Here is a 114087-nt window from a genome sequence, read left to right on the forward strand (position 1 = left end):
GCCTCGTACTGGACGTACTTGGCCGACTCCGACAACGCGGCGAGGTGCGGTGCCAGGCGTCGCGGGCCCGCGAAGATCGACCGGACAGGACCTAGTCGTCCCGAAGAACGGACCCCGCATCCATGACAGAAGAACCAGCATGAGTTCCTGGAGCCGGACACAGCTCCGCGCGATCGCCGAGAACGCGGATCTTTTCGTTTCGCCGTTCCGTGAGGACGGCGCCACCTACGGCACCCCGACCCAGACCTGGGCACTCGTCGTCGACGGCGATGTCTACGTGCGTGCCGCCAACGGACAGCGGTCGACATGTCGTACGGGGCCCGGTCGGCCCGGCGTGGCGCTGTCGGCCACCGGTCACCGGTCAGGCGGGTTTGGGGGATGGGTGGTTGTCGAACAGGCCAGGGGTGTCATGGGTGATGACGTTCTCCTGGGGCGGGACCCTGTCGAGGCGGTAACTGTTGTCAGGGGACGCGTGGTCTTCGTGCCCGAACGAGATGCCGAAGAACAGCTTCAGGTCATCGGGAACATTCAGGACATCGCGGACGGTGCCGGCGTAGAGGCCCAGCACGGTCTGAGGGATTCCGCCCAGTCCCCGGGCGGCGAGGGAGAGCAGGAAGGTCTGGGCGTACATGCCGATGTCGCCGCCCACGCGCACGCCGTCACCGAAGGCGGGAGCGAAGAGCATGGCCACGTGGGGTGCGCCGAAGAACGCGAAGTTGCGCCGGTCTGCCACGCGGCGAGCCTCGCGGTCCGACCGGGCGATACCCAGGGCGTCGTTGCGGGTCTTGGCCTGGTGCCCGGAGCGCTGCGCGTACGGGCCGAAGTACTCGTTCTGGTCGAAGGTGAAGTCGCCGGACACCTCTCCCGCGGCTTCGGCCCGCAGAAGCTCCTTGCTCAGCAGATCACGCTGCCGGCCGGAGACGATGTGGATCTGCCATGGCTGGGTGTTGCAGTTGGAGGGGGCCATCCGTGCGTCCTCCAGCACACCGCGGATCTGCGCGGCGGGCAGCGGATCCGGCAGGAACGCGCGAACGGCGTGACGGGCCCGGACGGCCTCGGTGAAGGAAAGGGTGTCGCCGGACACAATGCTCCTTTTGCGGACGGGGTGGCAGCACGGCGATGTCCGTGCCTGGGTGGGAGGTGCGCACGTGTTGCCGTGCGGCGGGCGCTTCCCGGCTGAGGCTGACGTTCGGTCTCTGGACTCCCGCGATGCCTGTCACATGGCGGCTGCGGGCGGGAATTCGAGGATGAGCCGCCCCCGCAGGCCGCCCTTCTCAAGCAGCCGATGAGCCTCGGGAGCCTGGTCGGCGGGCAAAGCAGCCGCGACGCGGAGGGTGAGCTCCCCTGATTCGACCTGTTCGCGCAGCCGGGTGATGGCCGACTGGTCGGTCGCGCGCGAGCGGACGTTCACGGGATGCACGATGATGCCGCGCCCGGGGTCGGCGTTCCAGAATCGGAGGACCGCGATCTGGCCGTTGTCGCGGATCGTCGGCGCGATCCGGTCGTGCAGCATCGCGCCGTCCGCGACCGCGTCGGCTCCGCCGGGCACAACGTCCAGCACGCGTTGCGCGATGCCGTCGCCGCGCGCGACGAAGATGTCGGCGCCGTGGGAACGCAGCCACTGCTCGTCGTGCGCCGACGCCACCGCCACCACGCGCAGGCCCTCGGCGGCGGCGAGTTCGACGACGTAACCGCCGACGGCGCCGCCGGCTCCCGTGACGACCAGCGTCGAGCCGGGAGCGAGTGCGAGGGAGTCCAGGACGCTCCTGGCCGTCAGCGCGTTCATCAGGAACGACGCCGCCTCCGGGAACGTCGTGCCGGCCGGCTGACGTGTGACGGACGCGGCCGGCAGGACGACGTACTCGCTGTAGCCGCCGTGACGGCCGTAGTTGTCGACGATGCCGATCACCGGCTCGCCCTCGGACAGCCCGTACGTGGCGTTGACGTCGTCTGCGGCCTCGTCGATCGTTCCCGCCACGTCCATGCCGGGAATGAACGGAGGTTCGAGATCGCGGTACCACTCGGCAAGGGAGCCGTCGCGGAGCATGACATCGGCAGGGTTCACCCCGGCGGCACGTACCCGCACCCGCACCTCGCCGGGGCCGGCGTGCGGCTCGGGAAGCTCGACGGGGTGGAGTACTTCCGGGCCGCCGTAGGTGTGAAGGCCGATCGCTTTCATGGATGGGGACTGCCTTGTGCTCATGAGGAGGTGTTCCTTCCGTGGATGCCGACGGCCGGCTCACCCGGCGCCCCTCGGCGAGCAGGGAGCGTGTGGACCGTCTGGCGGTGCTGGTGGTGGGGATACCGCCTGGGCGGTGGGAAGACGCCCCGCGCGTACACAGCGCGAGGGGCCTTCCCCTCAACGCTTGCCGCGCCGTCGGACGGCGTAGCCGTACTGCTCGGGCCAGCGTGGCTCGGCGCCGAGTTCGAGTGCGGCGTGCTGGGGCCAGTAGGGGTTGCGCAGCAGTTCGCGGCCCAGGAGGACGGCGTCGGCCTGTCCGGTGGCGACGATGTCCTCGGCCTGGGCGGGTTCCAGGATCAGGCCGACGGCGCCGGTGGGGATCCCGGTCGCCGCACGCGTCTGGGCGGCGAAGGGCACCTGATAGCCGGGACCGACGGGGATTGTGGCGTCGGGGACCATGCCGCCGGTGGACACGTCCAGCAGGTCGACGCCGTGGGACTGGAGTTCCTTGGCGAGACGGACGGTGTCGTCGCCGGTCCAGCCCTCGCGCTCGTCCTCCGGATTCTCGGTCAGCCAGTCCGTGGCCGACGTGCGGAAGAAGACCGGCAGGTCCTCGGGCCACACCTCGCGCACGGCGTCGACCACCTGAAGGGGAAAGCGCAGGCGGTTCTCGAAGCAGCCGCCGTAGGAGTCGGTGCGGTGGTTGGCGGCCGGGGAAAGGAAGGAGTTGATCAGGAAGCCGTGGGCGCCGTGCAACTCGACCACCTGGAAGCCCGCGGCCAGCGCACGCTTCGCCGACTCGGCGAAGTCGCGGACCAGTTGCTGGATCTCGTCCACCGTGAGCTCGTGCGGCACCGACCGCCCGGTGAACGGCGCCGGGCTGGGCGCGACCGTCTGCCAGCCGCCCTCGGCCTCGGGTATGTACCGGCCGGTGAGCCATGGCTTGTCGACGGATGCCTTGCGGCCGGCATGGCCGAGCTGGATGGCCGCGACCGACCCGTGGGAGCGGATGGCCGCGGTGACACGGGCGAACGCTTGCTGCTGGCGGTCGTTCCACAGACCCAGGTCCCAGGGGGTGATGCGCCCGTCGGGCCGTATCCCGGTCGCCTCCGCCATCACCAGCCCGGCGCCGCCGGCGGCCCGGCCGGCCAGGTGGGTGAGGTGGAAGTCGGTCGGCACCCCGGTCTCCGGCCCGTCCGAGGCGGCGGAGTACATGCACATCGGGGATGTCCAGACGCGGTTGGGGATCTCAAGTGACCGCAGGGTCAGGGCGGTGAACAGGGCACTCACGGGTGGTCCTCATCGATATGGGGATGTACTGGCCCAGGGGCGGGCAACGGCTTGAGTGGTACGGGGTGCTGCGTGCGGTCCTGCCACCGGGCGTGGGGCCGAGCCGCCAGAGGTGCGGGTGACGCGACAGTGCGCGACCACACGGCCTTGGTGCGGGGACAATCCAGCTGGTTGTGGATCGCCGGTGGCGGGTGCGCCGCATTCCATCGGCGCTCGCAGGCCGGCCTGTACCGATGCGGTCAGGTGGCGGCGTCGGGTGCGGGCTGCTGGTGGTTCGTGGCCCAGGAGGCGAGGATGCGCAGCGCGTCATGGGAAGGGGTGCCGGGGCAGGCGGTCAGCACGACGAGTTGCTGCTCGGCGTCGATGCCGGCGGTGAGGGTGTCCCAGTCGAGGGTGAGCTCGCCGGCCACAGGGTGATGGAAGGTTTTGGTGCCCATCGTGCGGGCGGCGACGTGGTGGTCGCCCCACCAACGGCGGAAGTGCGGGTCCTGCACCGACAGCTCTCCGACGAGGGCGGCCAGCCGGGGATCGTCGGGATACTTGGCGGCCTGCATGCGCAGCTGCGCCACGGTGGTGTGTGCGACCTCCTCCCAGTCCGCGTACAAGGTCCTCATCGCGGGGTCGGTGAAAAGAATCCGTGTGTGGTTTCTTTTCCTCTCCGGGATTTCCGCGTAATCGGACATCAAGGCGGCGGCCAGGGAATTCCAGGCGAGGATGTCCGTACGGCGGCCCAGAACAATGGCCGGCGTATCGATCAGATTGTCCAAAAGGCGCTGCAGCGTCGGCTGCACCTTCTGCACGGCACGGCGGCGAGGCCGGGCCTGGTCCTTGCCGGCCAGCTCGAAGAGGTAGTCCCGTTGGTCGTCGTCCAGCCGCAGCACCTGCGCCAGAGCGGCCAGCACCGGCCCTGAGGCCTGGATACGACCCTGCTCAAGGCGGGTGTAGTACTCGGTGCTGATGGCGGCCAGCTGAGCGACTTCCTCACGGCGCAGTCCCTTGACCCGCCTCAGGCCCCCCGTCCCGGGCAGGCCCACTGCGCGGGGGCTCAGTGCGGCCCGGCGGGTCTTGAGGAACTCGCCCAGCTCGTTGAGATGCGCGTTGCGAGTCATACCGGCCAGTGTGGCACCGAGTAGACCGGCAATGGAGGGTAGGGATTTATACCTGGAACCTTTCCTCCGGGTAAGGAATTCTCCTCTCCGCGGATGCGCGTGAAGGTGCGAAAGTCGATGAGGCGGCCGGAAGAACCGGCCAGGGCATCGGCGGCCCAGCGCCGGCGCACCTGACCGGCCCCGCCGATGGCCGGTACGCCCGGCCTCGCCGGCGACGCCACGCATCACCGCACCACACCAGGTGTCGGACGCACATCTGAAAGGCAGGACCCTCATGAGCAAGGTCATTCTCGTCACCGGCGCCGGACGCGGTCTGGGCACCGACATCGCCCGCGAGGCCCTGGCGGCCGGCCACCAGGTCGTCGCCACCGGCCGCCGCCCCGAAGAGGTCGAGAAGACCCTCGGCGGCCCCCAGGACAACCTGCTGGTCGCCCAACTGGACGTCACCAGCCTGGAAGACGCCGAGGCCGCCGCGCAGGCCGCTGTCGACCGCTTCGGCCGTATCGACGTCCTCGTCAACAACGCCGGAAACTTCTTCGCCGGCTACTTCGAGGAGATCACGCCCGCGCAGATGCGCCGGCAGATCGAGACCAACCTCTTCGGCCCGATGAACGTCACCCGCGCCGTCCTGCCCATACTGCGCGAGCAGCGCGCCGGCCACATCATCACGCTTTCCTCCTCCGCCGGTCTGATCGGCCAGGAGTTCTGCGTCGCCTACGCCGCCTCCAAGTTCGGCGTCGAGGGCTGGATGGAATCCCTGCGCTACGACGTCGAGCCCTACAACATCCACACCACGGTCGTGGAGCCCGGCTTCTTCCGCACCGAACTCCTCGTGGACGGCTCCACCATCTGGCCCGAGCCGACCATCGACGACTACGCCGAGCGCACCACGGCCACCGTCGCGTCCTGGAAGAGCATGAACGGCCGGCAGACCGGCGACCCCGCCAAGCTCGCCCGCGCCCTGCTCACCATCGCCGGCCGGAGCAAGCCCCCGCAGCGCTTCGTCGCGGGCGCCGACGCCATCGAAGGCGTGACGGCCAAGGCCCGGGAACTCCTCGCACAGGCCGAAGCCTCCCGCGAACTCGGCGGCGACCTGGGCTACGACGACACCCACGCCTGAACGCCCCGAGCGGCCACCCAGTCAAGGCGCCGAGACGGAGAGAGCGCAGCGAACGTAGTGCACCGGACGCCGCAGGCCCCGCCCTGCGGGCGGACGGCGCTACTTTCGCAACACGCCCCAGTCCGCCCACTCCTCACCGTGCCGGAATCGGCCACGACTACTGGGCTACTCGGCTTCAGCAACGGCCGGCACATGGCGACGAGGCAGCCCCAATTCGCCGTGGTGTCATGCACGCCTGTGAACAGGGGGCTCGGGCCGGCCCGAGCTGGGCCGTTGCCCTGGCACCACCACCCCTTCTCTGACTGGTCGCCACCACGCCGACCGACGTTTGGAGCTACGCACATGAACCCGACCTACAACTTCGAGAACAAGGTGGCGCTCGTCACCGGCGCGGCATCCGGCATGGGGCTCGCGACGGCCCGGGCCTTCGCCGAGGCCGGCGCCGCCGTCGTGCTGGCGGATGTCGACGATGACGCGGTCCGGACCGCGGCCGAGGAGCTGACGTCATACGGCCACCGGGCGATCGGTGTCACCTGCGATGTCACGGACGAAACCCAGACGGCCGCGATGGTGGCACGCGCGGTCACGACGTTCGGCCGCCTGGACATGGCGTTCAACAACGCCGGTGTGCAAGTGCCACCGATGGACGCGGCCGACGAACCGGCTGAGAACTTCGACTTTGTGAACGCCGTCAACCTGCGCGGCATCTGGGCCAGCATGAAGCACGAGCTCCGGCACATGCGCGCACAAGGCAGCGGTGTCATCGTCAACTGCTCTTCTCTGGGCGGGCTCCTGGGTGCGCCGCAGCGCGCGGCCTATCACGCGTCCAAGCACGGCGTGATCGGTCTGACCAAGAGCGCCGCGGTCGAGTACGCCCCCAAGGGCATCCGGATCAACGCCGTGTGCCCCGGCGTCATCGACACCCCGATGGCCGCGGACATGATCGAGAACCAGGCCGAGGCCATGGCGGAGATCATGAAGGAACAGTCCATCGGAAGGCTGGGCCGCGCGGACGAGATCGCCGCAGCCGTTCTCTGGCTGTGCAGCCCGGGTGCCAGTCTCGTGGTTGGTGTTGCTCTTCCGGTCGACGGCGGCTTCACCGCGCACTGACCAACTGCGAGACTCGCGGCAGCCGACCGACGACCGGCCCGCCGGTCGGCACCTGCGGCTACTCCACGACACGCTGCCGGATTGTGGACTGCGGTCGCCGTGGTCTCCCTGATCACCTCAATCAGGCTCTCCGTCCGAATCGAGGAGGTGTCAGACCAGTTCCAGGCCACCGTCGACGGTGAGGATCTGCCCGGTGAGCCAGGTGGTCGCCGGGTCGGAGAGGCGCACGATCCACTCGGCGACCTCCTCCGGTTCGCCGCGACGGCCGAGCGGAATGAGGGCGGCTTCCGCCTTCTTGGCCTGTTCGATGGCCTCGTCGGGAAGGCCCGCGGCGGCCAGCGCCTCGCTCTCGGTCGGGCCGGGGGCGACGGCGTTGACGCGGATGCCCTCGGCCGCGAGTTCAACAGCCCAGCTACGGGTGAGGTGTTCAATGGCGGCCTTGGAGGCCGCGTAGTGGGCGGCGTTCGGGGCGGCCTTGTGGCCGTAGGTGCTGGAGATGTTGACGATCGTGCCCTTGCTCCGGCGCAGGTGCGGCAGGGCCGAGTGTGCCAGCAGGGTCGGGGCGAGGACGTGCAGGTCGAACAGGGCGGTGACGGCTGCGGGAATGGTGTCGGCCAGCGGCATCATACGGAAGACCCCGGCGTTGTTGACCAGGACGTCCAGTTGCCCCCAGCGCTCGACGGCGGTGGCGATCACGCCCTCAGCGGTTTCCGGGGCGCTCAGGTCGGCCGAGTGGACGGTGATCGACGGGTGCCCGGCGGCGGTTTCCTCCAGGGCATCGATGCGGCGGCCGACTGCCAGCACGTTGGCTCCTGCGTTGGCGAAGGCGCGTGCGGTGGCGCGGCCGATACCCGTGCCGGCGCCGGTGACGATGACGACGCGCTCGTTGAGGTCAGCGGGGAGCTTGGTGTTCATGACTGCCTTTCGGTGTTCGGTCGGTGTGCGCTGTTCGTTGAGGGGCGCTCAGTGGCCCCGTACGGGTTGTTCCGATGGGTGTTCGTAGACGGGCGCGAGCACGGAGGGGGCCGGCACGGAGGGGGCCAACTTTCCGTGCCGGTCCGGGTCCGTCTGCTCCTCGTTGCCCGCGCGCGCCGTCGAGGCGCGGCGGGCCCTGGGCAGGAACAGGGCGAGGACGACGCCGATGGCGACCGCGACCGTGGCTATCAGGAAGGAGAAGCGGAAGCCCCGCATGGTCGGGACGGAGACTCCGTCGATGGTCTGCGAGGTGTTGGCCAGCACCATGCCGACGACAGCGCTCGACACGGACGTACCGATGGACCGCATCAGGGTGTTGATGCCGGTGGCCGCGCCGGTCTCCTCGGCCGGGACCGCGCTCATGATGGTGAAGAAGGAGACGCCGATCATGATGGAGACGAGGTTGGTGAACAGCACCGCGGGCCGGGCCGTGGTCCGCAGGTCCACCAGCGGCGCCGACCGGCGCAGTTCCAGCAGGCCCCACAGCACCAGGGTCACGACCGCGCCGGCGAAGAGGCCGAGTGTCGCGGCGGACGTCCAGCCCCAGTCGCCGCCCTTGGTGATCGGCAGCAGCAACATGACCAGCCCGGCGGACAACCCCACCGCGCCCGGCAGATCGAAGGAGCCCTTCGCGCGTACCGTCGTCTCCGGTACGAAGAGCAGCGTGAGGACGATGGCTACCGTGCCGAGCCCCGCGGCGCCGTAGAACAGGACGTGCCAGTCCATGTGTTGGGCGACCAGGGCCGCCGCGGGCAGCGCGAGGCCGCCGCCGACGCCCATCGCGGAACCCATCAACCCCATGGCCGAGCCCAGCCGTTCGCGCGGCAGCGTGTCCCGCATCAGGCCGATGCCGAGCGGCAGCGCGCCGAGTGCGAACCCCTGGAGCGTACGGCCGACGAGCATCGGTAGCAGGGTGCTGCTGAGCGCGCTGATCAGCGTGCCGACGATCATGACGGTGAGACTGAGGATCAGCATCCGCCGCTTGCCGTGGAGATCGCCGAGGCGGCCCATGATCGGGGTGGCGACCGCGCCCGAGAGCAGCGTCGAGGTCACGACCCAACTCGCTTCGCTGGGCGCGGTGTTCAGCAACCGCGGGAGATCTTTGATGACCGGGACGAGCAGGGTCTGCATCACCGCGACGGCGATGCCCGCGAAGGCGAGCACCGGGACCACGGTTCGGCCCGCGCCCCGGCCGGGCTGGTTGTTCGGGGTGTGCGTCATTGGGCGGGGCCTCCGGGCCGACGAGGTCGGCTTCTGAACGACTGGGTCCGAACGACTGGGACTGAGTGAGTGGATCTGGGCGAGGGGCCGCCGCGCACGGACTGCCGTCGTGGCGAACGCGGCGGTGCCCACACGTTCGGGTCCACACGTCCGGGTCCACACGTCCGGGTCTATACGTCCGGCTCGCTCGGGTCCGCCCGCCGGTGGCCCCAGTAGCTCGCCGCGTCGTAGCGGGCCGGCGCCCAGGTGGCGTCGTCGACCAGCTTGCCGCCGAACCCGTACTCGACCTGGAAACCGGAGGGCGTCACCACGTAGAAGGACAGCATCTCGTCGTTGGTGTGCTTGCCGAAGGTCGCCGCGATCGGGGCAGCGCCGTCCTGGACCTTGTCCCAGGCCCGTCCCACCAGGTCGAGTTCGGTGACCTCGAACATCAGGTGCCCGAAGCCGGTCAGGCCGGGGACCGAGGCGTAGGCGAAAGAGTGGTGACGCTCGTTGGCGTGGAGGAATGTGCCGCTCGCGCCCGGGGCGAACTCGATGAGGTCGCTCAGTCGGAAGCCCAGGATGTCCTGGTACAGCCGGCCCTGGGCCGCGCCGTCGTCGGTGAACTGGAAGACGTGGCCCATCCCGCCCCGCCCGGTGACGAAGCGGGCCCCGGTGGGCGAGACGAACCGCTGCCGTGCCTCCAGCAAACCCCAGAAGAGTTCCAGGCGTTGGCCCGCGGGGTCGTCGAACTCGACGAGCCCGCTGACCTGACGCCTCGTCACCGCGTCGTCGGTCGCCCGCTTGACGGAGTAGCCGTTGCTCTCCAACCGCGCCGCGATCTCCTCCAGTTCCTTCGGGCCCTTCACCTCCCAGCCGATCGCGGTGACCTGGTCCGTGTCGCCACGGCGGATGTCGAGGCGGTACGCCTTCTCGTCCATCCGCAGCAGGAGCCTGTCCGGTGTGTCCACGGTCGGCTGCAGGCCGAGGAGATCACGGGCGAACTTCCGCCATGCGTCCAGGTCTTGAGCCTCGACGACCACATATCCAAGACCGATGACCTCAGCCATGATCCGTCCTTCCTTCTTCCTCGATGTTCTGCCGGATTCCTTGAGGTTCTGCCGGGCTTCGGTGCCCGTCGCGTTCACGGCGCGGAGACGAAGTCGGCGACGAGACGGTTGAACTCGTCGGCGTGTTCGAGCTGGAGCCAGTGGCCGCACCGGTTCATCAGGACCATGCGGGAGTCGGGGATCAGCGAGACCAGCTTCAGCGAGTTCTCGAAGTGCACGACCCGGTCGTCCCGGCCGTGGAGGTGCAGGGACGGGACCTGGATCGCGGCGATGTCGTCCGCGGTGATCCCGCGGGGCATGTCGGCACCGAGCCCGCCGGCGAGGAAGTTGGCCAGATGGTCGGGGCGGCGACGGGCCTCGTCCGAGCGCCGGCGGACCAGCTCGTCGGTAGCGAAGGCGGAGTCGTACGTCATGATCTCGACCAGCTCGCGGATCGTCTCGGGCGAGGGGTCGCGGTAGCCCTTGAGCAGGACCTTCAGACCCTCGCTGGGGCCGGCCGGGCCGAAGAGCGACAGGCTCACTCCCGGGGCTCCGGAGCCCATCGTGACCAGGCGCGAGATCCGGTCGGGGTGCCGGACCGCGAAGGCGACGGAGATGAGGCCGCCCAGCGAGTTCCCGACGAAGGCCGCCTTGTCGATCTCCAGGGCGTCCAGCAGTTGCAGGGCCGCTTCGACGTGGTCACGGTCCTGCGGCGCGACGGCGTCGGAGGCGCCCCAGCCCGGCATGTCCACCGCGATCACCCGGAAGCGATCGGCGAGCGCCGCCATGTTGGGACCGAAGTTGCTCCAGCCGGTGGCGCCCGGGCCACTGCCGTGCAGCATCAGGATCGGCGGGCCCTCGCCCGCTTCGTTGTAGTGGATCTTCCAGCGCTTCGTCCGGACGGTACGGCTGGTTCCCTCGGCCGTCAGCGTCTGCGGCATACGTCACTCCTACGTGATTCGTGCTCACCGTTCGGACCCTGGCCGACGGCCTCGGGCCGACTGCGGATCGGGTGAGCCGACCTGACGTTCACCCTGCTCGCGGGGCACAGGCCACCGGAAGGGCGCTGTTCCACATCGCGGCACACCTGTGAGCCGGCCACCCGTCATCGCCTTGACAGCCGCCCCGGACAGGCGTAGATGTCGTACATGTAAATGGTCATTTACATGCTGGGTGTCGGCGAGGGAGGCGACTTAGGTGAGTGTTCTGATCAGTGTTCCCGCCGATGTGTCGGATACGAGGTCGGGGCAGGCCGAGGCCAGAACGGGCTTGGCGGACACCTCGGCCGCGAAGGTGCTGGTCCTGCTCGACGCCTTCCGGGGACCGAAGACGGTCCTGGGTGTGACGGAGCTCGCGCACATGGTCGGGGTCCCGAAATCGACCGCACATCGACTGTTGTCGATCATGGTCGAAAGTGGGTTCGTCCGGAAGATCGGCGGGCGCTACTGCCTCACCGAGCGCCTCTTCGAGGTGGGGAACCGGGCCGGCTCCGGCGCCATCCGGTCCACCGGACTCAGACGCCGGGCGATGCCCTACCTGACCGAGCTGTACGCCGGGAGCCGGGACACCGTGCACCTGGCCATGCTCAGCGGCACGGACGTGCTTTACCTGGAGAAGCTGTTCGGGCACAACACCGGAAGTTCTCCCACGGCCGTCGGAACGCGGCGGCCCGCGCATGCCACCGCGTTGGGCAAGGCCATGCTCGCGTACGCCTCGGACGAACAACTGAATCCCGTCATGGCCGGCGCGTTCCAGCGGTTCACCGCGCGGACGATCCACAGCGCCGGCCGACTCGAACAGGAACTGGCACGGGTACGGAAGGAGGGGCTCGCTTACGACGAGGGCGAGTTGCGGGACGGCATGCACTGTGTCGCCGTACCGATCCTCGATCCCGAGACCCGTACATCCGTCGCGGCGGTCTCCGTCTGTTCCTTCCGCCCGCAGAGCCTCAAGCGGTACGCACCCCGGCTCATCTCCATGGCCCGCGACCTCTCCCGGGCCGCCGCCTGACTGTGCCGCCCCGTGGAACGCCGCTGTGTGCCGCGGCGAACGGTTCGCCGACCATCGGGGCATGACAGAGACCATCACCCCTTCGGAACCGGTACTGGAGGAGGCCGCCCGGCGGCTGCTCGACGCCGAGGCACTCCGCACACCCTGTGCACCCGTACGGGACCTCATCGGCCGCGACGACCTCCAGGCCGCCTATGACGTCCAACGGCTTGTCGTCGCGGCGCGGCGTGCTCGTGGCGCGGTCGTTGTCGGGCGGAAGATCGGTCTGACCTCGGACGCTGTTCAACAGCAACTGGGCGTGGACAAGCCGGACTTCGGCATTCTCTTCGACGACATGGCCTACCTCGGCGGCGACACGATTCCGATCGACTCGATCATGCAGCCGCGTGCCGAGGCGGAAATCGCCTTCGTGCTCGCCGAGGATCTGTCCGACGGCCCTCTCGACGTCGCGCGGGTGCGGACCGCGGTCGACTACGCGGTCGCGGCCCTGGAGATCTGCGGGAGCCGGATCCGGAACTGGGACATCAGCTTCGCCGACACGGTGGCGGACAACGCGTCCAGCGGCGCCTTCGTACTGGGGCCGCGGCGCATGCGTCTGCACGAGTTCGAGCCGAAGGACGTCGTGATGTCGCTGTCGATCGATGGCGCGGAGGCGGCGACCGGGAACGGTGCGGCCTGCCTCGGGGACCCGCTGGAAGCCATGGCATGGCTGGCCCGCCAGGCCCGGGACCTGGGCGAGCCGCTGCGCGCCGGCCAGGTGATCCTCTCCGGCGCCCTCGGCCCGATGCGGCCCGTGACCGCCGGCGATCAGGTGACGGCGAGGATCTCGCCTCTCGGCGCGGTGACCGTGAGCTTCGCTGAAGGAGAATCGTGAGCGATACACATGTAGCGATCATCGGCTCGGGCAATATCGGCACCGACCTGATGATCAAGGTTATGCGGACGGCCAAGAACCTTCGGATGAGTGCCCTGGCCGGCATCGATCCTGCTTCCGACGGCCTCGCGCGGGCGGCCCGTCTGGGCTTCGCCACCACGGCCGGAGGCGTCGAAGGGCTGATAGCCCTGCCCGAGTTCGCCGATATCGACATCGTCTTCGACGCGACGTCGGCGAAGGCCCACGCGTACAACTCCGACAGGCTCGCGCCCTACGGTAAGCGGCTCATCGACCTGACGCCCGCGGCGATCGGCCCGTACGTGATCCCGGCGGTCAATCTGAGTGTTCACCTCGACGCCCCCGACGTGAACATGGTGACCTGTGGGGGACAGGCCACGATTCCGGTCGTGGCCGCCGTCTCCCGTGTTGTTTCGGTGGCGTACGCGGAGATCGTCGCGTCCATCGCCGCCAAGTCCGCGGGTCCCGGTACTCGCGCCAACATCGACGAGTTCACCGAGACCACGTCGGCGGCCATCGTCGAGGTGGGCGGGGCCCGCCGGGGCAAGGCGATCATCGTCCTGAACCCTGCCGAACCGCCGCTGATCATGCGGGACACCGTGTTCTGCCTGGTCGACGCCCCCGACCTGCGACGGCACCAGGAGATCCGCGAGTCCATCGAGAAGATGGTGGCCGACGTGGCGGCGTACGTTCCCGGCTATCGCCTCAAGCAGGACGTCCAGATCACCGAGATCCCCGCCGACCAGCCGGTCCAGACCCTGAGGGAGAGGGGCGCGACCCGGCCCACCCATCAGGTCTCGGTGTTCCTCGAAGTCGAGGGCGCCGCACACTACTTGCCGGCGTACGCGGGCAACCTCGACATCATGACGTCGGCGGCTCTCCAGGTCGCCGAGCGAATCGCCGCCGGAACGGAGGCCCGATGACCGCCTCGATCTTCGTCCAGGATGTCACCTTGCGCGACGGCATGCATGCCGTCCGTCATCGCATCGCCCCCGAGAAAGTCCGCCGAATCGTCACGGCTCTCGATGACGCCGGCGTCGACGCGATCGAAGTCGCCCACGGGGACGGTCTCGCGGGCGGGTCACTCAACTACGGCCCCGGTTCGCACACCGACTGGGAGTGGATCGAAGCCGCGGCCTCTGTGCTCAAACGGGCTCGACTGACGACCCTGCTCCTGCCCGGGGTCGGTACGATCCACGAACTCAAACGGGCTTGGGACCTGGGTGTGCGTTCCGTTCGGGTGGCCACGCACTGCACCGAAGCCGACATCGCCGCGCAGCACATCGCCTCGGCCCGCGAGATCGGGATGGACGTGTCGGGCTTCCTGATGCTCTCCCACATGGCCGAGCCCCGGGAACTGGCACGGCAGGCCAAGCTGATGGAGTCCTACGGCGCGCACTGTGTGTACGTCACCGACTCCGGCGGCCGGCTCACCATGAAGGACGTCGAGGCCAGGGTCCGCGCGTACCGGGAGGTCCCGGACCCGGCGACCGAGATCGGCATCCACGCCCACGAGAACCTCTCTCTGTCCGTCGCCAACTCGGTCGTCGCCGTCGAACACGGTGTGTACCGGGTCGACGCCTCGCTCGCCGGCCATGGCGCGGGCGCGGGCAACTGTCCCATCGAGGCGTTCATCGCCGTCGCGGATCTGTCCGGACTCCAGCACGGCTGCGATCTGTTCAAACTCCAGGACGCCGCCGACGACCTGGTCAGACCCTTGCAGGACCGTCCGGTCCGGGTCGATCGCGAGACGCTCACCCTCGGCTACGCCGGCGTCTACTCGTCCTTTCTGCGTCACGCCGAGAACGCCTCCCGGCGCTACGGCGTCGATGTCCGCGAGCTCCTCATGGAGTGCGGCCGGCGAGGGCTGGTGGGCGGTCAGGAAGACATGATCATCGATATCGCCCTCACCCTGCTCGCCGCGCGCACCCCGGCCGCCTGACCAGGCAAATCCCCCGCCCGCGGGTCCGGTCCGACGATACGGCGCCGATCTGTTCCACCTCTTGGAACGGGACTGTTCGCCTTCCGGACCCGCTGCCGCAGGCTTCTCTTCGAAAGAGTCGCATCGCCTCCACCAGGAGCGGACATGATTGACCTGAACACCATGGTCGACCCCGATCGGGGATGGAACGATCCGCGGATCTACACGGATCAGGACCTGTACGAGCGCGAGCTGGAGTACGTCTTCGGGCGGACCTGGCTGTTCCTCGCCCACGACTCCCAGCTGCCGAAGCCTGGCAGCTTCATCCAGACGTACATGGCCGAGGACCCGGTTCTGGTGGTCCGTCAGCGGGACGGGTCCGTGAAGGCGTTCCTGAACCAGTGCCGGCACCGGGGCATGAGGATCTGCCGGACGGACGCCGGTACCAGCAAGACCTTCACCTGCACGTACCACGGGTGGGCCTACGACCTGGCGGGCAACCTGATCAACGTACCGCTGGAGGAGGTGGCCTACCGCAACGAGATCGACAAGAGCGAGTGGGGCGCACTGAAGGTCCCGCGGATCGCGAACTACCGGGGCTTCTACTTCGGCACCTGGTCGGAGGAGACCCCCGAGTTCGAGGACTACCTCGGCGACATGGCCTTCTACTTCGACGCGGTCGTCGACCGCTTCGCCGCCGGCCTGGAACTGGCGCCGGGAACCACCAAGTGGGTCATCGACTGCAACTGGAAGTTCGCCGCCGAGCAGTTCGCCAGCGACATGTACCACGCGCCCGTCTCACACGCCTCCGCCATGATGGCGCTGACGGACGACCCCAACGCCTCCGGCGGCAACCCCGACCAGAACGCCCCCGGCCGCCAGTTCGGCGCCAACGGACACGGGTCAGGGGGCTTCTTCAGCCCGCGGGCCGTCATGCCGGCGCCGTACCTCGGAGACGCCACGTACGCCTGGATGAAGACCAAGGAAGAGGAGCACATCGAGCAGGTCGGGATCGACCGGGTGCTGAAGGTGAACAACCACAACACGATCTTCCCGAACTTCTCCTGGCTCGCCTTCGGCCTCTCCACGATGCGCGTGTGGCACCCGCGCGGACCCGGGCAGATCGAGGTATGGGCCTGGAGCTACCGCCCCAAGGACGCTCCGGACGACGTCAAGGCGGAGATGCGGAGGATGACCCAGCGGACGTTCAGCCCGGCCGGGTCGTTCGAGACCGACGACGGCGAGAACTGGACCGAGATCCAGCAGGTGCTGCGCGGTCACAAGGCCCGTACCACCACATTCCACACGGGCATGGGCCTCGGCCACGACGAGCAGGACGTCCACGGTCTGCCCGGCTCGTCCAACCATGTGTACGCCGAGCACGCGGCGCGCGGCTTCTACCGCCGGTGGCGCGACCTGGTCACCGGCACGCCCTGGGCGCGGATCCAGCAGCCGGACCGAGCACGGGACGCCGCGGACTCCGCCCTCGCAGAGAAGGCGTGACCACCATGACGACCATCGACCGCACCGAGACGCCGGCCACGGTGTTCCGCACCACTGACCCGCAGACCCAGCACGACGTCGAGCAGTTCCTGTACGCCGAGGCCGAACTCCTCGACCAGCGCCGCTTCCAGGAGTGGATCGACCTCTTCACCGAGGACGTCCACTACTGGCTGCCCACCCGGACCACCCGCACCAACCGGGAACGCCACCACGAGATCGCGGGCGAGGACGAGAGCGCCCTCATCGACGACGACAAGTACTTCCTGACCGGCCGGGTACGCCGCTACACCTCCGGCATCTCCTGGTCCGAGGAGCCGCCCTCCCGCACCCGCCGGCTCATCACCAACATCCGACTCGCCCCGGGCACCGAACCCGGCGAGCTGGATGTCGTCTCCAACTTCTATGTCTACCGCAGCCGTCTGGAACGTCACCAGGACTGGTTCATCGGCGAACGCTTCGACACCCTGCGCCCCGCCGGCCCGGACACCGGCTACCCCTACCGGATCGCGTCCCGGAAGATCGTCCTGGAGCAGACCACACTTCTGGCACCGAGCATCAGCATCTTCCTGTGAGCCGCGTCATGACCCAGCACACGCTTCCCCCGGCCCTGCCCGACCTCCCGGACCGCACATGGGTCCGCGCCTGCGCGGTGGACGAACTCCCCGAGGACGAAGGGCGCAAGCTCGCCACCGTTCCCCTCACCTCCGTCTTCGCGGCGGAGGGCGAGGTGTTCTGCATCGACGACACCTGTACGCACGAGACCTTCTCGCTCGCGGACGGGTGGGTCGAAGGCGGCGTCGTCGAATGCACCCTGCACATGGCCAAGTTCAGCCTCCGCACCGGCGAGGTCGTCTCACCCCCGGCCACCAGGCCCGTGGCCGTCCACCCGGTGGACTGCGTCGAAGGTGTCGTCTTCGTCGCGCTCCCCCGGAACTACCTCGTGAAGGAGGACTGACCATGGCACGGCTCGACAACGCGTCCGTGGTGGTCACCGGAGCCGCATCCGGCCTCGGCCGGGCCATCGTCGACCGCTTCACCGCCGAGGGCGCGAGTGTCGTCGCCTTCGACCGGTCGCGGGAGAAACTCGACAGACTCAAGGCCGAACTCGGCGAGTCGGTGGTCACCGTGGTCGGTGACGTGACCAGCTACGAGGACAACCTCCGTGCCTGCGAGGCCGCCGTCGACTGGCGTGGACAACTCGACACGTTCATCGGCAACGCGGGCCTGTGGGACTTCAACCGCTCGCTCGCCGAGAGCGATCCGCGGTCCCTCGCCTCCGGGTTCGACGAACTGTTCGCGGTGAACGTGAAGGGCTATCTGCTCGGAGCCAAGGCCGCACTGCCGGCCCTGACCGCCTCCCGAGGATCGATCGTGTTCACGTTGTCGAACGCGTCGTTCTACCCGCGCGGCGGCGGTCCCCTGTACGTCGCCTCCAAACACGCCGGCGTCGGACTGGTCAGGCAACTGGCCTACGAACTCGCCCCCGACGTACGGGTGAACGCGGTCGCCCCGGGCGGCATGGCCACGGACCTGCGCGGACCCGGGTCGATGGGCCTGGCCGACACCTCCATCGAGGACGCCCTCCCGATCCGGGACGTCATCCGGACCTTCTCGGCCCTGCAACTCGACATCCGGCCCGAGGACTACGTCGGCTCGTATGTCCTCCTCGCCGCACGAGAGGAGTCCGCCACCGCCACCGGGACCGTCATCGACATCAGCGGCGTCGGCACGCCCAGCCGGTCCGCGGCTCCGTGAACCGGCCGGGGTGATCCCCGGCAATCCACGTACCTTGAACGAGAGGGCCATCGTGTCCAAGACCCACCACGTGATCGTCGGCGGAAGCATCGCCGGTGTGTCGGCCGCCATGGCGATGCGGCGGAGCGGATTCGACGGAACAGTCACCGTCGTGGACGCCGAGCCGCTCCTCCCGTACGAGAAGCCGCCCCTGTCGAAGACGCCGGACCCGGAACAGGCCGTGCGGCCCATCCTGCCGGAGGAGCGCTACCGGGAGCACGGCATCGACCTGGTCATCGGCCTACGGGTGCACCGGCTCGACGACGAACTCCGGCGGGTCGTCCTGGCCGGCGGCGGCGAGCTGCCGGCCGACCGGGTACTGCTCACCACGGGCGTCTCCGCACGCCGACTGGGCACACCCGGGGAGCGGTTGGACAACGTACACACCCTGCGCACCGCGGCCGACGCGCGACGCGTCTTCGCCGGTCTGCACCGGGGCGGCCCGCTGGTCGTGGTCGGCGGCGGCTTCATCGGACTCGAAGCCGCCGCGGTGGCCCGGACGATGGGCATCGACGTCACGGTCGTCGAGGCGACGGAGCTCCCTCTGCTCGGCCCGTTGGGCCCAGCGGTCGCCCGGCTCATGACCCAACTGCACTGGGACAACGGCGTACGGGTCATCAGCGGCCGGACCGTGGAGAGGTACGTCGGCCACGGTTCCGTGGAAGAGGTCGTTCTGGCCGGCGGCGAACGGCTGCCCGCGGCCACCGTGGTGGTGGGCGTCGGGGTGGTCCCGAGCGATCAACTCGCCGCTGCCGCCGGCGCCACCGTCCACGGCGGGGTCGTCGTGGACGAGTACGGCCGCACCGATCATCCGTGGCTCTGGGCGGCCGGCGACGTGGCCAACCGGATCCACCCGCGCACCGGCGTCCGTGAGCGGATCGAGCACTGGGACGTCGCCATGCGCCACGGCGCGGCGGTGGGCGCGTCGATGGCCGGCCGGCCCACGATCAACGATGCGGCGCCCTACTTCTGGTCCGACCAGTACGGCAAGTCGTTGCAGATGTTCGGCCGGGGACGCGGGTCCGACCAGGTGGTGGTGCGAAAGGAGGCGACTCCGGAGCGGTTCGTGGCCTTCTGGCTCCGGGCGGGTCGGCTCGCCGCCGTCGCCGGACTCGACGAGCCGAAGGCGGTCCGCGCCGCGAAGGCGATCCTCGACATGGACGCCGTAGTGGCGCCCGAGGTACTCACGGACCCGTCGACCGACCTGCGGGCACTGGCCCGCCGACTCGCACGCCCCGCGGCCGTCCCGGCCCGGAGTCTGCCCGTCAAGACATGAATGACGATTGTGGCAGACTGGTTCGTATGACTGCCGCAGGTCCATCGGACGGGACGCGACGGGCTCGTCCGAAGGGGCGTGACGCACACCGTGCCAAGGACTCCGCCGCGACACGCAACGACATTCTGCGAGCGGCGGCGCGGCGGTTCGCGGATCATGGTTTCGCCCATGTGACCCTCCAGGACATCGCCGAGGACGCCGGCGTCACACCGGCCCTCGTCAACCGGTACTTCGTCTCCAAGCGGGCGCTCTTCGAGCTGGTGGCCCAGGCTCACGTCGACGAGGCACAACCCCTGACGGACATCGGCGAATTCGCGTCCGACCTCATGGCCTACTGGCAGGACGTCGACCGCAGAACACCCGCACTCGCCCTCGTCCGGTCCATCGACCTGGACGGCGGGAAGCTCCTCAAGCACGAGCTGGAACGAAGGGTGCGGGGGCACTGGCGCCAGTTCCTCGCCGGGGATCCGGAAGCGGCGGCCAAGATCCGCCTGCTTGAATCCCTGACCCTGGGCCTCGGCCTCTTCGGCATCGGCGCGCTCCTGGGCGAGGAGGAGGGCCTGTCCTCCGAGACTCTGATCGCGATGGAACGCCGGCTCGCTCTGATGGTCGAAGCGTGCCTGAGCGACTGACGGTCGGTGAACCGTACGGTCTATTGGAAGCTCAGCCGGTGCGGGTGGGCCGGATTGGCCGGGCAGGTGTGCACACGCATCAGGCCGCGGCCGAGGTAGACACCGACCGGGTCGAGAACGCGTGGGTCGTTGTCCGCGTCCCGGTCCTCCAGCGGCAGCCAGCTGCGTGAGGCGCCGTCACATTCCCACTTGTCCACGGTGAGCAGGGGCGGCATCGCGGTCGCGCACACTGAGCAGTCGACCGGAGCGGGATCGGTCAGATGCCAGGAGGCGAAGCCTCCGACCTTCCAGCCGGGGGCGATCGACACGTCACTCATGTAGTCGATCTCTTCCGGTTCCTCGGCCCGGGCGGCGGCCATGGCCGCCTCGTACTCGTCGTACTCCTCGTACGTCGCGTAGCTCGCCGGTGAGGAGGAAGTGTCCTCATCGTCGTCCTCCTCGCCGAGTAGCCCTTCCTCCCATTCGGTGATTTCCTCCTGGAGGTCCTCGTCCAGCAGCCCGAGGTACTCGTGCTCCACCACCTGCTCCGGGTACACGACGCACATGGTCGGGACGCATTCCGCGCGGCCGGCCACCGGAGGTTCGGGCTGGGGCGTCAGTAACGCGCCGACGTCGGCCGAGCGTCGCCATTTGAGCACGACGTCAATGGTGCGGTCGGCCCCGTGTTCCTCGAACGGGCACCAGAAGACCTGAAGCAGGTCGCAGCCCGTGGGGCCCAGAAGGTCCGGGACCTCCCGTGCGTAGAGCTGGGCAACGGCCAGCATCGGCAACGGGTCGCCATCGCGGAGGTCCGGAACGTGGTCACCCTGCCTCATGCCGTCGAGCAGGCGCTGTTCTTCCTCGGTGTACTCCCGTCCCCGTGCGTCTTCCTCGACCCGACGGCGCAGCCGCACATCGGAGAGGAGGTGGCCCGTACCTTTCGGGTGCACGGCCGTGCACACCGGCCACGCTTCGTCGGCCGGCCACAGCAGGGGGCCCGCCACCGAGCTCTCCCGCGCTCCGGGCCCGCCGTGACGGGGGTGCAGCCGCGTTGCTGTGCGCCGGTGAGCTGCGAGAGCGGGGAGAACCGCCTCTATGTCGCGGGGGCGTGGCGGGGTGGATCGGGGCATGAGAGAGCCTTCCGGGGACGTTCGGTGGCGATGTTATACGCCGGTCCTGACACCGGCAGCGGGGTTCTCCAGGCTGTGCGTGAAGGTGAATCCCTTGTCGCCGAATGCCGTGAACGCGGGAATTCGCCGGCGCGGAAAACCCCTCGCCGCACACGGAAAGGTGACTGGCTGTGCGGTAAAGGGCACGTGAGGACCAAGGTGTAGGGGGTGGAATCGGGGGCATCCGCTGGTCTGGAGGTTGGTAACAATGGTTCCTGTTCTTCTTGTTCTGCTGCTCGCCTTGATCCTTTTCGGTGCGGGGTTCGCACTCAAGGCTCTGTGGTGGATCGCCGTCATCGTGCTCATCGTCTGGGTGCTCGGCTTCGTTATCCGACCTGCCCTGCACGGTGGAAAGCGCGGCCGCTGGTACCGCTGGTAGGAAGTGCTCGATACGGAGGGCGGCCCCGACAGTTCCTGTCGGGGCCGCCCTCCGTTCTGCCCGGCTCGGTCGACCAGAACGACCTCGACGGTCGTACGCCCGTCATCGCCGGACGTACGACGGTGTGAAGATCCGATCAATCGCGTCGGCTGATTCCCGTTCCCCGTACTGCTGTTGCGGGCTGTCTGCGCCAGGGGAGAGGTCAAGGGGGACATTTTGTCATGGACAAAAACTAATCTTCGGATAGTTCAGCGCCGACCCTTGACCCCCCTAGACCTCCGATGTTCACTACGCCTGACGGCGCCGCCACCTTGTCGTAGATCACCGCTTCGCTCAGCCAGCGCCCTCGCGCGCCCCGAGAGAGGACCGGATAGTGCGCACTGTGTCCCGTGCCCTGATCGCGCTCGTTCTGGCGGCGATGTCGCTCGTCGCCGTATCAGGGGCCCCAGTGGCCGAGGCGGCACCCGCCTCGGCCGCCGGCCCGGCCGCGCCCCTCGCCAAGGTCCTGGTCTTCTCCAAGACCGCCGGATTCCGGCACTCGGCCATCCCGGCCGGAATCGCCGCCGTCCAGAAGCTCGGCGCGGCCAACGGGTTCACCGTCACCGCCACGGAGGACGCGGGTGCGTTCACCGCCGCCAACCTGGCGCAGTACCAGGCGGTGATCTGGCTCTCCACCACCGGCGACGTACTGAACCCCGCGCAGCAGACCGCCTTCGAGTCGTACGTCGCGAACGGCGGCGGTTACGTCGGCGTGCACGCCGCGGCCGACACCGAGTACGACTGGCCCTGGTACGGCGGGCTCGTCGGCGCGTACTTCGCCTCACACCCCGCCACCCAGCGGGCCACCGTCAAGGTCGAGGACCGCGCGTCCGTCTCCACCTCGCATCTGCCGCAGCGCTGGACCCGCACCGACGAGTGGTACAACTACCGCGCCAATCCGCGCTCGGCGGTGAAGGTGCTCGCGAGCCTGGACGAGACGTCGTACTCCGGAGGCACCATGGGTGATCATCCGATCACCTGGTGCCAGGACTACCGGGGCGGACGGTCCTGGTACACCGGGCTCGGCCACACCGAGGAGTCGTACGCGGACCCCGCCTTCACCACCATGCTCCTCGGCGGCATCCAGACCGCGGCTCGTGCCAAGGCCGCCGACTGCCGTCCGGAGACCGGCTACACGCCGCTGTTCGACGGCAGCCAGGCCAGTCTGGACAAGTGGCGGCAGGCGGGCGCGGGCAGTTTCAGCCTCGCCGACGGCACGCTCTCCTCGGTCGGTGGCATGGGCTTGCTCTGGTATCCGGTGACCCCCTTCGCCAACTACTCGCTCAAGGCCGACTGGATGATGCCGGGCGACGACAACGGCGGTGTCTTCATCGGCTTCCCCGACCCGCAGGGCGACCCCTGGAAGCCGGTCGACCTCGGCCACGAGATCCAGATCGACGCGTCCGACGGCGACCCGACCCGTACCACCGGGAGCGTCTACAGCTTCCAGGCTCCCGACACGGCGGCGCGGGCGGCGGCGCTCAACCCGCCCGGGACCTGGAACAGTTACGAGATCGCGGTGCACGGCCGGCACGTCGAGATCCGGCTCAACGGCGTCAAGATCAACGACTACACCAGCAACCGTGACATCGCCCTCGGTCACATAGGTCTCCAGAACGACGGCGCGGGCCTGGACATCAACTACCGCGACGTCCGTATCAAGCAGGACGGCGCGCCGGCCACCGATCTGGCGCGGGGCAAGCCCGTCACGGTCACCAGCGTCGAGCCCGGCAGCACGCACGTGGGCGCCAACGCGGTGGACGGCGACCCCGCCACCCGCTGGGGCAGCGCGTACTCCGACCCGCAGTCGATCACCGTCGACCTCGGCGGCGTCCATACGCTCCAGCGGGTCCGGCTCAACTGGGAGACCGCGCACGCCACGGCGTACACGGTCCAGACGTCGACGGACAACGTCACCTGGCGCACCGTCAGTACGGTCACGGCGGGCGACGGGGGTCTCGACGAGATCGCCGTGAGCGGCACCGGGCGGTACGTACGGGTCCAGGGCACCACACGCGCGACGCAGTACGGCTACTCCCTCTGGGACCTGGCCGTGTACGGCACCAGTCAGTAACCAGTCACCACTCGATCGGCCCGCCCGGACGACCTGGGGCGTGACAGCACACCTGTCGCGCCCCGGGCCGCCGGGCGCCCCCCACCCCGCGATCGGCCCCTGGAGGTTCCGTGTTGTCGCGCGCTGTCGCCTGCCTGACCGCCCTGTTAACCCTGACCGCGCTCCTGCTCGCCCCCAGTGCCGTGGCGGCCGACCCGGAGGCCGGTGAGAGACCCGCGGCCACCTCCGCGACGACCACCGACCGTGAAGCCGCGGCCCCGCCGCCCACCAGCGGCTTCGAGCGGGTCAAGCTCGACGGCGGGCTCGGCATGGGCGAGCCGATCGAGCTCGCCGTACTGCCCGACGGCAAGGTCCTCTACATCAACCGCGGCACAAGCGCCGCCGGCGGCCAGGTCCGCCTCTACAACCCCGTCACCAAGTCGACGACGGTCGCGCTGACCATCCCCCTGGACGCCCGGTTCGAGGACGGGCTGATCGGCATCACCCTGCACCCGAAGTTCGCCACCACCGGCTGGGTGATGCTGTTCTACTCGCCCAAGAGCACCCCGCTGGTGAACCGCATATCCCGGTTCACCTTCAGCCAGTCCACCCACACCATCGCCCCGTCCAGTGAAGACATGATCATCGAGTGGCCGACCGAACGTGAGATGTGCTGCCACTCGGCGGGCTCCATGTCCTGGGACACGGCTGGCAACCTCTACTTCGCGGTCGGCGACAACACCAACTCCGGCGGCGACGCGCAGGGCATGGCACCGATCGACGAACGCCCTTCGCGGCACGCGCAGTTCGACGCCCAGCGCACCTCGGGCAACGCGAACGATCTGCGCGGCAAGATCAACCGTATCCACCCGGAGGACAACGGCACGTACACCGTCCCCGACGGCAACCTCTTCGCCAAGGGCGCGGCGGGCACCCGTCCCGAGGTCTATGTGATGGGCGTGCGCAACCCGTACCGCGTCTGGGTCGACAAGAAGGCGAACAACACCCTGTACTGGGGCGAGGTCGGCCCCGACGCCGGAGCGACCATCCCCGCGCGCGGCCCGGCGGCGTACGACGAGTTCAACCGGGCGACCGGCCCCGGCAACTACGGCTGGCCGTACTGCGGCGGACCCAACGTGGCGTACAACGACTGGGACTTCGCGGCCAACCAGCCGCGCGGCTGGTTCCCCTGCGGCGGCGGCACCGGCCCGGTCAACAACTCTCCGCGTAACACCGGCATCCAGCAACTGCCGCCCACCAAGCCGTCGTTGGTGTGGGAGCAGCACGGCGGGAGCAAGGAGTGGCCGCAGCTCGACAACCCCGGCGGCTGCGGTTCGCCCAACCACACCGAGGTCTACCACTACGACGCGAATCTCAACTCCGACGTCAAGTGGCCCCAGTACTACGACAACAAGCTGCTGATCTCCGAGTACTGCCGTAACTGGATCAAGGAAGTGCAGTTCAGCGACGGCAACGCGTCCACCGGTACGCCGACGGCGATCGAGCCGGTCCTGGACGGTATGAAGTTCGTCCACCCGATCGACATGGAGTTCGGGCCCGACGGCTCGCTGTATCTCCTCGAATACGGCAGCGGCTACTTCTCGGGCGCCGAGGACGCCGGTCTCTACAAGATCAACTATGTGCAGGGCGGCCGGTCGCCTCTCGCCAAGGTCTCCGTGAACAAGGACAACGGACTCGCGCCGCTGGCCGTGACGTTCTCCAGCGCGGGCAGCAGCGACCCGGACAACAACCCGCTCAGCTACGCGTGGGACTTCACCGACAACGGCAGCACCGATTCCACCGCCGCCAACCCGTCCTTCACCTATCCGTCGAACGGCAGCTTCCAGGCGAGACTCACGGTCAGCGACGGCACCGGCCGCACCGGCACCGCGACGATCCCGATCGTGGTCGGCAACACTCGCCCCACGCTGACGATCTCGCAGCCACCGGCGGGCGGCGCGTTCGAGTGGAACGAGAATGTCACCGTCACCGCGTCGGCGACCGACCCCGAAGACGGCACGGCCGGCCCGATCGACTGCTCGAAGGTGATCGTACGGATCGCCCTGGGCCACCAGGAGCACGCGCACGAGGTCGCCGAAGGCACCGGATGCTCCACGACCTTCAACACCGGACCGATCCACTCGGGCTTGGACGCCACGCAGTTCTATGTGGTGCGGGCCGGCTACACGGACAGAGGCGCCAGCGGCACCGTACCGCTGACGGGGGAGAAGGAGCTCAGCCTCTGGCCCAAGAAGTGGCAGGCGGAGCACTTCGCGCAACTCTCCGGACCCCAGATCATCACGGCCGCCGGGGCCGAGGGCGGCAAACGCCTGGGCGACGTACAGAACAACGAGTGGGTCAAGTACCACCCGGTGAGCCTCAAGGGCGTCACCGGCATCAGGGCCCGCGTCTCCTCCGACAAGGCGGGGAACGTGGCGACCTTCCGGTACGACTCCGTGACCGGCCCCGTGGTCGGGCGGGTGACCGTGCCCAACACCGGCGGCTGGGAGACGTACACCGAGGTGAACGTGGACGTCACGAACGCCGTGGAGCAGCCGCGTGATCTCTTCGTGGTCTTCACCGGTGGCTCCGGCGCCATTCTCGACCTCGACAGCTACACCTTCACCGGGCCCGGCATCAGCCGTCCCGGCTCCATGACCGCCCGTGGGAGTGATGCACAGTGACCACCGCGAGAATCGACCGACCAGCGGGACCGGCCGCACATACGAGACGCACGAGCACACGCGCGAACACACGCACGAGCGCACGCGGGAGAACACACACGAGCACACGCGCCGGGCGCCTGCTGGGTGCGCTCCTCGTCCTCGTCTGCGTCGTGAGCGGCCTGTCGGGCGGCTCACCGGCCGTGGCCTCACCCACCGACGCCGCCTTCAACTCCTCGACCGGCGCGCTGAACGTGGACTACGCGAAGTACCTGTCCAAGCACGACATCGTCTACAACCGGCCGACCACCGAGCCCAAGCACGGTCTCACGGTCGGCAACGGCCGTACCGGCGCGATGGCCTGGCAGAACAACGGCTTCAACATGCAGGTGTCCGGTGTGGACACCTCGCAGCAGACCGCCTTCGGCGCCGGGCTGCTCAATCTGTCCACCACCCCGGCGATGGACAGTGGCTACTCCACCTTCCAACAGCGCCTCTCCCTCTACGACGGCACCCTCACCACCACGTACGACAACAACCGCACCGTGACGGTGATGGGCAAGCCCAACTCGGAGGTCATGGGCATCCATGTCGAGGACACCCGCTCAGGGGTCTCCGCGATCAATCTGGATCTGAGCCTCTGGGACGTCGCCGGGCTCGGCAACAGCGGTGATGTGCCGAACATCGACACCTGGCGGACGGTGTCCACGTACGCGGACTCCACCGGCGCGGGACTCAGCCGGGGCCAGGCGGACCCGCAGAACTTCGGCTACACACTCGGCGCGACCGTGGAGGGCGCCGCGTACACCGCGCGCGTCATCGACGGCCGTAAGGTGCGGCTCTCGATCACACCGGACTCCAGCTACACCATCTGGTTCACCGCGAGCAGCCGTCTCAACGCCCCGAGCCACAACTCGGTCGCCGAGGCCAAGCGCGCGCTCGCGGAGGTCAAGGCCGCCGGGTACACCAGCACCAACAACAGCTATCTCAACTGGTGGCACGCGTTCTGGCAGAAGTCGTTCGTCCAGTACTCCAACGGGTCCCGTGAAGCGGACTACATGGAGAACGTCTACTACCTCTCCACCTATATGATCGCGGCGGCCGGATACGGAAACTATCCCGCCCACTTCATCAACGGCGTCTTCCGGGCCACCGGGGACGCCACGAAATGGAGCAACGCGTACTGGTACTGGAATCAACGGGACATCTACAACTCGTTCCTGGCCTCCAACCACGCCGATCTCATGGCCGGATTCAACAAGCTCTACAGCCGCAATTTCGACGCGCTGAAGGCGTACACCCGGACCCGGTACAACGTGGACGGCATCTGGGTGCCGGAGACGATGGGCTGGGACGGTAACGCGCGCGGCACGGTCAACAGCGACTTCACCAACAACATATGGTCGACCGGCACCGAGGCCGCGTACAACATGTACCTCCAGTACGCGTACACGAACGACACCGAATACCTGCGGAACACGGCCTATCCGTTCATGCGCGAGGTCGCCAAGTTCTACCAGGCGAAGCTGTCGTTCAACAGCTCGACCGGCACGTACTACGTGGCCACGTCCCACGCGCACGAGACGTACTGGAACGTGCCGAACGCGATCACCGACCTGGCGGCCGTACGCACCCTGTTCCCGCTCGCCATCAAGGCGAGCGAACAGCTCGGCCTGGACGCCTCACTGCGACCGCAGTGGCAGAACGTCCTGAACAACCTGATCGCCTATCCCTCCGACACGAACGCGAACACCTATCTGCCGCACACACCGCCGATCGCGCAGACGCGTAACAACGAGAATGTCGCGGCCGAACTGATCTGGCCGTACGACCTCACCGGTATCGGCTATCCCGACCAGCAGAAGGCGATCAACACCTGGAACCGCAGGCCGTTCCCGTACGGAAACGTATGGGCCAACGACGCCATCCAGGCAGCCAGACTCGGGCTCGGAAATCAGACGCTCCAGGGTCTGAAGACCATGCTGCAGAAGTACCAGAACTATCCGAACGGCATGACCAGCAACACCAACGGCGTCTTCGAGTATCTCGGCGTACATCTGGCCGCGACGAACGAGTCGCTGCTCCAGTCGTACAACGACAAGATCCGGGTCTTTCCCGCCGTGCCCACCGATTCCACCTTCGTCGGCAAGTTCAGTCTGCTGGCCAAGGGCGGATTCATGGTCAGTTCGGAGAGGGAGGCCGGCGAGGTCAAGTACGTCGGACTGAAGAGCCAGTTCGGCAACGCGGCCCGCGTCGTCAATCCGTGGGGGACCCAGGAGGTGAGGGTCCGCAGGACGTCCGACAACGCCATCGTGACGACGTCCAGCGGCGCCGAGATCACCTTCAGCACCGGGGCGAACCAGGTGTACGTCGTCGAGCGGACCGCCAAACCGCTCAGCTCCTACACTCAGACGCAGCTCACCGGCACCGCGAACCAGGGCATGAAGTCCCTGGCCGGCACCAGCTCCACACTGGGGTCGAACGCGACCTCCGACCCGATGGTGAACAACACCGCGCTGACGTACGACAGCAACTGGTATCTCACGAACAGCCGCGGTTACGGCGACTTCAACGACGATACCCACCACAGCACCACGGTGGACGCGGTCGCGTCGTACACCTTCACCGGCACCGGGATCCAGTATCTGTCCGAACGCAACGGCGACATGGGGACGGTCGACGTCTATCTCGACAACGTCTTCCAGGCCACGGTGAATCTCAGAGCCGACGGTGCGAGACAGGTACAGCAGGTCGTGTGGCAGAAACAGGGGCTCGCCGGTGGCTCGCACACGATCAGGATCGTGAACCGCAGTACGTCCGTGGGGATGGTGGACGCGTTGCGTATCACCCCCTGACCCGCACCCTGACGGGCCGCCCATGACCGTGGCCCCGCGCGGAGGACGCCGCGCGGGGCCACACCATGAGGGGGAACTCAGGCCAGGAGTCAACAGTCGGCCGGGGTCACCAGGTGGATAAGGTCACCAGGTGGCCGGGGTCACCAGGTGGACGGGGCCGGAGGGGCCACCACCGGCGGACGGTCGTCGCAGGTGATCGTGTTCGGCAGCAGCCACGGCGCGAGCCATGACTCCGTGCCCCGGCCCCCGTCGTTGCCGCCGAGGTCGTTGAGCGCGAACTCCGAACCGGAGGGCGGGAAGTTGAAGGAGCCGCAGTTGTTGACACCGACGGCGCCCACATTCCGCGCATCCACGTTCTCGAAGGACGCTGACCCCTTGACCCGGGCGCTGACCGCCGACGTACCCGTCCCGTCGATCCTGACGTCCTTGAAGCGGACACGGTCGATCGCGTACAGGTCCTTCACCGCGTAGTCGCTGACCAGCATGATCGCGTTGTAGGTGCTGTCGAGGTAGTGGTCGCCGGTCACCCGGATGTCCGCGTCGATGTCCTTGTCGAGCGCGTAGAGCCAGATGGCACCCAGCCCGATGTTCCAGTTCAGCTCGTATGTCCCGGCGCGGACCGTGGTGTTGTCGGTGAAGCGCAGCGCCCCGGTGAACGGCTCGGCGCCGAAGCGGGACCCCGCGTGCAGCGCGCTGCCCTCCCGGACCGGGTCGGCGACGAGATTGGCCGAGACCGTGTTGTCCGTGCCGCCGTAGACCGCGATGCCGTTGGCCAGAACCGGTGACTGCACGGTGTTGCGCGTGAACGTGTTCCCCGCGTTGGCGGTCTTCTCCGACCACATCGCGAGGCCGTCGTCACCGGTGTTGCGCACGAAGTTCCCGGACACGACCGAATTCGTCACGCCGGTGTGGAAGTTGAGGGCGTCGGCGATCTGGTCGACGACGATGTTGTCCGAGACCCGGACGTTCGACATCGGTCCGTCGAACCAGAGACCGACCTTGGTGTGCCGGATGTGCAGACCCGTGATCGTCGAGTCGCTCATCGCGCCGCCGACACCGTTCACCTGGTCGGTGTCGACCCGTTCGCGTACGTCGCCCTCGATCGCGAAGCCCGACAGATGGACGTTCCGGCTTCCGCCGTCGGCCGCGTCCTTGCCGTAGAAGCCGACGCCCGTGTGGACCGAGCCGTCCGGCGCGGGTTCGTCGAGGGTGATCTGGCGGCCCTTGACGACCGTGTGCCAGTTGCCGGCGCCCTCGATCGTGATGTCGTCCACGATGATGTGACGGTTCACCTGGTAGGTGCCCGGCGGGATGTACACCGTGAGGTGTTTCCGCTTCGCGAAGGCGATCGCCCTGTCGAAGGCGTCCGCCGAATCCCGCCGGCCGAGGGGATCGGCGCCGAACCGCAGCACGTTCGCGGCGGTGAGCCGGACGCGGGGCGCGCCGACGAGCTCCGAGTCGAGCAGATCCACGACCGTCCAGTCGGCCTTGCTGCCCGCCGGGACCGTCAGCCGTATCTTGTCACCGGCCCGGTACGTCCTGCCGAGCTTCAGGCGCTGCTCGTCGTAGAAGTGGCTCGGCCGGAACGGCTTCGTGATGACCGGCGCGGGGGTCGTAGCGGCGGGCACACAGGCGCACTCGGTGATCCACCAGTCCGGGTGGAGCAGGTCGGCGCCGGGGTCGTTCGAGAAGGGGTACTGGTTGTAGAGCCACGCGTATTGCGAGGTGAGCGTCATCGTCTTACGGTCCTTGCCGTTGACGGTGACATCGAGGGGCGCGGTGATGCCGCCGCCCCCGGGCGCGTCCGGAATGCTGTACCGCACGGTGATCGCGTCGGCGGCGCTTGGCAGGGTGAACTCGACGTACTGCTTTGGCGTCAGCTTCACCGCCGTACGGCCGGAGGCCTCGGAGGGCAGGGTGTACGCGGCCCGGTCCGGCCCGATGACCGCGCCGTTCGTCGCGGCGTTCTCCGCCTCCTGCTCGGCGAAGCCGACGTGGGCGCCCCGGCCCGCGACGAGCGCGGGGTCGAGGGCGGCGCGGGTGACGACGGGGCCGGTGGGTCCACCGGGACTTCCGGGCGGCGCGGCGAGGGCGGTGCCGCCGCCGCTGAGCAGGCTGAGACTCAGACCCAGCCCGACGGCGGCTGCGGTCAGTGAGGTCCACGACATCTAAGGCTCGATTCTCTTGGGGAGGACGAACGCCGGTGGGGCTGACGCCCGGTGGAGCGGACGTCGTGGGGGTGAGGTGGACCTTAGGACCGTCGTGCCGGGCTTCACAAGATGCCTGCGAGCGGTTTTCGTGTTGCTGCGCCCCAACTGCGTTGACAAGTAAACTTCTTGCGCTCGGACTGCTGATCCCTTACGGATCGGGGGCGCGTGAACGTCGAGGTCGCACCGGTACGCCGCTGACTCGTGCGCACTGTTGCTCACGTGGCGTGTGCGAGAGGATACGGAGCGAGGTCGCCGGTGGAAGTGATGCGTGGTGACGGAGGATGTGACGGGTCACGCGGTGGTGGTGGGGGCCGGGTTGTCCGGGCTGCTCACCGCCGATGTGCTGGGCAGGCGTTTCGAGCGCGTCACGCTGATCGAGCGGGACACGCTCCCGGACGGGCCACCGGTGTTCCGGCCCGGTGTCCCGCAATCCAGGCATGTGCACATCCTGTGGTCGCGTGGCATGGCGGCGCTGGAAGACCTTCTGCCGGATGTCGTCACCGGCCTCGAAGCCAACGGGGGCGTCGTTGTCGGCGCCCCTGAACAGATGCGGTGGCTCTCGGCCGCGGAGTGGTTCACCGGTGTGCGGGGAACGGACTACCTGTCCGTCTCACGCGAACTCCTGGAGTCGGCCCTGCGCCGCGGGGTCGTCGCGGACGGGTCCTCGGTGACCGTGCTGGACCGTCACGAGGTGACCGGGCTTCTTCCGGCGCGGGCCGGAGGGGCGGTGGTAGGCGTCAGGCTGCGTGAACGGGGCGCGGACGGGGCGGAGTTCACCGTGGAGGCGGGGCTGGTGGTCGTTGCCGCCGGTCGCGGTTCCCGTGCCGCGGGCTGGCTCGGCGAGTTGGGCCTCCCCGTGCCGGTGACCGAGCGGCTCGACGCGCGTGTTGGCTACTCTTCCCGCTACTACCGGCGCCCGGCCGACGCGGGCCCCTGGAAGGCCATGTATGTCCAGGGCAATCCGGACGTGCCGCGCGGCGGTGTGATCCTGCCGGTCGACGACGGCCGGTGGCTGGTCACACTCATCGGACAAGGCGAACACCAGCCACCCACCGGCGAGGAGGACTGGCTCGCGTTCGCCGCGTCGCTGCGTTCGGCTGAGCTGTCGCAGGCGCTGAAGGGCGCGGTGCCGCTGTCGGACGCGGTCGCCTTCCGGGCGACGGCGAATGAGTGGACGCACTTCGAGCGCGTGGGACGGTGGCCGCGCGGGCTGCTGGTGGTCGGAGACGCTCTGTGCCGGTTCAACCCCGTCTACGGGCATGGAATGACGGTCGCGGCCGTGCAGGCCCAGGTCGTCGCCGGCCGGATCGCCGGACGTGAGCCCGCGGACATCGCCGCCCGGACACGACAGACGCAGCGAGCGGTGGCGAAGTGCGCCAGGCCGGCCTGGATGATCGCCACGGGTGAGGACCGCCGGTATCCGGACACGGACGGACCGCGGCCGGGCCGGCTCGGGAGAGCGCAGCAGGACTACCTGGCCCGGGTGTTGGCCGCGGCCAACACCGACCCCGTCGTCGCCGAAGCGTTCTTCGCGGTGCTCTCACTCAACCGCCGCCCCGAGACCCTGCTGACACCACGGATCGCCACGCGCGCCCTCCGCCGGCGCAACACGCCCTAGGCGGCGGTGGCCTTCCTGAGCGTGCGCAGACAGAGGGAAAGCGCGGTGTGCTGGGGGGTGTTCTGTTCGCGGGTCTGCTCCCAGGCCGCGTAGAGCAGGGCCCACAGGACGTTCTGCAGCCATGTGCTGTCGACGTCGGGGTCGAGCGTGCCGTCCTGTTGACCGCGCCGGACGAGGGCGAGCAGGGCGCGGTCGGACGGGGTTTCTTCTTCCTCGTCCAAACCGGACCAGGCCCAGAACTGCGGCACGTCATCGAGCAGCATCAGCCGGTCGCCGAGTTCGAAGTACTCCAGGCACAGCCGGTCCAGGGCCTCCGGGGCCGGGCCGTCGTCGAGCCGGGCGCGGGCGGTCGCCGCCTCGACCCGCTCGCGTACGTCCGTGCCGATGGCGGCGAGCAGGTCGGACCGTTCGCGGAAGTAGCGGTGGACGGTGGTGCGCCCGACCCCGGCCGCCTCCGCGACGTCGGCCAGGGAGGCCGCGTGGTCGGCGGAGAGCCGGGCGACGGCGGCGTCAAGGATCGCGCGCCGGGTGCGGGCGCGGGTGGTGCTCTCTTGCGTGGCTGTGCGGTCGGACCCCATGCGCACACGGTAATGCCCCCAGCTGTGCCGCATGCCGAATCGAAACTCGCTTGACCATTTTGAAACATCGATGTTCCACTGTGGGTATGTCCACCTCCGCCCCCTCCTTGCCCCGTGTCCGGAATGCCGCCCCCCGCCTGCGCATCCTGTGGTCGTTCGCCCGCCCCCATCGGCGCACCCTGATCCATGGCCTGTGCCTGGCTCTGCTCGTGTCCGGTCTCGGCCTCGCCACGCCCATGGTCACCAAGCAGGTCCTTGACGCGCTCGGCGGCTCGACATCGCTGGCGGGCCCGGTGGCGACGCTCCTCGTACTGCTCGTCGTCGGTGGTGCGGTGTCGTTCCGGCAGTGGACCCTGCTCGGAACGCTGGGTGAGCGTGTGGTGCTTGAGGCCAGGGAGTCGCTGGTACGCCGCTTCCTGCGGGCCACCGTGCCCGCCGTCACCTCGCGCCCGACCGGCGAGCTCGTCACCCGTGTCACCTCCGACACCGTGCTGCTGCGCGAGGCCGCCTCGGAATCGCTGATCGGCCTGATCAACGGGACGGTCATGCTCGTGGGCAGCCTCGTCCTGATGGGCTTCCTCGACCCGGTGCTGCTCGCCACCACGCTGGTCGCCGTGGCGCTCACCGGCGCGGCCTTCGGGCTGCTGATGCCCGGGATCGCGCAGGCGCAGCAGCAGGCCCAGGAGCATGTGGGGCGGCTCGGCGGCGTACTGGAAGGCACGCTGCGCGCGATACGGACCGTGAAGGTCAACCACGCCGAGCGCCGCATGGAGGAGCGGATCATGACCGACGCGCGCGCCTCCGCCGAGCACGGCACCCGGGTGGTTCGCCGCGAGGCACTGGCCTGGACGACCGCGTGGTCCGGCATCCAGCTGGCCATCATCGCGATCCTCGGCGTGGGGGCCTGGCGCGTGGGCGAGGGCCGGCTGGAGGTCTCAAGCCTGATCGCCTTCCTGCTCTACGCGTTCGCTCTGATGGAGCCCGTCACCGAAGTCAGCGAGAACATCACCAAGTTGCAGGCCGGCATCGCCGCGGCCGAACGCATCCGACAGGCCGATGAGCTGCCCACCGAGGACATCACGAGCCCCATCGCCGGCGACCGCGCACGCGCTGCCGAGAGCCCGGACGGGACGCCCGTCCGCACCGCCGAGAGCTTGGACGGGACGCCTGTACTGCGCCTCAGCAAGGTCACCGCGGCCTACGGCCCGGGCCGGGTGCCCGCCGTACAGGACATCGACCTCACGATCCCGCGCCGCGGTCACACCGCCATCGTCGGTCCGTCGGGCGCCGGCAAGACCACCCTGCTCGCCCTCGTCCTGCGATTCCTTGAGCCGATGCGCGGTGAGCTGTTCCTGGACGGCCGCCCGTATCGCGAGTACACCCATGCCGGCATCCGTGCCCGCCTCGCCTATGTCGAACAGGACACACCGATCGTCCCCGGAACCATCCGCGACAACCTCCTGCTCGCCCGCCCCGACGCCACCACGGACCAACTCCGGCGGGCGCTGCGGGACGTACGGCTCGCCGACAAGATCGACGCACTCGACAACGGCCTCGACACACCCCTGTCCTCGGTCGGCGTCTCCGGCGGCGAGCGGCAGCGCATCGCCCTGGCCCGCGCTCTGCTCGCCACCCCCGACGTGCTGCTTCTCGACGAGGCCACCGCCCAGCTGGACGGACTGACGGAGGCGGCTGTGCACGAGTGCATCCGCTCGCGCGCGACCACCGGCGCCGTGGTGACGATCGCCCACCGCCTGTCGACCGTGCTCGACGCCGACACCATCGTCGTCATGGAAGGCGGCCGTGTCCGTACACAGGGCCGGCACGAGGAACTCCTGGAATCGGACGCGCTCTACCGCGAGTTGGTGGAGTCGCTGCGCATCGCCGCACCCGCCGAGCCGGGCCCGGTGCACGGCGCCCGGCCGACGGCCGGGGCCACGCCCCGCCGCCTCCGCGCGCTCGCTGAAAGGAGTGAAAACGGTGAGGTCTGTCGTGAAGCGGAAGGTACGTGGGCAACTGACCTGTAACGGGCGCTCGTTGCGTGTGGCAGCCCGTTCGTTGGCGGTAGTCGCCGCGCAACGTCGCCGGGGCCGCCCGGGATCGGGCGGCCGTCAGGTTGGAGGAAAGATGTCCGTACAGACCGTCACTCGCACCCGAGGGGTGCTCGCCGGATCGGCGGAGCGTGCCGCGGTGAACTCGCTGATCGCCGAAGCGGAGGCATCGGTCAGTGGCGCGCCGGTGTTCGCGCCGGAGGCCGGTGCGATCCTCCTGGCCCTGATTCTGCTGTCGCCCAAGGAGCCGACGGAGCCTCGCGAGAAGTAGACCCTGGGTGCCGGAAGTATCTCCGACGGTTCACAGAGAAAGGTGGGTTGCCGATGTCGCACGCGGGCTTCGCCCCGCCGGCTGACTATGCGGCGGCCGTGGACAGTCTGGCCGGACACGTTCTGGACGCTTTGCGGAACGTGAGGAATCCGCCGGGCCTGGCTGTTCATGTCGCGCGAGCGGCGGACACGCAAGCGGCGTTGGCCGCGGTGCGGGTGCTGGGGCCTGATGTCTTCGCACCCGCACTGCTCACCGGAATACCCTTCGGGCCCGCGGACCGGCAGGTGGTGGCCGAGGCGCTGCGCGTCTTTCCGCCGTCCCCCGACGATCCGCCGGAGGCCATCCGTCTCGGCCGGGCGACAGCCGCCCTGCTCGCCCGCTTCGACGGGACGGGCGCCGCCGTACCGGACGCGCATGACCTCTCGGCGGCGGAGACCGACGGTGACTGGTGTACCTGGGCGCGGTGGATGGCGCGGCTGTCACCGCTCGCGCTGCCCGACCTGGCGGGGCCGGTGTCCGAGCAGGCCGCCCGCCGGACGCTCGATCTGAACCGGGGGCTCACCCGCTCGATGCTGCGCCGCGACTACCCCACGGCCGCGCGGCTCGCCCGCTGGGTCGCACTCGCCCCGAGCGCGGTCGCCGTGCCGGGCATGGACATCGCCGCCGTGGTGACACATCTGGAGCTGTGCGGAGCGACCGGTGTCAGGACCTTGGTCAACACGGCGATCGCACGGCTGCTCATCGCCGGGGGCCAGGAGCGGAAGGAGCACGGCACATGAGTACGACATCGACCGGAGCGCCGGTGCCCGCCCGGCAGGTCGCGCATCTGATGGCCGCTCGCGCACTGGGATGGCTGCACGACAATCTCGGCCGCGCCGCGGTGCCGCCGGACACGACGGCCGAACTCGCCGATCCCGACAGCGTCTACAAACCCCTCGGGGAATCGGCGCTGGCCGCGTCTCTGGTGCTGCGCGAAGGCATGGCCTCGTCGGACGGCCGGCGGGCGGCCCGGGAGCTGCTCGACTTCTCGTGGAAGCAGTTGGGCTCCGGCGATCTCCTCTATGAGCGGCAATTGCGGTATCCGATGCTGACGGATCCGATGGAGCTGTACACCCACTTCGCGCGCGGTGGCCACCGGCACGACCGGCTGGAGACGCTCATCGCACACCTCAGCGGCCTTGTGTCGCAGCGCGGCGCGGAGCTGCTGCCCAACCGTCGGCTGGCGGTGGCGAACGCGGCCAGGATCTCCGGGGTGGGTCGCCGTGCCGACTGGCCCGCGCTGCTCGACGCCACATGGCTGGGGCACACCCCTGAGCCATGGATGATCGACTGGATGACGGCCTACTGCATGACGCACACCGTCTTCCATGTCACCGACTGGGGAGCGCGACCGGACGGTCTGCCGTCCCGGGTGGGCGACTATCTGGCCGCTTGGCTGCCGGTCTGGATGGATATCTGGCTGGAGATCCAGGAGTGGGACCTCGTCGCCGAACTGCTCATCGTCGACGGCTGCCTACCTCGGCCGGGACGTGTGCCAGGAGTCTGGGAGCGGCTTGCCGCGGCCCAGCGTCCGGACGGTCTGGTGCCCCGCGACGGGCAGCCGGTGGACGAGAACCCTGACAACGCGTTCCGGGATCACCGCCACACGGCCGTTGTGGTGACCGTCGCCGGGACCCTGGCGTCGTCCCGCTACGACGATGCCGCCCGCGCCTGACCCCGCCCGGCTGCCGCCCGGGCGTCTGGAACCGGTCGCGAACGTCCTGGGCGACCGGGCGGGGCTGGTGGTCGCGGCGTACGCGGCCGGTGAATCCGCCACGCTCTGCCGGGGATTCACCGACCGCACCGGAACGGTCCCCGTCACCGACCGGACCCGCTTCGAACTCGGTTCGGTCACCAAGACGTTCACCTCGCTGCTCCTCGCCGACCTGGCGGTACGGGGCGCGGTACGGCTCGACGAGCCACTCAGCGCCCGGATCCCGCTCCGGTCGCTGCCACGCAGCCCCAGGGCCGCGGACATCACCCTGGAACATCTGGCGACCCACACCTCCGGACTGCCACGGCTCCCCCCGGGGCTCCTGCGGACCGCACTGCCCTCGTGGACGACGAACCCGTATCAGGCTTTCCCGCCGGACGCGCTGCTGGACTCCCTCGCCGTCAGCCGGCTGCGGCATACCCCCGGCACCCGGGTGCGCTACTCCAACTTCGGTGTCGGCCTGCTCGGCGGTCTGCTCACCGAGCAGGCCGACACCAGCTTCGGCGCGCTGCTTCGCGCACATGTGCTGGAGCCGCTGGCCCTGACCGACACCACCGCCGACGCCGCCGAACCCCAGGCCACCGGCCACTGGCACGGCCGCCCGCGACCGCCCTTCCTCATCCCCGCGATGCCCGCCGCCGGCGCCCTGCGCTCCAGCGCCCGGGACCTGTTGCGCTATCTGCGCGGCCTGATCGCCCCGCACACCGCCGCACCGCCGGGGGACCCGCTGAATCCGGCCCTGCACGAGGTGACCCGCGCCCGCCGTCGCGCGCACGGCGGCCCGGAACTGTGCCTCGCCTGGACCAGGCGCCTGCGGCCGGGCCCAGCGCCCGCTCTCTACTTCCACTCCGGTGCCACCCGCGGCTTCACCGCGTTCACCGGCTTCAGCCAGGACCCGGCGGTCGCCGTCGTCGCCCTGGCGAACACCGCGCCCGGCCCGCACAGCCGATTCATCCAGGCCGCCTACCAACTGCTCACGGACCTCGCCTGTGAGCCGGGCGGCGGCCGGCCCCGCTGACCGTCCTCGTCCCACCGGACGATGGCGCGCCTTCAGCCGTTCCGACGGTCAAGTCCCAGCGCCTCCCGTCCCGCGTAGCGGGCCCGGGGGCCCAGTTCCTCCTCGATGCGCACGAGTTGGTTGTACTTGGCGGTGCGGTCGGCGCGGGAGAGCGAACCCGTCTTGATCTGGCCGCAGCCGGTGGCCACGGCGAGGTCGGCGATGGTGGTGTCCTCGGTCTCGCCCGAGCGGTGGGACATGACGACGGTGTAGCCGGCGCGGTGGGCGGTGGCGACGGTGGCCAGGGTCTCCGTCAGGGTGCCGATCTGATTGACCTTCACCAGAACCGAGTTGGCGATGCCGTCGCGGATCCCCGCCCGCAACAGGGCTTCGTTGGTGCAGAAGACATCGTCGCCGGTGAGCTGGCAGCGGTCGCCGAGCCGGGTCGTGAGCAGCCGCCAGCCGTCGTGATCGTCCTCGGCCATCGGGTCCTCGATGGAGGCGACGGGGTAGCGGTCGACCAGTGCGGCGAGATAGTCGGCCTGCTCGGCGGGGCTCCGGCGGACGCCCTCCCCCGTGTAGTCGTAGACGCCGTCGCGGTAGAACTCCGAGGACGCCGGGTCCATGACGATGGTGATGTCGGCGCCGCACTTGTAGCCGGTGCGCTCGACAGCCCGTACGACGAAGTCCAGAGCCTCGTCGGCGGTACGCAGGTCGGGGGCGAAGCCGCCCTCGTCGCCCACGTTCACACTGTGGCCGGAGGCGAGGAGATCACCGCGCAGGGTGTGGAAGACCTCCGAGCCCATCCGGACGGCCTCGGCGAAGGTCGCCGCGCCGATCGGGGCGATCATGAACTCCTGGAAGTCGAGCGCGTTGTCGGCGTGGGCACCGCCGTTGATGATGTTCATCATCGGCACCGGCAGCAGGCGCGCGTCGACCCCGCCCACGTAGCGGTACAGCGGCAGGCGGTGGGCCGCCGCCGCGGCCTTCGCGGTGGCCAGGGAGACACCGAGGACCGCGTTCGCGCCGAGCACCGACTTGTCGGCCGTGCCGTCCAGTTCGATGAGCGTCGCGTCGACCGTCGCCTGGTCCTCGGCGTGGAGCCCGACGACGGCATCCGTGATGCGGTCATTGACGGCGTCGACGGCGCGCCGCACCCCTTTGCCGTGGAAGCGGGCGGGATCACCGTCGCGCAGTTCGACCGCCTCGCGCGCGCCGGTGGAGGCTCCGGACGGTACGGCCGCACGGCCGAGCGATCCGTCCGACAGTTCGACGTCGACCTCGATGGTGGGGTTGCCCCGGCTGTCGAGGATCTCTCGTCCTACGACCCGGCTGATAACGGTCACCCTGCTGCTCCTCACGTGCGGCCGTATGACGACGGATTTAAGTTCCGTCAGGGAACAAAGTGAGTCCCGAAAGGGAACTTACTATGGGTGGATGAGAATGCACAACGCTGACGAGACCTGCGGGATCGCCCAGGCGGCCGTCGTCCTGGGGGACTGGTGGAACGTTCTGGTCCTACGGGAGATCGCGCGCGGCCATGTCCGCTTCGACGCGCTCGCCACCGAGATCGGCCTCTCCCGCAAGGTCCTCACCGAACGGCTCGGCAGACTCGTCGCCCTGGGAGTGCTGCGCCGGCACCTCTATCAGCGACGTCCGGTCCGCTACGAGTATCTGCTGACGCACGCCGGCCAGGCGCTGCTGCCGGTGCTGGTGGCCATGCAGGACTGGGGCGACCGCTGGGTCCTCGGCGACGGCTCTCCTGTCGCCACGGCGGCCGAGGGCGGCGCTGAGCACGCCCGCGCGCACGCGCTGGCGGGCACCCGCGTGCCCGAGGGGCTTGTCCTGCCTGCCACGGACGGCACCGACCGGGACGTGGTGAGCCCGGAGGGGGCGACCGTGCTGTTCGCCTACCCCGGCACAGGCGTCGAGTGGGACGAGCCGATCCCGGGCGCTGTCGGCTGCGCGCTGGAGAACCGGCTGTTCAGCGACGCCTGGCCCCGGTTCCGGGAGGCAGGCGTGGAGCTGCGCGGAACGAGTACGCAACTGCCCCGGGAACAGGCCGAGTTCGCCCGCGCCGAGTCGGTCCCGTACCCACTGCTCTCCGACGCGCGGCAACATCTGGCCGCGGCCCTGCGGCTGCCCACGTTCCACGGTGTGGGCCGGCCGCGGCACAAACGGCTGATCCTCGTCATCGACGCGGAGCGGACCGTACGCCATGTGCTGTTCCCGGTCCTCAACATCCCTCAGGCGGTCGAGCGGAGCCTGAGCCTGGCCGCGGCGTGCGCGCGGACACCGTGACCGCGTATCGGGCCCGCCCGCTCAAGGCCCGCCTGCTCAAGGCCCGGTCGCTCAAGGCCCGGGCGCCGGGGAAGGGATGAGCGCGGTGCGCCGGAACTCGCTCGGGTTGGCGCCCCGGACCCGTTTGAACGCCGCGCTGAACCCGAACGGGTCGGAGTAACCCACGGCGCGGGCGACGTCCGCGACGGTCGCGGCCTCCTGGTCGACCAGGAGGTCCGCCGCGAGCGTCATGCGCCAGCGGGTGAGATAGGTCAGCGGGGGCTCGCCGACCAGCTCGGCGAACCGCTTGGCCAGCGTCGAACGCGACACCCCGGTGCGCTCGGCCAGCGCGGCGACCGTCCATGGTGCCGCCGGTTCGGCGTGCAGTAGACGCAGCGCGTCGCCGACCACCGGGTCCCGCTGGGCGGCCCACCAGGCCGGGGGCTCGCCGCCCGGCCGGTCGAACCACTCGCGCAGCGTGCAGACCAGCATCCAGTCCAACAGCCGGTCGAGCACTACCTGTTGGCCCGGGGCGTCGATGGCGGCCTCGGCGCCGAGATGGTCCAGCACCGAGTCGGCCGTGCCCCCGCCGCCCACGCGCAGCACGACGGGCAGCGCGTCCAGCAGCCGGCGGCTGATCTCCCCGCGCACCGGATAGGCGCCGACGATCAGGGTCGTCGCATCCCGGACGTCCCCGGCGTCCCCGCCGCGGTCGTGCCAGCCGAGCCGGTGCCGCGTCCCGCCCAGCTCGGGCGTCGCGCAGAACTCGCCGCACGCGATCGGTTCCGCCCGGGTATCGACCTCGTCGACGAAGGTGAATGTCGCGGGGCCGCGTACGACGATCGTCTCGCGGGCGCGCAGCGGCTCGGGCGGACCGTGCTCGGGCACGATCCAGCCCGCCCCGGTGAGGACGGTGCACAGGGTCAGCGGCGCGCCGTCCACGAAGTGCAGTGCCCAGGGCGGGGACAGGGTCGAGCTGCCGAACAACGAGCCGTGGGCTCGCACGCCCCGGATGAGATCACTGAACACGTCCACCTCAGCGAGGTTAGACGAAGAGGAAGTCGGACGAATACGCAGGCAATCCGGCTGCTCACCTATGGGTTCGTCCAAGTCGGCCGTGTTCAATCGGTGTCATGAGCAACGACACCACTCTCGTCAACGACACCACTCTCGTCCTCGGCGCGACCGGCAAGACCGGTCGGCGGATCGTCTCCCGGTTGCGGCTGCACGGCACGCCGGTGCGCGCCGCCTCCCGATCGAGCCGGACCCGGTTCGACTGGTCCGACCCCGGCGGCTGGGACGCCGCCCTGCGGGGTATCTCCGTCGCCTACGTGGTGGCCCCGCGCGTACCGGGCCCGGTGCACGAGTTCGTCGCCCGGGCCGAGGCCGCCGGAGTGCGGCGGCTGGTCCTGCTCTCCGGGCGCGGCGCCGACACCTGGGGCGACACCACCTTCGGGCTGGATATGCGTTCGGCCGAGGAGGCCGTACGCGGTTCGGCGCTGGAGTGGACCGTCCTGCGGCCGTCGAACTTCGATCAGAACTTCGACGAGGACGTCTTCCACGCTCCGTTGGTCGCCGGGGAGCTGGCGCTTCCGGCCGGCGCGGTTCCCGAGCCGTTCATCGACGTGGACGACGTCGCCGATGTCGCCGCCGCGGTGCTGACCGAGGCCGGCCGGCACGCGGGACGCGTCTACGAGCTGACCGGACCGCGTGCGCTGACCTTCGGTGAGGCCGTCGAGCTGATCTCCCGGGCGTCCGGGCGGTCCCTCACCTACCGTCGGATCTCTCCCGCCGAGTACGCGGCGACGCTGGTCGAGGAGGGCTTGAGCGAGGAAGACGCCGACGATGTCGCCGAGATGTTCGTCCTGATGGAACGCGGGCCGAGCGCCGCGACGACGGATGACCTCGCCACCGTGCTGGGACGGGCGCCGCGGACCTTCGAGGACTACGTCGTGCGGACCGCGGCGGCGGGAGCCTGGCAGCAGTGATCGTCCGGGGGTTCCGGCAGCTCCGCATGCGCGACCCTGATGGTCGGTTCCGGTCCGCGAGTACGATGTGATCTCACCGTTCAGGGTGGCATCCGCGGATCTGGAGGGGGCCGGCTGTGGCTGTTCTGGTGGTGCAGCACGTGGCGGAGGAAGGCCCGTACGAGATCGGTTCGGCGTTGGCGGCGGCCGGGCTCGGGCTGCGGGTGTGTCGGGTGTGGGCCGGCGACCCGCTGCCGGAAGACCTGTCCGGGGCCGAGGCGCTGGTGGTACTCGGCGGTCCGATGTCCGGGTACAGCGACTACGGCTTCCCCACGCGTACAGCGGAGTTGGGCCTGCTGCGCGCGGCGCTTGATGCTCAGGTTCCGGTGCTCGGCGTATGCCTGGGCGCGCAGTTGCTGGCGGTGGCCGCCGGGGGAACGGCCCGGCCCGGCACGGGAATTCAGGTCGGGTGGGGGCCCGTGCGCATGGGGTCAGCCGCCGCCGGGGACCCGCTGTTCGCCGGGGTTCCGGAGCGGTTGAGGGTGCTGCACTGGCATGGTGACACCATGGATCTCCCCGCCGAGGCGGTGGCGTTGGCCTCCTGCGACCGTTATCCGGTACAGGCGTTCCGGGTGGGCGCGGCGGCGTGGGGACTTCAGTTCCATCTGGAGGTCGACGCCGCCGCGGTCGGCGCCTTCGCGAGGGCGTTCCCCGAGGACGCGGCTGCCGCGCCGGACGGTCTGTGCGAGGACGCGCACGAGGAGTCGGCGGCGCTCGCGCCGTACCGGGACCAGGTGTTGGGGCGGTTCGCCGCGCTGGTGACGGGCCGGGCCGGCCACACGTCGACCCGTACGTTCTTCACGCCGATGGCCGCGACCTGGGAGGAGCGCTTCGCGGCCGACGGACCCCGCTACGCGGCGGCCGTCGCCCGGATGGGGCTCGACGAGGGGCGGACGGTGCTCGACCTGGGGTGCGGCACCGGACGGGCGCTGCCCGCGCTGCGGGCGGCGGTCGGCGACAAGGGCCTGGTCCTCGGGATGGATGTCACACCCGCGATGCTCGACGCCGCCGCCCGGCACGGCCGCGGGGACCTCGCGGCGCTGCTGCTCGCCGATGCCCGCCGCCTGCCCCTGTCCGCCGGGGCGGTGGACGGCATCTTCAGCGCCGGACTGGTCAACCACCTTCCGGAACCCGCCCCGGCGCTGGCCGAATGGGCCCGGGTGACCGATGCGGGCGGTGCCCTCCTGCTCTTCCATCCCTCGGGCCGTGCCGAACGAGCCGCCCGGCACGGCCGCCCCCTGGACCCCGACGACCTGTTGGCCGAGACCAACCTGCGGTCCGCGCTGGAGGTGGCCGGCTGGCGGCTTGCCCATTACGACGACGCGCCGCAGCACTTCCTGGCCCGTGCCGTACGCGTGGGCTGACCGACACCCGCGGTCGCTGCCGTACCGGACAGGACCTGGTCAGGGACGGCTGGTGAGATAGCCGCCCATGGCGGTGAAGTACTCGGCCGCGGGCAGCTCCTGGCCGTCCTCAGTCCGTACGCGGGTGATGGCCAGGCCATGGTTGCGGCCGGTCCGCGCGTCCGCTCCGGCGACTATCACCACGCCGTCCCCTTCGCGGTAGAAGACGCGGCCGGGTGTGCCTCCGTAACGCCCCTCCGAGACGACCGCGGTCAGGACCTCAAGACGCTTGCCCTTGTGGAAGGTGAAGGCGCTCGGATACGGCGCGGACTGAGCGCGGATCAGACGCTCCAGGGCGTCGGCGGGCCAGTCCCAGTTGATCCGGATGTCCGCCTCGGACCGCTTGTGGAAGAAGCTGGCCTGAGAGCGGTCCTGCTTGGTGAACTCGGTCTGGCCGGAGGCGATCAGGTTCAGGGCGCCGACCGTGACGGGGGCGATGAGGTCGACGGTCTTGTGGAACAGGTCGGTGGCGGTGTCCGTGGGCCCCACCGGCACCGCGCGCTGGTCCACGATGTCGCCCGCGTCGAGGACCTCGTCCATCATGTGGGCCGTGACGCCGACCTCCCGCTCCCCGTTGATGAGGGCCCAGATCAGCGGTGAGAAGCCGGCGTACTTCGGCAGGAGCGAGTCGTGGATGTTCAGCGTGCCGAAACGGGGAAGGCCGTAGATCCGCGGCGGGATCCAGGTGCGCCAGTTGTTGGCCACGATGATGTCCGGGTCGGCCTCCTTGAGCCGCTGGAGCAGCTCCTCGTCGTCCGGCCTGTTGCGGATGATCACCGGGACGCCGTGTTCCTCGGCCAGGTCGGCGACCGAGTCGCTCCAGATCTTCTCGTAGGCGTGCTCGCTCTTGGGGTGTGTCACGACCGTCACCACGTCGTGTTCGGAGTCCAGGAGCGCTTGCAGGGTGCGGTGCCCCCAGGTCTGGTAACCGAACATGACGACCCGCATGGGGTTCCTCCTCAGAAGAGCGAATGATCGCAGTAAGTAAAGCAAGCCTTACCTAAGGATGCAACGGGCCTCGGATGGGGGCCCGTTAGGTGTCAGGGCCTGCCGCTTGCCCGATTCGTCCAGTCGACAGGTCGACCCAGGTCAGGTTAGCTTTACCTAAGTTCGACTGGCCGGCGTGCACGGCGGGCTCGGCGTCTCGTTTCTTTTCATCCACGTCCGACAGGCGGCTGTCCCGCACGATGGGAGTGACATGTCACAGGTTCTTCCTGGCGACACACCTTTGATCCACGACCTCATAGGAATCGGCTTCGGCCCGTCCAATGTGGCCATGGCGATCGCGCTGAGCGAGCACAACGCGAGTGTCGGAAGGCAGGAGGCGGTCACCGCTCACTTCTTCGAGTCCCAGCCGAGCTTCGGCTGGCACCGCGGCATGCTGATCGACGACGCGACGATGCAAGTGTCGTTCCTCAAGGACCTGGTGACACTGCGCAACCCGTCCAGCGAGTACACGTTCCTGCGGTACCTGCAGAGCAAGGGCCGGCTGATCGACTTCGTCAACCACAAGAACCTCTTCCCGCTCCGCGTCGAGTTCCATGACTACTTCGAGTGGGCCGCGGCGAAGGTCGACGACATGGTCTCCTACGGCCACGAGGTCATCGCCGTCGCCCCCGTCGTACGCGACGGAGTGGTGGAGTACGTCGACGTAACGGCCCGTTCCGGGACGGAGACGGTGGTCCACCGTGCCCGCAACCTCGTCATCGGCACAGGTCTGCGCCCCCTCCTGCCGGAGGGTGTCGAGCGGACGGACCGGGTCTGGCACAACTCCGACCTCCTCGCGAAGGTGGACAGCCTGGAGGGCGCCGACCCCACTCGCTTCATCGTGGTCGGCGCCGGTCAGAGTGCCGCCGAGAACGTGGCGTATCTGCACCGCCGTTTCCCGGGCGCCGAGATCTGCGCCGTCTTCTCCCGTTACGGCTACAGCCCCGCCGATGACAGCAGCTTCGCCAACCGCATCTTCGATCCCGAGGCGGTCGACGAGTACTTCACGGCCCCCGACGACATCAAGCGCAAGCTGATGGACTACCACGGCAACACCAACTACTCGGTCGTGGACATCGATCTGATCGACGACCTGTACCGGCAGTCGTACCAGGAGAAGGTCCTGGGCAACGAGCGGCTGCGCTTCCTCAATATCTCCCGGCTCACCGCCGTCGAGGAGGTCGGGAACCAGGTCCGCGCCACCGTCACCTCCCTGGTGACCGGCGAGAAGGAGGTGCTGGACGCGGACGTCGTGGTGCTCGCCACCGGCTACAGCCAGGCGGACCCCCTCGGACTCCTCGGCGAGGTCGCGGACAGCTGCCGCCGCGACGGTCAGGGTCGTGTCCGCGTCGAGCGTGACTACCGCATCACGACGGACCCCGAACTGCGCTGCGGCATCTACCTCCAGGGCGGCACCGAGCACACACACGGCATCACGTCGTCCCTGCTGTCCAACACCGCGATCAGGGTCGGCGAGATCCTGGACTCGATCCTCGACCGCGGCCCCGAGCGCGCCCGGGGCGAGTCCCGGTCGGTCGTCGACGGCATCGGCTCCGTCCGCTGAGGGCATCCGCGTCCCCGAGGCTGAGGGCCTCCGCGTCCCCGAGAACGCTCGCCGAACACCCTCCTCGGTAGAACTTCCCAACCGCCACGCTCGACGAGGAACGCCGACGGGCGTGGCACGCACCGTGTAATTCCCGTGAAAGGAACATCCGTGTCCACTGGTACGCGCCCTATTCTGACGCGTTTCGTCAGATACGTCCCCCGGGTGGCCGCTGCCACTGCCGCCGCACTCGCACTGTCCGCCTGTGGGGGCGGTACCGACGAGGCCGAGTCCAAGCCCTCGGATGAGGCGAGCACCACATCGGCCGCTTTCCCGGTGACGGTGGAGCACAAGTACGGCAGCACGACGATCGAGGCCGAGCCGAAGAGGGTCGTCACCCTGGGCCTGTCGGACCAGGACGCGGTGCTGGCGCTCGGTGTCAAGCCTGTCGGAGCGGTGGACTGGTTCAAGGAGCAGCCGTACGGCAAGTGGCCCTGGACGAAGGACAAGTGGGGGTCCACGAAGCCGGAGATCGTCGGTGAGCGTGACGAGTACAACATCGAGAAGATCGTGGCGCTGAAGCCGGACCTGGTCATCGCGCAGTACTCGGGGATGAAGAAGGAGCAGTACGACACGCTCTCGAAGTTCACCAAGGTCGTCGCCCAGCCCAAGGGCCTGCCCGACTACGGGGCGTCCTGGCAGGTGATGACCCGGCAGATCGGCAAGTCCCTCGGCAAGGAGGCGGACACCGAGAAGCTGATCACCGGCATCGACGAGCGCTTCGAGGCCGTGCGTGACAAGCACCCGGAGTTCGCCGAGAAGACCCTCGCCGTCGCCGACAGCTTCGAGGCGGGCAAGTACTCGGGCTTCACGAAGACCGACCCGAAGGCGATCTTCTTCTCCGAGCTCGGTTTCAAGCTGAAGCCCGAGATGGACACCCTGGCGAAGCCGGGCTGGAACGTCGCGGAACTGAGCGCCGAGAAGCTGAACGTGCTCGATGTCGACCGTCTCGTCTGGGTCACCTCCAGCACCGAGGCCAACGACCGCATCAAGGCCGAGCCGCTCTACAAGAAGCTGAAGGTCCACCAGGAGAAGCGTGACCTGTTCGTGCCGTACCAGGACCCGGACATCGGCGCGGCCTTCTCCTTCAACACCGTTCTTTCGATTCCGTACGCCATCGACGAGGTCGAGCCGCTGATCGCGGCCATCAAGTAAGCGCCGGTCCAACGGCGTCCCGTCCGTCCGCCGGCAGTGCCGCGGACGGACGGGCGGGTCCCCGCGAGACACCTCACCGACGTACGTACCACCAGGGAAAGGCCCTTTCGAACGATGTTTGACGTCGAGTCTGACCGGACGTCCGCTTCCGGCATACCCGTCACGGGTGGGCAATCCGGTATCTGGCTTGCCCAGCAGATCGACCCGGACAGCACCGCCTACAACATCGTGTTCGCTCTGGACCTGCGCGGCGACCTCGACCTCGACCGGCTGGCCGCCTCCGTGCGGCGGGCCGTCGGGGAAGCCGAGAGCCTGCATGTGCGTATCGGCCCCGGAGACGGCGGACCGCGGCAGACGCCCGCACCCGTTCCCTTCGACGTCCCCGTCATCGACCTGCGAAGTGCCCCCGATCCCGAGCGGGCCGCCGCCGACTGGATGGACGCCGAGCGCGATCGCCCGGCCGATCCGGCCCGGGACCCCCTCTTCGGCCAGGCCCTGCTGCGCCTGGCCGACGACCACGTCACGTGGTATCAGCGCTATCACCACCTCGTCACCGACGGCATGGGCGTCACGCTCATCACACGCCGGGCGGCGGAGATCTACACCGCCGGTGACCGGCCTCCCGCCCCCCACGACTGGCGGATCTCCCGCTTGGTGGAGGCCGACATGGCCTACCGGGCCTCGGATCGCCACCAGGAGGACCGCGGCTACTGGCTGGCCCGTATGGCCGACCGTCCCGAGCCCGTACGCCTGGTGGAACGCGCCCCGGCGCTCATGACGCGGCGGCTGCGACGCACCTCCGAGCTGTCAGCCGAGGCCGCCCAACCCCTGTACGCCGCCGCCGAGCGGGCCGGTACCCGGATCTCCCGTCTGCTGCTCTCGGCCGTGGCCGCCTATCTGCACCGGGTCAGCGGTGAGCAGGACCTCGTCCTCGGGCTGCCGATCGCCGCCCGCCAGGACGCCGTGTCGGCCGGCATCCCCGGCATGGTGTCCAATATCGTCCCGCTGCGGCTGTCCGTCCGCCCGGGTACGACCGGCGCCGAACTGCTGGCCGATGTCCATGACGCGGTCACCGAGGCGGTCGCCCACGGGCGCTACCGCGCCGAGGACCTGGCCAGGGAACTGGGCCTGGCCGACGGCGTGCCCGAACTCGTCGGCCCGACCGTCAACATCCTGCCCCGCTCCGACGACCTGCGGTTCTCGGACCACGAGAGCGGACTCGAACCGGTCTGGGTCGGCCCGGTCAGCGACCTGGCCCTCAACTTCGTCGAGACCCATGGAGGGCTCGGCCTGCGCGTCCATATCGACGCCGACGCGGACATGTGCGACGAGGAGACCCTGCGCGCCCACGAGCACCGCTTCCTGGCCCTGCTGGCCGATCTGGCCGAGGACCTGAACCGCCCCGTCGGCCGCATCGAGCTGACCTCCGGCGCGGAGCGGGGCCAACTCCTCGACGAGTTCGGTGTGTCACCGCGCGAGACCGCCGAGCTTTCCTGGCCCGCCGCGTTCGAGCGGCAGGTCCGCCGTACGCCGGACTCCGTCGCCCTCGTCTGCGAGGAGCGGGAGCTCACGTACGCCGAGCTGAACGCGGCGGCCAACCGGCTGGCCCGCCTCCTCGCCGCCCGTGGCGTCGTCGCCGAGGACGTCGTCGCCGTGGCCATGCCGCGTTCCCCCGAACTCGTGGTGTCCCTGCTCGCGGTCATGAAGGCGGGGGCCGCCTATCTGCCGCTGGACGTCGACCACCCGCAGGACCGCGTCCTCTACATGCTCGATGACGCAGGCGCGCGCACCGTCATCACCACCCGCGAGCTGTCCGACGTCCTCCCGAAGGCCACAGGCGTCGGCCACCTGCTCCTCGACGACCCGTCCGTGGCCTCCGAGTACGCCGCACTCGACGCCTCGGACCCGGGTGTGTCGATCACCTTGGGCCAGGCCGCGTATGTCATCTACACCTCGGGCTCCACCGGCCGGCCCAAGGGTGTCGTCGTCTCTCACGACGGCGTCGGCAGCCTCATCGCCACCGCCACCGACCGCATCGGCATCACGTCCGACAGCCGCGTCGTCCAGTTCGCCTCCGCGGGCTTCGATGTGACGGTCTGGGACCTGATCATGTCGCTGTGCGTCGGCGGTCGTGTCATCGTCGTCCCCACCGAGCGGCGCGTCGCCGGGCCCGCGCTCACCGAGTACATCGGGCGCCACCGTGCCACCCATATGATCCTGCCGCCGTCCCTCGTCTCCGCCCTGCCGCAGGACTGCGACCTGCCCGACGGCGCCGTGCTGATCGTGGGCACCGAGGCCGTGCCCAGCGAGCTGATCGCCCGCTGGTCCGGCCGGCTCCGGGTGGTCGTCGCGTACGGCCTCACCGAGGCCACCGTCAACTCCACCCTGTGGATCGCCACCCCGGACAGGCCAGGGGCCGCCCCCATCGGCGAGCCCGACCCCAACACCCGTGCCTATGTGCTCGATTCCGCGCTGCGCTGCGTGCCGGTCGGTGCCGTGGGCGAGCTGTATGTGGCCGGACGCGGCCTCGCCCGCGGCTATCTGGGCAGGCCGGGGCTCACCTCGGAACGCTTCGTCGCCGACCCGTACGCGGCCGAGCCGGGCGCGCGGATGTACCGGACCGGCGACCGTGTCCGCTGGAGCGCCGACGGCAACCTGGAATTCCTGGGACGCGCCGACGGCCAGATCAAGATCCGCGGCCACCGCATCGAGCCCGGCGAGATCGAGAGCGCCTTCATGGCCTGCCCGGGCATCTCCCAGGCCGCCGTCCTCGTCCGCGACGACCATCGCGGCGCCAAGCGGCTCGTCGCCCACCTGGTGGCCGAGGCCGGTACGGACCCGGACGCCGCCGTGGCGCGGGCGCGCGCCAGGATCGCCGAGGCGCTGCCCGACCACATGGTCCCCTCCGCCGTCGTACGCCTTGACGGGCCCCTGCCGCTGACACCCAACGGCAAGCTCGACAGCCGTGCCCTGCCCGAGCCCCGGTGGACCGCGACGGCCGGCGGCGACGCGCCCACCACCCCCGAGGAGACCGCGCTCGCCGGGCTGTTCGCCGAGGTGCTCGGACTGCCGTCGGTCGGCGTCCACGACAGCTTCTTCGAACTGGGCGGCGACAGCATCGTCGCGATCCAGCTGGTCAACCGTGTCCGCGACGCAGGGCTCGTGATCACCCCCCGTGATGTGTTCCGGCAGCGGACCGTGGCGGCGCTCGCCAGGACGGCGGGCCGGGCCGGCGCGGGCGAGGCGTCGGCGGCCGACCGGACGGCCGCACGAGTGGCGCGCCTCGACGAGGACGCCCTGCCGGTCTCACCGCTCCAGGAAGGGTTCTTCTTCCACGCGGAGTTCGACCGGGCGGCCGGTGACCTCTACCTCGTCCAGGAACTCCTCGACCTCGAAGGCACCGTCGACCCTGACCGGCTGCGACGGTCGCTCCAACTGCTGCTCGACCGGCACCCGCTGCTGCGCGCCTCGTTCCGCCAGCTCCCTGGCGGCGAGGTCGTCCAGCGGATCGCCGACGACGCGACCCTGCCATGGCGCGAGGCCGACACCGCGGGCACCCCGCTGGAGGAACTGCTGCGGCGGGACCGCGCCGAGCGGTTCGATCTCGCCCGGCCGCCGTTGATACGGGCCACCCTCATCCAGGACGGGCAGCGCCGGCGACTCCTGCTCACGCTGCACCACATCATCGCCGACGGCTGGTCGGTCTCCGTCCTGCTGCGCGAACTCATCGCCGCGCACCAAGGCGTGGACCTGCCCGAGCCGCCCGCCCCCGGGCCGTATCTCTCCTGGCTGGCCCGCCGGGACCGCGACGCCGCTCGCGACGCCTGGCGGCAGGCCCTGGCCGGCCTGGACGGCCCCACCCGGCTGCCCGCCTCCGCCTTCGCGACCGGCGACGACGAGACCGGACCGGCCGCCCTGCCCGAGCGGGTGGACGTCCGGCTGCCCGAATCGCTCACCGCCGAGCTGACCGCCTTCGCCCGCGGCCACGGCCTCACCCTCAGCACCGTCGTGCACGGAGCCTGGGCGCTGCTTCTCGGCGGTCTGACCGGCAGCCAGGACGTGGTGTTCGGCACCACCGTCTCGGGACGCACCACCGAGGTCGAGGGCCTGGACAGGGCCGTGGGCCTGTTCATCAACACGGTGCCCGCCCGGGTCACCCTGCACGCGGGCGAGTCGCTCGCCGAGCTGCTGCGGCGCGTCCAGGACGAGCACGCCGCCCTCCTGGACCACCAGCACCTCGGGCTCGCCGAGATCCAGCGGATCGCGGGCGGCGGTGAACTCTTCGACACGCTCGTGGTGTTCGAGAACTTCCCGTCCGGTGACCAGTCCACCGGACAGGACGACGAGGCGTTGCGTATCACCGGCGCCGAGGTGTTCGACGCCGTGCACTACCCGCTCGCGCTGATCGTCGAGCCGGGCGGTGCCCAGCTGTCGCTGCGGTTCACCTACGACGCGGTCCGGCTCGATCCGTTGTCCGTGGCGGTGATCGCCTGCCGGTTCGAGACGCTGCTGCGGACTCTCCCGGCCGACCCCGCCCGCCCGGTCGCCGGGACCGGGATGCTGTCCGACAGGGAGCGGGAGCGGCTCATCGCGCTGAACGCCACGGCGCGTCCGCTGCCCGACGCGGATGCCACTCTCGCCTCGCTCTTCGCCGCGCGGGTGGCACGGACCCCGCACGCCCCGGCGGTCGTCTTCGAGGACACCACCCTGACCTACGCCGAACTGGACCGGCGCGCGGAGGCGCTGGCCCGGCGGCTACGGGCACGCGGCGCAGGCCCGGAGCGGTTCGTCGCCGTCGCGGTGCCCCGTTCGGCCGAGCTGATGGTCGCGCTGCTCGGCGTGCACAAGGCGGGCGCCGCCTACCTGCCCGTGGACCTCGACTACCCCGCCGACCGGGTGGCGTTCATGCTCGCCGACTCGGCGGCCCGTACCGTCGTGACCACCGGTGAATCGGCCCGGCGACTGCCCGACGTGCCGGGTCTCGAACACGTCGTCGTGGACCATGACGAGGAGGTGCCCGAGGCGCCCGGCGCGCACGCGGGCCCCGATCACCCCGCGTATCTGATCTATACCTCCGGCTCCACCGGGCGTCCCAAGGGCGTCGCCGTCACCCACCGCGCGATCGTCAACCGCCTCGCCTGGATGCAGGGGGAGTACGGCCTCACCGCCGACGACCGGGTGCTCCAGAAGACCCCGTCCAGCTTCGACGTGTCCGTCTGGGAGTTCTTCTGGGCCCTGGTCGAGGGCGCGACCGTCGTACTCGCCCGGCCCGACGGCCATCGCGACCCGGCGTATCTGGCCGAGCTGATCCACACCCGGCGGATCACGACGACGCACTTCGTGCCGTCCATGCTGGCCGCGTTCGTCCAGGCGATGGACGCCGCCGCCGACGCCCCGGACTGGACGGTGAGCCTGCGCCGGGTGTTCTGCAGCGGCGAGGCTCTGACCGGACCTGACGCCCGCCGCTGGTGGGAGCTGACATCCCGGCACGGCCGCGGCCCCGTACCGCTGCACAACCTGTACGGCCCCACCGAGGCGGCCGTCGATGTGACGTACTTCCCGTACGAAGGCGGCACCGAACTCGCCGTTCCCATCGGCCGCCCCGTGTGGAACACCCGGTTGTACGTACTCGACGCCTTCCTGCGCCCCGTCCCGGACGGAGTGCCGGGCGAGCTGTATCTGGCCGGAACCCAGTTGGCCCGCGGCTACCACGGCAGATACGGCCTGACCGCCGAGCGGTTCGTCGCCGACCCGTTCGGCGAGCCCGGCACGCGCATGTACCGGACCGGCGACCTGGTCCGGCGCCGCGCCGACGGCGCCGTCGAGTACCTGGGTCGCACCGACCGGCAGGTCAAGATCCGCGGCAACCGCGTCGAGCTGGGCGAGATCGAGGCCGCGCTGGCCGCCCTGCCGGGTGTGGCACGCTCCGCCGTGATCGTCCGCGACGGGACGCTCCTGGGCTACGCCGTGCCCGCTCCAGGCCCGGCCCCGGACGCCGAAGTCCTCCACAGGGCGCTCGCCGGGGCACTGCCCGCGGCGATGGTGCCGACGGCTGTGTTGGCCGTCGACGAGCTGCCGCTGACGCCCAGCGGCAAGCTCGACCAGAACGCCCTGCCCTCGCCGTCCCCCACCCCCGGGGCCGGTGGCCGGGCGCCCCGCGACGAGCGGGAACGCGCCCTGTGCGAGATCTTCACCGATGTCCTCGGCCTGGCCGGGATCGGTGCCGACGACGACTTCTTCATGCTCGGCGGCGACAGCCTCACCTCGATCGCCGTCGCCACCAGCGCCCGTGAAAGGGGACTGACCATCAGCCCGCGCGATGTGTTCGAGCGCCGCACCCCCGCCGCACTCGCCGCCGTGGCCGCGAGCGCGCCCGCGGAGCCCGCCGACGCCGACCCCGGCGGCCCCGAGGAGCCCACCGGCGGTGTGACCGTGTCCGCCGCCGACGCCGGGCAGGCCGCCGCGGCACTCCAGGCCATGCTCGCCCAGCAGCAGGGGTCCGGGGCCGCGGTCGACCCGGCGCTGAAGGCGCTGCTGGACCAGCTGACCGCCGCCGTGCCGGCACGGTCCCCGGCCCCCGCCCCGCTGGGCGGACTGGAGCTGTCCCCGGAGGAGAACGCCCGCGTCGAGGCCGTCGCCGGGCTGCCGGTCGCCGACATCTGGCCGCTCTCCCCGCTCCAGGAGGGCATGTACTTTCACGCCACCTACGACGCGGGGGACGCGCTCGACGTCTATCTGTCGCAGGAGACCCTGGACTTCGACCACCGCCTGGACCTCGCCCGGCTGCGCGCCGCCTGCCGGACGCTTCTGGAGCGCAACGCCGGCCTGCGCGCCGGATTCACCAGCGACGGCCTGCCCCGGCCCGTGTCGTTCGTCGTGGACGGTGCCGAGGTCCCCCTGGTGGAGACCGATCTGTCCGGGCTGGCCGCGGAGGATCAGCGCGCCCGCGTGGACGAACTGCTGGCCGCCGACCGCCGCAAGCGCTTCGACCTGTCGGCACCGCCCCTGTGCCGCCTCCAGCTGATCCGGCTCGGGGACGGCCGCGACCGGCTCGTCGTCACCCACCACCTCATCCTGTGGGACGGCTGGTCCGCGTGGCTGTTCCTGGAGGAGTTGTTCACGCTGTACGAGCGGGACGGCGACCCCACGGGTCTGCCCGCCCCGGGCTCGTACCGCGACTACCTGGCGTGGCTGGACGAGCAGGACACCACCCAGGCCATCGGCGCGTGGCGCGGCGCGCTCGCCGGTTTCGACGAGCCGACCCGCGTCGCGCCGGCGGGCCGCGACGCGGGGCCGGTCATCCCGGCCGACTTCGACGCGGTGCTGACCCGGGAGACCAGCGACCGGCTGCGCGCCCTCACCCGGCGGCACGGCCTCACTCTGAACACGGTGCTCAACGCCGCCTGGGGCCTGGTCCTCTCCGCGATGACCGGCCGCGACGACATCGTCTTCGGCACGGCGGTCGCCGGCCGGCCCGCGGAGGTGCCGAACGTCGCCGGCATCATCGGGATGTTCCTCAACACCGTCCCGGCACGGATCGGGTTCACCCCCGACGAGCCGCTGCTCGACCTGCTGCGGGGCATGCAGTCCGAGCGGGCCGCGGTCATGCCGTACGAGTACGTCGGACTCGGCACGCTCCAGCAGGAGACCGGCCACCGCCGGCTGTTCGACACGCTCTTCGTGCTGCGCTCGGCCGACGGCGAGGACCGGGCGGCGGCGCTCCGGCAGCGGTACGGCATCACCGATGTGTCGAACGTGGACGGCACCCACTTCCCGCTCACGCTGATCGTCACGCCCGGGACCCGGCTGCGGGTGACCCTGGCGGCCCGGCCCGACCTGTTCGGCGCGGAGGCCGCGACCACGATCCTCGGCCGGTTCACCACCGTCCTCGAACGGCTCGGGGAGGCACTCACCGCCCCGGACGCCGCGTCCGCCCGTACCGTCGGTGTGGACCTGCTGCTGCCGCCGGAGCGCGCCGCTCTGGCGGCCGAGTGGGCCGCCGGCCGGGAGCCCGTGCCGAACGAGACCATCGCCGACATGCTGACGGCACAGGTCGCCCGTACCCCGGACGCGGTCGCGCTGGTCTTCGGCGAACGGTCCCTCACATACGCCGGACTGGACGCGCACATCAACCGGATCGCCCGCCTGCTCCTCGCCCGTGGCGCGGGACCGGAGAAGGTCGTGGCGCTGGCGCTGCCCCGGTCGATCGACATGGTGGCCGCGCTCTTCGCCGTCCTGCGGACGGGCGCCGCGTATCTGCCGCTCGACCTGGACCACCCGGCCGACCGGCTGCGGCTGATGGCCGAGGACACCGGACCTCTGTGCCTCGTGTCCACCACGGCCGTCGCCCCGACCCTGCGCGGTGGCGCCGGCGCGGTGGCGCCCGAACTCCTCCTGGACGACCAGGCCGTGGCCGCCGAGCTGGCCGCCCTGCCCAGTGGGGAGATCGCGGACTCCGAGCGGTCCGCGTTCGCGCGCGATGTCCAGGACCGACTGGAGTACCCGGCGTACGTCATCTACACCTCCGGCTCGACCGGCCGCCCCAAGGGCGTGGTCACTCCCTACCGGGGGCTGACCAATATGCAGCTCAACCACCAGAAGGAGATCTTCGACCCGGCCATCGCCTCGGCCGGCGGGCGCCGGCTGCGCATCGCGCACACTGTGTCCTTCGCCTTCGACATGTCCTGGGAAGAACTCCTCTGGCTCGTCGAGGGCCATGAGGTCCATGTCTGTGACGAGGAGCTGCGCCGCGACGCCGAGGCGCTGGTCGCCTACTGCGACCGGCACCAGGTCGACGTGGTCAATGTGACCCCCACCTATGCCCAGCTCCTCATCGAGGAGGGCCTGCTCGACCGGGACGAAACGGCCGGGAAGCACCGGCCGGCCCTGGTCCTCCTCGGCGGCGAGGCCGTGTCCGACACCGTGTGGTCCAAGCTGCGCCGCACCGAGGGCACCTACGGCTACAACCTGTACGGGCCGACCGAGTACACCATCAACACCCTCGGCGGCTCGACCACGGACAGCGCGACCCCCACGGTCGGCATTCCCATCCGCAACACCCGCGCCTATGTGCTGGACACGATGCTGCGGCCCGTTCCGCCGGGCGGCCCCGGCGAGCTGTACATCGCGGGCACCGGTCTGGCCCGCGGCTACCACGACCGTCCCGCGCTGAGCGCCGAACGGTTCGTCGCGGACCCGTTCGGGGAGCCGGGCGAGCGGATGTACCGCACGGGTGACCTCGTACGGCAGCGGCCCGACGGTCTGCTCGACTTCCTGGGCCGTACCGACGACCAGGTGAAGATCCGCGGTTACCGGATCGAACTGGGCGAGATCTCCTCGGCCTTGTCCGCGCACTCCGAGGTCGCCCACGCGGCGGTCGTCGTGAACGAGAGCACCGGAACGCCGCGCCTGGTCGGCTACTTCGCGCCGGAGGACGGCACGGAGCGGGGGGAGCAGCTGCTCCAGCGGCTGCGTGACCACCTGAAGGAGGGACTGCCCGACTACATGGTCCCGTCCGCGCTCGTCCCCGTGGACACACTGCCGCTCACCGTCAACGGCAAGCTGGACGTACGCGCCCTGCCCGCCCCGGACTTCACCGGAACGGGCACGAGCCGCGTCCCCCGCACGCCGCGGGAGGAGACGCTGTGCGCCCTCTTCGCGGAGGTGCTCGGCCTGCCGGAGGGCAGCGTCGGCATCGACAGCGACTTCTTCGAGCTGGGCGGCCACTCGCTGCTGGCCACTCGTCTGGTCAGCCGTGCCCGCACCGCCCTCGACGCCGAACTCGCGATCCGTGACCTGTTCGAGGCGCCCACCGTGGCCGAACTGGTCGAGCGCGCGGCCCGCTCCGGTGGCGCCGCCCGCCCGGCGCTGACCGCCGGTGAGCGGCCCGACGAACTGCCGCTCTCGCACGCCCAGCAGCGGCTGTGGGTCATCCAGCAGATCGAGTGCGCCTCCGCCGCGTACAACTTCCCGCTGGTCCTGCGATTGCGCGGGGTCTTCGACGGCGAGGCGTGGAGCGCGGCACTCGGCGATATGACGGCCCGTCATGAAGCCTTGCGTACGGTGTTCCTGGAGCCCGGCGGACAGGCGATCCAGAGCGTGCTGCCCGCCGGGGAGGCACGGCCGGTCGTGGAGTGGCTGCGCGCCACCGAGGACGAGGTGCCCGCCCTCGTCGACGCGGCCGTCAACCGGCCGTTCGACCTCGCCGCCGAACTGCCGTTGCGTACCACGATCGTGGAGCTGACGCCCGAGGACCATGTCGTCGTCCTGCTGCTGCACCACATCACCACCGACGAGTGGTCGGACCGCCCGTTCCTCCGTGACCTGGCCACCGCCTACGCGGCCCGGGTCCGCGGCGCGGCGCCACGGTGGGAGCCGCTGCCGGTCCAGTACGCCGACTACGCGCTGTGGCAGCAGCGCCTGCTCGGCGACCCGGCGGACACGGGCAGCCTGGCGGCCCGGCAGCTGGAGTACTGGCGCACGGCCCTGGACGGCGCCCCCGAGGAACTGGAACTGCCCACGGACCGGCCGCGCCCGGCACGGCCGGCGTTCTCCGGCGCCGAACTGGACATCGCGTTCGACACCGACGTCCACGAGGGGCTGAAGCGGCTCGCCCGTGAGAGCGGCGCCAGCATGTTCATGGTGGTGCACGCCGCGGTGGCCGCCCTGCTGTATCGCATGGGCGCCGGTACGGACATCCCTCTCGGCTCGCCCATCGCGGGGCGCGGCGACGAAGCGCTGGACGATCTGGTCGGCTTCTTCGTCAACACGCTCGTGCTGCGGACGGACCTGAGCGGCGATCCGAGCTTCACCGAACTGCTGGCCCGGGTCAGGGAGACCGACCTGGCCGCGTTCTCGCACGCGGACGTGCCGTTCGAGTCGGTGGTGGAGAAGCTCAACCCGACGCGTTCACTCTCCCGGAACCCGCTGTTCCAGGTGATGGTCGGCTATCACGCCCGGACGGGCGACGGGCTGGAACTGCCTGGACTGCACGCGGACTACATGCCGTTCCGTATCCGCTCGGCCAAGTTCGACCTGGTGTTCAGCTTCACCGAGCACACCTCGGCCGACGGCGGGGCCGGCTCTCTGAGCTGCCGTCTCGAATTCGCCACGGAGCTGTTCGACCACGAGAGCGCCGAACGCCTCGGTGATCGCCTCCGGACGCTCGTCGGTGCGCTTGTCGCGGCCCCCGAGCAGCCGGTATCGCGGGCGGAGATCCTCGCCGCCGACGAGCGGCGGATGGTTCTGGAAGGCTTCAACGCCACGGCCCGCGAGGTCGACGAGGAGTCGTTCCCCGCGCTGTTCGCACGGCGGCTCGCCGAGCGCCCCGACGCGGTCGCCGTCGTCGACCGCTCCCGCTCCGTGACGTACGCCGGGCTCGACGCCCGTGCCAACCGCGTGGCGCGGCTGCTGGCCGCGCGCGGCGTGGGCGCCGGGAGCGTGGTCGGCGTGGCCGTGCCCCGCTCGGTCGACATGGTCGCCACGGTGCTCGCCACGATGAAGCTGGGCGCCGCGTTCCTGCCGCTCGACCTGGTCCACCCGGCCGACCGTCTGACGTACATGATCGAGGACTCGCGGGCGGCCCTCGTGGTCGGCACCGAGCCGGTCGCGGGGAAGATCCCGGAGGTGGCGGGCGTACCGGTGGTGCCGCTCGACGAACCCTCGGTCGCCGCCGAGCTGGACACTCTGCCGGAGACCGCGGTCGAGGGGCGGCGGGTCGGCCTCGACCAGGCCGCGTACGTCATCTACACGTCCGGTTCGACCGGCCGTCCCAAGGGCGTGGTCGTTCCGCACGAGGGCATCGCCAGTCTCGTCGCCACCGCGGTCGACCGGATGGGCCTCGAACGCGACAGCCGTGTCCTCCAGTTCGCCTCGATCGGCTTCGACGTCTTCGCCTTCGAGCTGTCCATGGCGCTGTGCCGGGGAGGCAGGCTCGTCCTCATCACGGACGAGGCGCGGGTCGCGGGCCCGGCGCTCACCGACTTCCTCGCGGACCAGCGCGTCACGCACATGATCCTTCCGCCGTCCCTCGTATCGGCCCTGCCGCCGGGCTGTGAACTGCCCGAGGGCTCGACCGTCCTGGTCGGTACGGAGACGGTGCCGCCGGACCTGTTCGAGCGGTTCGCCGACAAGGCCCAGCTGATCTGCGCGTACGGACTCACCGAGGCGACGGTCAACTCCACACTGTGGCCCGCGCGCGAGTACGGCGGACGCCCCTCCGGCCGGGTGCCCATCGGCCGGCCCGACCCCAACACCCGCTGCTACGTACTGGACGACAACCTCAGGCCGGTCCCGCCGGGTGTCGCGGGCGAGCTGTATGTCTCCGGACGCGGCCTCGCACGCGGCTACCTCGGCAGGGCAGGGCTGACCTCGGAGAGGTTCGTCGCCGACCCGTACGGCCCGCCCGGCGCCCGGATGTACCGCACCGGTGACCGTGCCCGCTGGCGCGCGGACGGCAACCTCGACTTCCTCGGCCGGGTCGACACCCAGGTCAAGGTCCGTGGCTTCCGTATCGAACTCGGTGAGATCGAGGCGGCCCTCGCCGGGCACCCCTCGGTCGCCCAGGCCGCCGTGGTGCCCGATCGCGACGGCGACATCGTCCGCCTCGTCGGCTATGCCGTGCCGGAGGCCGGCGGGCTGGACCCGCGGGAGCTGCGCGCCCATATGGCCGGTGTGCTGCCCGAGTACATGGTCCCGGCGCTCGTCGTACCGCTGGACGGCCCGCTGCCGCTGACGCCCAACGGCAAGCTGGACCGTAAGGCGCTGCCCGCGCCCGACTGGGCCGCGATGACCGGCGGCGCGCTCCCGGCCACCGGGACGCAGGCCAGGCTCGCCGAGCTGTTCCGCGAGATCCTCAAGCTGGAGAAGGTCGGAATCCACGACAACTTCTTCGCGCTCGGCGGCCACTCCATGGCGTCGATGCGGCTCCTGGCCCGTATCCGCGCCGAGTTCGGGGTCGAACTGAGTATCCGGGACGTCTTCGACGCCCTGACCGTCGCCGGTCTGGAAGGCAAGCTGAAGGGCGCGTCGACGGCCCGCCCGGCACTGCGCCCGGCGGAGGACCGCGGGCACCCGCACGCGGCGGCCCCGGTCCAGCGCTGGCAGTGGGACGCCCACCGCCGTCACCCGGGCTTCGACCACGCGCTCGTACTGCGCTCGTCCGGCGGTCTGGACGCGGACGCGCTGTCCGCCGCGCTCGCCGATGTGGCCGCCCGTCACGAGCCGCTCCGTACGGCGTTCACGGAACGGGACGGCGCGCTGTACCACCGGGTCGCCGAGCCCCCGGCCCTGATGCTGGAGGAGTGCGAGGACCTGGAGGCCCGCCTCACCGAACTGGCGGCCGGGGCACCGGAGCCGGTCCGTGAGGCACCGCTCGGGGCCCATCTGCTCACGGCGGCCACGGGGCAGCAGGCGCTGCTGCTGACCATGCGCTATCTGGCGGTGGACGAGTGGTCGGTCGTCCCGCTCTTCCGTGATCTGACGGCCGCGTACGCGGCCCGTCGGGAAGGCCGGGCCCCCGAATGGCAGCCGCTGCCGGTCTCGTACACCGACTACGCCCAGTGGGCCCGCGAGGTCCTGGGCGACCTGAACGATCCGGACAGCCGGGGCGGCCGGCAACTCGCCTACTGGCGCGAGACGTTGAAGGACCTACCGGCTGAGCCGGCTCTCCCGACGGACGCCGCGCGCTCGTCCTCGCCCGGCGCGGGCCATGTGGGCTTCGTCCTGGACGAGCGGACGCACGCGGCCGTGGACGACCTGGCCCGGGCGACCGGCACCAGCATGTTCATGGTTCTGCACTCCGCCCTGGCGACACTGCTCACCGCCCACGGCGCGGGCACCGACCTGCCCATCGGGACGATGGTTGCCGGCCGTACGGACGACCAACTGACCGACCTGGTGGGCTGCTTCTTCAACACGGTGGTGCTGCGCACCGACATGGCGGGCGATCCGACGTTCACGGAGCTGCTGTCCCGCGTGCGGGAGACCACGCTCAGCGCCCTCGACCGGCAGGACGTCCCGTTCGAGGAGGTCGTACGGGCGACCGGACTGCCTCCGGAGGGCCCGCGGGTGATGGTGATCCACCATGAGCAGGCGGACCTGGCGGGGCTGGAGGGCGGTGTCGGGTCCCTCGACGCCGTACCCACCGGTTCGACCCGGGCCCGGCTGACCCTCAGCTTCTACGAGCCCCATGGCGACGGCCCCGTCCACTGCGCCCTGATCCACGCCACCGATCTGCTCGGCACCGCCAAGGCACGGCGGCTCGCCGACGAACTCCAGAGGCTGCTGCGCACCGTGGTGGCCGACCCGGAACAGCCGCTCTCGGAGCTGTTCACCGCCCTGTCCACAAGGAGTGACAACGCATGACCACCAACCCGTTCGAGGATCCGCGGGGCCGCTTCCTGGTCCTGGTCAACGACGAGAACCAGCACTCGCTGTGGCCGTCCTTCGCGGAGGTTCCCGCCGGGTGGCGGACCGCCTTCGGCGAGGACACCCGCGAGGCCTGCCTCGCGTACGTCGAAGAGCACTGGACGGACCTGCGCCCGGCGAGCCTCATCGCTCAGCAGGGCTGACCCGCGTCCCGGAACGCCGCCGCCCGTGGAGAACCCTCTCCACGGGCGGCGGCGTCCCGTTGCGCGGTCCGTCTCCACAGTCCTCCGTCGACGCGAAGCTCCCGCCCGGATGTCATGGGCGGGAGCCTCACGCGAGGTACGGAGGGAACGAGGTACGGAGGGAACGGGTTCCTACGCCGGGACCGCCGGTTCCTGGCGGCTGTCGGACCACGCCGACCAGAGTTCGGCGTAGCGTCCGCCCGCCGCGACGAGTTCGTCGTGGGTGCCCGTCTCGACGACCCGGCCCTCGTTCAGGACGACGACGCGGTCCGCGGTCGCCGCCTGGGGGAGACGGTGGGCGACCATCACGCCCGTACGGCCCTCCAGCGCGCGCAGGGCGGCGGTCTCCAGCACGCGGGCGCCCGCGCTGCCGGCGTCGGCGGTGGCCTCGTCCAGGATCGCGATGGGCGGGTCGGCGAGAACGAGGCGGGCGAGGGCGAGTTGCTGGGCCTGGGTCACCGTGAGGCGGTGGGCGCCCTCGCCCACGACCGTGGCCAGGCCGTCGGGCAGCGCGTCGACCCAGTCCACCGCCTCCACCCGGGCCAGCGCGGCGCGCAGCTCCTCGTCCGTCGCCTCGGGGCGGGCCAGTCGCAGGTCCTCGGAGAGCGGGCCGGCGAAGACGTGGACCTCCTGGCTGATCAGGGTGACGGACTGCCGTACCCCGGCCGGTCCCAGCTCCCGGGAGTCCACGCCGCCCAGGGAGATCGCACCCGCCGTCGGGGTGTGGACGCCCGCGATCAGCTTCGCCAGTGTGGTCTTCCCCGCGCCGCTGGCCCCGACCAGGGCCACCCGTTCGCCGTCCCGTACCTCCAGGTCCACCGCGCGCAGCACCGGGTGACCGTCCACGTACGCGTGGCCGAGGTCCACCACCTTGACCGAGCCGTCCACCGGCGCGGTGGCCCGCTCGTCGGGCTCCCGTTCGGCGGGGAGGCTCGACACGCCGACAAGACGAGCAAGGCTCGCCCCGGCGGACTGGGCGTCGTCGATGAGGAAGAGCGCGGCGTTGATCGGGTTGAACAGGCCATGGAAGTAGAGCGCCGCCGCGGTCGCCGTACCGATGCTCACCGAGCCGTTGTCGACGAGGAGGAATCCGGTGACGAGGATCGACGTCATGCCGATGAACTCGGCGATGTTGAGGCGGGAGAAGAAGCCCGAGACGAGGCGCATGCCCCGCGCCGCCAGGTCGACGGACGCCTGCGACCGCTGCTCCAGCAGGTCCGCGTGACGTCCGTTCAGACGGAACGCCCGTACCGTACGCACCCCGCCGACGCTGTCGAGCAGCTGGTGCTGGAGGGCGCCGGTCGCCACCCGGTGGGCGGCGTAGATGCTCGCGGCGCGCGGGATGTACCAACGCACCGTGAGGACATGGACCGGGGCGGACACCAGCACCGCGAGCAGCAGCCGCCAGTCGAGGACGGCGAGACCCCCCAGCGTCAGCACGATGGTGAGGAAGGCCCCGATGAACTCGGGCAGGGCCTGCCGTACCGCCCTCGCGATCAGGGTGACATCACCGGTCACCCGCGAGGTCAGGTCGCCGGAACCGGCCTGCTCGACCCGTTCCAGCGGCAGTCGCAGCGCCCGCGCGATGAACCGTTCTCGCAGGTCCGCGAGGACCGTCTCGCCGAGCCTGGCGACGAGGGACTTGCCGATGGCGGTCGCGACGGCCCTGGCGACGGCGACCGCCAGCAGGAGCAGCATCGGTACGGTCAGCGCGCTCGCGCCGCGCTCGTCCACGACCAGGTCGACGATATGGCCGAGCAGCGGCGCGGTCAGCAGCCCGATGCCCGTGCCGACGACCAGTACGGTCACCGCGCCCACGGCCAGTGGCCGGTGACGGCGCAGTAGTCCACGGACGACGGCGAGAGTCTGGGCGCCGGTGGCGGTGGGCAGGAGTTCGCGCTCGGGCGTGCCGGGTCCGCTCATCGTCCGTCCGTCGTCCTTCTCGTCTCGGTGCCGAGGATCCGGGTTCTGCGGGTCGCGCGGGTTCTGGTCCCGCGGATCTCTGTTCTGAGCGGCCGTCATGCCAGCACCGCCGCGCGGTACGTCGCGTGGGCGCCGGCCAACTCGGGGTGGCTGCCCCGGGCGGCCACCCGGCCGTTGTCGAGCATGATCACGACGTCGGTGCCGGCGAGCAGGGCGGGGCTGGTGGTGACCAGGACCGTGGTGCGGCCCCGGCGCAGATCCCGCAGCCGGGCCGCGATGCGGGCCTCGGTGACCGTGTCGACGGCGGTGGTCGGGTCGTGGACGACGAGGACCGGCGGGTCGGCGGCCAGGGCCCGGGCCAGTGCGACCCGCTGGCGCTGGCCGCCGGACAGCGACCGGCCCCGTTCGGTGAGGACGGTGTCCACCCCCTCGGGCAGGGCCTGCGCGACATCGTCCGCCGCCGAGGCGGCCAGCGCCCGGCTCATGTCCGCACCCTCGGTGTCCGCTCCGGCCCGTACGTTGGCGAGGAGGCTGTCCTCGAACAGGTCGGCGTCGTGGTGGGCGACCAGGATCGCGCGGCGGACATCGTCGGGGTCGAGGTCGGTCAGTGGTACGCCGTCGAGCTCGACGGTGCCTTCGGAGGGGTCGAGTTCGCGGCCCAGGCAGAGCAGCAGATCGTTCGCGGCGGCCGGGTCACGGGTGACCACACCGACGAGGCCGCCGGGCGCGATGTCGAGATCGACGCCGCGCAGCGCGCCCTGGGTGACGCCCCGCAGCCGCAGCCGCCCGACGACCGGGTCAGGAAGTGGGGCCGCCCCGGCCACGACGGCCGGAGGCGATGCGAGGATCCCGGCGATCCGGTCGGCCGAGGCACGGCCCTGGGCGAACTCGCCGTTGACAAAGGTGAGGAGCTGGAAGGGACCGAGCAGGTACTGGGCAAGCCCGACGGCCGCCACCAGTTCACCCACGCTGATGGTGCCTCGCATCGCCAGATGAGCGCCGACGAGTCCGATGACCGCGATGAAGATGCCCGTCAGCGCGAGGATCGCGCCGTCGTGCCAGGCCCGGCTGCCGGCCGCCCGCAAGGCGGCGGACAGTGAACTCCGGCTCGTCCGCCGGTAGCGGGAGACCGCCGCCGACTCGGCGCCGATCCCCTTCAGTACCCGCAGGCCGGCGACCAGATCGGCGGCGACCCCGGACGCGTGGGCCGCGTGCTCCTGCTCGGCCTCGCTGCGCCGTTCGAGCGGGCGGCTGATGAGATGGCCGATCCACAGCAGGGGCGGCACGCCGAGGAGGACGAGCAGACCGAGCGGCACGGAGATACGGAGCAGTGCCACCGCGCTGATGACCAGCCCGGCGATCGCGGACAGACCGTACGTCAGCGCGGAGGCGACCGAGCCGACACGCCGGGCGTCACCGGTCGCGACGGCGGTCAGCGCGCCGGGCAGTCGCCCGGAGTCGGCGCCGCCCCGGGGATCGAGCACCCGGGCGGCGAGGTCCTGCCGGATCCGGTGCGCGGCGCCCTCGCCCGCGCCTTCGGTGAGCCGTGCCGAGTTCCGGTAACACGTGGACAGAACGAGGAAGAGACCGGCGAGCACCAGCAGCCAACGCAGGAGGGCGCCGGAGGATCCGGTCGCCACCGCCTCGTCGATGACCAGGCCGATGACCACCGGGACAAGGGCCTCGCACGCTTGGTGCGCCATGCCGAGGAGTGAAGCTCCGGCGATACGGCGGCGCTGGTCACCGAGCGCTCTCCGGAGGACATGGCCCCCCGTTGGTCCTCCAGCGGGCATGCGGCGCCTCCATAAGAACAGGGGGGATAGTTAGGTAAGCCTAGCTTAATTGCGACCCGTGCCAAGGGTGTGCGTGGAGCTCCGGCGGCGGCCCGTGGTACGGGCATCGGCGCAGGCCGCGCCCCCGCGTTGACCCCGTCGCGGTTGTACGGTTAGGCTCACCTAAGTTCCATCATTCGCATGTCATATCGGTTGCGGCACACCCATGTTCAACGCTTCGTGTTGACGCGCGGGGCGCGCGAACGCCGCCGGGGGAGTGGTCCTTGTCTGTCGAAGCCCGGGCGGCGTCCGGAAGCGAGACCGGTGATCCCGTCGTGCCCACGGCACGTCCGGCCGCGGCGGCCCTGCGCGGTCTCGGGCTTCTCGTGACACTCGGCGCGCTCGTCCTCGTCTCGCTGATCAGCGTCTGGGTGGGCACCAGAGGGATTCCGTTCGCCTCCACATGGGACCTCCTGTGGCGCCCTGACGGATCGGAAGCCTCCGTCATCGTCCATGACTACCGAATCCCCCGAACCCTCCTGGGCATCCTCGTCGGAGTGGCACTCGGGCTGTCAGGCGCCCTGATGCAGGCCCTGACCCGCAATCCGCTGGCCGACCCTGGACTGCTCGGGGTGAACCTGGGCGCCTCCGCCGGCGTCGTCGTGGCCATCGCGTTCATGGGCGTGGCCGCGCCTCTCGGCTATGTGTGGTTCGCCCTCGCCGGGGCGGCCGTGGCGTCGGTGGGTGTCCATCTCCTCGGCTCCTCGGGGCGGAAACTGGCCACCCCCGACCGGCTCGTCGTCGCCGGAGCGGCGGTCACGGCCGTGCTCTACGCCTTCAACTGGGCTGTGCTGCTATTCGATCCGGAGGCGTTCGACCAGTTCCGGTTCTGGACCGTGGGCTCTCTCGCGGGCCGGTACTACGACATCGTGTTCCTCGTCCTGCCGTTTGTCGCCGTAGGAATGATCATCGCCTTCCTTCTGGCCCCGTCCCTCAACGCGCTGGCGATGGGCGACCAGTTGGGGCGCGCCCTGGGCGTGCGTGTCGGCCGCACCCGCGTGCTGGCGGCAGTCGCCGTGATGCTGCTGTGCGGCGCCGCCACCGCGGCGGTCGGGCCGATCAGCTTCGTGGGTCTGGCCGTTCCGCATGCCGCCCGGTTCCTCTCCGGAACCGATCAGCGCTGGGTGTTCGCGTACTCGATGCTGCTCGCACCGGTCCTGCTCATCGGCTCGGATGTGCTGGGCCGTGTGCTCGGCGCCCCGGGCGAGGTGCAGGTCGGCATCGTCACCGCGTTCATCGGCGCGCCGTTGTTCATCGCGCTGTGCCGTCGTCGAAAGCTGGTCATGCTGTGAGCGCCGCCCGGGAGGCGGAAGCCTCCGTGCCCGGATCCGTCAACACCCCCGCCCCCCGCGTGATCAGCGGCCGGGTCGTCCGCATCGGACCGGGCGGAGTCTCGCTGCGCGTGCGGGGCCGTGTCTTCGCCGTGACCGCCCTGCTGCTCGTCGCGCTGGTCGTCGTCGTGGGTATCACCCTGACCACCGGTGACCTCCCGCTCTCCGTCGGAGAGGTGCTGAAGGCCCTGACCGGGAACGGATCCGCGTCCGCCGACTTCGTCGTCAACACCCTGCGCATGCCGCGCATCCTGACCGCGGTGTTCGTCGGCGCGGCCCTCGCGGTGAGCGGGGCGATCCTGCAGAGCCTCACCCGCAACTCGCTCGGCAGCCCCGACATCATCGGCTTCACCAACGGCTCCGCCGTGGGCGCGCTCGTCGTCATCATCGTGCTGCACGGCAGCATGACCCAGATCGCGTTCGGCGCGCTGATCGGTGGTCTCGCCACGGCGCTCGCCGTCAACCTCCTCATGGTCGGCCGCGGTTTGCAGGGTTTCCGGCTGGTCGTCATCGGCATCGGCGTCAGTGCCCTGCTGCTCGCCGTCAACTCGTACCTGGTCACCCGGGCGACCTTCCAGGAGGCGCTGGAGGCCCAGGCATGGCTGATCGGCAGTCTGGGAAACCGGCTGTGGACGCACGCCAACGCCATCGGTCTGGCCCTCGCCGTGCTGCTGCCGCCGGCCCTTCTCCTCTCCCGCCGTCTCTCCATGGTGGAGATGGGCGACACCACCGCCATGGCGCTCGGCGTCGATGTGTCGCGCACCCGCACGATCCTCCTCATCATCAGCGTCGCCCTCGCCGCGTTCGCCACCGCCGTCACCGGGCCCATCTGGTTCATCGCCCTGGCCGCGCCCCAGGTGGTCCGCAGACTCACCCGGTCATCCGGCCCGGTGCTGCTGCCGTCCGCGCTCATGGGCGCCGTTCTTCTCGCCCTGAGCGACCTCGTCGTGCAGCGGGTCTTCGCGCCCGCGCTCCTTCCGGTGGGCACGGCGACCGGCGCCATCGGCGGGCTCTACCTCATCTGGCTGCTGATCACCGAGTCGCGAAAGAGCCGCGCATGACCGCGAAAGAGCCGCGCATGACTGGAAAGAACCGCCCCCAGCCCCGGCTGCGTGCCGAGGACCTCACGCTCTCCTACGACCAGCGGACGGTGGCCACCTCCCTGAGCGTCGACATCCCCGACCACTCCTTCACGGTGATCATCGGGCCGAACGCCTGCGGCAAGTCGACACTGCTCACGGCGCTGGCCCGGATGCTCAAGCCGAAGGCCGGGCAGGTCTATCTCGACGGCGCCGCCATCGCCTCGTACCGTTCCCGTGAGGTCGCCCGCCGCCTCGGACTGCTCCCGCAGTCCTCCAGCGCGCCGGGCGGCATCACGGCCGGCGACCTCGTGGCCCGCGGCCGGTATCCGCACCAGCGCCTGCTGAAGCAGTGGTCCGCCGAGGACGAGGAGGCTGTCACCGAGGCGATGCGACAGACCGGCGTACTCGAACTCGCCGACCGTCCCGTGGACGACCTCTCCGGCGGACAGCGGCAGCGCGTCTGGCTGTCCATGGTGCTGGCGCAGCAGACCTCCATCCTCCTGCTGGACGAACCGACCACCTTCCTCGACATCGCCCACCAGGTCGAGGTGCTCGACCTCTGCGCCGAGCTGCACGCCCGCAAGGGCCACACCGTCGTCGCGGTGCTGCACGATCTCAACCAGGCCTGCCGCTACGCCACTCACCTCATCGTGATGCGGCCCGGCGGAATCATCGCCGCCCAGGGAGACCCTGCCATCGTCATGACCGCCGAGCTCGTCGAGGACGTGTTCGGCCTGCCCTGCCGGATCATCCGCGACCCCGAGACCGGCACACCACTGATGGTGCCGGCCGCTCCCAGGCGGTACGAGCCCGAGACGGCCGCGGCCGACATCCCGAACCGGACCACTGACGCCATGCTCGCCGAAACCTCCTAGGGACGGACGGATGGACTCCGCATGACGCTGTGCACAAGGCTGACGAACGCGCGCGTCCTCACCATGGACCCGGAGCGCCCGGTCGCTCACGACCTCGGCGTCTGGCGGGGGCGGATCGTGGGCCTGGACGAGGCCGTGACCTCGCTGCCCGCCCGCGAGGTGATCGATCTCCAAGGCGCCACCGTCCTGCCGGGATTCATCGACAGCCACGTCCACCTCGCGTGGACGGGGCTCAAGGCGAGCTCCCCGAGCATCGCCGGCCTCGAACGCGTCGAGGACGTTCTCGCCGTCGTGGCGGACGCCGCCGCCCGCACGCGCGCACCCGGTGAGTGGGTTCACATCGGTGGGTACGACCAGCGAGTCCTCGGGCGGCATCTGACCGCGGCGGATCTCGACCCGGTCAGCCATGGCCGCCGGGTGTTCGTGATGCACGATTCCGGTCACGCCTGTGTGGTCAACAGCGCCGTGCTCGACCTCCTGTCGGCCGAAGTCCCCCATGACAACGGCGTCCTCGTGGAGGGCGCGATGGGCGCCGTACGCAGTCTGCGCCTGCCGTACTCGCAACGGGAACTCGCCGACGCCATCGAGTACGCCGCACGCGCCTGCCTCGCCGAAGGCATCACGGCCTGCGCCGAGGCCGGTATCGGCGGCGGCCTGCTGGGCCACAGCCCCGTCGAGCTCGGTGCGTATCAACTCCTGCGCGACGAGGGCCGACTACCGCTGCGGGTCCAGCTCATGCCCGGCGCCGACACCCTGCGACCGCTCGGCGCGCACGAGGACGACGGCATCCCGCGCGCGCTCGACCTCGGCCTGCGCACGGGGTTCGGCGACGACTGGCTGTCCATCGGCGCTCTCAAGATCTACACCGACGGCGGCATGATGGCTCGTACGGCCGCCCTCACGGACCCCTACGAGGGAATGACCCACACGGGCCAGCTCCAGGACGACCCGGAGCACCTCACCTCCCTCATCGTCGACGGCCACCTGGCCGGCTGGCAGCTCGCCGTCCACGCCATCGGCGACCGGGCCGCGGATCTCGCCCTGGACGCCCTGGAGCGGGCGCGGACGCTGAGGCCCCGCACCGACGCGCGCCACCGTATCGAGCACGCCGGGCTCATACGGCCCGACCAACTGCCCCGCTTCGCCCGGCTCGGACTCAGCGCGGTGATCCAGCCCAACTTCCTGCGCTACTTCGGCGACGACTACGCGACGATCATGGGCGCGGAGCGTGCGCCCTGGATGTACCGCGGCCGGGGCTTTCTCGACCACGGCGTCACGCTCGTCGGCAGCTCCGACCGCCCCGTCACCGATGGATCGCCGCTGCGGGCCATTCAGTTCATGGTCGAGCGTGCCTCGCTCTCGGGGCAGCTCATCGGGCCGGACGAGGCGATCACCGTCGACGAGGCGCTGCGCGCCTACACCGTCGCCGGGGCGTACGCCTCGCGATGGGACGACAGCGCCGGCAGCCTCACCCCCGGCAAGCGCGCCGACTTCGTCGTCCTGGGCGACGATCCGCGTCGCGTCGATCCCTCCACGATCGGCGACATCGAGGTCGTCGCGACCTTCGTGGACGGACGCGAGGCGACGGAGGGACGGAAGCTGTGAGCATGTCTCCGGTGTGACGAAGACGCGACTTGGCTACTTACTTAGGTAAGGCTAACCTTACTCTGACTGTGTTTCATCGAGGTGAACCGGCGCACCAACAGGGTGTCTCACGCGATGGAGCCGAGGAAGGAACGCCTTGATCACGGCCAGGCCGCGCCCCGCGACGCGGCTGTCTGACGCGCCCCACCCGATACGTCCGCCTTCCACGCCCGACAGCCGGGTGCGTCCCGCCTGCTCCGAGGACGCTTCGGCGCTCGCCGCGCTCTCCGAGCCGTTCGTACGCTCCGGCGCACTGCGTGCCCGGCCGTTCCAGGTCTACGTCTGGCACGCCGGTGACTTCCTGGTGGCCGAGGCGTCCGACGGAACACTGGACGGCTGCCTGGCGCTCCGTGTCCACCCCGGACCGACGCGGGACGGGCGTGCGACCGGCGTTCTGTACAACTTCTGCGTCGCGCACGGGCGACAGGGCAGCGGCCTGGGCGCACGGCTCCTGACCGCCGCCCTCGCCGAGGGGCGTTCCCGGGCGCTGGACACGCTGTTCACCGCGACGACCGGGAGCGGCCGGCTCTTCCTCGGCCACGGCTTCGCCCCGGTCTCCCCGCGCCGTGCCCCGGAGACCTGGGCGCGGTCGCTGGATCCGCGGCGCGGAGCGAAGGTCCTCGCCCGCGTTCTGTGACCACGTACCGGCAACCGGCCGGCACGACAACGACGGGGAGGGCCCGAGCCGGCCGGCCCGGGCCCTCCCCGTCGTGACGGCGTGTCCGCGTGGAGCGCGGGTGCTGTCGCCGCCGGTCGCCCGTGGTCCTACCCGGCCTCGGGCTCCGCGTCCGGGACGATCGTCGTGCCCGGGCTCTCCTCGGCGAGGACACCGCGCAGTACGGCATGCGGCACGCGGCCGTCCAGTACATGGGCTTTACGGACACCCGCGCGTACCGCCCGCAGGCACCCCTCCATCTTCGGGAGCATGCCACTGGCGAGCCCCGGCAGCAGCGCGTCCAGTTCACCGGCCGTGAGCCGGTCGATCACCTCGGTGCTGTGCGGCCAGTCCGCGTACAGCCCCTCGACATCGGTCAGCACCACCAGCCGCTCCGCGCCGAGCGCGGCGGCGAGCGCCGACGCCGCGAGATCGGCGTTGACGTTGTAGACCTCCCCGTCCGCACCCCGCGCGATGGGGGAGACGACGGGGATGCGGCCCGCCTTGAGAAGTGCGCCGATGGTGTCGGTGTTCACGGCCACGACCTCGCCGACGAGACCGATGTCCACCGGCCGCCCGTCCACCCACACCGGCCGTCGTACGGCTGTCATGGTGTGCGCGTCCTCGCCCGACATGCCCACGGCGTACGGGCCATGGGCGTTGAGGGCGCCGACCAGATCCCGCTGGACCCGGCCGGTCAGGACCATGCGGACCACATCCATGGTCTCGGGCGTGGTCACCCGCAGCCCCGCCTCGAAACGCACCTCCAGGTCGAGGCGGTCGAGCATCGCGCTGATCTGTGGTCCGCCACCATGCACGACGACCGGACGCAGACCCGCGTGCCACAGCTCCACGATGTCCTGCGCGAACGTCCGGTGGAGCGTGGTGTCCACCATGGCGTTGCCGCCGAACTTGACGACCACCGTGGGGTTCTGGAGATCCTGGAGCCACCGCGGAGCGGCGGCGGCCACACCGCTCGCGACGAATCCCTGGGCAGCGGTCACACTCACGGAGCCACTCCATTCGTGGGCGGGCCCAGCCGTTCCGGCGGGCCGAGGGCGTTCAGGAAGGCCGTGTTGTGGCGCATGTTCGCCGGCAGCTGTTCACCTGGGCGTGGGGTCAGCGGGCTGAGGACGAGAAGTGCCGCCCGGTCGGGCATCGGATGGGACGCGATGACCGGCAAGCCCATGACTGTCCCTCCCCGGATGACGCGCGTGTCCCCACCCCGATTGAACTCAGCTAAGCCTAGCCTAACTTGCATTGCTGTTTCCGTGCGCGGCCGGCTCTTATCTCCGGGGGCTGATTCCCGCCACGGTCAGGCCGAGCAGTCGGTGCGCCTCGACGGCGGGGTCCGGGTGGTGTTCCGTGGCCAGGGCGATACCCGTGACCAGAGTGATCAGATCGGCGACGGTCACGCCCGGCGCCACCGCGCCGGCCCGCACGGCGTCGCGCAGCAGCGGGTCGGCCGCTCCGCTGAGCTTCGCCGAGCAGGCGTTCACATGCTCCGGATCATCCATCCCGTCCTGGGTCAGCGCGTCGGCCATGCCCCGCGCGGAGGCGGCGTACGTGGTGAGCGCGCCCAGCCAGTCCAGCAGCGCGGCCCGCGCGTCGGCCGCCCCGGTCAGCTCCACGGCGCGGGCGCACAGGGCCTCGATCCGCTCGCTGAACACCGCCTCCAGCAGCGCGCTCCGGCTGGGGAAGTGGCGGCGCACGGTGGCCGAGCCGACCCCCGCGGTACGGGCGATCTGTTCCAGTGAGGCGTCGGCGCCGTGCGCGGCGACCTCTTCCTCGGCCACGGCGAGGATCCGCGCGTAGTTGCGCCGGGCGTCCGCCCGTTGAACGGTCATGGCGTCATCTCCGAGCTTGCTAAGTGGCGGGGCCCTCCGTATCGTACGTGAAGCTAAGTGGCGGGCCTCGCCACTTAGCTGCGTGCTACCGCGTACCCCCTGCGTGCCACCCCGAGGAACACCATGACCGCAGAATCAGTGACATCGGAATCCGCACCCGTCCTGGTCACCGGCGCCACCGGCCGACAGGGCGGCGCCACCGCCCGCGCCCTGCTCGCGACGGGCGTTCCCGTCCGGGCACTGGTCCGCGATCCCGCGACCGACCGGGCGAAGGCGGTCGAAGCGCTCGGCGCAGAACTGGTCACCGGCGACCTCTACGACCGCGATTCCGTGACCAGGGCCGCCGCCGGAGCCCGGGCCGTTTTCTCGGTCCAGATGCCTGACCTGAGCGGACGCGCCTTCGAAGGCGAGGTTGCCCAGGCTGTCGGTCTGATCGAGGGCGCGAGGGCCGCCGGAGTGCCGCAGTTCGTGCACACCTCCGTCTCCGGTGCCGGGCAGCACACCAGCTGGATCAAGGACCGATGGGCCTGGATGGAGCCGTACTACACCGCGAAGGCCGGGATCCAGGACCGGGTGCGCGCGGCGGGCTTCAGGCACTGGACGCTCATCAAACCGGGCTTCTTCATGGAGAACTTCCTCCCCTCCGAGGAGATCATGTTTCCTCGCGGGGTCGAGGGCGGCCTGGTGAGTCTGCTGAAGCCCGCGACTCGACTCTCCCTCATCGCGGTCGAGGACATCGGCACGGCAGCCGCCGCGGCCATCGCCGAGCCTGAGCGGTTCGACCGTGTCGAACTGGAGCTGGCCGGAGACCACTTGGCGATGACCGACATCGCCGAGGTCCTCTCCCGCGGCCTGGACACCGAGCTGACCGCGCCCGACCTGACGAAGGAGGAGGCGACCGCCGCCGGGATGCCCGGCATGGGTCTCGGGCAGGCGATGCTCAATGAGTACCCGCAGCCCGCCCGGCCGGAATTCGCGCGGGACCTCGGCCTCCCTCTCACCGGCTTCGAGGCATGGGTACGGAAACACCTGCGGGCCGGGGCCTGACGGAGCCGGGCGCGGTGCCAGGTCGCGTGCCCGGCGGTCACGTGTCGCGTGCCCGGCGGTCAGCTGTGGGCGGTCGATGTCCTGTCGTGCTGAACCCCGCCGGTGTGGCGGGCTGCCAGGAATCTGAGCTGGAGGGCGTGGATCACCTCGGCCACGCCCAGGATGATCAGCCAGAGGCCGGACACCAGAGCGAGGGCGGCGAGTGAGCCGAACGGGGAGACGATCAGCACAACACCGGCCACGAAGGTGACAACCCCGAGGAACAGTTGCCAGCCGCGGGCGGGCAGCCCCTTGGTGGAAGCCGCCACGACGATCAGCATGATCCCGCGGAACAGCCAGCCGAATCCGATCCACAGGGCCAGGAGCAGCAACGACTGCGCCGCTCCGCGGAAACAGAGCAGTCCGAGCAGCACACTCAGCGCTCCGGTGACGAAATGCAGCGCCCGCATCCCGCCGGGCACGTGCGCCCCGAACGCGCCCGCCAGTTGAAAGACGCCGTTGACCAGCAGATAGATACCGAAGAGGACGCCGACCACCACCAGGGTCGCCCCCGGCCAGGCGAGGATGCAGACACCCAGGGCGATCGCGGCGATGCCCGCCGCGAGAAGGATGATCCAGCCGTGCTTGGCGAGCTTGCCGAGCGCGCTTCCCGATACATCGTCCGAGAAGCCGGGGAAGGAGGCCATGGCCGCGCCTTTCGTGGACAAACCTGTGGACAGGCCTGGTGACATGCGGATTCCCCTCCATCTTCTGACGCTTCGGACTTCCTCGCATCGCGGAGTGACGGTGGGAAGAGCGCTCCGGAGTCGCCGTCGTGAGGTCAGCCGCGGGTGGCCGAGGCCAGATACGCGTCGGTCGCCGCCGGGTCCGCGAGCCAGTTGGTGAAGTCGGAAGGGTCCGCGTACACGTTGGCGAACCGGCGGGCGACCGCCTCGTGCGTGACGGCCGTGGACAGGACCCGCAGCATGTGCTCGGGCAGTGGCCCCAGCATCATGGTGGTGAAGGCCGTGGTGTGCCGGGCGTGATCCCAGAACGCGTCGAACGTGCGCCGCATCCACGCGGGATCGAAGGCGCCTTCGCCGCGTTCGAGGATCGCGCGGAGGTAGATGTCCGCGCAGCGCGCCGCGTTGTTGGCGCCCTGGCCGGTGACCGGGTCGTTGACGACCACGACATCGGCCATGCCCAGCACGTGGGTGTCCGGGGAGAGACGGGCGACCGGGTGCCGGACCGTGGGGGTCACCGCGCCGAACAGTGTGGCGCGGGCGTCGGTCGGCTCAGCCGCCGCGCAGAGTTCGTACTCCCACGGCAAGAAGGTGCGCAGCAGGTCGAGGGAGCGGGCGAGGTGCTCCCGCGGCGACGGACGGTCCTGCCAGCAATCCAGCGGGCCGCCGGGCACGGCTTCCCACAGCAGGGTGGTGCAGGGGCCGCTGGTGGTCAGAGCCGGTTGCAGGAAGACCTCGCCCACACCCGGTACGACATGGATACGTACCTGGGGCAGTCGCGGGCCGCCGGGCATCCGCACCCCGTGCAGATACACGCAGGAGAGCGTACGCCGCGGCCCGTCGAACCGGGGCCGCCGCTCGTCCCGCGCGAAGACCTCCGCCAGCTCGCCCCGGCCCGCCGCGACCAGCGTCAGGTCCCGTTCCGACGCGAGGCGTTCCAGCTCCGCTGCGTCGACCGCCCGATGGATGACCCGGCCGCCCCTGGCCTCGAACAACTCCAGCCAGTCGGCCATCTTGACCCGTTGGTCGACGGACTGCTGTGCCTCGTCCAACGGTCCGGTGAACGCCAGCGCCTGGCTGCCGGGCCCCTCCGCGACAGCCGCCCGGATGGCCAGGACCTCAGGGGTCCGCCGCTGCCAGAGGTTCAGCCCGGCCTCGCGTTCGAGCCGCAGCGCGGGCCCGAACATGCCCTGAGTCGACATCACTCGCCCCGACCGGATCTGCTGTGCGTCACGGGCCGCGACCACGGTCACGTCGTAGCCGCGCGCGAGCAGGCCCAGCGCGAGCTGGAGTCCGGCCTGCCCCGCCCCTACGATCGCGATCTCACGCACGCTGTCTCCTCGACCACGGACACGGGGAGCGCTGCCGCGTCCCGTCCCGAAGAGAACTATCCAGAGGGCCGATCTCCCTACCGGGTGTCACCCTCACGCCCCACCCCGGTACGGCGGTCCTGCTCGGGGCCGCGCCGTGTCAGGCGGGGCGCTCGGCCCGTACCCGCTCGTGGTGTGCCCCGTTGTCATGCCGGGGGAGCAGGAGCGGGGTTGTCAGGAGGAGGAGACCGGCGATCGCGATCGCCGTGCGAGGGCCTGTGAGGCCCGCCAGCAGGCCCCACAGGGCGGTCAGGGTCGCGATGGTGAGTTTGCTGGTGACCGACCACGCGGACAGGGTGCGGGCGACTCGGTCCGTCGCGGTGTTCTGGAGCCGGTAGGTGGCGAACACCGGATTGAACACACCCATGCAGGTGATGAGCCCGAACTCGACGACCATGACGAGGACGAGCCCGCCGACGCCGGGGCGGATGAACACCAGCCCGAGCAGCCAGCACGCGCGCAGTGTCCCGGCGGTGAGCATGACCCTGTGCTGTCCGAACCGAGCGACCAGGGGGCGGGACAGCCGTGCGCCGATGAGCCCGCCGACGCAGGGCACGGCGAAGGCGAGGCCGTACTGCCAGGGCGCGAACCCGAGGTGACTGAGCATGAGGACGGCGAGCACCGGGGAGATCGCCATGATCAGGCCGCTGACCAGGACCGTGTTGAAGAACAGCGGACGCAGCGCCGGATGGGCCAGGATGTACCGCCATCCGTCGAACAGATCGCCGGCCCGGAAGCGCGGCGCGCTGGTCCGTACGGGGCGCGGCTCCCCGCCGCCGATCGCGCGGATCCCCGCCGCGGAGAGCAGAAAGCTGACCGCGTTGGCCACCACGGTCATCACCGGGCCGAACAGCCCGATCGCGGCCCCGCCGAGCGGCGGTCCGAGCACCGACGCGGTCCAGGTCGTGGACTCGAACCGGCCGTTCGCGACGAGCAGGTCCTCGGGCCGTACGAGCGCCTTGAGACACGCACCGCCGGCCGCCGTGAAAGCGATGTCGGCCGCGCCGACGACGACCGCTACGACCAGGAGTTGGGCGAAGCTGAGCAGGCCGAGCGCGTACGCGGCGGGGACGCTCATCAGCGCGGCGAACCGGACCAGGTCCATCGCGACCATCACCGGCCGCTTACGGCGGAACTCCACCCATGGTCCGAGCGGCACCGCGACGACCGCGCCGACCGCCAGCCCCGCCGCCGCGAGCAGCGACACCTCGGTCGTTCCGGCGTGCAGCACGAGGATCGCGATCAGGGGGAACGCGTCGAACGCCAGCCACGTGCCGAACGTACTGACCCCGTACGCCGCCCACAGCCACCCGAACCCCCGGCCCAGCGACTTCCCGATCATCCGTCCCCGCCTGTCCGCCGCGCGATGCCCACTCCCTCCCCGTGCGAGTGGCGTCCCGCAGTATGTCAGTCGGCCGCCCGCGTACGGCACGGAGGCCGGACCGCCGTGGGGTCCTTGGTCAGGAAGGTGCCGGGCATCCGGACCGTCCCTCCGGAATCAGGATCGCTCCCGCTGATCTCCGTTCCGGGACTCCCCGAGGGCCACGTAGTAGGGACGGTTGTGCGCCGCGACCGGGGGTGACTGGTACGTCCACGCTCCGGCGGCCGGTGTGTCCCCGATGAGGGTGGCCAGGTCGGCGCCGACGGGTGAGGACGCGTCGTGGACGGTGAGGCGTACCCGGTCGGTCTCGCCGGTCAGGTCCCGGTATTCGTAGGGCTGGTAGACGTTCATGGGGCCGGCGATCGGCCGGCCGTCCGGGTCGGTGCCATAACCGGTGATGGGGGTGTTGTTGACCGGGGTACGGGCCAGTCCGGTCAGGTCGGCCGAGAAGGAGAACAGGGTCCGCTCCTCACGGTCGATCCCCCCGCCGGTGCGTGCGTGCGTCGCCGCCTTGCAGGCCACGGTCCAGCTGTCACCCGCGGGCCCGTTGAGGGAGGGCATCGTCGCCTCGAACCAGGCCGGGTACTTCGGCTCCCCGAAGAGCTTCGTGCCGGCCTCGATGGCCAGGGGGTTGTCGCACAGCACATGGAGCCGGGCGATGCCGAGCAGCTTGGTCTGGTCATAGCCCCGTGCGAACTGCTCGTACGACAGCCGGGCCAGGCGCCCGGCGCTCGCGGTGGGGTGGGCGATGATGCTGTACTCGATCTCCTCCGTGATGCCCCCGCCGTTCGGGTACTGGGCGAAGTACAGCTGGTAGTTGAGCGTGACACACGCCTGGCCGTCGAAATCGGCGGCGCTCAGGTCGGGATAATGCTCGGCCAGCGTCTTGAGCACCGGCGCGGGGTCGACCAGGTAGTCGAGGCCGATGTTGTGCAGAGCCCCGTAATGGAACGGCAGTTGGTACGGGGCGGCGACGGGCGGCAGGGTGAGGTCGTCGGTCACGGGGCGTGAGTCTCCTCGGGGGTGGCCGGGCCCGGGGAGCGCCCGGGGGCCGACGGGCGGATCGTGACGCGCTGTTCGGACAGGTCGCGGTCGATCTGTTCGGCGCTGCGCAGAGTGATCGCGGCCATGGTGAGCGTGGGGTTGGAGGTGCCGAGCGAGGGCATGGAGCCGCAGCCCACCGCGTACAGATTGGGGTGGTCCCAGCACCGCTGCCAGGAGTCGACGACGGAGTCGGCGGGGTGGTCGCCCATGATGTGTGTGCCCGCGCCATGGCCCGCGCCGCGGTAGGCGTAGGGCCGGCCGCCGTACTCGAACCACCCGGGCTGGGACGGCCCCGGCTCGTACCGGCTGTGGTCCTCCGCCCCCAGGAGGGCGAAGATCTGGTCGGACACGGACTTGGCCGCGGCGATGCCCTGTTTCACATGGCAGGACAGGTCATAGGTGAGCACCGGGCGCGGGTTGCCCAGCGCGTCGCGACGGCGGGCGTCGAGCGTGACGCGATTGGCGGGATCGGCGCTCTGCTCCATCTCGAACTGCAGGGCGAACTGCCGCCCGATCCTGTCCCCGGCCGCCCGCCGCAACGCCGTGCCGAACAGCGCCCCGCCCTCGCCGGGCGTCGCCGGGTCCGTGGGGCGCAGCAGCGCGGCGACCTCGTGGCCGGGCGGACCGACCGCCCAGTTCCAGCCCCAGTTGCCGATCTCGATACGGAAAGGGGCGCGGGCGGCGCGGGCCGGGCCGAAGCGGAATCCCTCCAGGCCGGAGGTCGAGCCGGGGCCCCGGTAGGGGCCGACCGGCTGGGGCATGAGGCCCCAGGTGAGCAGGACGGGGTGATCCATCAGATTCCGGCCCACCTGATCACTGGAGTTGGCGAGGCCGGAGGCGAGCAGGAGCCGGGCGTTCTCGATGGCGTGGGCGGCCAGTACGACCGTGTGCGCGTGGACCGTTCGCCGGCTGACGGACCCGGGGCGGGCGGGGTCGTCGTAACGCTGGTACTCGACGCCGGTGATCCGGCCGCCGGCGTCGGCCAGGAGCCGTCCGGCCACCGCGCGGGTGCGCAGGGTGACGCTCGGACCCCAGCGTTCCTGGGTGCGTCGCGGAGTGTATTTCGCCCCGGTGGGACAGATGGGGATGCAACTGGCGCTGCCCTCGCACACGGGACCGTGCTCCTCGGTGGCCGTGCTGTTGCGCGCCTGGGGCGTCCCGACGACCCGTAGCTCGGTGGGGTGCGGAGACGAGGGATCCACGGCCTTGTGTCCGTTGAGCCGTTCGGCCAGCAGCCGGTCCAGATAGCTCGCGGGGAGCGGACGGTGCGGGAAGGCATAGCCGTCCGCGAGCGGCAGACCGACGTGGTCCCGCTGCTCCACCGGATCGGCGGCGACACCCAGCTCGCGCTCGGCGGCACGGTAGTACGGCTCCAACTCCGCGTAGCCGATCGGCCAGTTGCGGCCGTAGCCGAAGTCGGCGGTGCGGAAGTCCTCCGGGTGCATGCGCGGGGCCAGACCCGTCCAGGCCGTGCCTGTACCCCCGTTGACCCGCAGATATCCGCTCGCGTACGGCAACGGGCCGTTCTGGACGAGATAGCCGTCGGACCGGTAGCCACCTCCGGGGCGGCCCGCGAGATCCAGTACGTCGGGTGACGGCACCAACGCGTTGTCCGCGATCGCCGCGCTGGGAACCTTCACGGGCGCGGACAGGAACCGTTCCACGTCCGCCGCCCGTTCGCCACCAGGCCCGCTGTCGTCATCGCCCACACCCGACTCCAGGACCAGGACACGCCGACCGCGGTCCCCCAGCCACCGCGCCATCAACGACCCCGCGATACCGGCCCCGACCACGATCACATCGAAACGCTCCCCGGCGGTCAACGCTCCCCGCCTCCCGCCACACCGGCGGGACGCTCGGCCCAGGTGCCGTAGCCGGGCCGGCCGGCGCCGGGGGCGTGGCCGCCGAAGCTGCTCCACACCAGCCCGTGGGCATAGCCGCGCGACGGGTGGGGGAAGGCTACGGTCCGGCCGTCGTCCGCCCGCGGTTCCGGCCATGTCCCCAGATACCAGAGGTGACATATGGCGCGTGAGAGCTCAGCCAGCTCCTCGTCCTGGTCCGCGACCGCTCCCGGGTCGGCCCCCGCGTCGGCCAGCGCGTCCACCAGCCGTGCGTAGAGAGGCGGTTCGACCCGCCCGGCCACGAACTCCCGGTAGATCCCGGCCATTCCGGTCGCTGTGAGCTCGGCGGCGTCGAACCCCGTCAGCGCGACCGAGAGCGTGATGAACCGCTCGGTCAGCGTCATGGACACCATCCCCCCGCTTCGAGCCGGTCACCGGAGACCGGACGCATCAGCCGGGATCCCTACCTCGATCAGGACCCGTTCATGCCTCGGAGCCTCGCCGGCTGTGAGCATGGCTGAACTTAGAGTGACGGAAGGGTCTCCGCGGTGCCCTGCGCGGAGGAAGGGGACTACGAACGACGGCCGGGTTTGCCGCGTCGGCCGCCCTTGGGACCACCGGAACCGCCGGAACCGCCGGAACCGCCGGAACCGCTCCGCGGATTCTTGCCCGTCGACTTGCCGGTCGACTTGCCCGTCGGTTGACCGGCGGATCTGCCGGTCGACTTACCGGCCGCCGGCTTTCGCCGTGCGCCGCCCGTATCGGGGCGCTCACGCTTCGGCTGCGGAGGGGTCGGACGGCCCCGTGAGCTGTTGACAGTGCGCCCGCGCACGATCCCGATGAAGTCCTCCACCAGTTCGGTGGTTTCGTCCTCCGGCCACGACAGAGCGACGCGCGACTCAGGCGCGTCCAGGACCGGCCGGTACGTAAGGTCCCTGCGGTGGTGCAGGCGGGCCAGCGACTGGGGGACGACGAGCAGTCCCACCCCCGCCGCGACCAGTTCGACGGCGTCCGCCGTCGTGGCGGGGCGCGCGTTCGCGGGCCGTCCCGGCCGGAGCTCCCAGTCGAGGGTGTCATCGAGGGGATGCAGCACGATGTCGTCGGCCAGATCCTCGGCGGAGACCTCGTCGACCGCCGCCACCACATGGTCCTTCGGGACCACGACCACCGTCGTCTCGGTATAGAGAGGGATCGCGCTGAGGTCCGTCCGGTCGATCGGCAGCCGTACGAAACCAGCGTCGGCGCCGCGCTCCCGCAGAAGATCCGGCGCCTCGGCGGCGGACACCGTGACCAGGGTCAGCGGGATGTCCGGCAGCCGCTCGTTCCAGATCCGCACCCACTTGGTGGGCGTCACGCCCGGAACGTACGCGAGCCGGAACGAACGGGGTACTTCCGAGCCTGTCACGCCACCAGGCTACCGGCCGTGGTCAGAGGTATCGCACACGCTCGCTACCCTTGACACCATGACGTCGCACCAGACCACCCAGACAATGAAGCCCGCGACCGCGGCGAAGAAGCTGGGTGTGTACCTTGAGGCCACCCCCGCCGACTTCCAGGAGGGTGTCGTCTCGCGCACCGAGCTGAACGCGCTGCAGGCCGATCCGCCCGAGTGGCTGCTGGAGCTGCGACGTAACGGCCCGCACCCCCGGCCCGTCGTCGCGGCGAAGCTGGGCGTCTCCATCTCGGGTCTCGCACGCGGCGGAGTCACGGACGCCCTCACCACGGAGCAGATCGAGGCGCTGAAGACCGAGGGCCCCGCGTGGCTGCGGCAGGAACGCGCCACGCAGGCCGAGGTCCGGAAGGAAGCACTCCGTATCAAGGAGAAGAACGCGGAGCGAGACGACCAGGCCCGCCGGCCGCACTCCTGACCGTCCCCGCCGTCCCCGCCGTCGGCGCGTGGTCGTCGTCGTGGACGTCGACTTCGACCACCGTGCCGGCCACCCGGGCCCGTTCCGCCGCCCACACCACGCGGTGGGTGGCAAGACTCTCGGCGGCGTCGGAGAGCAGCAGGGACGCGTCGCCGGTGGCGACTGCGCTGAGGAATGCGTCGGTCAGCGCCTCGTCCCCGCCTCCGTGGCCGTCCTCCGACGAAGGCCCCGGGTTGCCCGTCGCACTCGTCCGTGTGTCGATGATCTCCTCGGAGCCGTCGCGGAAATCGACCAGCCGTAGTGTGCTTCCGTCCCCGTCGATGAAGCCGTGTGTGCCGAGCAGCCGGGTGCGGCGCTGTTCCATGGGGGTGAAGGCGCTCATGGTGAACGAGCAGGTGGCGCCGGATTCGAACTCCATGGTGACCACCTGATGGTCGACCACGTCGTTGTCGCACGCGTACACACAGCGGCCGTACGGCCCGTCGCGCAGCGCGTCCAGTACGCCCGCCTCGGTGTGCTCGTCGGTCACCGCGGACAGCGGCCAGAACTCCCGCTCCGGATCGCCCAGACAGCCCAGATAGAGCCGCTTTGCCGAGTAGGGACAGTCGGGCTCCAGCGGGCAGTCGAGGCAGCGGTCGGTCGCGCCGGCGGGGGCGCCCTCGGGGCGGAAGTGCGTGAGGCTGCCGAAGGAACCGATCTTCCGGGGCGTATCTCCGAACAGATGGACCAGCCAGTCGATGTCGTGGCACGACTTGGTCAGCAGCATGGGGGCGGAGGTGTCCTGGCGGCGCCAGTTCCCCCGTACGAACGAATGGGCGTGATGCCACCAGCCGACGGGCTCCAAGTGCTGGACGCTGACCAGACCGCCGATGCGGCCGTCGGCCAGCAGTCGCTTGAGCAGCCGGGTGTACGGCGTGTAGCGCAGCACATGGCAGACGGCCAGCAGGATGCCGTTGCGCCGCGCCGCGTCCGCGATCGCCGCGGCCTCGTCCTCGCTGGTCGCCATCGGTTTCTCCAGCAGGATGTGGTAGCCGAGATCGGCCAGTGCCACCGCCGGTTCGGTGTGCGATCGGTCCTGGGTGGCGATGACACAGGCGTCGGCCGACTTGCCCGCCGCCACCACCTCGCTCCAGTCCGCGTACACCCGCTCCGGCGGCACCCCGAACTCCTCCGCCGCCCGCGCCCGGCGCCGCGGGTCAGGCTCGGCCACGGCGACCACCCGGCCCGCTCCCGTGGCCAGGGCGTGCCGGGCGTATGTCATGCCGCGGAGTCCGGCTCCGACGAGGACCATCGTCACCTGGGACATGGGCTTCTCCTTCCTTGAGTGCGTCGAGTGCGTCGAGTGCGTCGAGTGCGTTGAGTCCGTTGGGTCCGTCGAGTCATGTCAGTTCTCGTGAGTTCTCCGCATCCTCACCTGCTGGGGACGCGCTCGTCCCGCCCCTGGCCGATCAGCCGCAGCAGCCGGGCGACCTCGTCCGTCACCGCCTCCCGCGCGGGCCGCAGATAGGCGCGCGGATCGACGGTCTCCGGCCGGGCGGTCAGCAGGTCGCGCGCCGACGCGGTGAAGAGGGTGTTGAGATGCGTGGCGATATTGATCTTGCGCATCCCCGCCCGCACCGCGGCGGCGAGATGGCTGTCGTCCACCCCCGACGAACCGTGCAGCACCAGTGGGACGGGCACCGCCGCGTGCAGATCACGGATGAGGTCCAGATCGAGCAGCGCGGTACGCCGGGTCATCTGGTGGGACGATCCGACCGCGACGGCGAGCGCGTCGACACCGGTGTCGAGGACGAACCGGGCCGCCTCACCGGGGTCGGTGCGTACCCCTGGGGTGTGGGCGCCGTCCTTGCCCCCGATCGCGCCGAGTTCCGCCTCGACCCATACGCCGTACGCGTGGCACCAGTCGGTCATCTCGCGGGTACGGGCGACGTTCTCCTCCCAGGGCAGCTGAGCGCCGTCGTACATCACGGAGGTGAAGCCGCGTCGGACCGCCTCTTCGATGAGTTCGGGCCGGGTGGCGTGATCCAGGTGCAGCGTGACGGGTACGGAGACGGCGGCGATGGCCTCCTGCGCGGCGGCGGCGAGTGGCCCGAGGGAGCCCCGGTACGCGACGGCGTTCTCACTGATCTGGACGATGACGGCCTCGTTCGCCTGCTCGGCGCCCGCGAGGACGGCCTCAAGCTGTTCGAGGAGGACGACATTGAACGCGCCGACGCCGTGGGTGGCTTCGCCGAGGATGTCGCCGGTGGGGACGAGTGGCATGTTCTGGTTCCCGTGCTGGACAGGTGGGGGGTATCGGATGTGGGGACTGGGACTGTGATTGGGGGATGACGGATGAAGGGATGACAGGTGAAGAGATGACGCACAGGTAAGGACGCACGGAAGCGCCCCGCGGTGTCGCCGGTGTCGCCGGTGCCGCCGGTTTCAGAACGTCCGCTCCAGGACGACCGAGCGCGTCAGATGGGCCGGCCGGTCGGGGTCACGGCCGGCCGCGGTGGCCAGCTCGACCGCCAGACGCTGTACGACGACGAGTTCGGCCAGCGGGTCGAGCCGGGGGTGACGCAGATGGGCGCCCGTGGCACGGATCTGGTCGGCGAGCGGCCCGGGCAGGGACGAGAGCGCCCAGACCGCCCGGCCGGGCGCGGCCACGGCGATGGGGCCGTGCCGGTACTCCATGACGGAGTACGACTCGGTCCACCAGGCCGCCGCCTCCCGCACCTTGAGCGCCGCCTCCGCCGCGATCCCGACGCTCCAGCCCGTGCCGAGGAAGGAGATCTGCCCGGCCCGCAGCAGTTCGGGTTCGATCTCGGTGGTGAGGGCCGTTTCGGCATCGGCGAGCGCGCGGACGGTGGGATGCCCCAGGTGGGCCCGGAGCAGCAGGAGCTGAGTGGTGGGAAAGCGGGTCTGGACGACGGACCGCTCGTCCGCGTAATCGAGGCAGATCACATCATGGGCGGCGGCGGCCGCGGGGGAGTCGCCGACAGCGGTGACGACGGTCGTACGCACACTGGGCGCGAACCCGTCGAGCGCGGCGAGGACTTCGGTGGTCGTACCGGACCGGGTCAGGGCGAGCACCCGGTCGTAGGCGCGGTGTGGCCTCACCTCCGAGGCCGGGTACGCGTCCGTGAGCCCGAGCCCGGCCTCCTCCCGGAGGTGGGCGTATGCCTGCGCCATGAACAGCGAGGTTCCGCAGCCGATGACCGCCACGCGCTCGCCCGGTGCGGGCAGGGCCGGGGCGTGGTCGGGAAGTTCCTTGAGTACGCGCTCCCAGCAGTCGGGCTGAGAGGCGATTTCTTCGCTGGTGTGGTGCTGCGACATGGTTCTCCGACGAGGTGTGAGGTCGCGGTACGGGATACCGGATGCAGGGGGCAGGGGCAGGGGCAGGGGCAGGGGTGCGGGAGCGGGAGGGTGGCGAGGAGCGCTCAGTGGCCGAGCGTCGTACGCAGGGACGGCTGGAGCAGATCCGTGTGCGCGCGCACCATGTCGTCGCACAGGTCCCAGATGCGTTCCACGGGCAGGGCGGCGGCGGTGGCCGGGTCGGCCATGGCCGCCTGTCGGATGGAGCGCGGGTCGTCCTCCAGAGCGGCCCGGACGACCAGTTCGTTCATGCTCAGATAGCCCCGGTTGAGCGCGGCGCACTGGGCGGGGAGCGAGCCGACCCGGGTGGGCTGCACGCCCAGGGCGTCCACCAGACACGGCACTTCGACGGTACCGGCCGACGGAAGATTGTCGATCAGCCCGTGGTTCGGGACATTGCCGTAGACCGTGCGGGGCGTGCCGGTGGTGATGCTGTGGATGATCTGGGGGGCGTACTCCATGGTGCCCTCGACGGCCAGTGGGGCTCCGCAGGCCAGCGCGTCGCGGGTGCGCTCGTACTCGGCGATGTTCTCGTCGACGATGCCGAGATAGGCGCCGACGGGCAGACGCAGCCGCTCGATCTCGCTGTCGTGGTGCAGATACCAGGGGACGTACTCGGAGGAGTGCTCGCTGGTCTCGGTCGGGTAGTAGCCGAGGCGTCGGTACATGTCGACCCGTACCCGGCGCCGTAGCTCCGGGTTCTCCGCGACGAGGGCGTCCAGGCGCGGGTAGAGGTCGCTGCCCCGGTGCTCAAGGCGCAGCACCCACGCCTGGTGGTTGACTCCGGCGGCCCGGTAGGTGACCTCCTCGTGCGGGACGCCCAGGAGATCGGAGAGATCGCGGATGGTCCAGTACACCGAGTGGCACAGACCGACGACCCGGGTCAGCCCGGTGGCCCGGGTGAGGTACTGGACGTTCATCGCCATGGGGTTGGTGTAGTTGAGGAGCCAGGCGTCGGGGCAGACCTCGGCGATGTCCTCGCCCAGCGACTTGAGCAGGGGGAAGGTACGCAGCGCGCGGAAGATCCCGCCCACGCCGAGGGTGTCCGCGATGGTCTGGCGCACGCCGTGGCGTGCGGGAATGTCGAAGTCGACACGGGTCGACTCGCGCATGCCGACCTGGACGATGTTGATGACGAAGTCGGCGCCTTCGAGTGCGGCGCGCCGCTCGGTGTGGGCGGTGATACGGGGCGTGGTGCCGCTCGTCCCCGTCAGCCGGTCCGCGATGTGGCGGGCGGCGCCGTGGGCCGTGGCGAGCCGTTCGGCGTCGATGTCGTGCAGCGCGATATGGGCGCCCTTGAGCTCCGGGAACGCGAAGAGGTCCGCCAGCAGGCCCTGGGTGAATACGACGCTTCCCGCGCCGATGAACGCGATCTTCGGGGTGGTGATGGTCATCAGAGGTTCTCTCCGTTACGGGTGAGGGCCGTTCCGGCCTCGTCCCAGGTGGGCTGGGCGGTGGTGCCGCCGTGCGCCCGGGTGGACAGAGCGCCGCAGGCGGCGGCGAATGCGAGCGCCTCGACGGTGGACAGGCCGCGCAGCAGCGCGGCGATGAAGCCGGCGTCGAAACTGTCGCCCGCGCCGACGGTGTCCAGCGGGCGGGCGGGGATTCCGGGGGTGCGCAGCAGGGTGCGCCCGTCATGTACGAGGGCGCCGTCGGCCCCGTTCTTGACCACCACTCGCGGCCCGCGCGCCGCGAGTGCGCCGGCCGCCTCCTCCAGGGAACCCGCGGTGGCGGGCGAGCCGGCCGCCGCGTCCGCGGATCCGGCGGCGGAGGCGAGTGCCAGCGCCTCCTGCGCGTTGGGCAGCAGGAAGTCGGTGACCGCGAGCGTGGCGTCGATACGGCCGGGTGCCCACTCGCCGGAGGGGTCGTCATTGGTGTCGAGCGAGGTGGTGACGCCGTGCGCCCGTGCCGTGGCCAGCAGTTCGGGCAGCGCGTCGGCGAGTTTGGGCAGCAGGAAGTAGGAGGCCGCGTGCACATGCCGGCTGCCGGTGAGCAGCGCCTCGGGGACGTCGTCCGGTCCGGTGGCGGACAGGGTGCCGGGGGAGGTGAGGATCGTACGGTCGCCGTCCCCGCGCGTCACGACCACCGTGAGCGGTGTCGGCAGCCCGGGATCGACGCGCAGGGCGTCGGTGTCGACGCCCCGGGCGTTCAGCGCCGTACGGACGAAACGCCCCGCGTCGTCGTCCCCGACGCGCCCGGCGAAGGCGACCTTCAGCCCGAGCCGGGCGGCTCCGCACGCCATGATCGCGGCGGAGCCGCCGAGCGTGAGCAGGCCGGTGTCGACGAGTTGTTCGCGCTGTCCGAAGGCGAGCGGCGTGTCGAGCGGTCCCAGAACGATGTCGGGGTTGGCGTCCCCGATGACAAGCAGGTCGAAGGTGTGCGGCATACGGCTTCCCAGAGGTGTGGTGTGTACGCGGGGGCGGGACTCTCAGCCCTTGAGACCGCTGGACGTGATGGACTGGATGAAGGACTTCTGCGCGAAGAGGAAGGCGAGCAGCACCGGAAGAACGGTGATCACATTGCCCGCCATGACGGCGGACCACTGGGTGTGATGCTGTCCCTGGAAGGTCGTCAAGCCGAGCTGGAGCGTGTACTGGGTGTCGTGGTTGATGGCGATCAGCGGCCAGGTCAGGTCGTTCCAGGTGGTCAGGAAGGTCAGAACCGCCACGGTGCTCAGGGCCGGTCGCGACAGCGGAAGCACGATGAGGAACAGCACCCGTAGCCGTGAGCAGCCGTCGATCCAGGCCGCTTCCTCCAACTCCCTGGGCAGGGAGAGGAAGAACTGACGCAGGAGGAACACGGCGAACGGTGTGACCAGCGACGGGACGATCAACGCGCCCAGTGTGTCGATGAGTCCGAGACGCTTCATGACCAGGAACGTGGGGATCATCGTCAGCTGGAACGGGATCGCCATCGTGGCCAGCATCAGGCCCAGCAGGACACGGGAGCCGGCGAACCGCATACGGGCGAACGCGTACCCGCCGAGCGAGCCGAGCAGCAGGTTGGACACCACCGCGACCACCGAGACGATCAGTGAGTTGGCGAACCAGCGCGGGAACATCGCGTTGCCGAGCACATACCGGTAGCCGCCCAGATCGATCCCCGACGGCCACAGGGCCGGCGGGAAGCGGTTGATCTCCGCGTTGCTCATCACGGAGCTGAGCAGCAGCCAGATCAGCGGGATCGCGAAGATCAGCGTGAGGGGGGCGAGCAGCAGATGCCAGGGGCTGAACGGCAGCCACCGACGGCCGCGCGAGGAGGCGGGAGAGGGGGCGGAGGTGGAAGCGGATGTGGCCGTCATCGTGCGGCTCCTTCGAGGCGGTGGTTCTCGCGTCGGCTCCGTACGGCCCGTGCCACCCGCGGGACCGCGGCGACCAGGAGCAGCGCGAGTGCCAGCGCGTAGGCGGCTGCCGCGCCGTAACCGGCGGTGAAGTTCTTGAAGGCCTGCTCCCAGATGAAGTAGACGATCACGGTGGTGGAGCCGAGCGGTCCGCCCTTGGTCGTCACATACACCAGGTCGAAGACCTGAAGCGCGTTGATGGTCTGCCACAGCAGAAGGAACACGATGACCGGTGTGAGCGCGGGGAGGATCACATGCCGCAGCAGGTGCCATCGCCCGGCGCCGTCCAGCCGCGCCGCCTCGATGAGGGACGGAGAGACATCCTGCAAAGCGGCGAGAGTGACCACCACGCAGAAGCCGGTGCCGCTCCACAGCGAGATCGCCACCAGGATGAACAGGGCCTGTCCGGGGTCGGTGAGGAAGCCCTGGGCGGAGATGCCGAGCTTGTGCAGTACGGAGTTGGCGGCCCCGAACTCCGGGTCGAGGATGAAGGAGAAGAGCACCCCCTGCGCCGTCGCCGAGATGACGAACGGTACGAACATCAGTGTGCGGTAGATACTCACCAGCCGGATCCGCTGATTGAGTACGAGGGCGAGCAGCAGCCCCAGGCCGATGCTCAGCGGCACATAGAGCGCCGTGTACAGCAGTGTGTTGCGCACCGCTTGGCCGAAGTGCGGGTCCCGCACCAGCGCGTGGTAGTTGCCGAGACCGACCCAGCGGCTGGGTGTGACCAGGTCGTCGGCCTGGAAGGACAGCAACAGCGACCAGGCCACGGGGATGACGCTCAGACCGAGAATGATCAGGACCGAGGGCGAGACGAACGCCCAGGCGGTCGCGGTCTCCCCGCGCAGCAGGCGCCGGAGCGAGCGCGGTCGTGCGCTCTTCCCTGTGGCGCCCGACGCCGTGTCGCGGTTGTTGTCATCGCCGTGGGCATCGGTTGCCGGGCTGTTGTGGTCGTTGTGCTTGTGGCCGTGGTCCGGAAGCGTGAGCGGAGTGGGCAGGCGCGACATCGTATTCCTCTCAACGCGGGATGAGCAGAGCGGCGTTGGCCTCGTCCGCGCACGCGCGCAGGGCCTTGACGGGGGTACTCCTGCCGAGGAGTACGGCGGCGATGGCCTGGCCGAGCGCCTGCGAGATCTGCGGATACGCCGGGTGTACGGGACGTACGCGCGCCGTATCCAGCGCCCGGGTGAACACCGGCAGCCCGTCGGTCCTGGCCTCCTGCGCCTGCCACGCGGGCAGGGCCTGCGTACCGCGGCTCAGTGGCAGGCTGCCGGCCATGACGTCCCAGCGCACATCCTGGGCGGGCCGCGACAGCCAGGTGACGAAGGTACGCGCCGCCCGTACGCGCGCCGGACCGTTGTCGAACACGGTCCAGGTGTCGGGTCCCGAGATGGTTATCGGTTTGCCGCTGTAGCTGGGCAGCGGTACCACGTGGTAGTCGATCTTCGCCTGCTGGACGTCGGGCAGCTGCCACGGTCCGGTGACGACCATGCCCATCCGGCCGGAGAGGAAGACCTGGTACATCTGCTCGCTGCCCGGCTTGGGGTCGACGTAGACGCTCTTGTCCTTCGCGAGAGCCGCCACCGTCTCCAGGGCCTGTACGCCGACGTCCGCGAACCCGATCCGCCGCCCGTCCGCGCTGACGACATCGCCTCCCAGGTCCCACACCATCGGCCACAGCCGCCACACCGTGTCCTCGTCACCCACGCCGGGCCAGCCCGTGCCGAAGGTGCCACGCCCTCCATCGGTCAGCTTCTCGGCCGTCGCCACGAACTCCGCCCAGGTCCAGCCCGGCTCGGGAAGGGGCAGGCCGGCCTCGCGGAAGAGCTTCTTGTTGCAGACCACGGCGAGCGAGTCGATCAGCGCGGGAGCCGCCCGTACCTGTCCGTTGAGTGTGACGGCCTCACGGGCGGGAGCCCAGAAGTCGCTCCAGGGGAGAGGGCCGGAACGGACCGTGTCGGTCAGATCCACCACGGACGGGCTGCGCGCGACGCTCGCCAGATCGGAGCCGAAGACATAGGCGATGTCGGGGAAGGACCCGGACGCGATCGCCGCGGTGATCTTCTGCAGCATCGCGTCGGCCAGCACGCCACCGCCGGGATCGACACGGATACCGGGATGCGTGCGGTTGAACTCCGTGACCAGTTTCTCGATCGCCTCGCGGCCGGTGTCCGTCTGTCCGTGCCAGAGTTCGACCAGGACCCGGCCGTCGGCTCCGACGCCGTCGCTCATGTTCGTACCGCATCCGGGCAGGGCCGTGGTGGCGGCGGCGCCGAGCGCCAGCCCTGTGCCCCGCCGCAGGACCGTACGGCGCGAGAGCCCGGCGGGAGTACCGGGAATGCGGTGTGCTGCGGCCATCTGAGCCCCCAGGGGAAACGCGGTACGGGACGTCACGCGAGGTGCGTCCCCGCACGGTGAGTGATGTGCTGTGCGGCAGTGTGCTGTGCGGCAGTGTGTTGTGCGGCGGTGTGCTGTGACTGTGTTGTGCTGCGACTGTGTGGTGAGTGTGCGGTGCGTCGGAACCGCTCGACGGGCTGATCCGGACGGTCGGGTTCAGCAGGTCTTGCGGACGTACGCGCGGTCGCCGGGGGCGGTGACATCGACGGACCGGACACGGTTCCCGAGGGGCATCTTGAGCTCCAGAAGGATGGGGGGTACGTCCCCGCCTCGGACACCGCGATGATCGCGGGGGTCCTGGCGACTCAGTCCGGACTTACGGCGCGTGGGCCGCGTTACCGGCTGGGCGTACCTCTGGCGCCGGGTGCTCAACTCTGGCGTTGCATGGAGTAAAGCGAGCAAGTTTCGGCATGTCAACAGATCGAAGCTGCGCACTTTGCGCATATGGGCAGAGGGTTCGGTGTTCGACGGCCCTGATTACTCGCCGAGCTGCGCGTTCCTGTGCGGGGTTATGCTCATCTCATGCTGAAAACTGAGCGCCATGCGCGGATACTTGAGCATGTCTCCGCGCGAGGCGGCTCCGACGTCAATGAACTCTCGCGGCTGCTGAACGTCTCGGGAGCCACGGTCCGGCGCGATCTGCAGCATCTGAGCCGACTGAATCTGCTGCGCCGTACGCACGGTGGAGCGGTGGTCGGCAGTGTCGGGGCGGAGCTTCCGGTCCAGCACCGTACGGAGCGCTGCCGGCCCGAGAAGCAGGCCATCGCCCGCGCCGCGGCCGAACTGGTGCCGGAAGGCGCGGTCGTCGGCCTGACCGGCGGCACGACCGTCACCGAGATCGCGCGTGTGCTCGCCGCGCGCGGCCCCGTCACCATCGTGACCAACGCCGTCAACATCGCCGCCGAACTGGTGCCGCACAGGGATGTCACGCTCGTGGTCGTCGGCGGCTACGCGCGCACCGCGAGCTATGAACTCGTCGGCCCCATCGCCGAGAAGACACTGGCCGACCATCACACCGACATGACATTCCTGGGGGTGGACGGGATCAGCGCGGCCCACGGCTGTACGACCCATGACCAGCTCGAAGCGGCGACGGACCGCGCCTTCGCCGCCAACAGCGGCCGGACCGTCGTCGTGGCGGATCATTCGAAGATCGGGAAGGTCACCTTCGCGAAGATCTGCCCGCTGACGGACATCGACCACCTCGTCACCGACAGGGGAGCCCCGGCCGACCCCCTGGCCCGCATCGCCGAGGCGGGCGTCGCGGTGACGGAGGTCTGACCCGGCCCGACGGAGGTCCGGCCTCTGTCCACGTCCCGGCCCCCCGGGTGGCCCTCACTCACCCGCGGTTTCCCGGTAACCGAGAGAAACCACTCGGGGTGAGTGACCCGACGGGGGGTACGAAGATCGCCCGTCCGTGCGCATCGCGTGACGCGGTGGGACTATAGGGGGGCAAAGGGGATGGTGAGGCGGATGTCAGCGGCGCGCAGGCAGTCGAGCCCGAGTCCCGGCGCTCAGCCGCCCGCGCGTTCGGAGGTTCCTTTGGACGCATCCAATGGCGGGACCGCGGTGGTGGACGCGGTGGGCAGGATCGTTGCCTGGACCCCGGGGGCGGAGGAGATCCTCGGCTATCCACCCGCGGAGGTGGTGGGCCGGTCCGCGGCCCTGCTCCTGGCTGATCCGGGCGACCGGGTGCGTGCGATGGCGATCGCGGAACACTGTCGCGCGGGGGCCGGGTGGAGCGGGGTCGTCGCGGTGCGGCACCGCGACGGCCGGCGTCTCGACATGAGGCTGCGCGTCTCCACCTCGTTCCGTATCGGTGGTGATGAGTGCTTTCTGATCTCGGCATGGGAGGAGAGGGCCCAGTGGGCGATGGGCCAGTCCGTGCTGGACGGGTTCGTGACCCGGTCGCCCGTCGGCATGGCGGTCATGGATATGGACCTGCGCTACATCTGGCTCAACGACACACTGGAACGGTTCGGCGGTGTGCCCCGTGAACAGCGCCTGGGCCGCCGTCTGAGCGAGCTGCTCCCGGGCCTCCAGGCCGACATCATCGAAGACCTGATGCGCAAGGTGTCGCAGAACGGCGTGCCGGTCACCGACTACGAGTACCTGGGCTGGAGCTGGGCGGATCCCCATCGGCAGCACGCCTACTCCACCTCGTTCTTTCCGCTGGTCGACGCCGATGGAGACGTCACAGGTGTCTGCTACATCGTTCTCGATGTGACCGACCGGTGGAACGCCCGCGAGCTGCTTGCCATGGTCAATGACGCGGGAGCCATGGTGGGCAGCACCCTGGACGTGACAAAGACGGCCCAGGAACTCGCCGATTTCGCCGTACCCCGCTTCGCCGACTTCGTCACCGTCGACCTGCTGGAACCGATCCTCAGCAACGAGGGGCAGGGGACCTGGCTGACCGACGCAGGACCGGCGGTCACGGAGTCGACGCTGCGCCGGGCGGGCATGACCTCCGTACGGGAAGGATGCCCGGAGGCCGTTGCCCGGATCGGTGACCGGGTCGACTCCATTCCCCCGCCGCACGGCCCTGACCTCCTGGTCAACGGTGAGCCGATCCTCATAGAGGTCCTCGACCCCACCAACCCCCAGTGGGTGTCCCGGCAGCCCGCCAGGGCCACGGCCATCCGCCAGTACGGACTCCACTCGCTCATCTCCGTGCCGATGCGGGCGCGGGACACCGTGCTGGGTGTCACCACGTTCTTCCGCTCACTGAACCCGGTGTCCTTCAAGCCGGACGATGTCCTGCTGGCCCGGGAAGTCGTCGCGCGGGCGGCGGTGTGTGTGGACAACGCGCGCCGCTACACCCGTGAACACAACGCGACCGTGACGCTTCAGCGCAGCCTGCTGCCGCACACCCTGGCCGGCGGGGCCGCCGTGGACGTGGCCTCCGTCTATCTGCCGGCGGGCGCGGGGGACGGTGTGGGCGGGGACTGGTTCGATGTGATTCCGCTGTCCGGCGCCCGGGTGGGCCTGGTCGTCGGTGATGTGGTCGGGCACGGCATCAGCGCCGCCGCCACGATGGGGCGGCTGCGCACCGCCGTCCAGACGCTCGCCGACATGGACGTGCCTCCGGACGAGTTGCTGGCCCATCTCGACGATCTGGTGCTCCGCCTCAGCGAGGAGGAGCCGGCCAACGATGTGCCCGACCCGTTCCGTACGACCGTGGTCGGTGCCACCTGTCTCTACGCCGTCTACGACCCGGTCACCCGGCGTTGCACGCTGGCACGGGCCGGGCATCCGCCGCCCGTCGTCGTCACTCCGGACGGGCACGTCAGCTTCCTGGAGCTGCCCGCGGGACCGCCGCTGGGACTGGGCGGGCTGCCCTTCGAGTCCGCCGAGGTGGAGCTGGCCGAGAACAGCCTGCTCGGCCTGTACACCAACGGTCTCATCGAGGCCGCCGACCGGGACGTCGACCTCGGGATGTCCCGGCTCGCGCACGCCCTGGCCCAGCCGGGCCTCTCCCTCACGGCGCTGTGCGCCGCCGCCGTGGAGCGGCTGACCTCCGTGGCGCAGCCCGACGACGTGGCGCTGCTGCTCGCGCGTACCCGTGCCCTGAGCGTCGAGCATGTCGTCTCCTGGAACGTGGCCTCCGAACCCGCCGCCGTCGCCGGAATCCGAAATCTGGCGACCCGGCAGCTGGAGGAGTGGGGCCTGGACGAGCTGGTCATGACGACCGAACTCATCGTCAGCGAGCTGGTCACCAACGCGGTCCGGTACGGCACGGGACCGATCCGGGTCCGGCTGATGCGCCAGTCCCGCCTGATCGTCGAGGTCGCCGACGCCAGCAGCACCTCTCCCCGGCTGCGGCACGCCCGCACCACCGACGAAGGCGGCCGAGGGCTCTTCCTCGTCGCCCAGCTCGCCCACCGCTGGGGCACCCGGCACACCTCCGAAGGCAAGATCATCTGGGCGGAACAGGAACTGCTGTGACCCCGCGGAGGCGGCGGTCCCGGGCGGCGCGGTGTCAGACGAACGCGTCGTGCATGTAGCACCAGCGCCAGTCCTCCCCGGGCTCCAGTGATGCCACGAGCGGATGACCGAGGGAGGCGGCGTGGGCGCGGGCGTGCCGTAGCGGGGACGAGTCGCAGCATCCGACATGGCCGCAGGTCAGACAGAGCCGCAGCCGCTCCCAGGGCGCGCCGAGCCGCAGGCACTCCTCGCAGCCGTCGGGGGTACGGGGGGTGACGGGGCGCACCATGGAGAGATGCCAGTCGGAGTCCGTGGTCACGGCCCTCACCGGAGAGGTGACGACCTGTCGGTCCATTGTCCTCACGCCGCCTTCCGCGCCTCGGGCCCGGGCGGGTCCTGATACGTCACGACCAGCTCGCCGTTCTGGGCGTCCACCTTGATGTGCGATCCGTCCTCCGCCTCACCGCGCAGCAGCGCGCGTCCGACCAGCGTCTCGACCTCGTGCGAGATATAGCGACGCAGCGGCCGGGCCCCGTACACCGGGTCGAAGCCCTGGTGGGCGATGAGCTCACGGGCCGGCTCGGTGAGTTCCACGGTGATCCTGCGCTCCGCGAGCCGCCGGCGCAGTTCGTCGAACTGGAGATCGACGATTCGCTCGATCTGGGTCAGGCCCAGCGGCTTGAAGAGCACGATGTCGTCCACGCGGTTGAGGAACTCCGGCCGGAAGTGCGCGCGGAGTTCGCTCATCACCTGCGCGCGGGCGTCGGGCTTGATCTCGCCGTCCGCGCTCGCGTCCAGCAGATACGGGGAGCCGATGTTGGAGGTCATGATGACGACGGTGTTGCGGAAGTCGACGGTCCGCCCCTGGGCGTCGGTGATCCGGCCGTCGTCGAGGACCTGGAGCAGGGTGTTGAAGACATCGGCGTGGGCCTTCTCGATCTCGTCGAACAGGACCACCGAGTACGGCTTGCGCCGGACGGCCTCGGTGAGCTGGCCGCCCTCCTCGTACCCGACGTATCCGGGCGGGGCCCCGACGAGCCGGCTGACGGTGTGCCGCTCCTGGTACTCGCTCATATCGAGGCGGACCATGCTCTCCTCGGAGTCGAAGAGCGCCGCCGCGAGGGTCTTCGCCAGCTCCGTCTTGCCCACACCGGTCGGGCCGAGGAAGATGAACGACCCGATCGGACGGCGCGGGTCACGGATCCCGGACCGGGCCCGGATGATCGCGTCGGCCACCAGCTGTACGGCCTCGTCCTGCCCGATCACCCGCTCCTGAAGGATCTCGTCCAGCCTCAGCAGCTTCTCGCGCTCGGCCTCCTGGAGACGGCTCACCGGGATACCGGTCCACGCGGCGACGATCTCGGCGATCTCGTCCTCGGTGACCACCTCGCGCAGCAGCCGGGTCTCGCCCTGTTTGGCGCGCAGCTGCTCCTCCTCGGCGGCGAGGCGGCGCTCCAGATCGGTGAGCGTCCCGTAGCGCAGTTCCGCGGCGCGGTTGAGGTCGTAGGCACGTTCGGCCTCGTCGGCCTCCTGACGGACCCGTTCCAGTTCCTGGCGCAGCTCCTGGACCTTGCGGATGGCCTGGCGCTCGGACTCCCACTGGGCGTGTCGGGCGTCGGCGTCGGCCCGCACATCGGCCAGCTCCCCGCGCAGCTCCTCCAGTCTGGTCACGCTGGCCGGGTCGGTCTCCTTGGCGAGGGCCGCCTCCTCGATCTCCAGCCGGGTCACCCGCCGCGTCAGCTCGTCCAGTTCGGCGGGCATCGAGTCGATCTCGGTACGCATCCGGGCGCAGGCCTCGTCCACCAGATCGATCGCCTTGTCGGGCAGGAACCGGTCCGAGATATAGCGGTGGCTGAGCGTCGCCGCGGCGACCAGCGCCGTGTCCTGGATCCGTACGCCGTGGAAGACCTCCAGGCGCTCGCGCAGTCCGCGCAGGATGGAGACGGTGTCCTCCACACTCGGCTCGTCCACCAGGACCTGCTGGAAGCGGCGCTCCAGCGCGGCGTCGGACTCGATGTGCTTGCGGTACTCGTCCAGGGTGGTCGCGCCGATCATGTGCAGCTCACCACGGGCGAGCATCGGCTTGAGCATGTTCCCCGCGTCCATCGCCCCTTCGGCGCCGCCCGCGCCGACCACCGTGTGGAGTTCGTCGAGGAAGAGCAGGATCCGTCCGCCGGCCGCCTTGACCTCGCCGAGCACCGCCTTGAGCCGCTCCTCGAACTCACCGCGGTACTTGGCCCCCGCCACCAGCGCGGCCATGTCGAGCGCGAAGACGGTACGGTCCCGCAGCCCCTCGGGTACGTCGCCCCGGACGATCCGCTGGGCGAGCCCTTCGACGATCGCGGTCTTCCCGACCCCCGGGTCGCCGATCAGCACCGGGTTGTTCTTGGTCTTGCGGCTGAGGATCTGGGTGACCCGCCGTATCTCCGCGTCCCGGCCGATCACCGGGTCCAGACTGCCGGTACGGGCCTCGGCGACCAGATCGCGGCCGTACTTCTCCAGGGCCTCGTACGCTGCCTCCGGGGTCGCGGAGGTGACCCGCTGATTCCCCCGGACCCGGGTGAGCGCCGAGAGGAACGCCTCCTTCGTGAGCCCGTGGTCCTTGAGCTGACGCCCCGCGGCGGTGGCGGAGCCCTCGTCGGCCAGCGCCATCATCAGATGCTCGACGGAGACATACTCGTCCTTGAGCCGCTTGGCCTCCTGCTCGGCGGTCTCCAGCAGCCGCGACAGCCGCTGGGTGACGAACACCTGGCCGGGCGCGGCTCCCGGGCCGGTCGACCCGGGCCTGCGCGACAGCTCGCTCTCCACGGCCGTGCGCAGCGCGGACGGATCGACACCGGACTGGTCGAGCAGCCGGGGGACGAGCCCGTCCCGCTGGTCGAGCAGCGCGAGCAGCAGATGTTCACCGTCGACTTCGGTCTGTCCGAGGCGTACGGCCGCGCTCTGGGCGTCTTGCAGGGCTTCCTGGGACTTCTGGGTGAGGCGGTTCATGTCCATGGCAGGTCGTCACTCCTCGCGCCGGTGCGGCGCAGCGCCGTCTCCAGCAGACTGATCCGGTCCAGCAGGTCGAGTACGAGCCCGATGGAGGCGTAGTTGAGGGGGAGTCCGGCCCGCAGCCGCTGGATACGGGCCAGCGTGCGCGGGGCGGACAGGTCGAACCAGAGCCGGCCCGCGGGGTCACGGGTGGCGTCCACCAGCCCCAGCGTCACCATGCGCCGGACCATGTCCGGATGCAGGCCCGAGCGACGGGCCACGCTCTCCAGACTGAGCCTTGGCACGGGCGCCAGCTCGTAGACCCGGACGGTTGGCGCGTCCGGCCTCCGCTGCCGTTGATCGGACGTCATCCCGGCCTCCTCGGGTCGAAGTCGGACGCGGCCGACAGTTCCTCGAACAGCTCGCGTTCGCGGTCGGTGGGGCGCGCCGGGACCATCACCCGGATCTCGGCGTAGAGGTCGCCGTCGGTGCCGCGCGGGTGGGGCATGCCCTCGCCGCGCAGCCGCAGCCGGCGCCCGCTGGAGGAGCCGGGCGGGACGGTGACCTTGGCGGTGCCGCCCGGGGTGGCCAGCGGCACGGTCGCGCCGAGCGCCGCCTCCCAGGGCGTCACGGGCAGCGGGACATGGATGTCGCGGCCGTCCAGCCGGTAGCGCTCATGAGGTGCGATACGGACCCGCAGATAGAGATCGCCCGCGGGTGCGTCGGGGCTGCCCCGGCCGCCCTCGCCGGCCAGCCGGATCCGCTGCCCGTCCCGCACGCCCCGGGGAATGGTGACCTGGTAGTCCCGCCGGCCGTCCGGCCCGGCGAGGCTGACCCCGCGCCGGCCGCCGCGGTACGCCTCCTCCACGGACAGCTCCACCTCGGCCTCCTGATCGGCGCCCGGAACGGTCCGGCGGGGCCCGCCGCGCCCGCCGAACAGGCCGCCGAAGAGATCCTCGAAGTCCACGTCCTGGTAGGCGCCACCCGCGCCCCGCGCGAAGCGCACCCCGCCGCCGGTGGAGGCCCAGCCCCCGCCGCCGCGCCCGGCACCCGCCGCCACCCGCTCGTCGTAGTCCTCGGGGATCTGCCGGAAGTCCGGGCCGAACCGGTCGTAGCGCGCCCGGGTGTCCGGGTCGGCCAGGACGTTGTACGCCTCGTTGACGTCCTTGAAGCGTTCCTCCGCCTTCGGGTCCTTGTTCACGTCCGGGTGGTGGCGACGGGCCAGCTTCCGATAGGCCTGCTGGATCTCCTCCTGGCTCGCCGAGCGGGGGACGCCGAGGACCTCGTAGTAGTCCTGTGCCATGCGCCGTCACTCCCGTCGCTGACTGACCGCCACGGCCATCGGACGCAGCTGGCGGCCGTCATCCCCGTATCCGGGACGCAGAACCTCCACGACGGTCCCCGGCTCGGTGTCCGGATCGTCGACCACCCGGACCACCTCGTGTCTGCTCGGGTCGAACGGCACCCCGTTCTCCTCCTGGCGCGGGTAGCCGAGCCGCGCCAGCACCTCCACGGCCTGGTCCCGTACGGCCTCGACGCCCTGGATCACCGAGGAGGGATCGGCGTGGGCGTGGGCGAGGGCCAGTTCGAGATGGTCGAGCACGGGGAGCCACTCGGCGGCGGTACGGGCGCGCTCGGCCTCCCGTACCCCCTCCAGCTCCCGGGCGTGCCGCTTGCGCAGATTGTCGAGATCGGCGAGCGCGCGCCGCCAGGCGTCCTGTGCCTCGGCCAAGTCCTTCTGGACGTCATCCGGCTGATCGGCGCTCGGACCCTCCCGCGCGGGCGCGTTGTCCGTTTCGTCCGGCGGCGGTGCCGGTTCCGGCTCGGTGGCCATGGCGTGACCTCAGCTCCGGTCGAAGTCGGCGTCCACGACGTCGTCGTCGCCTCCGGTGCCGCTCGCCGGGGGCGGACCACCGGGCTCCGACGAGCCGCCGGCGGGACCGGTCGGCCGGGCGGCCAGCGCCTGGTAGACCTGCTGGAGTTCGGAGGTCAGCGATCTGACCCGGTCCAGCGTTTCCTCGCCCTTCACCGCCTGGCGGGCGTCGGAGACCAGCAGCTGGGCCCGGGCACGCTCGTGCTCGGGCGCGTTCTCGCCCAGCTCGCCCAGCCTGCGTTCCACCTGGTAGGCGATGGCGTCCAGCTCGTTGCGGGCGTCCACGGCCTGTCGCAGTGCCTGATCCTCGCCGCGGTTGCGCTCCGCCTCGGAGATCATGCGGTCCACCTCGGACCGTTCCAGGTTGGAGCCCTCGCTGAGGGTGATGCCCTGCTCCTTGCCGGTGTCCTTGTCGCGTGCGGTGACATGGAGGATGCCGTTGGCGTCGATGTCGAAGACCACCTCGACCTGCGGCTCCCCGCGTGGCGCGGGACGGATGTCGGTGAGCTGGAAGCGGCCGAGTACCCGGTTGTCGGCCGCGCGCTCGCGCTCGCCCTGGAGGACGACCACATCGACGGCGGGCTGGTTGTCCTCGGCCGTGGAGAAGGTCTCGGTACGGCGCACCGGGATCGTGGTGTTCCGCTCGACGATCTTCGTCATCACACCGCCGCGGGTCTCCACGCCCAGCGAGAGCGGGGTGACGTCCAGCAGCAGTACGTCCTTGACCTCGCCCTTGAGCACCCCGGCCTGCACGGCGGCGCCCAGCGCCACCACCTCGTCCGGGTTGACGCTCATATTCGGGTCCTTGCCGCCGGTCAGCCGCCGGACCAGCGCCTGCACGGCGGGGATCCGGGTGGAGCCGCCGACCAGGATGACCTCGTCGATGTCGCTGTCGGTCACCTTCGCGTCGGACAGCGCCTGCTGGACGGGGCCCAGACAGCGGTCCACCAGATCGGCGGTGATCTGTTCGAAGGTGGAGCGCATGATGGATTCCGTCAGATGCTTGGGGCCGGTGGCGTCGGCGGTGATGAACGGCAGGCTGACCTGAGTCTGGGTCACCGAACTCAGCTCCGTCTTGGCCTTCTCCGCCGCCTCGAACAGCCGTTGCAGCGCCTGGGTGTCATCGCGCAGGTCGATCCCGTTCTCCCGCTGGAACGTGTCCGCGAGATAGTCCACCAGCCTGCGGTCGAAGTCGTCGCCGCCGAGGTGGGTGTCGCCCGCGGTGGACCGTACCTCCACCACGCCGTCCCCGACGTCCAGGATGCTCACGTCGAACGTGCCGCCGCCGAGGTCGAAGACGAGCACGGTCTCGTGCTCCTTCTTGTCCATGCCGTAGGCCAGGGCCGCCGCGGTCGGCTCGTTGATGATGCGCAGCACTTCGAGGCCGGCGATCCGCCCGGCGTCCTTGGTCGCGGTGCGCTGGGCGTCGTTGAAGTACGCCGGTACGGTGATGACCGCCTCGGTCACCCGCTCGCCCAGCGACTTCGAGGCGTCCTCGGCGAGCTTGCGCAGGACCAGCGCGCTGATCTCCTCCGGCGCGTACTGCTTGCCGCGGATGTCGAACCGCGCGACGCCGTTCTCGCCCGGTACGACGTCGTAGGTCACCGCCTTGATCTCGTCCGCGACCTCGTCGAAGTGCCGGCCGATGAACCGCTTGGCGGAGTAGATGGTGCCCTTGGGATTGAGAATCGCCTGCCGCCGGGCCAGCTGGCCCACGAGCCGTTCCCCGGAGTCGGTGAAGCCCACGACGGAGGGGGTGGTGCGGGAGCCCTCGGCGTTGGGGAGGACCGTCGCTTCACCGCCCTCCCACACGGCGATCACCGAATTGGTGGTGCCCAGGTCGATGCCGACTGCCTTGGCCATGAGGTGCTCCCTTGCGTCCACTGCCTTCGTTCGCTGGCTCCGTCCGCTGCCCTCGGGGCAGGGTCACGTCTTCTCCAGGGTGGCGGCGGCGCCGGGCCGATTCCTGCTCCTGAGAGGTCGAAATCCCGGCGGTGACTGGACCTGCCGGCACAGGCCGCCCTGGCGCCGGCCCCGGGGCGGACCGGATGCGCGTCCCCCGTCGCTCGGTAAAGTTGTTCCTGGGGGCGACTTTCTTCGGGAAGGTGTCGGTCCAGGGAGATGAGCACGGCCGCCGGAAGAGCCGGAGCACCGGACACCCCGGGCAGCCGGTCCTCCCGCCTCCAGCGTCTGATGGCGCTGTCGGGCGCCTTGTCCGACGGCGACGACACGCATGAGGTGATGCGGCTGGCCGCTTCCGGTGTCGCGCGGCTCGGCCCCTGGTGTACGGAGGCCGGCTATCTGCGGGCCGACGGGCGGCTGGTCCGCTGTCCCCCGGACTTCTCCCTTCCGCCGGGTTCCTCCGCCATGAGCCGGGCGCTGGACAGCCAGGTCAATGGACTCGGCGGCCGGGACGGCGCCGTCCGGCTCCCCGGCCGGGAGTGGTCATGGGCGTTCGCGCTCCGGGCGCCCGGCGGGCGAACCGGAAGCTCCCCGGCCGGATATCTGGTCGTGAGCGCCGGGCGGCGGCCGGACGACGACGACATCGCGCTGCTCGGACTGCTGGCGCGGCAGACCGGCGCGGCCCTGGCGGGCGCCGCCACCCACCGCCGGGAGCGGGAGTACGCCACTGAGCTGAGCCGGGCCCGGCGGGACGGGATCGCCGCCCGTGCGCGACTCGCCGCCGTGGAGTCCGAGCTGATGTACCGGCGGTCGGTGCACGACGCGCTGAGCGGTGCCACGGCCACCGGGGACACCGAGGCCGGGATCGCCTGGACGGTCCACCGGCTGACCGGCTTCTCCGCCGTGGTGGAGGACCAGTTCGGCAATCTACGGGCCTGGGCCGGCCCCGGCTGCCCCGACCCGTACCCGAAGCCCGACCCGGGACGCCAGGAGCAGCTGATCCTCGACGCGATCAGGGACCCGCGCCCGGTGTATGTCGGGCACCGGCTCACCGCCGTCGCCCGCCACCGCGGCGAGATCCTGGGCACCGTCTCCCTGGTCGATCCCGAGGGCGCCGCGGGGGAGCGGGAGGAGTTCGCGCTCGGTCACGCGTGTGACGCGCTGGCCCTGGAGATGGCGCATCTGCGCAGCCTGGCCGAGATGGAGCTGCGGCTGCGCCGCGAGCTCGTCGACGATCTGATCACCGGTACGGACGACGAGAGCGCCTTCGCGCGCTCCGCGGCCGTCGGCCACGATCTGCACGGTGCACAGCACCTCGTCGCGGTGGCCTGGACCGGGCTGACCGCCGACGACGCGTTCGTGCGGGCGGTGGCCGGTGCGGCGGCCGGTCTGGGGCTCCGGTCGCTGGTGGCCAGGCGCTCGGGCCGGGCGGTCCTGGTGGTCCAGGGACGCCCCAAGGGTGAGGAGTTGTATCTGGCGGTCTCCCAGGAACTCGGCTCGCGCGCGGGCGCCATCGGGCTCGGCAGCCGCTGCGACTCCCCGGCCGAGATCCCGCGTTCCTACCAGGAGGCGCTGCGCGCACTGGAGGTACGGCAGCGTTCGCGCGTACCCCACGGCGCGACCTCGTTCGACGACCTGGGCCTGTACCGGATCATCGGTACGGGTGACGACTACCGGGAGATCGAGGGGTACGTCCGCGAGTGGCTCGGTCCGCTCCTCGACTACGACGCGGCCCACCGGGGCGATCTGGTCCGTACCCTCTCGCAGTACTTCGAGGCGGGCGGAAACTACGACGGCGCGGCCTCCGCCCTCGGCATCCACCGCAGCACGCTGCGCTACCGGCTCCAGCGCCTGCGCGAGATCGGGGGCCACGACCTGGGCGATGTCGAGACGCGCCTCAATCTGCACGTGGCGACCCGGGTGTGGAAGGTCCTGGGCGGCGAGGCCTGACCTTCCGTCGTCCCGCGCCCCTCGCGGTCACCGCGCGGGGCCGGGACAGTGGCCCCCCGCAACCGCGTACGGCGGCGTGCCGCACGCGCGGGGGCCACTGGACGGTAGTCCGTACGGAGGAGTCTCCCGCTCAGGACTGGGGGCGTCGGCCGTGGTTGGCGCCGTTCTTACGACGCGCCTTCTTCTTGCGGCGCCGCTTCGATGACATGACGTCTCCTCTCGCGAGTGGTGATTCGTTGCCGGATACGCACCGTTCTACCGTGTCTGCCGTGCTTTCCACCGGCGGGGCACGGAGCGCTTACCCCACGCTCACGATCCTCATGCGCCGCGCCGTTTGTACGGCATCCTCTGCTGGAGGGTAGAACGTGCCCGGGACGGAGGTCTTCCTCTCCCGTGCCCGTACGGTAAAGGACCGAGAACTGATGGCTGACGACAATGCGGATCTGCTGGCGTTCGTGCGGGCGCGCCTCGACGAGGAGGCGAGACGCGCGCAGGAGGCGGGCGGGGAGCGCTGGCGCTGTCCGCCCGAGATGCCGGGCGAGATCCACGACCGTACCGGCGGGATCGCGTTCACGGTGCGCACGCGCGGCTACGACGAGCACATCGCCCTCCAGAACCCGGAGTACACCCTCCGGCGCGTCGAGACGAGCAGGGTGCTCCTCGACGAGTACGAGGAGGTGTGCCACCTGGACACCGACCGTCCGGCCGCCGACTTCCCGTCAGGCCGAGCCGTCGGACTGGGGTTCGTCGTCCGGCAGCTGGCGGCGGAGCACGCGGGCCATCCCGGCTACCGGGCGAAGTGGCTGCCTCGGTTCGTCCGTTAGGGCCTGTCGTGTGAGGGGCAGCACGCTTGCCCCGAGATATGCCCGGGCGGCGCTTTCGGTGCCTATGGTGTGGATTATGAGTACACACTTTGATGTCGTGGTCCTCGGCGCGGGACCGGGCGGATACACCGCGGCGGTCCGCGCGACGCAACTCGGGCTGCGGACAGCAGTCGTCGAGGCGAAGTACTGGGGCGGTGTCTGTCTGAACGTGGGATGCATCCCGTCGAAGGCGCTGCTGCGCAACGCCGAACTCGCGTACATCTTCACGCAGGAGGCGAAGACCTTCGGAATCCGGGTGGAGGGCCGGGTCGGCTTCGACTACACGGAGGCGTTCAAGCGCAGCCGTAAGGTCGCCGACGGCCGGGTCGCCGGTGTGCACTATCTGATGAAGAAGAACGACATCGCCGAGTACGACGGCCGTGGCACCTTCATCGACGACCGGACGCTCCAGGTGGCGCTGACGGAGGGCGGTACGGAGACGCTGTCGTTCGACCACTGCGTCGTCGCCACGGGGACCACGACCCGGCTGCTGCCGGGTACCTCCCTGAGCGAGCGGGTCGTCACCTACGAGGAGCAGATCCTCTCCGACACTCTCCCGGAGAGCATCGTCATCGCCGGCGCGGGCGCCGTCGGCGTCGAGTTCGCGTATGTGCTGCACAACTACGGGGTGAAGGTCACGATCGTCGAATTCCTCGACCGGCTCGTGCCGTTGGAGGACGCCGAGGTCTCCAAGGAACTCGCCAAGCGCTACCGGCGTCTGGGTATCGAGGTGCTGACCTCTACCCGGGTCGAGTCGATCGACGACAGCGATCCGTCGGCGAAGGTACGGGTCACCGTTTCGCGGGACGGACAGCGGCAGGTGCTGGAGACCGACAAGGTCCTTCAGGCGATCGGCTTCGCGCCGCGTATCGCGGGCTACGGCCTGGAGAACACCGGCGTCCGGCTGACCGAGCGCGGAGCCATCGAGGTGGACGGACGCGGCCGTACCAGCGTGCCGCACATCTTCGCGATCGGGGATGTCACGGCGAAGCTGATGCTGGCCCACGCCGCCGAGTCCATGGGGGTGATCGCGGCCGAGACGATCGGCGGCGCGGAGACCATGGAACTGGATTTCGTGATGATCCCGCGCGCCACCTACTGCCAGCCGCAGATCGCCAGTTTCGGCTGGACCGAGGAGCAGGCACGCGAGCGGGGCCATGATGTGAAGGTGGTGAAGTTCCCCTTCACCGCGAACGGCAAGGCCCATGGTCTCGGCGACCCGGTCGGTTTCGTGAAACTGATCAGCGACAACCGCTACGGTGAACTGCTCGGCGCGCATCTGATCGGCCCCGAGGTCACCGAGCTGCTGCCGGAGCTGACGCTCGCCCAGCAGTGGGATCTGACGGTGCATGAGGTGGCGCGCAATGTGCACGCCCATCCGACGCTGGGCGAGGCGGTCAAGGAGGCTGTCCACGGTCTGGCCGGACACATGATCAACTTCTGACGCCCGGCGGCGGTGGATCAGTCGGATTCGTTCCGCATCGCCAACGGCCCTCTGCCGGAGGGCTCTTGACGGGCGGTTGGTCCAGTCCTATCTTCCACTCAACCATTCAAAATCAGAGCCAGCGTTCATATATGTGGAGTGCGGGCTCTGATGGCGTCCCCCCCACCAGAAAGGTGAGTGAGACATGTTTTCACGCCTTCGGACGTTCACGGTTCTCGCCGCAGTGGGTGCTTCCTCATTCCTCGCCGTCCCACAAGCCTCCGCCGAGGTGGAGCCCGGCGGCTGGACCTCCGTCTCGCCCACCTTCACGGTCCAGGAGCGGGGGTGCGGCCAGGTCGACGGTCTGACGTTCACGCTCACCTGCTCCACCGCGAGCGGCGACCAGCGCGCCGAACGCAGGTATGCCACCTACACCGGGGGCACCCGGCAGTTCGAGGGCTACTTCCGCATCAGCAGCCTGAGCGGTACCCGCATCAGTCTCAAGCAGACGTTCAACGAGTCGGCGGCCGGCCCCTACTTCATGCTGGCCGCCGAACGCGGCGGGCGGCTGTACGCGGTCCACGGCGGCGACACACTCTCCAACGCCGGCACCGTCGGCGCGACGGTCCGCGTCAACACCGTTCACCAGGTCGGCACATCACACCGCACGTACATCAACGGATCGCTCAAGCACACCTACGACAGCCCCGGCGGCAGCTTCTACGACAAGTTCGGCGCCTACCGCACCAACAGCGGCAACGGACCGGCCACGGTGGTCTGGAGCGACATCCGCTTCTGGCGCAAGTAGCGGACGCCCGTGCGCCCAGCGATCCGAGCGGCGGTGCCGGCCGTCGCGCTCGCGCTGGTGGCAGCGGCGTGTTCCGCGCAGCCGCCGGCCGAGCGCCCCGCCCGAGGACCCGCCACGTCCCCGGGCGGGGCCGCCGCCCCGGAGAACCCGCCGCCCGGCGGAGGACCGGCCGCCACGCTCCGCGCGGTCCTCACCACACCCACCGATATCGATCTCAGCTGGCGGGGCGGCGGGCCCGGCGCCGCCGGCCATGTACTGGAGTTCGCGACGGACGAGGCGGGCCCGTACACCGTTCTCCAGTACCTCTCACCGGGCGTGACGACCTACCGTCACCCCGATCTGATGCCGCGCACGACCTTCTACTACCGCCTCCGGACCATCGACGGTCCGGCGTCGGCGCCGGTCGACGTCGCCCTGCCGCCGGGCGAACTGACCACGCGGGACCAGGAGTCGGACCACGACTGGCTGGCTCCGCGCCGGGACCCCGGACGGTCGGCGACCGGTCGTTCCATCCGGGACGGGGGAGCCGCCGCACCCTCCGGGCTCAAGGCCGTGGTCAAGCATGCGAACGGCATTCTCTTCACCTGGACCGATCACGCCTCGGACGAAGAGGGGTTCCTGCTGGAGGCGCGTACCCGGGGCGGTTCCGCTTACGCGCCGGTCGCCGTCGTCGACCCCGACATCAACTCCTGCGGTCTGATCACACTCCCCACCGAGAAACGGGCCTCGTACCGGGTCCGCGCCTTCAGCTACGGAGCGCGGTCGAACGTCCCCCGGCTGACGACCGGGCAGGCGGGACTTTGAAGACCGGACCCAGGGCCCTCCGCCGCTCAGGCGGACGCCCTGACCACCAGCTCGGGCGCGAACAGTTCCGACCGTACGGCCTGGCCCGGCCGGGCGATCCGGCGCAGCAGGAGCTGGGCCGTCGCGGAGGCCATCTCCTCGACCGGCTGCCGTACGGTGGTCAGCGGCGGGTCACAGGACTGGGCGGCATGGCTGTCGTCGAAACCCACCACCGCCACATCCCGCGGCACGTCTCTGCCCGCGCGCTGGAGGACCGGCAGCGCACCGAGCGCCATGAGGTCGGACGCCACGAACAGCCCGTCCAGATCCGGCCGCAGCGCGAGCAGTTCCCGTACGGCCGAGGCGCCCCCCGTATGAGTGAAGTCGCCCTCCGTCCACGGGATATCGCGGACGCCGTGCTCGGCCAGGGCCGCGCGGAACCCCTCCAGCCGCTCCCGGGCCGCGGGCATGTCCTGCGGTCCGGCCACCGAGCCGATCCGGGTGCGGCCCAGTGACACCAGATGGTCGGCGGCCAGCCGGGCTCCCGCGCGCTGGTCGGCCTCCACGAACGCGAGCGAGGAGTCGTGCTGCGGGCGCCCCGACAGGACGGCGGGCAGCCGGGTGTCGGCGAGCAGCCGCGGCAGCGGGTCGTCCACATGCGATGAGATCAACACCACTCCGTCCACATGCCCTTGGCGCAGATACGAGAGGGTCTGGAGGCGGGAGGCCTCGTCGTCCACCAGCATCAGGACGAGATGGACGCCGGCGGGCCGCAGCACATCGACCAGCCCGCTGACCACCCGCCCGAAGTGCGGGTCGGTGAAGACCCGGCCGAGGAAGGGAGCGGCGGCATGGCGTTTCTCCTGCTCGGAGACCACGAGCGCGACCGACCCCGTCCGCCGGGTCACGAGCGAGCGGGCGGCGCGGTTGGGCACGTACCCGGTGGCGGCCACGGCCTTCTCCACGGCGTGCCGGAGCGTACGGTCCACCGTGGGTGTCTCGTTGATGACCCGGGACACCGTGGCCCGGGACACACCGGCGACGCGGGCCACGTCCTCCAGTGTCACCGGGCGGGAGGGCGGCGGGGAGTCGGCATCCATGAGGTCTTTTATATCCGCGCCCTCCCCGTCGTCACACCGGCGGCCTCGCCGTACGGTGTGCCCCCGCCGTACCGGGCGGTCACCCGCCCAGCGAGGAGAGCGTCTTCAACTGCTCGGCGCGCGCGTCGGCGATGCGCGCGGCGAGCCGCTTGGCCTCCTCGCCGCCGCCGGCCCGGGACTCGGAGCGGGAGACGCGCCGCGACTGTTCGAGGTGTGCGCGGATCTCCTGGCGCACGAAGCCGTCGAATTCCGCGCCCGTGAGCCCGCGGGCGCGGTCGAGATCCGCCTCCGTGACCATGCCCGGCATGTCATGGCCCTCGTGCACATTGGTGTCGGGCAGGCCCATGCGGCCCAGCAGCCGGCGGAACTGGGTCAGTTCCGTACGGTGTTCCTTCGCGAGGGCGGCGGCCCAGGACGACAGCGGCGGTGCGGACTCCCGGGCCGAGGCCAGCGCGAGAAGCCGCCCGGCCTGCTCGTTCATCGGGGTCATCAGCTGGATCCAGCCGGAGTCGGTCGCGGTGAACGGCGCGCTGGACGAGGGGGCGGGGGAGGAGGAGCTGTCGACGGTGGCCGGCCGCTCGGCGGTGGGGGAGCAGCCGCTCGACGACAGGAGCGGAAGAGAGAGCAGAAGCAGGGCCGACAGGAGTGTGACACGTCGCTTCATGGTGGTTGTCCCGTGAAGGGCCCGCCCGGGGGAGACCCGGGCGGGCGGTGTGGAGAGGTGGGTGACGGGCAATCAGGGACGGCCGTCCGCACCGCACTTGATGATGGGGTTGATGCAGTCGCGCACGCGGCGCTCCATCTCGGCGGCGGGCCAGACATTGAAGAAGTCGCCGTGCATGGTGTATCCGGGCCCCGATGCCAGCCGGAACCGCGCGGGATCTCCATTGACGGGATACCGGAGCACCTGCCGCAGCTTGGGCACGGGGACCGGGTGCGTGGAGGGACAGGCGCCCGCCACCGGATAGGACATATGGCTCTTGTGGTCCGCGGAGTCGAGGTCCCTGCCGTTCCAGCACTGCGGGAAGTCGAGATAGGACTCCAGCATCGAACCGGCCGGGCAGTTCACGAAGTTGGGGGAGGATCCGACCTCACCGTGGTGCAGACACGACCAGCGGGAGATGGTGTTGTCGTTGGGACCGGTCGCCTTGGCGTTGCCGGCCACGATGCGCAGGCCCCTGGGCATCGGCTGGATCTTCGCGATGATGTCGTCGCGTACGCCTTCACCCAGGTAGTAGAAGGTCGTCCCGGTCGGCTCGATCTCGGTGTCACCGTTGTACAGGGTCGGCACCCAGTACGACGAGAGGTCGGTGGCTGGGCTGCAGTTGCTGGACGCCCGTTCCAGACTGGCCAGGTCCGAGTGGGCGTTCGTGGAGGTGTTCCCGAAGAAGCTGTGCATATGGGACGCGCCGGGAAGGCCGGGGAACACGATGGGGTCGTCGGTGGCCCGGTGGCTGTAGGGGCACTCCGCGAGGAACTCGGCGACGCGCACCACCTCCTCGGCCTGGGCGGCGGGCGCGGCCTGGGCGGGCGCCGCCTGCGCGGACGATGCCTGCGCGCGCTCTCCCGGGTAGCTGAAGCCGGCGATGAGCAGAGCGGCCACGGACGCCGCGACGAGCCCTGTCAGCCGGCGCCAACGGGGCCGGGAGGACACGGTGGGGGGAGCGAGGATCCTTCTCACAAGGGGTCCAATCCATGGGTTGCGGTGATGTGTGGGGCGGTGGTCCCGTATCAGCCCTTCTGTTCGACCCGCACCCAGTCGATCTCGGCCTGGATGCCGCCCTGGGCGATACGGTCGACGCTGGACTGCGGCAGCCCCCAGTACGGCGTGGTGACCTTGTTCCAGCCGGCTGGATAGGCGCCGCCGAGAGCGAAGTTGAGAATCACGTACTGGTTGTGGTCGAAGACCCACTGGCCGCGCGTGGACTCCAGCTTGTTGCGCGTCGTCTCCTGGACGATCCGGTCGTCCACGAAGAACCGCATGGTGGTGGGCGTCCACTCGACCGCGTATGTGTGCCACTGGTCCGCGCTTCCCCCGCCGGGGTAGTACTGCTGCGCGCCGATGTTGCCGTCGGCGGAGTAGCCCGGTCCGTGCAGGGCGGTGCTGGTCCAGTTGCCGTAGCCGATGTTCTCCATGATGTCCGTCTCGCCCGAGGCGGGCCAGGACACTGCCGGGTCGTCGACATTGCTGCCCAGCAGCCAGAAGGCGGGCCAGTATCCGTCGCCCACCGGGAGCTTCAGCCGGGCGCTGACCTTGCCGTACGTGAAGTCGAACTTGGTGTTGGTGTCGATACGTCCCGAGGTGAAGTCGTATGTACCGCCGCCCGCCTGGGTGCAGCCCTTGCAGTACTTCGGGCTCAGGATCAGACTGCCGTTCGCGGTACGGATGGTGTCGGGGGAGTCGACATACGCCTGCGCCTCGCCGTTGACCGAGCCCATCTCCTGGCCCGTCCTGACGACCCGCCACTTGGAGCGGTCGAGCGAGGCTCCCGTGAAGTCGTCGAAGAACGTCGTGCGGTACGCGCCTCCCTGCTCGGCGGGGAGCGCGGGATAGCCGGCCGCCGCGCTGCCGCCGGTGCCCCACACCTGGAACTCGTAGAGGGAGTAGCCGAATTGGGCCGTGGCGGGCGCCGGATTGTAGAAGGAACGCCGCTCCTTGCCGAGCATGCGCACATAGCGCCCGGTGGCGGGTGCGGAGAGCGTGATGGTGTCATGGCGCCCGGCCGCCTCGGCCGGGGACTTGATGTCGGCGCGACGCGCGGCCACCTCGGCGGCGGACGGGCGGTGCACGGTGCGCCAGGTCCTGTTGTCGTCGGAGACCTGGATCTCGAAGTCGACGGCGTACGCGGCTTCCCAGTACAGGTCCACACTGTTGATGGTGGAGGTCGCGCCGAGGTCGACGGAGACCCAGCGAGCGGCGTTCCAGTCGCTCGCCCACCGGGTCTGGTCGCCCTTGAGGGCGGCGGGCCAGCCACCGTCGGTGACGAACGCCGGCGAGTTCCCCGCGTGCTGGTAGAGGTTGCTGTAGGCCGGATGGTGGAGCGCGAGATTGGTCCGGGTGGTGGAGGCGGGTGCCGGGTCGCCGCCGTAGATCTTGAAGGAGTACAGCGAGTAGCCGTAGGGCGTGCCGCGTTCGACGCCGCGCAGACGTACGTACCGGCCCCTGACCTCCTGCGGGTAGGTGTGGGCGGTGACGGTCCCGCCGGTGCCCGCGTCCTCGGTGTAGAAGGGCCGCCAGGTGGTGCCGTCGCCCGATACCTCCAGGACGTACTTCTTGCCGTAGGCGGCCTCCCAGTCGAGGGTGACCCGGTCGATACGGAGGGTCCGGCCCAGATCGACCCGGATCCAGGCGTTGTCGACGGCGTCGCTCGCCCAGCGGGTGGCGCCGTTGCCGTCGAAGGCGGCGCCGGGCCCCAGGTCGGGGTTCTCGCTGCCGGAGGCGGTGGCAGCGGCCGGGTTCGCACTCTGGGCCGCCGCCGCGAGGTCACTGTCCCAGGCCGCGACCGCGGCTCGGGGGGCGCCGGTCGCGCTCGGCGCCGTCGCCGCCGTCAACGCGGCGACGACCGCGGCGGCGGAGGCGAAAAGAAGACGTGGGCGCATGGCTCTCCTTCGAGAGGGGTGGGGGAGCTCGGAACACAGCCCGTACGGAGGGGCGGGGCTGAGGAGACCACAGCGAGAGAGCGCTCTCGTGGAACGTAGAAGCAGCCCCAGAAGGTGTCAAGACACCGGTGGCACAGAGATGCCTGTCCGGCAGAATCGACACTTCATGAATACAACCCCTCACGCCGGGAAGCATGCTCAATCCACCTGGAAAGCTCCCCATATCCCTTTATCTCAGGGGCAGTTGGGCCTCGTTGGGTCCCGGAACCGGTCAGCTCCCTTGACGTGCTGTTCACATGCCGTGAACATGCCTGAGTGAGAGAGCGCTCCCTGCCACCCCCACCGTTCACATCCTGAACAAGGAGAGCCGCCATGCCAACTCCCCCCACGCGCCGTACCGTTCTCGGTGTCATGGCCGCCGCCGCGTCCGCTCCGAGCATGCTCGCCCTGTCCTCGCCCGCGTCCGCGCATACCGGCGCCGCCGCCCTGCCGGGCGGTGGTGATCTCGGGCCGAATGTGGTGGTCTTCGATCCGTCGACGCCGAACATCCAGGGCCGGCTGGACGAGATCTTCCGGCAGCAGGA

Annotated in this window: 87 protein-coding genes and 2 pseudogenes; 45 read left to right on the forward strand and 44 right to left on the reverse strand. The window is 70.4% G+C overall.

Going from position 1 to position 114087, the window contains the following annotated elements; translation table 11 throughout:
* Nucleotides 1-139: 139 nt before the first annotated feature.
* A pseudogene (locus AB0M67_RS33210) lies at nucleotides 140-292 on the forward strand (DUF2255 family protein); the annotation flags it as partial.
* A gap of 69 nt (nucleotides 293-361) precedes the next feature.
* Here AB0M67_RS33210 and AB0M67_RS33215 read toward each other — a convergent pair.
* From AB0M67_RS33215 to AB0M67_RS33230, 4 genes are all read right to left on the reverse strand, one after another.
* Complete coding sequence (locus AB0M67_RS33215; protein ID WP_365751282.1) at nucleotides 362-1084, reverse strand: nitroreductase; 723 nt, start codon at nucleotides 1082-1084, stop codon at nucleotides 362-364.
* A gap of 132 nt (nucleotides 1085-1216) precedes the next feature.
* On the reverse strand, nucleotides 1217-2203 hold the full coding sequence (locus AB0M67_RS33220; RefSeq protein ID WP_365751283.1) for an NADP-dependent oxidoreductase: 987 nt from the start codon (nucleotides 2201-2203) through the stop codon (nucleotides 1217-1219).
* Between the two features lie 156 nt (nucleotides 2204-2359).
* Nucleotides 2360-3472, reverse strand: a complete 1113-nt coding sequence (locus tag AB0M67_RS33225) for an NADH:flavin oxidoreductase/NADH oxidase (RefSeq protein WP_365751284.1) — start codon at nucleotides 3470-3472, stop codon at nucleotides 2360-2362.
* A gap of 239 nt (nucleotides 3473-3711) precedes the next feature.
* Nucleotides 3712-4581 (reverse strand): helix-turn-helix transcriptional regulator, encoded by an 870-nt coding sequence (locus AB0M67_RS33230; RefSeq protein ID WP_365751285.1) that lies wholly within the window; start codon nucleotides 4579-4581, stop codon nucleotides 3712-3714.
* 274 nt (nucleotides 4582-4855) lie between these two features.
* Between AB0M67_RS33230 and AB0M67_RS33235 the strand changes: the two genes are divergently transcribed.
* Both AB0M67_RS33235 and AB0M67_RS33240 read left to right on the forward strand, forming a co-directional pair.
* Nucleotides 4856-5701 carry an SDR family oxidoreductase gene (locus AB0M67_RS33235; RefSeq protein WP_365751286.1) on the forward strand — a complete coding sequence of 282 codons (846 nt, stop codon included), beginning with the start codon at nucleotides 4856-4858 and terminating at the stop codon, nucleotides 5699-5701.
* Nucleotides 5702-6043: 342 nt separating this feature from the next.
* A complete protein-coding gene (locus AB0M67_RS33240; RefSeq protein ID WP_365751287.1) occupies nucleotides 6044-6811 on the forward strand; it encodes a glucose 1-dehydrogenase in 768 nt (255 codons plus the stop codon).
* Between the two features lie 150 nt (nucleotides 6812-6961).
* Here AB0M67_RS33240 and AB0M67_RS33245 read toward each other — a convergent pair whose 3' ends face one another.
* The 4 genes from AB0M67_RS33245 to AB0M67_RS33260 all read right to left on the reverse strand — a co-directional run bounded on the left by AB0M67_RS33245 (nucleotide 6962) and on the right by AB0M67_RS33260 (nucleotide 10976).
* Nucleotides 6962-7726, reverse strand: coding sequence for an SDR family oxidoreductase (locus AB0M67_RS33245; protein ID WP_365751288.1), 765 nt, complete (start codon nucleotides 7724-7726; stop codon nucleotides 6962-6964).
* A gap of 48 nt (nucleotides 7727-7774) precedes the next feature.
* Nucleotides 7775-9007 carry an MFS transporter gene (locus AB0M67_RS33250; protein WP_365751289.1) on the reverse strand — a complete coding sequence of 411 codons (1233 nt, stop codon included), beginning with the start codon at nucleotides 9005-9007 and terminating at the stop codon, nucleotides 7775-7777.
* A 170-nt stretch (nucleotides 9008-9177) separates the two neighbouring features.
* Nucleotides 9178-10056 carry a VOC family protein gene (locus AB0M67_RS33255; protein WP_365751290.1) on the reverse strand — a complete coding sequence of 293 codons (879 nt, stop codon included), beginning with the start codon at nucleotides 10054-10056 and terminating at the stop codon, nucleotides 9178-9180.
* A gap of 74 nt (nucleotides 10057-10130) precedes the next feature.
* Nucleotides 10131-10976 carry an alpha/beta hydrolase gene (locus tag AB0M67_RS33260; protein ID WP_365751291.1) on the reverse strand — a complete coding sequence of 282 codons (846 nt, stop codon included), beginning with the start codon at nucleotides 10974-10976 and terminating at the stop codon, nucleotides 10131-10133.
* 256 nt (nucleotides 10977-11232) lie between these two features.
* Here AB0M67_RS33260 and AB0M67_RS33265 point away from each other — a divergent pair, with 256 nt between their 5' ends.
* The 10 genes from AB0M67_RS33265 to AB0M67_RS33310 all read left to right on the forward strand — a co-directional run bounded on the left by AB0M67_RS33265 (nucleotide 11233) and on the right by AB0M67_RS33310 (nucleotide 20063).
* On the forward strand, nucleotides 11233-12045 hold the full coding sequence (locus AB0M67_RS33265; RefSeq protein WP_365751292.1) for an IclR family transcriptional regulator: 813 nt from the start codon (nucleotides 11233-11235) through the stop codon (nucleotides 12043-12045).
* A gap of 61 nt (nucleotides 12046-12106) precedes the next feature.
* Nucleotides 12107-12919 (forward strand): fumarylacetoacetate hydrolase family protein, encoded by an 813-nt coding sequence (locus AB0M67_RS33270; protein WP_365751293.1) that lies wholly within the window; start codon nucleotides 12107-12109, stop codon nucleotides 12917-12919.
* Nucleotides 12916-13860 carry an acetaldehyde dehydrogenase (acetylating) gene (locus AB0M67_RS33275; RefSeq protein WP_365751294.1) on the forward strand — a complete coding sequence of 315 codons (945 nt, stop codon included), beginning with the start codon at nucleotides 12916-12918 and terminating at the stop codon, nucleotides 13858-13860. Before AB0M67_RS33270 ends, AB0M67_RS33275 begins: the two co-directional genes overlap by 4 nt.
* Nucleotides 13857-14879, forward strand: a complete 1023-nt coding sequence (gene dmpG, locus AB0M67_RS33280; RefSeq protein WP_365751295.1) for a 4-hydroxy-2-oxovalerate aldolase — start codon at nucleotides 13857-13859, stop codon at nucleotides 14877-14879. Before AB0M67_RS33275 ends, dmpG begins: the two co-directional genes overlap by 4 nt.
* Before the next feature lie 144 nt (nucleotides 14880-15023).
* On the forward strand, nucleotides 15024-16361 hold the full coding sequence (locus tag AB0M67_RS33285; RefSeq protein ID WP_365751296.1) for an aromatic ring-hydroxylating dioxygenase subunit alpha: 1338 nt from the start codon (nucleotides 15024-15026) through the stop codon (nucleotides 16359-16361).
* A gap of 5 nt (nucleotides 16362-16366) precedes the next feature.
* Nucleotides 16367-16933 (forward strand): aromatic-ring-hydroxylating dioxygenase subunit beta, encoded by a 567-nt coding sequence (locus tag AB0M67_RS33290; RefSeq protein ID WP_365751297.1) that lies wholly within the window; start codon nucleotides 16367-16369, stop codon nucleotides 16931-16933.
* A gap of 8 nt (nucleotides 16934-16941) precedes the next feature.
* Entirely contained in the window at nucleotides 16942-17316 is a 375-nt protein-coding gene (locus AB0M67_RS33295) for a non-heme iron oxygenase ferredoxin subunit (RefSeq protein ID WP_365751298.1), read from the forward strand.
* Between the two features lie 2 nt (nucleotides 17317-17318).
* A complete protein-coding gene (hcaB, locus tag AB0M67_RS33300; protein ID WP_365751299.1) occupies nucleotides 17319-18116 on the forward strand; it encodes a 3-(cis-5,6-dihydroxycyclohexa-1,3-dien-1-yl)propanoate dehydrogenase in 798 nt (265 codons plus the stop codon).
* Nucleotides 18117-18168: 52 nt separating this feature from the next.
* The gene (locus tag AB0M67_RS33305) at nucleotides 18169-19431 is read left to right on the forward strand and encodes an FAD-dependent oxidoreductase (protein WP_365751300.1); all 1263 of its coding nucleotides are present in this window, start codon (nucleotides 18169-18171) and stop codon (nucleotides 19429-19431) included.
* 26 nt (nucleotides 19432-19457) lie between these two features.
* Nucleotides 19458-20063 carry a helix-turn-helix domain-containing protein gene (locus AB0M67_RS33310; RefSeq protein WP_365751301.1) on the forward strand — a complete coding sequence of 202 codons (606 nt, stop codon included), beginning with the start codon at nucleotides 19458-19460 and terminating at the stop codon, nucleotides 20061-20063.
* A 20-nt stretch (nucleotides 20064-20083) separates the two neighbouring features.
* On the opposite strand, the gene AB0M67_RS33315 is transcribed toward AB0M67_RS33310, so the two are convergent.
* Nucleotides 20084-21046: a hypothetical protein gene (locus AB0M67_RS33315; RefSeq protein WP_365751302.1), complete on the reverse strand. Its 963-nt coding sequence runs from the start codon at nucleotides 21044-21046 to the stop codon at nucleotides 20084-20086.
* A 373-nt stretch (nucleotides 21047-21419) separates the two neighbouring features.
* On the opposite strand from AB0M67_RS33315, the gene AB0M67_RS33320 reads away from it, so the two are divergent.
* The 4 genes from AB0M67_RS33320 (at nucleotide 21420) to AB0M67_RS33335 (ending at nucleotide 29200) form a co-directional block, all read left to right on the forward strand.
* Entirely contained in the window at nucleotides 21420-21590 is a 171-nt protein-coding gene (locus AB0M67_RS33320; RefSeq protein WP_365751303.1) for a hydrophobic protein, read from the forward strand.
* 418 nt (nucleotides 21591-22008) lie between these two features.
* A complete protein-coding gene (locus AB0M67_RS33325; RefSeq protein WP_365751366.1) occupies nucleotides 22009-23703 on the forward strand; it encodes a ThuA domain-containing protein in 1695 nt (564 codons plus the stop codon).
* Nucleotides 23704-23813: 110 nt separating this feature from the next.
* The gene (locus tag AB0M67_RS33330; RefSeq protein WP_365751304.1) at nucleotides 23814-26366 is read left to right on the forward strand and encodes a PQQ-dependent sugar dehydrogenase; all 2553 of its coding nucleotides are present in this window, start codon (nucleotides 23814-23816) and stop codon (nucleotides 26364-26366) included.
* Between the two features lie 152 nt (nucleotides 26367-26518).
* Complete coding sequence (locus tag AB0M67_RS33335) at nucleotides 26519-29200, forward strand: glycoside hydrolase family 95-like protein (protein WP_365751305.1); 2682 nt, start codon at nucleotides 26519-26521, stop codon at nucleotides 29198-29200.
* Nucleotides 29201-29340: 140 nt separating this feature from the next.
* Here AB0M67_RS33335 and AB0M67_RS33340 read toward each other — a convergent pair whose 3' ends face one another.
* Nucleotides 29341-31368, reverse strand: a complete 2028-nt coding sequence (locus AB0M67_RS33340) for a glycosyl hydrolase family 28-related protein (RefSeq protein ID WP_365751306.1) — start codon at nucleotides 31366-31368, stop codon at nucleotides 29341-29343.
* A 310-nt stretch (nucleotides 31369-31678) separates the two neighbouring features.
* On the opposite strand from AB0M67_RS33340, the gene AB0M67_RS33345 reads away from it, so the two are divergent.
* Nucleotides 31679-33028 (forward strand): FAD-dependent monooxygenase, encoded by a 1350-nt coding sequence (locus tag AB0M67_RS33345; RefSeq protein ID WP_365751307.1) that lies wholly within the window; start codon nucleotides 31679-31681, stop codon nucleotides 33026-33028.
* Here AB0M67_RS33345 and AB0M67_RS33350 read toward each other — a convergent pair.
* Nucleotides 33025-33606, reverse strand: a complete 582-nt coding sequence (locus AB0M67_RS33350; RefSeq protein WP_365751308.1) for a TetR/AcrR family transcriptional regulator — start codon at nucleotides 33604-33606, stop codon at nucleotides 33025-33027. The two genes, AB0M67_RS33345 and AB0M67_RS33350, sit on opposite strands and share 4 nt — an antisense overlap.
* 86 nt (nucleotides 33607-33692) lie before the next feature.
* Here AB0M67_RS33350 and AB0M67_RS33355 point away from each other — a divergent pair, with 86 nt between their 5' ends.
* The 5 genes from AB0M67_RS33355 to AB0M67_RS33375 all read left to right on the forward strand — a co-directional run bounded on the left by AB0M67_RS33355 (nucleotide 33693) and on the right by AB0M67_RS33375 (nucleotide 38699).
* Nucleotides 33693-35633, forward strand: a complete 1941-nt coding sequence (locus AB0M67_RS33355) for an ABC transporter ATP-binding protein (protein ID WP_365751309.1) — start codon at nucleotides 33693-33695, stop codon at nucleotides 35631-35633.
* Nucleotides 35634-35733: 100 nt separating this feature from the next.
* Entirely contained in the window at nucleotides 35734-35928 is a 195-nt protein-coding gene (locus tag AB0M67_RS33360; protein WP_365751310.1) for a hypothetical protein, read from the forward strand.
* A gap of 53 nt (nucleotides 35929-35981) precedes the next feature.
* On the forward strand, nucleotides 35982-36707 hold the full coding sequence (locus tag AB0M67_RS33365; RefSeq protein ID WP_365751311.1) for a hypothetical protein: 726 nt from the start codon (nucleotides 35982-35984) through the stop codon (nucleotides 36705-36707).
* A complete protein-coding gene (locus AB0M67_RS33370) occupies nucleotides 36704-37642 on the forward strand; it encodes a hypothetical protein (RefSeq protein WP_365751312.1) in 939 nt (312 codons plus the stop codon). Before AB0M67_RS33365 ends, AB0M67_RS33370 begins: the two co-directional genes overlap by 4 nt.
* The gene (locus AB0M67_RS33375) at nucleotides 37626-38699 is read left to right on the forward strand and encodes a serine hydrolase domain-containing protein (protein ID WP_365751313.1); all 1074 of its coding nucleotides are present in this window, start codon (nucleotides 37626-37628) and stop codon (nucleotides 38697-38699) included. The genes AB0M67_RS33370 and AB0M67_RS33375 overlap by 17 nt, the downstream gene beginning before the upstream one ends.
* Before the next feature lie 32 nt (nucleotides 38700-38731).
* Here the strand turns inward: AB0M67_RS33375 and eno are convergent, their stop codons facing one another.
* Nucleotides 38732-40024 (reverse strand): phosphopyruvate hydratase, encoded by a 1293-nt coding sequence (gene eno / locus AB0M67_RS33380; protein WP_365751314.1) that lies wholly within the window; start codon nucleotides 40022-40024, stop codon nucleotides 38732-38734.
* 91 nt (nucleotides 40025-40115) lie between these two features.
* Here eno and AB0M67_RS33385 point away from each other — a divergent pair, with 91 nt between their 5' ends.
* Nucleotides 40116-40979: a winged helix-turn-helix transcriptional regulator gene (locus AB0M67_RS33385; protein WP_365751315.1), complete on the forward strand. Its 864-nt coding sequence runs from the start codon at nucleotides 40116-40118 to the stop codon at nucleotides 40977-40979.
* Between the two features lie 51 nt (nucleotides 40980-41030).
* Here AB0M67_RS33385 and AB0M67_RS33390 read toward each other — a convergent pair whose 3' ends face one another.
* Nucleotides 41031-41993, reverse strand: a complete 963-nt coding sequence (locus AB0M67_RS33390; protein WP_365751316.1) for an AraC family transcriptional regulator — start codon at nucleotides 41991-41993, stop codon at nucleotides 41031-41033.
* Between the two features lie 98 nt (nucleotides 41994-42091).
* Here AB0M67_RS33390 and AB0M67_RS33395 point away from each other — a divergent pair, with 98 nt between their 5' ends.
* Both AB0M67_RS33395 and AB0M67_RS33400 read left to right on the forward strand, forming a co-directional pair.
* On the forward strand, nucleotides 42092-42946 hold the full coding sequence (locus AB0M67_RS33395; RefSeq protein WP_365751317.1) for an NAD(P)H-binding protein: 855 nt from the start codon (nucleotides 42092-42094) through the stop codon (nucleotides 42944-42946).
* A 116-nt stretch (nucleotides 42947-43062) separates the two neighbouring features.
* A complete protein-coding gene (locus AB0M67_RS33400) occupies nucleotides 43063-44349 on the forward strand; it encodes a methyltransferase domain-containing protein (RefSeq protein WP_365751318.1) in 1287 nt (428 codons plus the stop codon).
* A gap of 39 nt (nucleotides 44350-44388) precedes the next feature.
* Here the strand turns inward: AB0M67_RS33400 and AB0M67_RS33405 are convergent, their stop codons facing one another.
* Nucleotides 44389-45336 (reverse strand): methionyl-tRNA formyltransferase, encoded by a 948-nt coding sequence (locus AB0M67_RS33405; RefSeq protein WP_365751319.1) that lies wholly within the window; start codon nucleotides 45334-45336, stop codon nucleotides 44389-44391.
* Nucleotides 45337-45586: 250 nt separating this feature from the next.
* Between AB0M67_RS33405 and AB0M67_RS33410 the strand changes: the two genes are divergently transcribed.
* The 4 genes from AB0M67_RS33410 to AB0M67_RS33425 all read left to right on the forward strand — a co-directional run bounded on the left by AB0M67_RS33410 (nucleotide 45587) and on the right by AB0M67_RS33425 (nucleotide 62703).
* Nucleotides 45587-46939, forward strand: a complete 1353-nt coding sequence (locus AB0M67_RS33410) for a lysine N(6)-hydroxylase/L-ornithine N(5)-oxygenase family protein (RefSeq protein WP_365751320.1) — start codon at nucleotides 45587-45589, stop codon at nucleotides 46937-46939.
* Nucleotides 46940-47143: 204 nt separating this feature from the next.
* On the forward strand, nucleotides 47144-48133 hold the full coding sequence (locus AB0M67_RS33415; protein WP_365751321.1) for an iron-siderophore ABC transporter substrate-binding protein: 990 nt from the start codon (nucleotides 47144-47146) through the stop codon (nucleotides 48131-48133).
* Nucleotides 48134-48247: 114 nt separating this feature from the next.
* Nucleotides 48248-62497 (forward strand): amino acid adenylation domain-containing protein, encoded by a 14250-nt coding sequence (locus AB0M67_RS33420; RefSeq protein ID WP_365751322.1) that lies wholly within the window; start codon nucleotides 48248-48250, stop codon nucleotides 62495-62497.
* A complete protein-coding gene (locus AB0M67_RS33425; protein WP_249950224.1) occupies nucleotides 62494-62703 on the forward strand; it encodes an MbtH family protein in 210 nt (69 codons plus the stop codon). Before AB0M67_RS33420 ends, AB0M67_RS33425 begins: the two co-directional genes overlap by 4 nt.
* 171 nt (nucleotides 62704-62874) lie before the next feature.
* Here the strand turns inward: AB0M67_RS33425 and AB0M67_RS33430 are convergent, their stop codons facing one another.
* Nucleotides 62875-64665, reverse strand: a complete 1791-nt coding sequence (locus AB0M67_RS33430) for an ABC transporter ATP-binding protein (RefSeq protein ID WP_365751323.1) — start codon at nucleotides 64663-64665, stop codon at nucleotides 62875-62877.
* 95 nt (nucleotides 64666-64760) lie between these two features.
* Complete coding sequence (locus AB0M67_RS33435) at nucleotides 64761-66458, reverse strand: ABC transporter ATP-binding protein (RefSeq protein WP_365751324.1); 1698 nt, start codon at nucleotides 66456-66458, stop codon at nucleotides 64761-64763.
* A gap of 263 nt (nucleotides 66459-66721) precedes the next feature.
* On the opposite strand from AB0M67_RS33435, the gene AB0M67_RS33440 reads away from it, so the two are divergent.
* The 5 genes from AB0M67_RS33440 (at nucleotide 66722) to AB0M67_RS33460 (ending at nucleotide 72066) form a co-directional block, all read left to right on the forward strand.
* Nucleotides 66722-67789 (forward strand): iron chelate uptake ABC transporter family permease subunit, encoded by a 1068-nt coding sequence (locus AB0M67_RS33440; RefSeq protein WP_365751325.1) that lies wholly within the window; start codon nucleotides 66722-66724, stop codon nucleotides 67787-67789.
* Nucleotides 67790-67815: 26 nt separating this feature from the next.
* Complete coding sequence (locus tag AB0M67_RS33445) at nucleotides 67816-68889, forward strand: iron chelate uptake ABC transporter family permease subunit (protein ID WP_365751326.1); 1074 nt, start codon at nucleotides 67816-67818, stop codon at nucleotides 68887-68889.
* A 17-nt stretch (nucleotides 68890-68906) separates the two neighbouring features.
* On the forward strand, nucleotides 68907-69785 hold the full coding sequence (locus AB0M67_RS33450) for an ABC transporter ATP-binding protein (RefSeq protein ID WP_365751327.1): 879 nt from the start codon (nucleotides 68907-68909) through the stop codon (nucleotides 69783-69785).
* A gap of 21 nt (nucleotides 69786-69806) precedes the next feature.
* On the forward strand, nucleotides 69807-71390 hold the full coding sequence (locus tag AB0M67_RS33455; RefSeq protein WP_365751328.1) for an amidohydrolase: 1584 nt from the start codon (nucleotides 69807-69809) through the stop codon (nucleotides 71388-71390).
* 220 nt (nucleotides 71391-71610) lie between these two features.
* Complete coding sequence (locus AB0M67_RS33460; protein ID WP_365751367.1) at nucleotides 71611-72066, forward strand: GNAT family N-acetyltransferase; 456 nt, start codon at nucleotides 71611-71613, stop codon at nucleotides 72064-72066.
* Nucleotides 72067-72194: 128 nt separating this feature from the next.
* On the opposite strand, the gene argB is transcribed toward AB0M67_RS33460, so the two are convergent.
* From argB to AB0M67_RS33475, 3 genes are all read right to left on the reverse strand, one after another.
* Complete coding sequence (gene argB, locus AB0M67_RS33465; protein ID WP_365751368.1) at nucleotides 72195-73055, reverse strand: acetylglutamate kinase; 861 nt, start codon at nucleotides 73053-73055, stop codon at nucleotides 72195-72197.
* A gap of 35 nt (nucleotides 73056-73090) precedes the next feature.
* Nucleotides 73091-73273: a hypothetical protein gene (locus AB0M67_RS33470; RefSeq protein ID WP_365751329.1), complete on the reverse strand. Its 183-nt coding sequence runs from the start codon at nucleotides 73271-73273 to the stop codon at nucleotides 73091-73093.
* 97 nt (nucleotides 73274-73370) lie between these two features.
* Nucleotides 73371-73931: a helix-turn-helix domain-containing protein gene (locus tag AB0M67_RS33475; RefSeq protein ID WP_365751330.1), complete on the reverse strand. Its 561-nt coding sequence runs from the start codon at nucleotides 73929-73931 to the stop codon at nucleotides 73371-73373.
* A 123-nt stretch (nucleotides 73932-74054) separates the two neighbouring features.
* Here AB0M67_RS33475 and AB0M67_RS33480 point away from each other — a divergent pair, with 123 nt between their 5' ends.
* Complete coding sequence (locus AB0M67_RS33480) at nucleotides 74055-74978, forward strand: NmrA family NAD(P)-binding protein (protein ID WP_365751331.1); 924 nt, start codon at nucleotides 74055-74057, stop codon at nucleotides 74976-74978.
* A gap of 59 nt (nucleotides 74979-75037) precedes the next feature.
* Here AB0M67_RS33480 and AB0M67_RS33485 read toward each other — a convergent pair whose 3' ends face one another.
* The 7 genes from AB0M67_RS33485 to AB0M67_RS33515 form a co-directional block, all read right to left on the reverse strand.
* On the reverse strand, nucleotides 75038-75664 hold the full coding sequence (locus tag AB0M67_RS33485; RefSeq protein ID WP_365751332.1) for an HdeD family acid-resistance protein: 627 nt from the start codon (nucleotides 75662-75664) through the stop codon (nucleotides 75038-75040).
* Between the two features lie 134 nt (nucleotides 75665-75798).
* Nucleotides 75799-77031 carry an FAD-dependent oxidoreductase gene (locus tag AB0M67_RS33490; protein WP_365751333.1) on the reverse strand — a complete coding sequence of 411 codons (1233 nt, stop codon included), beginning with the start codon at nucleotides 77029-77031 and terminating at the stop codon, nucleotides 75799-75801.
* 139 nt (nucleotides 77032-77170) lie between these two features.
* Nucleotides 77171-78412, reverse strand: coding sequence for an MFS transporter (locus AB0M67_RS33495; RefSeq protein WP_365751334.1), 1242 nt, complete (start codon nucleotides 78410-78412; stop codon nucleotides 77171-77173).
* 156 nt (nucleotides 78413-78568) lie between these two features.
* Entirely contained in the window at nucleotides 78569-79453 is an 885-nt protein-coding gene (locus AB0M67_RS33500) for a hypothetical protein (protein WP_365751335.1), read from the reverse strand.
* Nucleotides 79450-81318: a GMC family oxidoreductase gene (locus AB0M67_RS33505; protein ID WP_365751336.1), complete on the reverse strand. Its 1869-nt coding sequence runs from the start codon at nucleotides 81316-81318 to the stop codon at nucleotides 79450-79452. The genes AB0M67_RS33500 and AB0M67_RS33505 overlap by 4 nt, the downstream gene beginning before the upstream one ends.
* Nucleotides 81315-81740 (reverse strand): hypothetical protein, encoded by a 426-nt coding sequence (locus AB0M67_RS33510; protein ID WP_365751337.1) that lies wholly within the window; start codon nucleotides 81738-81740, stop codon nucleotides 81315-81317. Before AB0M67_RS33510 ends, AB0M67_RS33505 begins: the two co-directional genes overlap by 4 nt.
* A 167-nt stretch (nucleotides 81741-81907) precedes the next feature.
* On the reverse strand, nucleotides 81908-82741 hold the full coding sequence (locus AB0M67_RS33515) for a LysR substrate-binding domain-containing protein (protein ID WP_365751338.1): 834 nt from the start codon (nucleotides 82739-82741) through the stop codon (nucleotides 81908-81910).
* A 58-nt stretch (nucleotides 82742-82799) separates the two neighbouring features.
* Between AB0M67_RS33515 and AB0M67_RS33520 the strand changes: the two genes are divergently transcribed.
* Nucleotides 82800-83204, forward strand: coding sequence for a DUF5997 family protein (locus tag AB0M67_RS33520; RefSeq protein ID WP_365751339.1), 405 nt, complete (start codon nucleotides 82800-82802; stop codon nucleotides 83202-83204).
* On the opposite strand, the gene AB0M67_RS33525 is transcribed toward AB0M67_RS33520, so the two are convergent.
* The 8 genes from AB0M67_RS33525 to AB0M67_RS33560 form a co-directional block, all read right to left on the reverse strand.
* Nucleotides 83152-84510, reverse strand: coding sequence for a Gfo/Idh/MocA family oxidoreductase (locus AB0M67_RS33525; protein ID WP_365751340.1), 1359 nt, complete (start codon nucleotides 84508-84510; stop codon nucleotides 83152-83154). The genes AB0M67_RS33520 and AB0M67_RS33525 overlap by 53 nt on opposite strands.
* Before the next feature lie 104 nt (nucleotides 84511-84614).
* Complete coding sequence (locus AB0M67_RS33530) at nucleotides 84615-85466, reverse strand: class II fructose-bisphosphate aldolase (protein ID WP_365751341.1); 852 nt, start codon at nucleotides 85464-85466, stop codon at nucleotides 84615-84617.
* Between the two features lie 162 nt (nucleotides 85467-85628).
* A complete protein-coding gene (locus AB0M67_RS33535; RefSeq protein WP_365751342.1) occupies nucleotides 85629-86522 on the reverse strand; it encodes an SIS domain-containing protein in 894 nt (297 codons plus the stop codon).
* A 104-nt stretch (nucleotides 86523-86626) separates the two neighbouring features.
* On the reverse strand, nucleotides 86627-87955 hold the full coding sequence (locus AB0M67_RS33540) for an alpha-glucosidase/alpha-galactosidase (protein WP_365751343.1): 1329 nt from the start codon (nucleotides 87953-87955) through the stop codon (nucleotides 86627-86629).
* Nucleotides 87955-88947, reverse strand: coding sequence for a carbohydrate kinase family protein (locus AB0M67_RS33545; protein ID WP_365751344.1), 993 nt, complete (start codon nucleotides 88945-88947; stop codon nucleotides 87955-87957). Before AB0M67_RS33545 ends, AB0M67_RS33540 begins: the two co-directional genes overlap by 1 nt.
* 42 nt (nucleotides 88948-88989) lie before the next feature.
* Nucleotides 88990-89862: a carbohydrate ABC transporter permease gene (locus AB0M67_RS33550; protein WP_365751345.1), complete on the reverse strand. Its 873-nt coding sequence runs from the start codon at nucleotides 89860-89862 to the stop codon at nucleotides 88990-88992.
* Nucleotides 89859-90911: a sugar ABC transporter permease gene (locus AB0M67_RS33555; protein WP_365751346.1), complete on the reverse strand. Its 1053-nt coding sequence runs from the start codon at nucleotides 90909-90911 to the stop codon at nucleotides 89859-89861. Before AB0M67_RS33555 ends, AB0M67_RS33550 begins: the two co-directional genes overlap by 4 nt.
* Before the next feature lie 10 nt (nucleotides 90912-90921).
* The gene (locus AB0M67_RS33560; protein ID WP_365751347.1) at nucleotides 90922-92262 is read right to left on the reverse strand and encodes an ABC transporter substrate-binding protein; all 1341 of its coding nucleotides are present in this window, start codon (nucleotides 92260-92262) and stop codon (nucleotides 90922-90924) included.
* 561 nt (nucleotides 92263-92823) lie between these two features.
* On the opposite strand from AB0M67_RS33560, the gene AB0M67_RS33565 reads away from it, so the two are divergent.
* Together AB0M67_RS33565 and AB0M67_RS33570 are read left to right on the forward strand one after the other, a co-directional pair.
* Nucleotides 92824-93582, forward strand: coding sequence for a DeoR/GlpR family DNA-binding transcription regulator (locus AB0M67_RS33565; protein WP_365751348.1), 759 nt, complete (start codon nucleotides 92824-92826; stop codon nucleotides 93580-93582).
* A gap of 180 nt (nucleotides 93583-93762) precedes the next feature.
* Nucleotides 93763-96249 (forward strand): SpoIIE family protein phosphatase, encoded by a 2487-nt coding sequence (locus AB0M67_RS33570; RefSeq protein ID WP_365751349.1) that lies wholly within the window; start codon nucleotides 93763-93765, stop codon nucleotides 96247-96249.
* Between the two features lie 34 nt (nucleotides 96250-96283).
* Here the strand turns inward: AB0M67_RS33570 and AB0M67_RS33575 are convergent, their stop codons facing one another.
* Genes AB0M67_RS33575 through dnaK form a run of 6 tightly spaced genes read right to left on the reverse strand, consistent with a single transcriptional unit; the run spans nucleotide 96284 to nucleotide 102937 of the window.
* Complete coding sequence (locus AB0M67_RS33575; protein WP_365751350.1) at nucleotides 96284-96547, reverse strand: UBP-type zinc finger domain-containing protein; 264 nt, start codon at nucleotides 96545-96547, stop codon at nucleotides 96284-96286.
* 41 nt (nucleotides 96548-96588) lie between these two features.
* Entirely contained in the window at nucleotides 96589-99225 is a 2637-nt protein-coding gene (clpB, locus tag AB0M67_RS33580; RefSeq protein ID WP_365751351.1) for an ATP-dependent chaperone ClpB, read from the reverse strand.
* Nucleotides 99216-99572, reverse strand: coding sequence for a chaperone modulator CbpM (locus tag AB0M67_RS33585; protein WP_365751352.1), 357 nt, complete (start codon nucleotides 99570-99572; stop codon nucleotides 99216-99218). The genes clpB and AB0M67_RS33585 overlap by 10 nt, the downstream gene beginning before the upstream one ends.
* Nucleotides 99569-100504, reverse strand: a complete 936-nt coding sequence (locus tag AB0M67_RS33590; RefSeq protein ID WP_365751353.1) for a J domain-containing protein — start codon at nucleotides 100502-100504, stop codon at nucleotides 99569-99571. Before AB0M67_RS33590 ends, AB0M67_RS33585 begins: the two co-directional genes overlap by 4 nt.
* A 6-nt stretch (nucleotides 100505-100510) precedes the next feature.
* The gene (locus tag AB0M67_RS33595; RefSeq protein WP_365751354.1) at nucleotides 100511-101035 is read right to left on the reverse strand and encodes a nucleotide exchange factor GrpE; all 525 of its coding nucleotides are present in this window, start codon (nucleotides 101033-101035) and stop codon (nucleotides 100511-100513) included.
* 9 nt (nucleotides 101036-101044) lie between these two features.
* Nucleotides 101045-102937 (reverse strand): molecular chaperone DnaK, encoded by a 1893-nt coding sequence (dnaK, locus tag AB0M67_RS33600; RefSeq protein WP_365751355.1) that lies wholly within the window; start codon nucleotides 102935-102937, stop codon nucleotides 101045-101047.
* Nucleotides 102938-103195: 258 nt separating this feature from the next.
* On the opposite strand from dnaK, the gene AB0M67_RS33605 reads away from it, so the two are divergent.
* The 5 genes from AB0M67_RS33605 (at nucleotide 103196) to AB0M67_RS33625 (ending at nucleotide 108824) form a co-directional block, all read left to right on the forward strand.
* Entirely contained in the window at nucleotides 103196-104926 is a 1731-nt protein-coding gene (locus tag AB0M67_RS33605; protein ID WP_365751356.1) for a helix-turn-helix domain-containing protein, read from the forward strand.
* Nucleotides 104927-105348: 422 nt separating this feature from the next.
* On the forward strand, nucleotides 105349-105750 hold the full coding sequence (locus AB0M67_RS33610) for a DUF6221 family protein (protein WP_365751357.1): 402 nt from the start codon (nucleotides 105349-105351) through the stop codon (nucleotides 105748-105750).
* Nucleotides 105751-105826: 76 nt separating this feature from the next.
* Nucleotides 105827-107233: a dihydrolipoyl dehydrogenase gene (lpdA, locus tag AB0M67_RS33615; RefSeq protein ID WP_365751358.1), complete on the forward strand. Its 1407-nt coding sequence runs from the start codon at nucleotides 105827-105829 to the stop codon at nucleotides 107231-107233.
* A 184-nt stretch (nucleotides 107234-107417) separates the two neighbouring features.
* Nucleotides 107418-108020: a hypothetical protein gene (locus AB0M67_RS33620; RefSeq protein ID WP_365751359.1), complete on the forward strand. Its 603-nt coding sequence runs from the start codon at nucleotides 107418-107420 to the stop codon at nucleotides 108018-108020.
* Nucleotides 108021-108029: 9 nt separating this feature from the next.
* Nucleotides 108030-108824 carry a fibronectin type III domain-containing protein gene (locus AB0M67_RS33625; protein WP_365751360.1) on the forward strand — a complete coding sequence of 265 codons (795 nt, stop codon included), beginning with the start codon at nucleotides 108030-108032 and terminating at the stop codon, nucleotides 108822-108824.
* 26 nt (nucleotides 108825-108850) lie between these two features.
* Here AB0M67_RS33625 and AB0M67_RS33630 read toward each other — a convergent pair whose 3' ends face one another.
* The 4 genes from AB0M67_RS33630 to AB0M67_RS33645 form a co-directional block, all read right to left on the reverse strand.
* Complete coding sequence (locus AB0M67_RS33630; protein WP_365751361.1) at nucleotides 108851-109903, reverse strand: LacI family DNA-binding transcriptional regulator; 1053 nt, start codon at nucleotides 109901-109903, stop codon at nucleotides 108851-108853.
* A 79-nt stretch (nucleotides 109904-109982) separates the two neighbouring features.
* Nucleotides 109983-110567 (reverse strand): DUF305 domain-containing protein, encoded by a 585-nt coding sequence (locus AB0M67_RS33635; RefSeq protein ID WP_365751362.1) that lies wholly within the window; start codon nucleotides 110565-110567, stop codon nucleotides 109983-109985.
* A gap of 72 nt (nucleotides 110568-110639) precedes the next feature.
* Nucleotides 110640-111557, reverse strand: a complete 918-nt coding sequence (locus AB0M67_RS33640) for a DUF1996 domain-containing protein (RefSeq protein ID WP_365751364.1) — start codon at nucleotides 111555-111557, stop codon at nucleotides 110640-110642.
* A 77-nt stretch (nucleotides 111558-111634) separates the two neighbouring features.
* Nucleotides 111635-113503, reverse strand: coding sequence for a discoidin domain-containing protein (locus AB0M67_RS33645; protein ID WP_365751365.1), 1869 nt, complete (start codon nucleotides 113501-113503; stop codon nucleotides 111635-111637).
* 372 nt (nucleotides 113504-113875) lie between these two features.
* Here AB0M67_RS33645 and AB0M67_RS33650 point away from each other — a divergent pair.
* Nucleotides 113876-114087 (forward strand): annotated as a pseudogene (locus AB0M67_RS33650) (coagulation factor 5/8 type domain-containing protein); the annotation flags it as partial.

The sequence above is a fragment of the Streptomyces sp. NPDC051662 genome, assembly GCF_040681655.1.
Classification (GTDB): domain Bacteria; phylum Actinomycetota; class Actinomycetes; order Streptomycetales; family Streptomycetaceae; genus Streptomyces.

Coding starts and splice junctions, on each gene's coding strand:
- AB0M67_RS33220 (WP_365751283.1), bottom strand. CDS start 2,203: ATGAGCACAAGGCAGTCCCCATCCATGAAAGCGATCGGCCTTCACACC.
- AB0M67_RS33230 (WP_365751285.1), bottom strand. CDS start 4,581: ATGACTCGCAACGCGCATCTCAACGAGCTGGGCGAGTTCCTCAAGACC.
- AB0M67_RS33235 (WP_365751286.1), top strand. CDS start 4,856: ATGAGCAAGGTCATTCTCGTCACCGGCGCCGGACGCGGTCTGGGCACC.
- AB0M67_RS33240 (WP_365751287.1), top strand. CDS start 6,044: ATGAACCCGACCTACAACTTCGAGAACAAGGTGGCGCTCGTCACCGGC.
- AB0M67_RS33245 (WP_365751288.1), bottom strand. CDS start 7,726: ATGAACACCAAGCTCCCCGCTGACCTCAACGAGCGCGTCGTCATCGTC.
- AB0M67_RS33250 (WP_365751289.1), bottom strand. CDS start 9,007: ATGACGCACACCCCGAACAACCAGCCCGGCCGGGGCGCGGGCCGAACC.
- AB0M67_RS33255 (WP_365751290.1), bottom strand. CDS start 10,056: ATGGCTGAGGTCATCGGTCTTGGATATGTGGTCGTCGAGGCTCAAGAC.
- AB0M67_RS33260 (WP_365751291.1), bottom strand. CDS start 10,976: ATGCCGCAGACGCTGACGGCCGAGGGAACCAGCCGTACCGTCCGGACG.
- AB0M67_RS33270 (WP_365751293.1), top strand. CDS start 12,107: ATGACAGAGACCATCACCCCTTCGGAACCGGTACTGGAGGAGGCCGCC.
- dmpG (WP_365751295.1), top strand. CDS start 13,857: ATGACCGCCTCGATCTTCGTCCAGGATGTCACCTTGCGCGACGGCATG.
- AB0M67_RS33285 (WP_365751296.1), top strand. CDS start 15,024: ATGATTGACCTGAACACCATGGTCGACCCCGATCGGGGATGGAACGAT.
- AB0M67_RS33290 (WP_365751297.1), top strand. CDS start 16,367: ATGACGACCATCGACCGCACCGAGACGCCGGCCACGGTGTTCCGCACC.
- AB0M67_RS33295 (WP_365751298.1), top strand. CDS start 16,942: ATGACCCAGCACACGCTTCCCCCGGCCCTGCCCGACCTCCCGGACCGC.
- hcaB (WP_365751299.1), top strand. CDS start 17,319: ATGGCACGGCTCGACAACGCGTCCGTGGTGGTCACCGGAGCCGCATCC.
- AB0M67_RS33310 (WP_365751301.1), top strand. CDS start 19,458: ATGACTGCCGCAGGTCCATCGGACGGGACGCGACGGGCTCGTCCGAAG.
- AB0M67_RS33320 (WP_365751303.1), top strand. CDS start 21,420: ATGGTTCCTGTTCTTCTTGTTCTGCTGCTCGCCTTGATCCTTTTCGGT.
- AB0M67_RS33325 (WP_365751366.1), top strand. CDS start 22,009: ATGTCGCTCGTCGCCGTATCAGGGGCCCCAGTGGCCGAGGCGGCACCC.
- AB0M67_RS33340 (WP_365751306.1), bottom strand. CDS start 31,368: ATGTCGTGGACCTCACTGACCGCAGCCGCCGTCGGGCTGGGTCTGAGT.
- AB0M67_RS33350 (WP_365751308.1), bottom strand. CDS start 33,606: ATGGGGTCCGACCGCACAGCCACGCAAGAGAGCACCACCCGCGCCCGC.
- AB0M67_RS33355 (WP_365751309.1), top strand. CDS start 33,693: ATGTCCACCTCCGCCCCCTCCTTGCCCCGTGTCCGGAATGCCGCCCCC.
- AB0M67_RS33360 (WP_365751310.1), top strand. CDS start 35,734: ATGTCCGTACAGACCGTCACTCGCACCCGAGGGGTGCTCGCCGGATCG.
- AB0M67_RS33365 (WP_365751311.1), top strand. CDS start 35,982: ATGTCGCACGCGGGCTTCGCCCCGCCGGCTGACTATGCGGCGGCCGTG.
- AB0M67_RS33370 (WP_365751312.1), top strand. CDS start 36,704: ATGAGTACGACATCGACCGGAGCGCCGGTGCCCGCCCGGCAGGTCGCG.
- AB0M67_RS33375 (WP_365751313.1), top strand. CDS start 37,626: ATGCCGCCCGCGCCTGACCCCGCCCGGCTGCCGCCCGGGCGTCTGGAA.
- AB0M67_RS33385 (WP_365751315.1), top strand. CDS start 40,116: ATGAGAATGCACAACGCTGACGAGACCTGCGGGATCGCCCAGGCGGCC.
- AB0M67_RS33395 (WP_365751317.1), top strand. CDS start 42,092: ATGAGCAACGACACCACTCTCGTCAACGACACCACTCTCGTCCTCGGC.
- AB0M67_RS33405 (WP_365751319.1), bottom strand. CDS start 45,336: ATGCGGGTCGTCATGTTCGGTTACCAGACCTGGGGGCACCGCACCCTG.
- AB0M67_RS33410 (WP_365751320.1), top strand. CDS start 45,587: ATGTCACAGGTTCTTCCTGGCGACACACCTTTGATCCACGACCTCATA.
- AB0M67_RS33420 (WP_365751322.1), top strand. CDS start 48,248: ATGTTTGACGTCGAGTCTGACCGGACGTCCGCTTCCGGCATACCCGTC.
- AB0M67_RS33425 (WP_249950224.1), top strand. CDS start 62,494: ATGACCACCAACCCGTTCGAGGATCCGCGGGGCCGCTTCCTGGTCCTG.
- AB0M67_RS33430 (WP_365751323.1), bottom strand. CDS start 64,665: ATGAGCGGACCCGGCACGCCCGAGCGCGAACTCCTGCCCACCGCCACC.
- AB0M67_RS33435 (WP_365751324.1), bottom strand. CDS start 66,458: ATGCCCGCTGGAGGACCAACGGGGGGCCATGTCCTCCGGAGAGCGCTC.
- AB0M67_RS33450 (WP_365751327.1), top strand. CDS start 68,907: ATGACTGGAAAGAACCGCCCCCAGCCCCGGCTGCGTGCCGAGGACCTC.
- AB0M67_RS33455 (WP_365751328.1), top strand. CDS start 69,807: ATGACGCTGTGCACAAGGCTGACGAACGCGCGCGTCCTCACCATGGAC.
- AB0M67_RS33470 (WP_365751329.1), bottom strand. CDS start 73,273: ATGGGCTTGCCGGTCATCGCGTCCCATCCGATGCCCGACCGGGCGGCA.
- AB0M67_RS33475 (WP_365751330.1), bottom strand. CDS start 73,931: ATGACCGTTCAACGGGCGGACGCCCGGCGCAACTACGCGCGGATCCTC.
- AB0M67_RS33480 (WP_365751331.1), top strand. CDS start 74,055: ATGACCGCAGAATCAGTGACATCGGAATCCGCACCCGTCCTGGTCACC.
- AB0M67_RS33485 (WP_365751332.1), bottom strand. CDS start 75,664: ATGGCCTCCTTCCCCGGCTTCTCGGACGATGTATCGGGAAGCGCGCTC.
- AB0M67_RS33495 (WP_365751334.1), bottom strand. CDS start 78,412: ATGATCGGGAAGTCGCTGGGCCGGGGGTTCGGGTGGCTGTGGGCGGCG.
- AB0M67_RS33510 (WP_365751337.1), bottom strand. CDS start 81,740: ATGACGCTGACCGAGCGGTTCATCACGCTCTCGGTCGCGCTGACGGGG.
- AB0M67_RS33520 (WP_365751339.1), top strand. CDS start 82,800: ATGACGTCGCACCAGACCACCCAGACAATGAAGCCCGCGACCGCGGCG.
- AB0M67_RS33525 (WP_365751340.1), bottom strand. CDS start 84,510: ATGTCCCAGGTGACGATGGTCCTCGTCGGAGCCGGACTCCGCGGCATG.
- AB0M67_RS33530 (WP_365751341.1), bottom strand. CDS start 85,466: ATGCCACTCGTCCCCACCGGCGACATCCTCGGCGAAGCCACCCACGGC.
- AB0M67_RS33535 (WP_365751342.1), bottom strand. CDS start 86,522: ATGTCGCAGCACCACACCAGCGAAGAAATCGCCTCTCAGCCCGACTGC.
- AB0M67_RS33540 (WP_365751343.1), bottom strand. CDS start 87,955: ATGACCATCACCACCCCGAAGATCGCGTTCATCGGCGCGGGAAGCGTC.
- AB0M67_RS33545 (WP_365751344.1), bottom strand. CDS start 88,947: ATGCCGCACACCTTCGACCTGCTTGTCATCGGGGACGCCAACCCCGAC.
- AB0M67_RS33550 (WP_365751345.1), bottom strand. CDS start 89,862: ATGACGGCCACATCCGCTTCCACCTCCGCCCCCTCTCCCGCCTCCTCG.
- AB0M67_RS33555 (WP_365751346.1), bottom strand. CDS start 90,911: ATGTCGCGCCTGCCCACTCCGCTCACGCTTCCGGACCACGGCCACAAG.
- AB0M67_RS33560 (WP_365751347.1), bottom strand. CDS start 92,262: ATGGCCGCAGCACACCGCATTCCCGGTACTCCCGCCGGGCTCTCGCGC.
- AB0M67_RS33565 (WP_365751348.1), top strand. CDS start 92,824: ATGCTGAAAACTGAGCGCCATGCGCGGATACTTGAGCATGTCTCCGCG.
- AB0M67_RS33570 (WP_365751349.1), top strand. CDS start 93,763: ATGGTGAGGCGGATGTCAGCGGCGCGCAGGCAGTCGAGCCCGAGTCCC.
- clpB (WP_365751351.1), bottom strand. CDS start 99,225: ATGGACATGAACCGCCTCACCCAGAAGTCCCAGGAAGCCCTGCAAGAC.
- AB0M67_RS33585 (WP_365751352.1), bottom strand. CDS start 99,572: ATGACGTCCGATCAACGGCAGCGGAGGCCGGACGCGCCAACCGTCCGG.
- AB0M67_RS33590 (WP_365751353.1), bottom strand. CDS start 100,504: ATGGCACAGGACTACTACGAGGTCCTCGGCGTCCCCCGCTCGGCGAGC.
- AB0M67_RS33595 (WP_365751354.1), bottom strand. CDS start 101,035: ATGGCCACCGAGCCGGAACCGGCACCGCCGCCGGACGAAACGGACAAC.
- dnaK (WP_365751355.1), bottom strand. CDS start 102,937: ATGGCCAAGGCAGTCGGCATCGACCTGGGCACCACCAATTCGGTGATC.
- AB0M67_RS33605 (WP_365751356.1), top strand. CDS start 103,196: ATGAGCACGGCCGCCGGAAGAGCCGGAGCACCGGACACCCCGGGCAGC.
- AB0M67_RS33610 (WP_365751357.1), top strand. CDS start 105,349: ATGGCTGACGACAATGCGGATCTGCTGGCGTTCGTGCGGGCGCGCCTC.
- lpdA (WP_365751358.1), top strand. CDS start 105,827: ATGAGTACACACTTTGATGTCGTGGTCCTCGGCGCGGGACCGGGCGGA.
- AB0M67_RS33620 (WP_365751359.1), top strand. CDS start 107,418: ATGTTTTCACGCCTTCGGACGTTCACGGTTCTCGCCGCAGTGGGTGCT.
- AB0M67_RS33630 (WP_365751361.1), bottom strand. CDS start 109,903: ATGGATGCCGACTCCCCGCCGCCCTCCCGCCCGGTGACACTGGAGGAC.
- AB0M67_RS33635 (WP_365751362.1), bottom strand. CDS start 110,567: ATGAAGCGACGTGTCACACTCCTGTCGGCCCTGCTTCTGCTCTCTCTT.
- AB0M67_RS33645 (WP_365751365.1), bottom strand. CDS start 113,503: ATGCGCCCACGTCTTCTTTTCGCCTCCGCCGCCGCGGTCGTCGCCGCG.